This window comes from Coleofasciculus sp. E2-BRE-01 (genome assembly GCF_040221695.1).
In the GTDB taxonomy this organism is placed as follows: domain Bacteria; phylum Cyanobacteriota; class Cyanobacteriia; order Cyanobacteriales; family Coleofasciculaceae; genus Coleofasciculus.
Genome location: NZ_JAVKEA010000217.1, coordinates 57,672 through 173,014, shown reverse-complemented (window position 1 = coordinate 173,014; position 115,343 = coordinate 57,672). Strand labels below are relative to the sequence as shown.

Below are 115,343 nucleotides of genomic sequence, written 5' to 3'. Positions count from 1 at the left end.
GGGTGTGATGATCCAATCCCATAATCCAGCTCAGTAGCTTGTATAGCGCTACGCGCTAGGCTTTCTTGCAATAGGCAACACCTCGACTTACCTCGACTTCGCTCGGTAACACGCTCGGTGTGGAATATGCAATAGTGAAGATAAAAGCTTACCTTACAAGGGATTGAGAGATTTGATTAGTTGACGTAAAACTGTTCTATATCAGAAGCAGCTTGGTGAAATGAGTAGTCTTTCTTGGAATTCAAGTATTTTTTTAAGGAATACGGTGTAATGTGAAAAAATATTAAATTAAATGACAAAACACAAAAGAATAGCCGTTTAAGTCGCTCTGAAACCTTAAGATACCTAGTAGCGTTAGTTAAAAAGTAAAAGCTTCTACAATCCAAAATATCAAAGGGGCTTTTCTTCTTTAAATAAAATGTAGACGTTCTTTGCGCCCTGTCTTTGCGCCCTCTGGCACAAGGCAAATCAGATAAACTCATGTGAGTTTAAATGATTTGTGAAAATAAAGGTGCGGAAACGGTTGATATTTTACAACGAAGTTGAATTTAATTGTATATAAATATATTCATATTTAGAACCCAATAAAATCCATAAAAATAATCAATGAGATGACAACCTAACGATAATGATTGATTGATTGATTGAATTGACCAAAGCTATTTATAGTTATCGGAATTAAAAGAGCAAGTAATTTTCTATTAACTTTAAATGATACAGAAAACTCAACCATTACACTTATCCCAATCTCAGCTCAACCCTAGTCCAACGATGATGGCTCTATTTGCCATATTTACAGCCATCGTCGCTTTATCCCTGGCGGCTATATTCATCCGATTGAGTGAACGGGAACTTGGTCCATTTGCCACCATCTTTAATCGCTTCTGGATTGCCTTTATCGTCTTATGGCTATTGAACCAGTCAAGGGCGCGATCGCAACCCGATGAACAATCGTCTGTACCTCAGTCAGAGTATACCGTTCGCGATTGGCTCATGTTAATTGCGGCTGGAGTAATGTTCTGGGGGTGTTTGGCACTTTGGGCATGGTCTCTCACCCAAACAGGCGTTGCCAATTCCACCATTTTACATAACCTGACTCCCTTATTCACAACCCTGGGAGTATGGTTGATATTCGGTCAACACTTTGACAGTCGGTTTTTGATGGGGTTGATGATGGCAATGGTGGGGGCAACTGCCCTGGGACTTGATGATTTACAAGTCGCGACGGATAACTTTGCCGGAGATATTGCCGCGTTGTTATCCGCCCTGTTTTCCGCCGCCAACTTGATGCTGATTGAAAAACTGCGTGCTAAGTGGGATGCCACAAACATTATTATGTGGTGCTGCTTAGTGGGAACAGTAGTAACGTTACCCGTTGTCCTGCTAACTGAAGACAGACTATTCCCGATTTCGGGTTCAGGCTGGTTATCGGTTATCAGTTTAGCGATTGTCTGTCAAGTCGTCGGTCAAGGACTACAGGCATATAGTCTCAAACGCTTGTCTTCTGGATTAGTGGGTGTGTTCCTGCTCCTTGATCCCGTACTGGCGGCTTTGGTGGCGTGGGTTCTGTTTGCCGAACACTTAAGTCTGTTTAACGGATTCGCGTTTGCTGTGGTTTTAGTAGGCATCTATGTGGCTAAATCGAGTCACTACGCCTCTCAATTTATGGAAAAGGACTCTCAACCAGCGCTCTGTGTCGCAGGTAAAACATCTTGAAACAGTGATCAAGGGTAGATAGGTGACTTTATATAGCCGCCAGTTAGGTGGTGTTAGCCTGTGGACTGGTTGACCCTTCGACTTCGCTCAGGGTCAACACCGAGCGAAGCCGAGGTGTTAAGTGCCGTCACTGCCAGGATGAAGCTCCGAAGTAAGTTCCAATCATGTCCATGCTTTGGATAAGTTTGGGTAAATCTTATATAACGGTAAAATGAGGATGAACAATAGTTACAAGGATTAAAGTTCTATGACGCCCTCATTAGCCAACTTTTTCTGGAGTCTCGTTTTGGGTGGGGTAATTGTGGTGATTCCCGCCACTGTTGCTCTGATCTTTATCAGCCAGAAGGATAAAATCCAACGCTCCTAAGCTTGAGCGGTCGTTTTTGAACCCTTTGTCCAGGAACAGGGTAGCCCAGTCAGTCGCTGCCCTGTTTTCCTTATCTAGCTTCCAGAACCTGAACTTGAGTAGAATAGACTAGGCGTGAAGCTTTATTCTGCCAACTGGGTCAACAAATTTTGGCATAGCCAGTTAAGGTAGAGATTTATGGGCAAAACTCGCTACCATAGGACTGACTTAGGAGAGCAGCAATGGTCAATTTTGGGCTGAACTCAGCCAGTATTCTGGGTATTTTCTTGGCAGTTGCCGGAGCAGGACTTTATTTCTTGCGATCGGTACGTCCGGAGTTAGCACGAGATCACGACATATTTTTCGCCGCTGTCGGACTCTTGTGCGGCTTTATTTTGGTATTTCAGGGATGGCGACTTGACCCGATTCTCCAGTTTGGTCAGTTTCTGTTGACGGGTTCTGTCATTTTCTTTGCGGTTGAAACCCTTCGTCTACGAGGGATCACCACCGAACAAGCCAAGCGCAATACAAAAGTTGTCGATGACGAACGCCCGGTGAGCAACGTTTATCGCCAGGTGGCTGAGTTGGACGAACTTGAACCGATGGAAGATGAAGATCCCTACATTGGTCGTCGTCTCCGGGGAACAGCCGATTCGCGCTATAACCGCAGCGACAGGTACGAAGCCGAGGTTCGCCGTCCGAGAAGTCGCAGCGTCTCCGATGACTTCCCCCCAGAAGAACGCTCCCGTAAACGCCGTCCACGTCCTGCAACTCGTTCGTCAAGACCGCCTGCGGACAGATGGGAGGCTGAGGTAGATAATGACTGGGATGATAGACCAACTCCTCCTAGTCGTCGTCCTCGCCCTTCGCGTCCACCAAGTCGCACCCCCAACCCTGATATAGATATAGAACCCCCACCCAGAAAAAGACGTCGTCCTCCCCACGACTCAACGGTATCTGTAGCAGATCAAGAGGTAGAACCGCCTGCCAGTGATTATGTGGATTATAGACCCATTGATCCGTTGGGGGATGAGGATGAAGATGACTACGTGCCTAGAGGTTCAGAATACTAAATTCAATTAGGTACAAGCTGTTCGGCATTTAAAGGTTAATGTCAATAATGACCTTGGCGACTGCTATAAAAGCTCAGTTTTAACAGCGAAAAGCATAGTCCGCGAAGGCGGACTTTGTTTGTGTAGCTGCGACTTCCTCCTCGCCATTGCTTACCACGCCAGTAGAGTTGGGTTTTGTTCCTCAACCCAACCTACTAATCATCATAATTCTTAGCCTAATTGCCAGCCAAAGCCGCATTTAACAAAATAGCCAAAACAGAACGAATCGCTCGCAGTTCTTCCGGTGGTTCCCGTAAAAACTCGAAACTACTGGCACTAATTAAAGCATTGTACGCTTCAACCACAGCCGCAAACTGCTCAGGCTCAACGGTGCAACCTGCTGTCAATCGGGTTAGGCTAGTCGCTAGATTCTGAGCAAGAGTTGGATTCGCCCCAGCATTTACGAGGGCGTTTTGAATTTGATTCACTCCTGCACCAACGTTACCCGTTCGAGTCAAAACAAGGTCTAAGTTTTCCTGAACTGGTGATGGAATGGGAGACGTGTCATTACCAACACCAGGCAAATTCTGCTGGGCAAGTCGTTCATTTACTGTACAAGCGGCGTCTTCCACATCCGCTTGTATCTCAGATGTTCTATATCCGATAACGAGTTCACCACCTTCACTTGGAGCAAAACCGCCCGTGATGTCACTGGTGGTAATAATATTGCCCGTAACATCGGACAGGATGGGTTTGGCTTGGCTCGATGTTGTCATCGATAAAATTCCTGCGACTCCCACAGCTAAACCTAGTCCGAACTGAAACGCAAAATGCCTCATTTTTCTATTCCTTAATATAACTGACTTGAGTAATGGGCATAGCGATGCTATACCCCTACGCCGAGAATTGAAGGTGTCTCAATCTCTACTTTTTAGAACGATAGCCCATAACCAATCCCCAAAATGAACCGAGGCTCCTCGCCCGCATTACCCGTCACATCAGCCACAGCCGGGGTAATCACCAGAGGAACACCCTGAATCGGCACAATTGAAGCGCCTAAATACAAATCTTGACCCGTCCAATCGGCGATTAAAGTAACGGGTTCTACAACTTGTAAACCAACGCTACCAAAGACATTTGTTGTACCGTCTTTATCCTCAATATCATCTTCGGAGCGGAAACGCCCTCCACCGAGACCAACAGAAGCAGTCAGCCGACCAAAGGGATCATTGGGATTTTCCCGCAAACGGAAAACTTTACTGACAACTCCATAAACACTTTGGTCGCCATCAGTATTCCCCCAAACAATGGCATTCTCTACACCAACTGCCACAGCTAGATCATCACCAATTAAGCGGTGAAGTTTGAAACTAACTCCGCCATCTTCAAAGGTATCGCCAAATAAGTCATAAATTGAAACGGCGGTTTCTAGAGCAACGATTCTCCTCGCATCACCGACGCCAAAACCGACCACAACAGCACCATCGTCTTCATCGAAAAACCGCACGTCCTCTTGATAGGTAGCACCGAAGAATATATTCCCCGTTTGAGCGCCAAAGGCAGTAGGAGTATTAATACTGGAACCCCCGCGCACAATCCGACGCAATTGTTCCTCCACAGGCGGTGCTGGCAAGAGATACTGCCGTCGCAAAGCAGCAACTTGTTCCGGTGTCGGTGTTGGGGGTTCTTGGGCAATGGGTTCATAGCCCACAATGTAACGACTTGCCACAGTGGTGGGCGGGATTTGGGGTAATTGATTTTGGCTGACTAATGCTTGGTAGATAAAAGCAGCTACATCAGCACGAGTGGCAGTCTGATTCGGATTCAAGAACGCCACATTCGGATAGTTCACCACGATCTGGTTCACCGTGGCTGCCGCGATGCTAGTCTGCGCCCAGTCCGGAATTTGAGCGGCATCCTGAAAGGCTTGATTTAATAGGGCTGTGCTTTGAGCGGGAGCCGATAAATCCAACCCACTGACTAATGCCACTAGCACTTGCACACGCGGGATATTTTGATCCGGAAGGAAAATATTATTGGGATATCCTTCGATAAATCCCATGCGATACGCTTCTTGAATGGCATCCAATGCCCAGAAGTTAGCTGGGATATCCGCAAACTGAGTAGCTGGACGTTCCAGGGGTTGGTCAAACGCCTGACGAATCATCGCCGCAAACTGAGCGCGGGTAACGGGGGCGTTAGGTCGAAATGTTCCATCCGGAAATCCCTGGATGATTCCCCGTGAGGCTAGGGCTTCGATAAAGGCTTGCGCCCAATTGCCTTGAATATCTGGAAAGGTTGTAGCTTGAACGATTTGTCTGCCACGACTAGGCGTCGATGTCGGTGCTGTTTGTGCGGGTTGAGTTGTATTTGGGGCAGAGTTTTGGGGGCGCAGGGCATCAGCCCCCAGCATGTTATTTAGGAGTGATTCTCCTAACGAGCCTTTTTGATTGGCGGGTGGGTTGGTTTGCGCTTGGGCAATACTCTCAAGACTGGCGATGTTAGCTGCCACACTAAGTAACGTGCCACCTAACACTGAACCAATGACCCGATATCCCCAATGGTGCATAGTTTTGCCGATTGGCTGAAAACAACCCTTAAACCTATATCTCCTCATCACTTTTGCTATGCTCCCGAAGCTGAGTTGTTACCTCAAAGGTACATGAGTTTTGCTGATTAATGCCTTAATTTAGCTAAAAAATTGGCGTGGATACTTCTGTTATGACCCAACCGGGTTTAAGGGAAGTCTCTATGCCTCTACACCTCTACACAATAGTTGCTAAAATGTCAAGTCTTGTTGAACCTGCTTACCAATTTCGCTTTTATCGCCTGTGAACCTTCAGGCTGATTAAATGGTAATTTAACAATAGTAGCTGGCTTGGGCTAAAATGACACACAGGTGTCAAGGTTATTCCCAGCCAATTGAATGGATATCGGAGTACCAAGGCAGGGAGAGGACATTCTTTGCTGTTGTCTGTTCCCTTGATCAACTGATGTCTTACCGTATTCCTGTGATGCTATACAGTTGTTAATTTTTGCAAACGGGTTGCCCCTATAGGTATCATGCGTACCCGTTGTCTAATTGGATACGGTTTTGGCTTTGATAGAGGTAGGCAGCTCAATCTGAAATTCTGTATCCTTACCGGGTTCTGAAAAACATTGAAGTGAGCCTTTATGCTGTCCGACAATAATTTGGTAACTAATGGCTAGTCCTAAGCCAGTACCCATCCCAATAGGTTTAGTGGTGAAAAACGGATCAAAGATACGGGCTTTAACCTCTGGGGGGATGTAAGAGCCACTATTGGCAATGCGAATCCTAACACGCTTATTCTCGAATTGTTCCGTCCGGAGACTAATCCGAGCGGGAATTGTACCTGGCTTGTCTCTAATGGCGTCAATGGCGTTGTTCAGAATATTCAGAAACACTTGATTTAACTGACAAGCATAACATTCGACTAAGGGTAAGTTGCCGTAGTCTTTGACCACCTCAATATTCAATTCGGGTTGATTCGATTTTAAGCGGTAGTGCAACATTAATAATGTGTTGTCAAGTTCCTGATTAATATCAATCGATTGCAAACCCGAACGGTTTTGCCGGGAAAACTCTTGTAGGGATAGAACCATTTTCTGGATACGTTGGGTTCCTCGGCGCATTGATGATAAAACTTTCGGCAAGTCGTCAATGAGAAAGTTCAGATCGACGGTTTCAATTTTGTCAATAACATCGGGGGGAGGGTTGGGGGTGATTCCTTGGTAGAGATTGAGGAGTTCAATTAAGTCTTGGGTGTAGCGCTCAGCGTAACTGAGGTTACTGTAAATAAAGGTGACGGGGTTGTTGAGTTCATGGGCTAATCCGGCGACAAGCTGCCATAAGCTTGCCATTTTTTCCGTTTGCACCAATTGTGCCTGAGTTTGTTGCAACTGTCGCAGGGCTTGACTTAACTGTTGAGTTAATTGGCGCGATCGCAGCCCCGCCCTAACCCGTGCTAATAACTCTTCCATATCAATGGGTTTGGAGATAAACTCATCAGCACCCGCATCTAAGCCTTGAACGCGATCGGTTATTTGATCGCGCATGGTGAGTAAAATGATAAACGTGGTTGCCAATTCCGGATCAGCTTTCACTTGCCGACAGACTTCTAGTCCATCTAGACGCGGCATAATCCAATCACATATAATCAAATCGGGATAGAGCAATTTAACCTGGCGTAGGGCTTCTTCTCCGTTGTTGGCGATCGCGACGTCGTGATTTTGACTCGTGAGTAGATTTTTCAGCACAAGCTGAACCGTCAAATCATCATCAACCACTAAAATTTTCGCCATAGCCGATTAACCGCAATGCTATATTAGGGGAATTTGTGGGAAAGATATGATTTTACCCCTAACCTCTGGCTTTCGAGTGCAATAAGCAGATCGGCAGCATTGGACAAATTCTCGGCTTTTGCCTGACGCTCCAATTCAGTCGCGATCGCTTGGAGAGATGAAACACCCACATTAGCCGCCGCCCCTTTCAGTTGATGGGCGCATCCGGCGACTGTAGAATAATCATTGACAGCTTCAGCTTGTTTAATCGCCTCTAGGTTAAGGCGAATGACCTTTAGCAAGGCGGCGAGCAGCTCACCTTTTAACTCCACTTCACCTAGGCTTACTTCCTCTAAGCGATCAAGGTCGATCTCGATATCGTTGGTAGAATTGATCGGTGAAAAATTCGATTCAGACAAAAAGCTTCAATTCCGATTTTTATTGGGCAGTAGTTAATTATAACCTTACCATGAACTGATCGCGCTGGTGGTTCAGTGGAAATGCAGGGAAGCCGAAGGATTCTAGGTGCAGGGGACGGAGTAGTTCATCTGCAAACTGAGTAAGGGCGGGTTTTGCACAAATGTCACCATCAATAGCCCACAGAAAGTCCCCAAACCCGCCCCTATAAGTATCACGAATCACCTGTTCCCCTTAGATTTCCGACGCCTTAATTAAATCGGTCGGGGATTGGGTGAGGAAGTAAGTTTAACTGACAACACCTGTAAGGGTTGAATCTGCCTCTTGGGTTTGGGCAGTTTCGTCCTCTGGCGGTAATCCTAAAACCTCTCGGTAGGTGCGGATATACTGTTTAGCTGATTTATCCCAACTGAAATTCTGATGCATCCCCCGCTGCTGTAGTGTTGTCCATTGATCTTTAAAGCGGAAGCCTTCCCAAGCTCGCACCATACAGGTATAAAAGTCTAACGGTTCATAGCGGTCAAAACAGTAACCTGTCCCAGTTTGGCTAACCGGTTCATGGTGAAAAACCGTATCCACCAGACCCCCGGTGCGCCGGACAATGGGGACACAACCATAGCGCATAGAGAGCATTTGAGTAATGCCACAAGGTTCAAAGCGGGATGGCATTAGGAATGCATCACAACCCGCATAAATACGTCGGGACAGAGCATCACTATAAAGGAGTTGGACAGACATACGACCCCGATAGCGAGATGCCAATTGCCACATTTGGGTTTCGTAGTAGCGTTCACCAGATGCCAGCAATATAAATTGGGCATCGGTATAAGCTAAGAAGCGATCAATGACTTGTAATAATAGGTCAATCCCCTTTTGCTCCACCAGGCGCGTGACCATGCCCATGAAAAAGGCATTGGAGTTGACTTCTAAGCCCACCTCTTCTTGCAGGGTCACTTTGTTTTTGCGACGTAATTCCAGCGTATCGGCAGTAAAATGTTGCTCGATATATTTGTCGGTTTCTGGGTCATAGCTATCCGTATCAATGCCATTAAGAATTCCGACAGTTTTACCACTAATGAAAGACATTAAGCCTTCTAGCGTTTCGCCGTATTCAGCCGTGCAAATTTGTTCAGCATAAGTTGGTGACACGACAGTCACTCGGTCCGCAAATTGTACCGCTGCTGCCATTGTATTATGACCTTGCATATACCAGGGACACCAGGTTATCTGCTGTAAGCGCCAGCGCCAGGGACCTTGATACGCCAAGTTGTGAATCGTAAAGACGGTAGAGATATCGGGTGACTGGCTCATCCACACCGGAATCATGCCTGTATGCCAATCGTGGCAATGAATAATTTGCGGTTTCCAGTGGTTCCAGGCAAACTCAGCCGCGCCATTAGCAAAGAGAGTAAATCGCCAGTCTTCATCCGCTCCGGCGTAAATATGGCGTCCTGAGAAGGCGAGATGACCAAACAGATAGAGGGGGACATCGGTTCCGGGTAATACCGTCTCATAGACAGCGAATGACTCAAACATGGCAGATCCCCACCAGACAGGTTCTTTGGGAATCTCCATCTTGTCGGGTAAAAAGCCGTAATAGGGCATAAAAATCCGCACATCATGTCCCAAGCGCTTCAGGAACTTAGGCAATGCGCCCACAACATCCCCCATACCGCCGACTTTTGCCAGGGGCGCTACCTCTGCGGCAACAAACAGAATATCCATAATGATGGTTGTGTACGATGAAGTCTCAAGTAGTAATACTATCCTTCAGAGGGGCGTTTACAATGACGAATCCTTGAATTCGGGGCATTTTTGCGTCAATGTGGGGCGATAGGATGATGAGTGCGATCGCCCGTGTCAGGTGTAAGATGGGAACCGATGGCGGACGCGATCGCATTCCTAACCTTCCATCACCTGATTAAACCGATCTCTCCCCGCATGATAATCTTTACTTTCATACCCCATAACATGTCGGACAATCCACTTTTGTGATCTGCCATCCTGCATCAGTAAACGAATCGCCTTCCTTAACACCTGCTCCTGATCAATAAACCGTTCAACAAACCAGTTTTCGGTTTCCGCAAATCCCCGCTTATCATTTTCAGCACTGCGATTCAGATAAACGGCAGCTACTAATGCCTTAAATGATTTGCCTAAAACTTTCTCATTTCCCAAATTTAGTGCCGTCAACTCTTCAGTCGTGATTTGATTGATAAAGTTGGATTGATTCTCTTTAGAGATCAATTCCTTAAATAAGTCATTTAAATTGCCCACTTTAACATTGGGGAGATAGCCATACAAATAATCCGCAACTATCCCCTTCAATACCGCATCTCCCAGAAACCTTAACTGTTTATTTGGTGACGAACGCTCTTTTATATTTTTTAAATGACGCTCCAGCAACGGCGCAATCAACTGCTTAACTAACCAATTCCGCGCCTGAGAAAACCCCCGATCCTGATGAATCGCCCCAACTAACGCTATCAATGCTTCTTCAAAGGGATTGTGATTTTGTAAACGCAAGCGATGCCGTTCTTGCGTCAGTCCTAGAAACGGATACCCTTCGCCCAACCCTAATTGACACCAAAGTTTGGTTAACCGTTGTCCTTCGACTAACTTGTCCCGTAAGCCTTTAAAATTACTCACCTCTAAATAGGGACAGTTATGATATAAATAGTCAGCAATTACCAGATTAACAATAGCGTCTCCAAGAAATTTTAATCGCTCGTTATTCTGTTCCGATTCTCCAATTTGTTCAGCGTAAGAGCGATGCATTAAAGCCAGTCTAAGTGTATCACTATGCTTAAATTGAATACCAATTTGGCTTTCTAAAGATTCAGAATTCCATTCCATCATTTTTACAGGATTAAGACGTTTTAACAGTAGGTAATTGCACCGTCAGGACTGAACAGGGAGCATGGTGAAGAACGTAATTACTAGCACTCCCCAAAAGTAACTCCGAAAGCCCTGACAAACCCCGATGACCAATAATAATCAGATCAGCTTGCCAATTCTTCGCCACCTTACAGATGGTTTCCCCCGGACTTCCTGGCATCTGGGTAAACTCAGCCATGACACCAGCCGCCGTCGCGTCACCTGTGCGCGATCGCAAAATCTCCAGACATTCGCTTTCAAATTCGTCCCACTGCTTGCGGTAGGCAATATTCACATCATCTAATCGCCACGGATAGTAGTCTGCCTCGGAAAATCCTGGCATACCCGGGCTCGTGTCTTCCTCCGGAGACAGAACGTGCAACAGTAATAGATGACCCTTGAGCGCTTTGGCTAACTCTAGGGCTTGATCAAAAACATGATCACCCATACCAGAGGTATCTATGGCAACAAGCATCTTTTCAAACATAATCACTTTCTCCAAAACCCTGGTAAATAATAGGGTTGTTACCCCTCTGACAATGATATAATGAATTTCAACTCTGGATAGTGCCGCTCGATTTCGGTAAAGCACTAGCTTATAGATGATAGATGCTAATTCTAATCTAGCGATTGTGTCGGAATCTGGCTCGAAAATATACAGAATAATTAATTTTTGTGAAAATCTAGATGCCAGAAACATCTCAGTTTTCACAGAAGCTTTTGCAGCCAATACAAATCCGACACTCAACCTGGAAACCAAGGGCTGAGAGAGGGAAAAATTTCATGAGTTTAAATGCCCGCTTTGCAGTAATCAGCGACTTACACATCGCCCTACCCCAAACTATTTGGGATATTCCCAACCGCTTCCATTTAGTGGAAATCAGTATCCCTGCCCTAGAGTTAGTATTCAACCATTTAGAACATCTTGATCTAGATTTTCTCCTGCTTCCAGGAGACTTAACCCAGCACGGCGAACCGACTAACCATGACTGGCTACAACGGCGATTGTCCCAGCTACCCTACCCAATTTACGTTGTACCTGGTAATCATGATGTCCCCACGCTATTACCCGATGAACGTTCGATTGGACTGAAAGACTTTCCCCACTATTATCATCAATTTGGCTATGACAATCCTGATCAACTCTACTACACCCGTGAAATTTTTCCCGGTGTGCAGCTTATTGGGCTAAATTCCAACCAATTTGACCAGACGGGTAAACAACGGGGTTGTCTGGATGCACCGCAATTAGCATGGCTTGAGGATGTACTTGTCCAGACTAAGGATAAGTTGATTTTGGTTATGGTACATCACAATGTCATCGAACATCTACCGAGTCAATCAAAGCATCCCTTGGGACGCCGCTATATGCTGGATAATGCCCCCACCCTATTAAATCTGCTCAAAGCGGCTGGGGTGAATTTAATCTTTACGGGTCATCTTCATGTCCAGGATATCGCCTATCACCAGGGAATCTATGATATTACCACTGGATCATTAGTCAGCTATCCCCATCCCTACCGAGTCTTAGAACTGCGAACCGATAATTTAGGGAATCGCTGGTTACAGATAGAATCCCATCACATCACCTCTGTACCTGGTTGGGAAAATCTGCCGGAAATTTCGCGAAAATGGATGGGCGATCGCTCTCATCCGTTTATGGTAAAGTTACTGACAGCTCCACCGTTATGTTTACCCCAAGACGACGCCGATAAACTTGCCCCCAGTTTACGTAACTTTTGGGCAGATATTGCTGAGGGTGACACCTATTTTGATTTTCCCGATTTTCCTCCGCCTGTTCGCCGCTATTTCCAAACGTTCAGCGCGATGGATAGTAATGGTAAACCTGCTTTTATCGATAATCATACGACATTACTGCTAGAGTAATCCTCTTGTTGCCCTGGCGACTGAAGTCGCGGAACCACACAAACAAAGTCCGCCTCGCCTGTCTTTTTCTATGCCTAGTAGATTTAGGTTGACCGAAATTTGTCAACCTTTCCCGCTAGACCTAAATTTTATGGGGATGTGATATGGCAAGTGAAGAAAAACCAATCACATTTACCTATTTAAGGAAACGTGCGGGTTTAACCCAGCGCGAGATCTCCATTGCCATGGATGTAACTGTTACGACTGTTTCCCAGTGGGAGACGGGCGCACGAAGACCGCGTTTGTTTCCAGAGCAAATTCAGAAATTATTACAGGTACTCGACTGCACCCTTGAGGAATTCGTCGAAGCGTTTAGCCAAAATGAGCAGTGAAAGCCGGATTTACCCAAAAATCCCACTCCTTTAAAATGATGGTTGACTAATACTTGTCCAAAAAGACTGATCAACCTAAAGTTAATAAGGATGCAAAATGGCAAACGAAGAAGAATCAATAACGTTTGCGTACTTGAGGAAGCGTGCTGGCTTAACCCAACGGAAAATATCAATTTTGATGGATGTCACTGTTGGTACCGTTTCCCTATGGGAGACAGGAGGACAAAGACCACGGCTATATCCAGAGCAAACCCAGAAATTATTGCAGATACTCAATTGCACTCTTGAGGAACTCGTTGAAGCCTTTAGCCCAAATGAACAATGAAAGCAGGATTGACGCAGCAATCCCACTCCTTTAAAATGATGGTTGGCTAATACTTGCCTTTCCCAAACAGATTTGGTGTGTAATGGCGCTTCTCCTGGCTTCTGAGTCATCAAGTTGAGCTAGCGCTAAAAGATTACAAGTAGTCTACTAATTGAAAAAATTTAAAAGAGGAATTAAAGTCATGAAACAATTTTGGTTAGAAGATTGGCTAGAAGGTTTACCTTATACTGTGACGGCAATAATTATTTCATTATTGGCAATTTTAAATTCAAATTTAGGATGGTTTGTAAATATAGTCGTTACAGTTTGGAGTATAGGTTTTTTAATATCTAACATTGATAAGTATAAAAAGACACACATTCCTGATTACGCAGATTGCTCCGAAATGAGCTTTGGTTACTTACTGAGTGCTGTTCTTGCTTGGTTTGTGATTTTAAGTCTTTAGTTGGACGAAAAGTATAGCTATTTACAGCATTTCTCAGTCTAGTGAGGTGCAGTAACAAGACGAAATTAGCCTCTGTGAGCGCAAAAGTCTTATTCTCAATGTACCTCACCAGCATGGAAAAGGCTGTATATCAACCCTCGTAACTATCCCCAATCAATCCTTGGGAGCGATCGCCACCCAAAACCCCAGCTCATTTAATAGTTCGACAGTGGATAAATTTGCGGGTAAATCTTAAAATTCCCCAAATACTGTTTTTGGTGGGTTACGGCAGATATTGAATTAAACAGTTATGTTGCCGATTGAGTTTCCGCCTAACCCACGATGGCGGCGTGGCACACCTTAATTGGTGAATTAGCATTGTAGGGGCGCAAGGCTTGCGCCCCGTTTAAACGTCAAATCTATTCCACAATTTTAGTTGTGTCACGCCACTACTAACTACAAATGACGAATGACATAAGACAAATGACGATCTCCACAGTTAGCTTTTATTGTGTCCACCTACTTACGGTTGCCGACAAATGCCAAATACTGACGTGTAGCCGTGTAAAAATGTACTCCCGCCAACGGGTCCAATCTCGCCATTACAGAAGAAACCGCCAACTGAAATATTATTGATATAGCGACACAAGAGTTGGGAATCAAAATCGGGTTTGCCATACAATCCTTGACCCCGCCCTAAACAGGAAAACATTAATGCTCCTGCTGTTTCTGGGGTGGGATTGACTTGGTTTTGATAATTCTGTAAGAGTAATTCTAAATCTTCCTCAGAGGTGCGAGCGTCTCGTAGATGGAACTGAATCCGTTGACCAGGGCGCACCCGATCGCCAATCGCGATCGCACCCAGTCTGGGATCAACGCCCAACAGATTGCGAATCAGGAAATCCCCTTGACCCAGACTTTGCTTAAATTCATCACGGGCAATGCCAATAAATAGGGAATGTTGCGCCAATTCGCGATCGCTCTCACTCAGGTTTTGAATTACGTCACGCAGCACAGCTAGCGGTGGCTGGGATTCCACCTCACTGAAGCTCATCCCGTTACTATCCGCTAGTTCCAGTACAATATTTCGTTCGCCTTTGGTAATTTGATAGGGTTGACCAATGGGACGACAGCCTTGGGAAACAATTGGGTCTAGTACCACATTCCCACTTAACGCCACGCCGATTGTACCTTCTCGATGTAGCGTACCTCCAGAGTATAGTTCCGAATCACGATAAAATAACCCACTCTGAACTCCCATGGCACTGGCACTGGCTAATCCTCCCACCTTAACCGAACCCGGATAGGCAAAATCTAGCCCTTGTAACAAATCATTGATTTTCGAGGAAAAGGGATCGGCTAATAAGATGAAATGAGGTTGCTCTTGGGGAGAAACACCGATTAAGTCCACCCAAGTACTGGGTGAACTATCCAAGTCCGGCAAATCACTCCCAGGAATATGAAACGCCCGCACTGAAACCTCTGGCATACTTGCCAAACTGATTGATAGAGCGGGTTCTGCTTCGATTTCTTGAGGTTGACCTTGGGCATTCATGCCAATCACGCCACCTCCCCCACAACCAATGATCACTGGTACAGATAACCGTTCTTGTAGCAGGGGCATTAATCGGGAATACTCGCTGGCATAAGCTGAAGAGATGAACACCAGACCCAAATCCGCAGGCATCGACAACGATTGTTCCAGACGCTCTACCACTTCCGCGATCGCTGTTTCCAAGGACGGACGAGTTGATAAGGCATTTACCCACTTCATCAAATTTGCCATGACTTTTACTGAGGTTTTCCCTGGGTAGGGTTTTTTCGGGTTGGCTACAGGTGCAAAGCCTTATGATAACTCCAATTCGGCTAACTCCCAAGGGACTGGGGTCAGAACGCAGGGAAGCCAAGGTGGAGGGGAGGAGAAGAAATGAGATTTTACGATATTTCTAGGCTTGGGGGATAAATACTGCTAAACAGCCCCTACTTCCGGTAGTCAAGTAGATCGTGTAGAATTGTAAACAGCGTATCGGCTTCTGCGAAACGCTAAACTATAGAATCTTAATGATCTCTAAGTACCGACTTGGATATATTTCAGGGCGGTCAACACCAAATAAATAGGCGTTCTGTACAATACATTAGTGCAGTAATCAGGAAAAAAGGAAAGCCATGAGTGATATTCAAGAACAAATTGATCGGGAGCGTCAGCAAGCTAGAACTGTTTGTGACGCTCAAGGCGCAGAGTCCCCAGACTGTGCGGTAGCTTGGGATTCGGTAGAAGAGTTACAAGCTGAGGCATCACATCAGAAGCAAAAAGGCACAAAGAAAACCTCCTTCGAGAAGTATTGCGAAGAAAATCCTGATGCAGATGAGTGCCGCGTCTACGACGAATAAGGACTCTTCATCTGCTATCCGTGCCGATTTTGTATGGATGAATTCAGTGAATCAGTTTGGTGGCTGGAACTCCTTCGGGTGATTCCGGCTGCTTTTTTTGTTCCTGAGAACCCGTTGTCCAGGACACTAGAACACCCGTCCAGTAATTGAAATCGATAATATTCCCGAAGCGGAAATGGCAACATTACCGTACAATTTGGGAGGTGAACCGATCGCGGTGTCACTATACTGTTAAATCAAAGGAACTCGTCGGCTATTAGCTATGCCCGATCAACTTCTGCAAGCATTAGTCTGGACAGACTATCGGTTAGCCGTTTTATTTACGGTGTTGATTCCCCTGATCCTAATTATATGGGCTTTTGTCAAAAAAGCTGATGCCATGGTGCGCCTATTAATTATCTACTGGCGCGTGTCCAGTTTACTGGCAATTACGGTTTATATCATGATTGCCTCGTGGCCCATTGGTTTTATATCGGGTTGGCTTGCCCGAGTTTTGATTCCCATCTCCCTCTGGTTCTGGGTAGATGTGAATGAGGATATTGAGGATCAACCGACGAATCTGCTGAAACTTACGCTGACGGCTTGGCGCTGGGCAATAACGATTTACTGTGGGATTGGTGTCTTGTGGAGTCTTCCGTCTCTGGGATGCGCGTTTACTCCAGACGCTTTGGAAACGCTTGCCTGTAGAGTTTGGCTAGAACCTCCCTTTCTCTTTAAACAATATTTCCATCCTGAGTCTTCTCCTCAATTTTTGGGTTTTATTGGCATTGTTGGATTATTGATTTATGTTCTGTACTTGAGCTATTTTGTTTTAATTCGCTTAGGGAAACAGGGACGAATCGCCATGGAACAGTAGTTGGAAACTGGGTAATATGAGGGAGATGGGGAATATGAGGGAGAGATTTCCCAATCAACAAATGACGTAGCTTGCTTCTCAAGGAAAGCGAGTATGACGAATGACGAATAACTAGCCAACTATGAACAAAGGAACTTCTATTGGACAGCGTTTAGAACAATACACGATTAAGTATCCTCAAGAAGTCTTACTCGTTACCGCTCAAATTGCTGGCGAAGAGGATCAGATTGCTATTTACAAGGGGTTTTCTAGTTCGTTGATGCGTCCAACGGCTTTCGATCCGGATGTGCCTGTAATACCACCCGAAGCAGAAATTGTCAAAATTGATCGCGTCGCGAGTCCCTATAATCCAGATGCACCTCGTTACATTCAGCAGGGGTTAACTTGGGAGGCGATTCAGCCGTTGTTGGTAGATGCTGGTGTTTAAGATTAAGCCTCACCAACTGCCTTCAAGGATCAACGCGAAAGTCAGCTAAAACATACAGTTCATTGAATCAGAACAACGAGTCTTTTATCAACTCAGTTCTAGGGAAATCAATACATAATGCTATTCGCGTACAGTGATAAGTAGTTCACATGCTGATCAAACGGAGTTAACCAAGTTATGAGTTACGATTTTAATCTGTTTGTTATTGGTGGCGGTTCAGGCGGAATTGCCACAGCACGACGAGCAGCACAATATGGGGCAAAGGTAGGAGTAGCCGAATTCAGCCGCTTGGGAGGAACCTGTGTGAATCGCGGCTGTATTCCCAAAAAACTGATGGTTTATGCCTCTCATTTTCCGGAGGTGTTTGAAGAGGCGCAAGGGTATGGCTGGAGTCCTGTACAAAGCACTCTCGACTGGCATAAAATGATCGAGGCGGTGCAAAAGGAACTCGAACGCCTCAATGGAGTTTACCTGCGGATGTTGGATAATTCCGAAGTGCAACTGTTTCGGGGTTATGCCAAGTTTGTTGACCCTCATACGTTAGAGATTTTTGAGTCTCCCAATAGCAGTACGGCGTCACATAGAGTGAGTGCGGATAAAATTTTGATTGCCGTGGGTGGACACCCGGTTACGCCAAATATTCCGGGTATAGAACATGCGATTATCTCCGATGATATGTTCTTACTCAAGGAGCAACCTAAGCGAGTGGTGATTCTCGGCGGTGGTTACATCGGTGTGGAATTTGCTTGTATTATGCATGGCTTGGGTTCTGAGGTAACTCAGATTATTCGCAAGGAGAAGATTTTGCGGGGGTTTGATGACGATATTCGCACTCAAATCCAGGAGGGAATGCAGCAACACGGTGTCCGGATTTTGGAGGGTAGCGTACCGACAGCGATTGAGAAGACAGGAGATGGATTAAAGGTTACGGTTTGCGGCAAGTATGAGGAAACGGTAATTGGAGATATCTTTCTCGCCGCCACAGGGCGCAAGCCGAATCTCCAGAATCTAGGTTTGGATAAGGCTGGAGTCGATCTCTGTCAAGATGCGATCGCGGTAGATGAGTACAGCCGTACTTCTCAACCTCATATCTATGCGGTTGGAGATTGTACAGATCGGATTAATTTGACGCCCGTTGCGATTAACGAAGGGCGTGCCTTTGCCGATACAGAATTTGGCGGCAAATCTCGGGTTATGAGTTATGAAAATGTCCCCTCGGCGGTATTTAGTACCCCAGAAGCAGCAACAGTAGGCTTAACCGAAGCCCAAGCCAGGGAAAAGCATGGCGATGCGGTGAAAGTCTATCGCGCCCGTTTCCGCCCCTTGTATCACACTCTCACGGGTCGAGAGGAACGGGTTATGGTCAAGTTAGTGATTGACGAAACTACCGATAAAGTGCTAGGAGCGCACATGGTTGGAGCATCAGCAGCTGAGATTATTCAGGGCGTTGCGATCGCTGTGAAAATGGGAGCGAAAAAAGCCGATTTTGATGCTACCGTTGGTATTCATCCCTCGACCTCTGAGGAGTTTGTTACCTTGCGGTGATGTGAACCATGAACCATGAACCATAAATAATGAACGATGGGCGTCTAATTACTACCATTTTCCTTATGCTACTCTCACCTGTGGCTACAGTTAACGTCAACGCTGTAGCCACAGCAGCAACCCATCTCCTGAAAGATGCAGATACAGTACGCCAATTGCTAGAAACCAATAGCTGTATGGGGTGTGATTTACGAGAGGTAAATCTAGAAGACGCTAAACTCAAAGGAGCCAACCTGCGAGGTGCTAATCTCCGGTTGGCTCAATTAAGTAGGGTTGAACTCAGCCGTGCTGATTTGGTCAATGTTATTCTTAGGAATGCCGACTTGATGGAGGCTTCTCTGGTGGATACCAACCTTAGTAATGCGGACTTAAGAGATACAAACCTGATCGATAGTTTTCTCACCCGCGCCAATTTGAGCAACGCTCTATTAGAGAATGCCAATCTCACCAATGCTTATCTCAAAGGTGCAAACTTAGAGGGCGCAAATTTACAGGGGGCTAACCTAGACGGGGCTGACTGGCGAGATGCTATTTTATGCCAAACGACGCTAGCAGATGGTACGGTATCAAATCGAGATTGTTAATTGGTCATTTGTCATTCGTCATTTGTCATTCGTCATTTGCCCTTAAAATTTTTGCACTCCGTTGGGGGCGGGTTTAGTGACATCCGGGTGAATACCAAACGTTAATGGTAAAACCCGCCCCTACAACAGACGTTCGTTCCACCAGACAGACGCGCCATGGCGCGTCTCTACAGCCCTGTTCCCTAAAACAATTCTGGACGTACCTCAACAGATGGATTATTATCCGTCACCACGCAATTTGGAGCCGCTACTGTGCCATCAGGAAGCGTGGTTCGGCATAACTGCGCTCCCTGCAAATTGACACCTGTTGCTCCCCGCAAATCAGTTTCGATGAGTTTTGCGCCTGTCAAGTTCGCGCCGCTTAAATCAGCTTCACTGAGATTTGCCCCATTGAAATTGACATTAGTTAAGTCTGCTAATGTCAAATTGGCTCGAAAAAGATTTGTATTGCTTAAATCAGCACCTGTCATTCTCGCCGAGCTAAAATTTCCCAAGCTCAGAGTTGATCCACTCAAATTTGCCCCGTATAAAATGACATAAGAGGCAAATGTACCATCTAAGCTAGCACCAACGATTTGAGCGCCACTCAAATTGGTATCGTACAACCGAGCGCCGCGAAAATTAGCATTGGCTAAAATGGCACGAGTCAAGTTAGCATAATCTAGCTTGGCATTGCTCAGATTTGCTCCTGTGAGATTGGCGGGAATTTCTGTGACAATTGCCCGATTCACCGATGTTTTAGGACTAAAGTTGGCAGCGCTGAGATCAACGCCTCCTAAATTGGCTCCTCTGAGATCAGCCGATCGCAAATCACAACCGACTAAACTTGGTCGATTTTGCCGAGGCAAAACATACGCTTGTTCGAGACGCCTGTCGTATTCAGTTCTTTCACTCAAATTGACACCAGGAGCTTGTCTGGCTCGCTGACATTGTTGTTGAAAGTCTTGCTCAAAGTCCTCTCGAAACTGGGCGTTAGCTGGTAGTGTCGAAACACCCAAACCCAGGGCTAGGTAAAATCCTAGAATTTTGATTATTGACCGAAACAGGGGATGTTTATTCACGACTCTTCAGTCACTACTGACGTTTAATTATAGTGAATCATAATGCGACTCAGACCGCATCTCATTTGAGATTTTAGATCTTAGCAGCTTAACTGAGCCTCTTTTGTTAAGTCAATAGTGTGATAACAAAAACTTATTGACTGAGTTTTACTATCAAATGATAGATGATATTGAGTCTTTGTTCTTTTAGAGTGGAAGTGACAACCACCACAATGTATAAAAATTAACTGAAAGATGACAGCACAGCGGAAAAATAGTTCATTGACAGACCATATCAGTGACGCGATCGCAACAACCACTCAAGTCGCCACGTTTGCCACTCAGTTGGCGACTAAAGCCACGCAATCGGCGGCTGATACCATTACCAGCACAAGCAAAGCTGTAGGAGAAGCTGTTCGCCCTGCGGCTGTGCGATTCGTAGAACCAGGAACGGAAACGGTGGGCAAAATCTTGACACCTATTGCAGAACACCCGCTGACTAAGTATGCTGCCAAAGTCCCAGGGATTAGCTTGCTCGCTGCTGCATTGGGTCAAGTGGATTTGGAGCAAGCTCAAAAAGACGTAGACAAGCTGCGACAGGAGTACCCGTTTGACACATCCGAACAGCTAGCTCACCGGATTATGGTGGATACAGCAATCAAAGGAGGTAGGTTGGGATTAATCACCAACTTTATTCCCCCTTTAGCGCTGGCTTTGTTTGGGATTGAGCTAGCGGCGGTTACAGCACTCCAAGCACAGATGGTTTATCGCATTGCAGCGGCTTATGGATTTTCGCTAAAAGAGCCAACGCGACGCGGTGAAGTTCTAGCAATTTTCGGCTTATCTGTAGGGGGTTCCGGAGTTCTTAAAGGGGGTTTGAGTTTTGTCGAAATTCTTCCCGTTATTGGTGCAGCCGTGGGAGCTTCTAGTAATGCAGCTCTCATTTATTCCCTCGGATTCGTTGCCAGTCAGTTTTATCAAGAAAAAAGAAACACCTTGACTCGATATCCTGAATAGCAATATTCCCCCAGCGCTGCCCCTACAATTGACGTATTACTTTTTTTATCGCTAACTGGGATTACTAGACCGATGCTTTAGTGATCGCTATCACTAAAAAGTCCGTTTTTACCACACAGTAGCGGAAATTTAGATCACAACAATTGCCCCTAGAAATTTCTACCCTAGAAGTGAAGCCCACATTTCGATTTAAGTACGTGCTGTCAATCAGAATGTGGGCGGCTGTCAGGGTTTCAGGGGTGCATCTGCCCTTTCATATTCATTTAGGGTCTTTTTTCAGGCAGGGTGCATCTGCTTTCTCTAGTTTCGATCAATCATCAGCAAAATGGGTAGAGTTACGATGAAATCTAACCCGCTGAATATAAAAGTTTAGTAAAGTTTTATATTTTCCGACCTGCTCGCCAATATCCGTAAGCCGTCGAAGCGAAGGGTCAAAAGCATGCCCTCGGACTTTGTGACACAGGGGGTTAAAACGAATGTCACTGACTTAAGCTAGGTTCGTAGTAGGCACGAAGCGTGCCAGAAGCGCTTTAGCGCTTACTACAAACTCTAATATGCAAACAAGCCTCAAACCCTTACTGTTCCCTGTTCCCAGTTAAGAGTTCCCTAATCTCCACCGCTAACTTTAATTGTGTCCACCTACTTAGTATATTAAACTAGACGATCTCACTGAGGCAATTAGTGTTTTGAGAACCCTTTACTTTTTAGTCCCTGGAACTTATGGCAAGTTTGCTTGCGGCGGTCTTTGGGCGGAGTTGAAAACCCTGAGTCTGGCAAAGCAGGTTTGTCCTGCGGAGGTAGTCACCTATCGTCAACGGGAAAAGAATACGCTGTTCCTGGATGATTTGCTCAAAAAACAGGATTTAAATAATGTTATTTTTGTGGTCAGTTGGGGATTTGATAGTCCCAAACTTGTGGCAAAGTTAAAGTTACATCCGGTTATTTACCATGCCCATAGTGCTGGGTATCGATTTCAACTTCCGGCGCGTATCCCTATTATTACCGTTAGTCGCAATACTATGGGATATTGGGGACAGCGATCGCCTAATTCTTTAATTTACTATTTACCTAATCATATTTCGGAAGAATTTCAGAACTTCAATCGAGAACGGGATATTGATGTGTTAGTTCAGGCGCGGAAATCGTCTGAGTATTTACTTCAGGACTTGATACCAGAGTTACAGAAGCATTGTCGCGTTAAAGTTGTTGATTCCTACGTCGAGGATTTAGTGGGACTCTTCAATCGGGCTAAAGTTTATTTGTATGATTCGGCTGAGTATTGGGCGCAACAGGGGGTAAGTGAAGGCTTTGGGCTGCAACCCATGGAAGCCCTGGCTTGTGGCTGTCAGGTTTTTTCGAGTGTGAACGGGGGATTATCGGATTATTTAGATCCGGGGTTTAATTGCTATAAAATTGCGGTATATTCTCAAGAGTATGATATTAAACGCATTCTCAAAGTTATAGAAAATCCGTCACTCAAGCCTTTAGATGAACATTTTTTGGCGGAATATCGGTATGAAAATATTATCTATCGCCTGAAAATAATTTTAGCGGATGTCAACGATTTTTTTGATTTAAGCCAAAATCAACCGGGTAGTATTCCCCGTTTAACAAAGATACGGTTAGCTAAATTAAGGCTCCAGAGTTTTTTGGATAAGCTGCGACAAAAATATATCTTTAAGAAATAAATTTTTCTCAACAGATGGCAGCCAATAAGTAGGGTGGTGAAAATAAACCGGACGAGGTTAGGTTCTGTAAATGTTCCTCAAACCTTGACAAATGACAAATAACAAATGACAAATGACAAATGACAAATGACTAATAATCATCCTCCTCATCCAACATAATCGTATCTTCATGAAACACGCCAGTCTCTTGTTCCGCGCCCGCTTCTAACTGTTCCTCTTCAGTTTCCGACTCGGAGAATTGCCAATCGTCGATCTGTTCTGTCTCCCCAGCATACTGCTCTGTATTCGACGGGTGTTGTCCCATCTCGTCCAATTGCTGCGTATCGCCACTATACTGATCCGTTTCCGACACCGGGGCTTCAGTTACCCACTCATCCACTTGGGCTGTCTCCCCAGCATACTGATCCGTTTCCGACACTGTAGCTTGGGCATTTAATCGCTCACGGTCAAACTGTTCAGTTTCCCCATCATAGCGATCGCTCCCTTGGGAGTAAATGGTTGGTAACATGAGTTCCCCTTCGGCACTCTCAATGAAAATCATCGGATCATCTTCAAACAAATGCTCCTCTTCGATGGTTTTCACGAAGGGAGAGACAACCAAAGATTGGTAATAGGACTGAAACTCGTCCCAGGAAAAGAACGCTCCACTTTTAACCGCAAACTGTTTATTCGGTTCATCTAACTGGGCATCTACTAAACAAGCATTGGTTAAATTCGCTGACGTTAAATTAGCACCCCGCAGATCCGCCCCCAATAAATTCGCCCCTTCTAACTGCGCCCCTTTGAGATCCGCATCCGCTAAATTTGCCCCGACTAAACTTGCCCAGGCTAAATTTGCCTGTTGTAAATTAGCTGCTGCTAAATTAATCCCACTTAACTCAGCCGTCGATAAATCGGCATGGACAAGATTCGCCTCTGCCAGCATTACCCGATTTAAACAAGCTTGGGGTAAATGAATCTGAGCCAAACTTCGTCTCGCCCGTTGCCAAAATGTGGTAGGAGATAGGGCAACGGTACGACCCATAAAACTTAACAATTGATCGGCATCAAAGTCCTGGGGAATCTCTGGATTGCCACAGGGCCAGAAGGGGAGATTGGCTTCTTTGGCGGCTGAACAGAGGACTAAAAAGACATTTAATCCCACGGTGGCATCAATTTGTAACGTATTCAAGGGATTGTTCAAATCCCGCAACTGTTCGTGAACCCGATGAGCCACCCCTTCATCAAACCACCGTCCGCGACAGTAGGCGCGATAGAAGCGATAGAGTCGTTGAAATAATACCGGGAAGGAAAAGGCGTCCGCATTACGCTGTTGCTCTCGTCGTAGTCTCTCAATCACCAATTCCTCAATTTGAGGAGACAATAAACCATACCCCAACAACTGATAAAGATGTTCAGCCACATGGGAAGAGGAGTCAATCCCAAACGAGACTTCTCCATACTGGTTGGGCAGCTTTTGCGTCAATGCCTTCAGTTGCAGGGCAATTTCTTCGGCAGCTAAATAGTCGCCTAAACTAGGGTGAGAAAACTCAATGGAGAGGGGGGCTGATGCCGCTTTCTGAGACGCAGAGGATTGGCGCCGTGAGGACTTCACCCAGTCTCCGGCTTTATCTCTGGGCTGGGTGCGGAAAAAGAACGTGGGTAGGGGTTGGGTAAAAGAGTCCGTCGTTTCTTGATTCTGGAACCGATTCTGGATTACTGTTTGTGTCACTTGATTCTGACCCGTCTGCAAAATCGTCAGGGCTGTCCCCTGCATTTGACGGCGTAACTGTTGCGGGGAACGTCCTTCCAAGAGATTGGCGATCGCTTCTAGGGAACGCCCTGCATGGGAAAAGCCTTCGCGAATTAACTCCAAGGGCGGTCCACTCCCACTCGTCGGTTCCCCCAGCAACCAGCGACAAATCCGGTCATAGATTTCAAATTTCACCTCAGCCGGACTCATTTTAAAGATGCGATCGTCAATTAAGGCATCTCGATGTAAAATTCCCACCAAATACAGCATTAATGGACGAGTCAGCAGCGCCACTAAATCAGGATTCGGAGATTGCGGCTGAAATACGCCACCATGCTTTAAGAAATTAAAATACGACTGGGCAATTGATTTGGATTGCAGTTTTGCCCACTGGAGAAACCACTTGCGGAATTCCTCCTTCGCCATCGGTTCAATGGCAATGCGCTGGAGTCGGCTTTGCAGTGGCGGTAGACTACTATGGCGATACCTACGCGCCAACACACCATCCAAGGTCACCGGGCGACTGGTGAGGATAATTTTGTGGCGAGGCGAATTTGACCCATTTTTCTGGGTATGGAACCGCATCACCTGATCCATAAACGTCCACAAGTGACGCTCCGTCTGGGGAGAACGGGGCAATTCATTTAAACCATCTAAAATCAGCAAACAAGGGGGGGAACTGCGAGAGAACCACCCGTCGGTATCCGTGAACCGTCCCACCGGGAAGGCTGTTTCCAAGGTTTGCTCCAAGGTTTGACCCAAGGTGACATCCCGCAGGCGAATAATCACAGGCATCCACTGGGGATACAGCTCTTGCGCTACCCGTGCCGCTAACATCTGACAGAAACTGGTTTTCCCACAGCCACCATCGGCTTCAATCACCGCAATACTATGTTTATCATTCAATTGAGCCATCACCCATGCCATTAAATCTGTCGGTGGCGAGGAAGCAGCGGCGAGATAGGCAGGGTCTAGCTCCTGTTTGCGGCGTCGTTCCCGGTTTTCTTGTCCCAGCGTGGTAGGGAGGCGTCTGCCGTTCAGGGACACGTAGATTTCCTTGAGGGAAAAGGGTTCGGCAAATAAGGGTTCGCTTAATGACCGGGAAAGTTCTGCCCGATAATATTCTCGATCCAAATCCAGGGTCAATTGGGGCGTGGAAAACTCTTCCTCCTCATCCTCTTCTGGAGGGGTGTTGAGGGTGTTACTTAAATGACCTAACCGAACAAACTTTTGCAGTTGCGCCAAGGGTAGCGCATTTTCGGCAATCACCTTGAGCAAATGACCCGCGAGTCCATTACTTAACCGTTGGGTTAATAACTTCGCTTCCGTTTCCTCCGCCCCATTCGCCACAAACCAGGCGATCGCTAAATTATTCATCTGCTGCACCAGAAAGGAATTTGCCACAGATGACAGGGCTTGTTCAGCTTGGGAATCACTGAGACGTCCAGGGCGCAGGGTTTTCAGTAGAGCAATTAATTGGGGATCAACCAGAGGTTCATCAATATTCGGTGACGCCGGGACTTGGGCGCGGTTCACCCAGGGTCTTCGCAGTTGGGCTTCTTGCTCTAAAATTCCTTGTAATGCGTTCAGATACGCCACCTGAAAACTTAGCCAGGTGCCTTCACTCCGGCGTAAGGGCTTCTTGCGACTCAAAATCCGCAGCAACCCCACCGTTAACTGAGACAAAATCGGCGCGACTTGCCAAGCGACAGTTAACGGTAACTCCAACACTTCGGTCAAGACACTAATCGCAAAGGGATTCAGACTCTTAACCTCCATGTCTTGGGCAATGCGAAACGCAATGCCCGCCAACTGGGCGTTATCCTGTCCCAGTTGGGCAAGTTCAATGTGGCGTTCTGCTAGCCAATGGCGAATGCTCAGCCTCATGCCACCCTAACTACTCCAAAACGATTCCTCATCTTATTGTGGACTCTATTGAACGGATTGCGAATCACCCAAATTTACGGTTGATTGGGAATACAATGATGGACAATAAACGGTGAACAATGAATTACCAGTTGTTTTCTATCTGTGTCCAAACGAGACTTGCCCCGATTTCATCTCCATACTTCCCTGCCTACTCGCAAACCTCGGGGACATAAGTTAGTCATCCGACTCGCAAGAGGCTCTAAGGCATCGAGTTTAGCAGAAACGGGACACTTAGATGCCAAAGTTGTCCGAGACAGGCGCTCAAACCCAGCCTACAAACGCCGCCAAGGTGTGTTTTTGCGGTGGTCATTGCTGTGGTTGATGATCGTGTCCGTTGTCGGCAGTATGGTCATTGGTGGTACATTATTACTCACCAAACTGCCACCTCCGGCAAATTGCCAACGCATTTCTCCTTTATCCCCGGATAGCGAACGATTATACTGCGCTCAACTGGCTGCCCAATCCGGAGAATTTGAGCAACTTTTAGAGGCGATCGCGATCGTGCAATATTGGTCGCCCAACCATTCCCTGTATCCCCAGGCGCAGCAACTGCTGCAGGAATGGTCTCAAATGGTACTGCAATTTGCCCGGGAAACCCTGAATCAGGGAAACTATACCGATGCCCTGAAAATGGCGATGCAAATCCCTGTAAGTAGTCCCCTATATCCCGAAGCTCAAGCCCAAATCGCTACCTGGAAACAGGAACGAATCCAGGCTCAGGCAATTGTCAGTCAGGTTCAAGATGCCCTGAAAGTACAAAACTGGCAGCAGGCGGCTAAACTAATCAGCCAACTGTCCCGCCTGAATGACCAATACTGGAGTGTATCCCGCTATGATACCCTGACCCAGCAGTTGGCGGCAGAAAAACAGGCGTGGACACAACTGCAAGAGGCACGAGATTTAGCCAAATCGAATCAACTGACAAAGATCGAACAAGCGATCGCGTTAGCAGCCAAGGTTGATCCTAATAGCTATATTAAAGCCCAAGCCCAGAGTGATCTGTCGAATTGGAGTCGCACGTTACTCCAAATTGCTGCCACTCGCTTCCAAAATCAAGAGTATCAGGGGGTGATTCAGGTTGCCCAAGGAATTCCGATTAATACCTCCCTGTATCAAGAAGCTCAAGATTGGTTACGCTTAGGGCAAGCCGGAAAACTGGTGCAACAAAACACTATCCTCGCCTTCATTGATGCCTTAACCGCTGTTCGCCAACTGGATGGCAAAAGTCCGGTGCAAACGTCAGCCGCCGCCCAAGCCATTCAGTGGGAGGCTCAACTCCAAGATCGTCTCCAGTTACGTCTTGCCCAAATGACTGCCAGCTTTGAGCAGCGCCCCCTGCTACAGATGGCGATTGAACAAGCTACGCTAATCACACCCGATCGCCCCCAGCGTATCCAAGCACAGACCAACATAGCCCAGTGGCGCAAACAGATTCAACATATCGACGATCGCAATATCCTCAGAACTGCCCAACAGCTAGCCGCCGGGGGAACCATTGATCAATTAAACGCCGCCGTCGCCCAAGCCAGTAAAATTGAGCCAGGTCAACCTTTACACCCCGAAACCCAAACTGCGATCGCCCAATGGAATCGCCAAATCCAAACCCTAGAAGATCAACCCATCCTCGACTTAGCCCGCGCCTTCGCCCAACGTCGAGATTTAATCGCCGCCATTTCCACCGCCAATCAGATTCGTCCAGGTCGAATGCTGTATGCTGAAGCTCAAAGCGCGATCGCCCAATGGGTTGCCCAAATCCAAACCGCCCAAGATCGTCCCATCCTCGAAGCCGCCGCCGCCCTAGCCGCCCAAGGACGATTTGACGCCGCGATCGCCACCGCCGCCCAGATTCCGCCAGAACGGGCGCTTTACCAACAAGCCCAAGCCGCGATCGCTCTTTGGAAATCCCAACAGAATGGAGGGTAGGAGGGTGGGGAGCTGGGGGAGCTGGGGAAGATGGGGGAGCTGGGGGAGATGGGGAAGATGGGGGAGATGGGGAAGATAGGGAAGATGGGGGAGATGGGGAAGATGGGGAAGATGGGGAAGATGGGGAAGGTAAATGATCCATGACTAGAAAAGGGTTTTATGTGTAGGGGCGGGTTTCACTACTAAGCGGCTCGGCATTTAAACCTTAATATTAGTAATAGCGAAATCCCTGTAGTGCGAGCATCTTGCTCGCTACCCATTCCCAATTTAAATGCATGACAGCTTATCATTTTTTTGTTCACCATAATGTCACTAAACCCGCCCTGTCTAAATGACCAATGACCAATGTCCAATGTCCAATGTCCAATGTCCAATGACAAATAACGAATAACAAATAACGAATAACAAATAACGAATGACAAATGACGAATGACAAATGACAAATGACAAATGACGAATAACGAATGACAAATGACCAATCAATCCACTCAAATCCTACTCATTGACGATGACCCAATTTTCCGATTAGGTTTAGTCACTGCCTTAGAAGCCTTTGCTGATTTAGATATCGTGGCGGAGGTGGATACAGCAACGGCAGCCCTGGAACGCCTAACCACCTTACTCTCCCAAGAACAGGTTAATTTAATTATCTTAGATTTGGCACTAGGGCGATCGCTCGGCAGTCCCCTAACCGGACTATCCTTGTGCCAACAACTTAAGACAGATTATCCCAACCTACCCATCTTATTGCTAACCGCTCCATCTGAACCTAGCCAACTCACCGTCGCCAAAGGTTTGGGAGTGGAAGGCTACTGTGCTAAAGGCTGTGCCATCACCTTAATTGTGGAAGCCATTCGACAAGTCAAAGCGGGTGAATCCTACTGGCAAATGTTACCCACCCCCGCCAATTCATTACCTCCCCCACGCTGGCATACCCAATTACGCCAGTCAGGATTACAACAGATTGAAGCGGCTTTAAAACAGGTAACAGCACAACTTCAACAGGGGAATTTATCCCGCCTAGATTGGCTATTTTGGACGGGACGTCGCCGAGAATTATTGACAGCCCGTTGGCTGGTGAATCAGCTATTACCGACAGATTCTGGACTTGTTCCCTCTAATAATAGTAATAGCCCTGTTGAACCTCAGCCACGTTTAAATCCTTCATCGTCTCGTCCTCCTGTTCCCCAAAATCGTCTGCGCCCATCCCCCACCAGTGCCTTATCTAAAACCTCCTCTGAGGCGTTGCAGTTTCAACCGTCTACACCTCAGGCGGTGACGTTGACCAAACTGGATTCTAGTTTGGCAAATCTGACGAATACTCCCTTGGAAATCGATATTCTGCAAGTGGAGAGACGCCGGAAATTACTGCGTACCGTCCTCTACAAGTTTGAGGAGATGCTGGATGCTTTGCGCTTTTCCCAGGTAACAATGGAGCAATTGACCCAGAAGCGATCGCGCTTATTACATGATTTATGGCAAGTTTCTGTAACTGACTTTTTTGGTCAATACTCAACCTTAGTTATCGGCAATCAAACCATCGAAATGGTTGAGATTTTGCGGCAAGATCGGGATGTAGTGCAAACGGCTATTTTGGATAAAATTCCTTTGGCGATTGAATTATTAGGGAATCGCCTCTTTGAAGCCCCCTTGATGATTGATAATGTATCCTATCCTGCCCATACGCCAGAAGCAATGGCGCGAGCAGAATTATTGTTGCAGAATCTAATTATTCAAGTTGCTAATGGGGTAATCCAACCCCTGTTGAACGAATTTTCTGATATTGAAATTGTTAAGCATAATTTTTATGATAAACGGTTAATGTCATCACGAGAAATTACCCGATTTAGAAATAATTTATCTTGGAAATATCGGCGGAACCAATATATCGATGAACCCCAAGCCATTTTTGAAAGTCGCTATGATTTATTTGTTTTGAGCGAAATTGGCATCAAAAAAGTCGCCATTTATTCCCCTAGACGCCAAGAATTAGAACAACTACAGGGTACTCAGCTAGCCGTCACCATCGCCTATGAACTTCGGGATGCGATCGCGCCACGTTTACGGGGAACAGTCGGCTGGGTTGGTAAAGGCGTAGTTTATGTTTTAACGCAAGTCTTAGGACGAGGAATTGGTTTAGTTCTACGGGGCGTTATTCAAGGCGTGGGTAGTGCATGGCAAGATACATGGTTTGGCAAAAATGGAGAACGAGGGAAGTGAAACTAAGTTCAATGAAACGTTTTCGGTTGCGATCGCAGGGGAGCAAAAGTCTGTGATCGACTAAGTAGGTTGGTAGAAATAAAATCAACTATATTAATTTATTTAAATAGCGTAAGCTGTTCGGCATTTAAACCTTAATATCAATAATAGGGAAATCCTTGTAGTGCGAGCATCTTGCTCGCTACTAATACCCAATTTAAATGCATGACAGCGTAGGGGCGGGTTTAACCGATAACGTTTTGGTACAAACTGATAACATGACTAAACCCGCCCTTTGCTTAACCTGGATGTAGGACAAGTTCTAATCAGAAATCGCGATTGTTTTCTTGCCTAAAGAATCTAACCAACCAGGATAGAAACCGGGAATCTTGACTACCATTTTGTTCAGACCAGATTGTACCATCAGGCATAATGGCTCCACTCCAATCGGCTTCCTTCAGATTAGCGGCACTCACCTCTGCACCACTCAAATTTGCTCCCTGTAAATCTGCCCGTTCCAAATTCGCCCAATTTAAATCAGAGTTGCTCAAGTTTGCACATCTCAACTTAACTTGACTGAGGTTAGCCCAATTCAGAATTACTCCACTCAAATTTGCCCCACTGAAATTCGCTCCCGTCAAATCTGCCCAACTGAGAACTTCGTCACTTAAATTGACGCATTGAAAATCCCGTTGTCCTGCTGCATATCGCTGTAGCAGTTCCTCTGCTGTCATTTTTATCGATTTATATGGGCTAAATCGATGGCTTTGGATATGATGGACACAAGGCTCTATGGGTTCTTTGCCCATACAGAAATAAGCAAGCTGCATACTGTTATATCCCCGATAAATTAACGTTGCAATTTTCGGTCATTTCGGGGAAAAAGTAATTGAACTAAATCTTAATAAAGGGTGAACGTGATCGCAGTTAAGGCTATACTGAAATCGGCGTTAAGCGTGACTGGAAAATCGAATACACCTGACGCAAGGCAACGCTCAGAAGTGATAAACGTCACAAGGGGAAGTAGGGGAGGGGAGGTGCGGAGGTGCAGATGGGGAAGATGGGGAAGATGGGGAAGCTGGGGAAGATGGGGAAGCTGGGGAAGATGGGGAAGCTGGGGAAGATGGGGAAGATGAGGGAGAAGATTCCCAATCAACAATGAACCATGAACAATCAACAAATGACGAATGACAAATGACGATCCTCCCCGTTAACTTTAATTTTCTCCACCTATTTAACATAAACAACCTACGCTCAACCATTAGGAGAGCATAGGCTTCTAACTTTATTCTTAAGGTAGTAAAATGCGCCTGGATTCAGACTCCCCTGAAATGGCTAAACTTGCCCCGACAAAGGCATGATGGTTTGGACTTGCTTTGATAGTGGAGGCTGATTAATTGGGAACTCCTTAGGCTAAAGTTTCTGGGCAGTATCCTAGTCCCATGGTAAACTGTTGGCGAAACGCTTCAATATCAGTCTTGTCAGGGTTACCATGAGATACCACAGCGACTTGATAGCGACGCATGACATCGATGGGAGATTGTCCGGTATCGAGGCTCCAAAACGCCATTTGCAAGCGCATGTCGGGTTGGAACGGAATTCCCAGTTCGCGCATGAAGGCTTGGAAATCTCCATGTTGCTGAGGCGTGAGGGGATGGTTCATTTTAACTTTAATGACCCAGCCATCAATTTGATGAATCACTGTTGTATATTGAACGGGAAGCTGGATCATGGAGTGGAGGTACTCAACCACTCGCAGTGTCAAACTCGCATTGGCTAAAAAATAAAGGTAATCCATAGGGCAGCTAGGGGTGGAGTCCAAGGAAGTGCTATACCTTCATTCTGACAACGGGGATCAGGAATTGGTAGGGGAAAAGCCCCCGCTCTCTACTGGGGGATCATACCCAATTCCGTTATTTTAGTTCTTGGTCTTATGTCTTTGGGGATTCGTACCCGATGGCACAAGGCAAGTCGCGGTATAGAGTAGAGCTACAACCCTGACCCGTTCATGACCTACCCAATTTGTCAAAAATTGCTCATAAGCTGTACTTGATCGAACCATCCATGACGAATGACCTATTGCTTTCCAGCTATAACTATGATCTGCCAGAGGGTCGGATTGCTCAAACACCCATTTCCCCTAGAGATAGTTCTCGTTTGCTCGTGGTTGAGTCTCCAACTCAGCACCAAAACTGCATTTTCCGAGATTTACCTCAGTTGTTGCGTTCCGGCGACCTGTTGGTTTTGAATAATACCCGGGTAATCCCAGCTCGACTTTATGGTCGCAAGGTAACGGGTACGCCTGTGGAAGTGTTATTGCTGGAGGAACGGGAACAGAACTGTTGGTTGGCATTGGTGAAACCGGGACGACGGTTAAAAGTGGGTTCAACAATAGTCTTTGAACCTGATCAACCTATTGTTCCGGCAAGTCATGGGAAGACTCCCCTATCTTCAGACGATACAGAAACACCAAGACAGGACAATATAAAGAATGGATCTCCTCTGAAGGCAACAATTATTGCCAGAGATGATGCAACCAGTGGGCGTCTATTGCAGTTTGACCTACCCAAGGGGCAGTCCCTAGTCACCCTTTTACCTAACTATGGTCAAGTGCCTTTTCCGCCTTACATCACCCACTCTCAAGCCACACCCGATCAGTATCAAACCGTATACGCCCAAATCCCTGGTGCAGTAGCCGCCCCGACAGCCGGATTACATTTCACCCCTGAACTTTTGGAACAATGTCACATAAGCGGAATTGAGCAGGCGTCGATTACCTTGCATGTTGGTGTTGGTACATTTCGCCCCGTGGAGGTAGAAGATGTGACGAGTCATCAAATGCATGGCGAGTGGTTGGAGATACCCCCTGCAACGGTGGCACAAATTCAGCAAACAAAAGCCGCTGGGGGGCGGGTGATTGCCGTTGGCACAACGGTGGTTAGGGCGTTGGAAGGGGCAGCGGCGAGTGGGGAATTGCAACCCTATTGCGGCAAAACCGAATTATTTATTTATCCGGGCTATCAGTGGCAGGTGGTTGATGGGTTGATTACCAACTTTCACTTGCCCCGTTCCACGTTGTTGATGCTCGTAAGTGCATTGATTGGCAGAGAACGACTGTTGAAGTTGTATGCTGAAGCGATCGCGTATAATTATCGATTTTATTCCTTTGGTGATGCCATGCTGATTTTGCCAGAAGCAGTTAACCCTTAAAGGGCGAACCAATCGGGGAGTGAAATTGGCACTATTAAGATAGGACGCTATAAACCTTTCCCCCGCCCACATTCCTTATTCTATTTCCCCATCGTCTTCTACCATGTCTAAACACTACCACTTCCGCTTTGGACTTGCCGCCGCCGCGATCGCACTCAGTTTCCTGTCGGTTAGTCCCGCCTTGTCCAATAGTCTACCCAAGCGCCAGCACAGTAAGCAGTTAGTTGAGGGACTATACACGAATGACCTAGAAGCGGCGACATTTTTTCAACAAGGTGTCATGCGCTACAATCGCGGCGATTTCAAAACCGCCGAGTTAGCCTTTCGCAAAGCCCTACAGGAAGATCCGTTTATCCCGATGGCACGATATTTACTGGGGAATGCCCTGTTTCAGCAAGGTCAGATTGACTCGGCGGCTGAACAATACCAGATGGCGATTGGTCTCGATCCGAATATGCCAGAGGCGCATTACAATCTGGGCTTGATGTTATACCAGCAAGGCAATATCGAGGAAGCTATTAGTGCCTATCAACAGGCGATCGCGATTGATCCCAATTTAGCTGCCGCTCGTTATAATCTAGGCTTGGCATTAGAAGCCCAAGGTAACGTTGAGGGAGCGCTGAGTGAATACACACAAGCGGTTCGCCTCAATCCCAACTCGGCGGTTGCCAAGTATAATCTGGCATTGCTCTTAGCCAAACAAAACCAAGTCGATTCTGCGATCGCGGCACTACGGCAAGCCCTTCGCAACGATTCACAATTCGTACAAGCCCATTATCAACTCGGATTGCTACTGGCTCAACAAAACCAGCTTACCGAAGCCAAAAATTCTTTTCTCAGAGCAACCCAAATCAATTCCCGATTTGCACCCGCTCACTATCGACTGGGGCTAATTTTTCTGCAACAAGGGGATGTGGAAGAAGCTATTCGCAGATTTGATTGGGTAACGCGGCTCGATCCAGACAATGTGGATGCTTATCGCCAATTGGGAGCCGCACTGATTAAAAATGGGGAATACGAGGACGCGATCGCGGCACTGGAACGCGCCATATCACTCGATCCCTACGATTCGCTGGCGCACTACAATTTAGCCGTAGCGCTGCATCGCAATCAGCAGTATGAGGACGCGATTTCCGAATATCAACAAGCCATTCTGCTCAATCCCAAACTATCACTCGCGTTTTACAATCTGGGGATTGCCCTCCAGCAAGTTGGACGGGGACAAGAGGCGGTTTCTTTCCTATTAGAAGCCAGGAATTTGTTTATTGAAGAAGGAAATTTGGAGAAAATTGATGCGGTTGATCAGTATCTGACCCAACTGAATATCTCATCGAACCCATTGCCCAATTCCTTCCAGCCAATGCCTGCAATCACTGAAGAACCTTAGAAGGTAGGAAGGAGGCAGAAGGTTACACTTGTCCTCCAAGCAAAGGCGGTTTAATGCGGATGTAGGGGCGCACAGACGTGCGCCCGGTTTAAGTAGTGGACTGACTGTTCTCTGTTCCCTAATCTCAACCGTTAACTTTAATCAAAGTCCACCTATTTAATCGCCAAATATATTCCACAATTTTAGCTGTATTACGTCAGACAAATGGTGCGTTACGCTTCGCTAACACACCCTACATTTAAATTACAATTCAGTTGACTTGGGGATCGATCGCCTCTATCTTTATCTTGACATAATGCTTCTGCTGTGCTTGGAATAGAGCAATCAGGCTAATGGTCGCTTGGGTGACTTTCCCTCAATTTTGCTTACAATTGCATAGGTGAAAGGAAAGAGTCCTACGCTAGATAGTGTTGCTTGCGCTAGGTTGTACTGTTATATCAAAATTGCCAGTATCCTTGGAGTTCTATTCATGTCCGTAGAATCCGCTATCAGCGAAGCTGCCATTGAGCAGAATCTGGAACAATTTCTCTTAGTGCTGTCGGTGTCTCTCAGCGTCGCCACGGTTTCCCGGATTTTTCCGTTGTTCCGCAAAATCCCCTATACCTTGCTTCTGGTTATTGTCGGCTTGGGTTTAGCCTTTGTCGATGTGCGCCTGGTGAACCTATCTCCAGAATTGATTCTAGAGATTTTCCTCCCTCCCCTCCTGTTTGAAGCCGCCTGGAATATCCGTTGGCGGGATTTACGGCGGGATTTAATCCCGGTGATTCTGTTTGCGGTGGTGGGGGTGGTGATTTCGGTGCTGGGAATTGCCTTTACCATTACCCAATTTACCGAATTACCCCTGGCGATCGCACTATTAGTCGGCGCGAGTCTGGCGGCAACTGACCCCGTATCCGTTATCGCCCTATTTCGAGAATTGGGGGCGGATAAACGCCTGAAAACCCTGATGGAAGGGGAAAGCTTATTTAATGATGGTGTCGCCGTCGTCGCCTTTCTCTTATTAGTCGGTATCCCCCTCGGTACGCAGGAATTTTCCCTATCCACCACCGTCGCCCAATTCTTTACCTTTGCCGGAGTTGGTATCGGTGTCGGTTGCTTAATCGGGTTTGGTATTTCCTTTCTCACCCAACGCTTCGATTTACCCCTCGTCGAACAATCTCTGACGTTAGTCTCTGCCTATGGCACTTACCTGATTACTGAGGAACTTGGCGGTTCTGGGGTAATTGGTGTGGTTACTGTGGGGTTAGTTCTGGGAAACTTTGGTTCCCGAATTGGCATGAACCCCCGCACCCGCTTAATTGTCTCCGAATTCTGGGATTTTCTGGCATTTTTTGTCAACTCAATTGTCTTTCTCCTCATCGGGGACCAAATTGATTTCCCCCGCTTGGGACAAAACCTCGGCTTAATTGGGGTTGCCATTGGCGCCGTTCTCTTCACCCGTGCTATCTCAATTTACGGCTTAGCCACGATTAGCAATGCACTTGTCAAGTCTGATATAGGATGGCGACAGCAAACGGTGTTGTGGTGGGGTGGATTACGGGGTTCGGTTTCCATCGCCCTAGCCTTAAGTGTTCCGGTGAGTTTGGAGGGACGACAAGATATTATTGTTACGGTTTTTGGCGTGGTACTGTTTACACTTTTAGTTGAGGGATTAACTACCCAATTCCTCCTGGAAAAACTGAATTTAATTGGTGATCAACCCGTGCGTCAGAAATATTCTGAGGCAATCGCCCGTCGTGTGGCACTCAATCGAGTCAAAGACTATTTAGAGTCAGCAACGACTAACAACGAAATGAATTCAGAATTTTGTCAGTATCAGATAAAACTGGTTGATGGTCAACTCGAAAGTATTCACACCGAGCTTGACCAATTACTCCATCACCATCCTCAGTTACAAAACTTAGATATGGAACAACTGCAAGAACGAATGGTTGATATCGAGGCGGATACCTACGCTGAATTTATCCGCGCTGGACGTTTAACTGAGAACCTTTCCCCCTTACTCCAGGAAGCCTTAATTGAAGCCGATGAAAAGCTGATTGAGAATGACTGATACCAAATAATAGTGTAGAGACGCGCCATGGCGCGTCTGAGTTTTGAGGGGGGGATCGAGTATTCCCAGAAACCGGGTTTCTCGTAAGGAAACAACAAATATCGACATTTCACCAAAGAAACCCGGTTTCTTGACCGAAGTTCTACATACTGAAATTATGAAACGTAGACTTTTTATTATAACGCTCTTATTCGTAATTTGTTGCGTCCTTCCTGCTCAAGCGGAAAATTTGCCAGCACTTGATCAAAGTAGCGTTGAAACTCAACAACCAATCCAGTCACCATTAAAGTCGTACTTTCTAAACGTTTTAGCAGGGGGATCACGACAATCAATTCAGCTTGATTCACCCGCAACGCAACTGATTATTTATGTTCAGCGAGGAGAAAAGCCGATTCGCTGTGGTGATTGTATGAAAACCTATAATTGTACTCCAGGAAAGCCGCTAAAAATTAACGTTGATCCCGCTACACCCATTAAAAAAATTTGGGCAGAGAATCCTTATGAGAAACAGGTGCGCCTACGTCTCGATGTTCTTGAAGAAGTCAGCTAAGATTCTTCTGCCCTCTGCCTCCTAGCTTCTGCTATACTTAACCAATCCGGTTTGAGGCAAGTTTATCAGCCCAACGAGTGGTTTCCGGTAATCGATATTTCGGAGTGCAGCGCATGACATAATCGATCGCAGTAGGTAAGCTGATCCGATGACCCGGAGAGACATACAGAGGCTTCACCCCAGTCCGCGATCGCACAACTGCGCCAATTACCTCTCCCCGATGTCGTAAGGGTTGCCAATTTCCTTTCTCTGGGGGTAGTTCCTCATACTGACCAATTAATCGCGACTTCGCTACCCCAATCGTAGGTACTGTAATCAATAATCCTAAATGACAAGCCAAACCAAATCGCCGGGGATGGGCAATTCCTTGACCATCACACAAGATTAAATCAGGAGTTATTTTAATCTGAGATAGGGCATCCAGTACCACAGGAACTTCCCGAAACGAGAGAAACCCTGGAATATAGGGAAACGTTGTCGGGCGACGTGCGATCGCCTGTTCGATGAGTTGCAATTCCGGAAAACTCAAAACCGCAACGGCGGCGCGGGAAATCGCATAATTGTCTTCAAAACCAACATCCACACCCGCCACATACTTTACCTCACCCAATTGATCCGAGGTAATAATTTCACGACTGAGTTGGTTTTGAATCGCCGTAGCTTCCTCAACCGTCAGAGTCCACGAGTGGCGCTGATAAATTTCCATGTTGATAATTACTAAGTCGTCGGACAAAAGAAAACATCACGCCCACTAAGTTTTGTCAACAAGCCGCCAACCCTTACAAATGACAAATGACAAATGACAAATGACAAATGACAATCCTATTTAGTCCTGAAACACCATAATTGTCCCCGAATAACACGCCACCCAAACCTGATTCGTTTCTGGATCATACGTAATTCCAATCGGATTAGCATTGGTATTCACCGTTTGCTGAATTGACATATCACGGGTACGCACTTTACTCATGGTATTTGAGTGATAATTCACCACATACAAAAATTCGCCATCATCGGATATATCCATGCTGCGGGGGGCATTCCCAGTGACAACTTTGCGTAAAACCTTACCTGTAAATAAATCAATTTTAGCCACCGTTCCTTCCCCATTTAACGTGGCGTAGAGATACTGACCACCTGGATCAATACTTAAATGACGCGGTGAATTTCCAATATTTTTGATCCAGTCGAGTGAGAAATCATTTAAATCGACAACCGCAATATCATAAGACCCCATCACCGCCACATACGCTTTTTGGGATGCCGCATCAACCGCAATCCCACGGGGATAGCGACCCAATTTAATCCGCCGCACTTCCTGATTTTGCTGAATATCGACAACGCTTAAATCCCAACTACACCAATTACTGACTAGGGCAAACCGATTATCCGGGCTAGTGGCGACAAATTTAGGCACAGACCCGACTTCAATCACTTGGTCAATCGCTAAACTATCGGTACTGATGCGATACAAAAAACTATTGTCTGTTTTTTGCGAGGGGCTACATTTGTCACTCCCTGGATTATTAAATCCTGAACCATACATTTGGTAATTAGACACCCAGGCATATTTTCCATTATCGGAAAAAGCGGCTTCTACAGGAGATCCTTTATAGGTTCCGTTCCCCTTGGAATGCCCATATTTCTGCAAATTCACCGCATCGGCAATCGTTTTGACCAAATTATACTGGCGGTCATACACCGTAATCGTATGACTGTACATCATATTCTGGGCAAAAAATAAACCCCGACCTGAATGCACAATAGATTTAGGGGAAATTTTGCCAGAAATGGTTTGTTTTAGCGTCATCTGGCTGGACTGACGTTGCTCATCGTTCTTTTTTTTTTCGCTGTCTTCGTCAATAAAGCTGTCCTGATTAAAGGGACTATTGTCGGAATTTTCTGTCGGTGTAGCGAACGAATCTTGATTCAAAGGAATCGGGTCGTAATTTTCCTCCGGTTTGATGAATGAGTCCTGAGTAAAGGTACTCTCGTCAGCGTTTTCCTCTGATGTAGATTGATTTAACTCCGAAGTCGAAGACTCAATTGGGGATTCTGTTGTCGTAGCAGAGGGCAATTCTAATGTCGCTTTGGTGTTAGCACCCACCATCCCATCTACGGTTAATCCCTTGGCTTTTTGATATTGAATTACGGCATTTTCGGTGAGGTTGCCATAGTATCCCGTGATTGGTCCGTCATAATACCCCTGTGCTTGTAAGGTTCTCTGTAGCGCCGTGACATCTGAATTGCGACTCCCTCGCTTGAGAACTAAACCAGGATTCGCGAATCCCATTCTATCCTCTGTCGCTTCCGTTGAGGGGGCAGTTTGTGAGGCGGATGACACTGGAGTCGATTCTAATGCCGCACGGGTTTTAGGTCCAGCAATCCCATCTACGGTTAATCCCTGGGCTTGTTGCAGTTGAATCACGGCGTCTTGAGTCGTTGAACCATAGTACCCGGTAATCGGTCCATTAAAATAGCCAGCCACTTGTAAATTTCGCTGGAGAGAGGTGACTTGAGAATTGCGATCGCCCCGTTGGAGAATAAAATTGGGTCGGGCAGATATTAAAGGTTTCTCCGGTTCTGGTATAGGTGACTCAAACTCTAGAGGTGTATCAAGACTCGCATCCGTTGCTGCGGTGGCGTCAGACTCTAATGTGGCGGTAGTATTCGCCCCAACGATACCATCCGGGCTAAGTCCGTTTGCTTGTTGAAATTGGATAACAGCAGCTTCGGTTAATGGTCCATAGTACCCGGTAATCGGTCCATTAAAGTACCCCTCAGCTTGCAGCGTTTTCTGAAGAGTCGTCACCTCAGCCCCACTATTTCCTTTCCGCAACGCTAAAACGGGACTAGCTAGGCTAACAATGAACAGCGCCATGCTTAAGAAGATAAAGGGAATCCAAGCCGCACTCAGGGGCTTTTTCCGGTCGAGTTCGGGGATGAATAAGCTGGAACTGGCGGGGGACTTGGGTTCGGAGGTTGCCAATGCTTCATCAGTGACCGCCACATGAAGGGAGGCAGGGTTTTCCATTGTTCTCTATTTTCTTAGCACATTCTCCGTTATGCTATACCATGCGCCGTAGCTCGGCAAAGAAAAGTTTAAAAATCTCTACCCCAGCTTACCCGCTTTATCGCAACCGACAGATTAAGTAGGTTGGTAGAAATCAGCCCAATAGTATTAAGTTTTGTAACTATACCTCAAACTCTTACTGTTCCCTGTGTCCTCATGGTCAACTTGAGTTGAGTCCAATGACTTACTAGGCGCGATCGCATTGATCATTTAGAATGTATAAAGGTGATTACGCTACCTTTCCCCTAGAGGTTACTGCTGCATCATACCAACCGCCTGCAAACATCTCTAAACCAAACAGGCAAGGCGGTCAAGGGAAATTTTAGTGGGTCTGTTACTTCTACCCTCCAGTCCTGAGTCCAAAACCTAGTCTGGATAATCGTTTCAGTCATCGATGCGGCTGAAAATTTTTCATAGAGATAAAGTAACGAATTTGATTGCATTAACCGTATTAGTGTGATTCAAGTTACATTTAGGGAGTGCAATCAATTACCCAGACCAACAGAAATTATCACGTTACGGTCAATCTACCTATCACAATGCACTACCTTAAAATCGTGGATACTAAAAATTAGTTTCTTTCCATGAGGGGACTTTTCTTATGCAAATGCAAATGCCAAATACCCTAGAGCAACTCCCTGAAGGCGGAATGGGCATTAAAATTATTTCCCAGATAGCCGATGAGATCAGATACATTCGTACCCGAGACCATAAAAATTGTTTGTTCATCAGCAAAGCCTATGACCAAGAACCTGTTAAAAGACTACCGAAATGCCACCAAAAGAATTTATTTGCTCGGTTAATTTGTTTCTGCCAACGTCTGATTTTGAGGTTGGTCAATTCCTATCGCAGAAACCGGGCGAAGTCTCGTTATCGAAACCTGAGGCTTACCGTCAATAGCGACCTAAATTCTGTAGAGCAAATTTTAGAATGGTATGGACAGCTTCAGCATTTACCCATTCCCCAACAGGTTTGGCAGTTAGGTCAAATCGCCCTGGTTGAGGCGTTTACAAATGTTGTTCGTCACGCCCACAAAGGCTTATCCCAATCGACTCCCGTTGACTTGGAAATCACGGTATACAATCATCGTTTAGACATGAAAATTTGGGACTATGGACAGCCTTTTGATTTAGAATCCAAGTTGAAAGAAGTTTAGCCACAAAATGATTGCTCATTTAGAGTTCCCTAGTCTCTGGGTTTTAAAACATTGTTTCTTTAGGAATCATCAAGAGTCAACAGACGACTGATAAACCGAGTTAGGCTAAAGAATTGCCGATGTAATCCCGCCGGGTGAGTTTAACCTATAAGCCTCATCTGGCAACTGGACTTCCCCCATCTCCATCACTGCTGTCCCCATCTCCAGTTTCTGAGGAGATAAGTAGAATCATCTTGTACTTCCTCATCAATGATAGTATCGTTGTGTTAGGGTGACTCCTAGAGAAAAATGCAGCGATTGAAAAAATTACTCCTTCTATTCAAAAATTCTTGTGGGGACAGTGCATTTCTGGGTGCGATTGAACAGGTTGAGGGCATTGTCTCCAAGATTTTGTCTGTAGTGATGATTGCTGTCATCTTGGTGGCAATGTTCGATCTGATTATCGTTCTCTCTCAACAATTGCTGGTTGAACCTTTCGGTTTCTTTAATGAAAGCTTGTTTGAAATTTTTGGGCTATTTTTAAATGTTCTGATTGCCCTGGAAATTCTGGAAAATATTACGGCTTATCTGCGGAAGCATGTTGTTCAAGTTGAACTGGTTATCGTCACCTCCCTAATTGCCGTTGCCCGTAAAATTATCATTCTCAACCTTGACAAAACCGGAGGACTTGAAATTATTGGTTTAGCCCTGGCGATTCTCTCTCTCTCCATCAGTTACTGGATTATCCGCCGCACTACAGCAAAAAAACCTCATTGAAGAATTTGTCTTATGTCATATCATGTCAGCTTAAACAGTGACCATCTCCTTACATAATTGTGATTTAAACTATGACTCATTTCTTCCAATTTGAGCAAGATTTCGTCGATTCCTTACGCTGCATCCCTATGCAGGTACGAATGAAATTAGACACCTGTGGCGTTAAACTTAAATTAGCCCACTGGCATCAATTTACCCAGCAAGAACGCCAAACGTTAGTGGAAATGCCCACAACCACAGCCCAAGAAAGCCAAGCGTATCGGCAGTACTTACAAGACTTGGTGACGAACTATACAGATCAATCTGCCTCGGAACTGCCTATCGATCCTAATCCAGCCTGGATGGATGCGACGATAATTCCTGAGGATGTTCAAACGAAAGCCCAAGAAGTTGGCGTTTCCCTCATGCCTGAACAGTGGGAAGCCCTAACTCCCACCCAGCGCTTTGCCCTAATTAAACTGACGCGCCCTAGTCATGAAAACCGAAACTTTTTGCCTGCACTCAAAGAATTTAAGATTATGTAATTGTCATTCGTCATTCGTTATACCAAATCCGGGGAACGCTACCCCCGTTATAACCCAGTCCGCGTAGGCGGACTTAGTTTGTGTAGCAGCGATTTCAATCGCCTCCTCTTGCTTGTCATATCATGTCCGGTCAAACACCCCTGAATAAAACACTTGAAACCTTGGTTTTTACCGCATTGCAATTATGGGCAATCGTCAGGACATGATATCATTCGTCATTCGTCATTTGTTCATGGATAATTCCCTTAGTTCATTGCCATGCGATTTAAGGAATTAGAAATTGACGATTGAGATGATCGAACATTTGAATCTACCTGCTTTTGATAGACCTTTGAACAACAGTACTGCTCTAGATTAGGTTCAATAGGGATTTCAATCACAAACTCTGTTCCCTGACCTGGTGACGAAAAGCACTTGAGATGTCCACCATGCTTTTCCACCACGATCTGATAACTAATAGATAAGCCTAATCCCGTACCCTTGCCAACAGGTTTGGTCGTAAAGAAGGGGTCAAATAGTCGCTGCTTAACAGAATCGGGAATACCCACGCCATTATCGGCAATCCGAATAGCAATCCAGTTTTCGTTGATCACCTGCGTACCAACCTCAATCATGGGGTTGTTGGATGAAGTCCTCTCGCCCAATGCGCCTTTCTCTACCCCTTCTTCTAAGGCATCCAGTGCGTTACACAGAATATTCATGAACACTTGGTTCAATTGTCCTGCATAGCACTCGATCAAGGGTAAGTCACCATAGTTTTTGACAACGCTAATTGCGCTTTGCCTTGCTTTGCCTTTGATGCGACTTTGCAGAATCAACAGGGTATTATTAATGCCTTCATGAATATCCACCGAGGTTTTCTCGGCACGATCCAAATGGGAGAAGTTCCGCAGCGATCGCACGATTTGATAGATCCGATCTGCCCCCACTTTCATCGAATGCAGTAATTTGGGCAAATCTGTGGTAATGAAATTGAGATCGATGAGTTCGATATGCTCTTGAACGTTAGCTGAGGGTTGGGGACTGGATTCCTGATAAAGTTCAAGTAACTCTAATATATCCTGAAAGTATTGCTCGGCGTAATTCAGGTTCCCATAGATAAAGTTAACCGGGTTGTTAATTTCGTGAGCCACCCCAGCCACTAATTGCCCTAAACTCGACATTTTTTCGGAGTGGACGAGTTGAGCTTGAGTATGTTTGAGCTTTTGCAGGGCGTCTTGCAATTGCTGAGTCTGTTGTTCCAACTGGGCTTGCGATCGCCGCAGTTGATGTTCGACTTGCTTACGTTCCTTAATTTCCCGTCTGAGTCGCTGATTAACTTGTACCAGTTCAGCCGTGCGTTCGGTAACCCGTCGTTCTAAGTCATCATGAGCATTTTGTAGGGCTTCTTGTGCCAGTTTGCGTTCAGTGATATCGCGGACTACCTTGGTAAACCCGCGCAATCGCTCTTTCTTGTCGTACAGCGCTGTAATCACTGCATTTGCCCAAAACTTTGATCCATCCTGGCGAACTCGGTAACTTTCGTCCTCAAATCGACCATTTTCTGCTGCAATTTTTAGGGCTTGCTCCAGTTTACCTGCCTGAACATCTTCGGGTAAGTAAAATCGAGACACAGATTCGCCGAGAATCTCGTCTTCTCGATACCCATTAATCCGTTCAGCCCCTTGATTCCAACTGATGACCCGTCCCTCTGGGTCTAGCATATAAATGGCATAGTCTTTAACATTTTCCACCAGACAGCGAAAGCGTTCTTCACTATCTCGTAGGGCTTCCTTAGATTGCTTGCATTCAGTTTGATCGCGCACTACGGCGTAAATCAATTGATTTTCGGGGTGGATGGAAGCATTCCACAACAGTGATTTGTATGATCCATCGGCACAACGACAGCGATTTCTAAACCGGATTGATGCTGTCGGATTATGGGTAAGGGTTTCTAGCTTTGCGATCGTTAATCGTTGATCGTGTGGATGAATCAAATCCAGCCAAGGTTGCGCTAAAAGTTCCTGATTAGTAAAGCCTAGTATTTCCTCCCATCGGGGATTAAGTTGCTGGAAATGATCATCTTTCCCCAACACGCACAGCATATCCAACGAGAGCGTGAAAAAAGGATCGGAAGCCTGACTCCCGGTGCTTGGGGTTGGCGGTAAGAAATTTAGCATTTTATAGCTGGGGCTTTATTATTGGAACTCCTCATCTCTGTTTCTATTTTTTCTGGAGATCAGGAGTTGTAGATGCGGATTCCCCGGTTATTCGTTCGTCTCCTTAAGGTTAAGTTTAAGGGAGGTTAGACCTAGCGATTCGCTTTAACGATTGGAATTTCTATTCGATATGATTAGTTTTTTCTATAAATCAACCAGAGCCGTGGGTTAAGGACACACATCGGTCATTGGCGTCAACTTAACGGTTAACTGGGTGGTTGTTTAGGCGATCGCGTTTAGGTAGATACCTGTATTGAGCTTTGTTACACCTATGGCTTGGCACACCAGGATAATTGTAGCATAGCTGACATCTTTCTTCACAACTGGGATAAGTAGGTCGGCGGAAAGCTGGGGAAGCAATGTTCTAGACGTGATACCAGAAGCATCTGGAAGCTGAGGAAGCTCAGTTTGACAGCCTGTCTTTTGACAAGGGTTTGCCGCTTTGCCAGAATCAAGAGCCAAATATTATCAGCTTCAGTGTCTCATGTCCAAAATATCTTCTCACCACCACAAGCCTCAAGTTTTTGCCATCGGAATTGCTCCACTGGGAATCGTATCTATTGGTGTAGTCCCCATGGGAGTAATTTCAATTGGCTTTGTTCCCATGGGAGTGTTCTCCCTAGGTTCTGTAGCCATGGGAGTCTTCTCGGCTGGGCTAGTTTCTATGGGAACAATAGCTGTTGGTTTTCAAACGATGGGCTTAGTGAGTATTGGTTCAATGGGTATGGGGAATATTCGTATTCCTATCGGCGCTGAAGAATCCCTCTCTCATCCCGACAACCATTCTCTTCCCACGCCAAACCAACCCGATCATGATTCTCACTAAGTTGTCATTTGTCATTTGTCATTTGTCATTTGCTCTAAAAAACTGAAAATCATCGGTGAAACGGTATTAAAAATAGCGGCAAACATGAGAATAAACACCAAATAAATAAGTATAGATGAGTCGGGTTAGGTAAATGGATGTCAGCTAAAAGCGCTTCTATCCGTTCCTCAAGACGATTTTTAGGTGCAGTACAGCTAAAAGCCGCACAGACACTTTCAGAATGCATCAGCGGTGTGCTTACAACCGTCAATAGAGATTCCGCTAACAGTAAAAAATCAACCCGTTGTGCTGCCCATTGATCGGCTCTGATTTCTCGTAACAGTAATAGTTCTTGCCATAGCGCTTCTGTATTAGTTAATCCATAAGAAAATCGTCGCATCCAGCCTAACCAAAAGAACCAAAATGTATCCCGATAATGAAAATGTCCGTCTTCATGGGTGAGAACCGCTTGCAAATGATCAGCATCCAGCGTCTCTAATAAGCCTTGACTCACCACCAGTTCCGGTTGCCAAAATCCGACTTGAGCGCTAAAAACTAAGGGTGTGTCGAGAAGGCGGATTGCTCTACCATGAAGGGTTTGCTGAGGATAGGTGCGAACCTGTTGCCGAGAACGCCATCCGGCAAACGCTAGTTTCAACCCTGAAACTCCCACAAATCCTAAGAAAGTGCCAGCTAACCCATAACTGAACCACCCCTCCCATCGCCAAACCATTTGCCCTTGGGGTCCCATGCAGACGATAGAGATTGCTGTCATCATCAGTAGCAGTGGTGGAAATAAGAACTTGGTTAAGGCATTTTGCCAGCGCTGCTGATAACTACCCTCGTTTCCTGACCAACTGGTTCGGGTTAACCAAGCCACGGCTAAAGCGCTCAGAATTAGGATTAGATGAATCATTTTTTTTCCTCCCTCGCTTCGCGGATGGCTTGTAAGCGTTGGGCGATCGCGTCGAGTTGTTCTAGACTAGCTTGGTCGAGACTATCGGCAAAGGCGGCGATGATATCAGGATTTCCTACCGCCAGGAATCGCTTCAATTGATCATGGGCTTGCAGCATCCGCGCCTGTTCCTGCGAGAGCAAGGGTTGCCAACGAAATGCCCGATCTTGGCGATCGCACGTTAGCCAGCCTTTTTGGGTGAGGCGACGCAATACTGTGGTTACGGAAGCATAGGCTAACTCTCGGTCTGGATCAGCTAAGATTCGTTCGTGGACATCTTTGGTGGTAGCCGAACCAAGTTGCCAAATAATCTCTAAGATTTCTGCCTCTAATGGACCAAGGGAGAGTTGTTTGGGGCGGTAACTGGGCATGGGAACCATAGAGATGCAATTAAAATCAGGGAATTGGATACCCAGTTTACCCGAATTTGACTTTAAACGCTGATTTGATATTGGCTGGGATACACTTATCGCGGCTCAAACAGCTAATCGGCTAAATTGGGATGCCCCCAATTTATTCCCACAGCCGACGCCGAGGAGATCCATTGAGACGTTGATGAGTATCAGCTAGCAAACCAGGAATATCCAGTTGTTCCGGACAACGGGGTAAGCAGTCACCACAGCTTGTACACCGATTCCCTTTCACCCCAGCAAACCAGTGACCCGCATTTTCAAACATGCCATAGCGGTATGTCCCGTAATCTGTCATATCATAAGCTACAGCCAAATTCCGCAGCCTTAATACCTCTGGAATATTAATCATTTCCGGACAGGGTAAACATTGGTAACATTGGCTACAGCGATCCGTTCCTAAAGCGGTCTCAGCTTGGGTTTCTAACCGAGAAAATACCTCAATTTCTTGGGGAGTCAGGGAGTTATCTCGATCCGCAACGGTTAACGGTGCGTCCAATTCCTGTGGATTAGCGGGTCCTACACTCAGGGTGGTAATTCGGCGATCGCTCAATAAAAAACGATAGTTCAACTCCAGTGGTGAGAAGGGATAGCAGAGTTCAACCAGTTTCGCTGGGGGAGTGTACAATCGTCCACCCTTATCCGCCGGAGATATGATAAACACCCCCATATCCTTCTGATGCGCTAATTCTACGGCTGGAGCATGACGCTGAAAGACGTAGTAATAATGTAGGTTGATAAATTCAAATAAATTGGTCTGGATTGCCGCTAATATGACCTCTAGGGGAGCATGAGTGGAAAAGCCAAGGTGTCTAATCCGACCCTCTGCTAAGGCGTCTTGTATCGCCTGCATACACCCTCTAGGGGACTCCACCCAGGTCAGATGTTCCCAGGTGTTGATCCCATGAATGGCTAAGCAATCCAGATAGTCAAGCTGTAGACGCTCTAAGGATTCATCAATCCACTGATCCATGACCTGAGGATCAGGCGTTGGCGGTAGCTTGGTGGTAATCGTGAGTTGGTCTCGGGGTACGGGTAATTTTTTGAGGATATTCCCCAAATACGGCTCACTCTTACCATAACTACGGGCGGTTTCTAGGTGATTAATCCCATTCGCGATCGCGTGCTGTATGGTTTCATCAGCATCGGACTCACCTGCCAAGCAGCGCATGGTTCCCAGGGAAAACACGGATAGCCACAGATTGGTTTTCCCAAACCGTCGATAATGCATTTCTCATCTTTGTATCATTTAAGCTTCACCGCCCGTTTTAAATCCTTTATGCTGGGAAAAGTCTTCCGGTCGGATGCTCGATACAAACTCTCGGAAAGCCTGTCGTTCCTCTTCATCCGCATCTCGATCAACGGGTATTGATGCATCAGCGATAACTTCTTCCATCACCCAGATTGGACTATCTGTGCGAAGCGCGATCGAGATCGCATCACTGGGTCTAGCATCAATTTCTTTTTTGGCTTCACCCTGACGAACGCAGAGGATCGCATAGAAGGTATTATCTTGGAGGGAGTGGATAATAATCCGCTCCAACTTCATCTCCCATGTTTCCATGAGACCCACAAATAGATCATGTGTCAGAGGGCGGGGAGCTTTTTGGCGTTCCAAAGCGCTGATAATTGCTTTTGCCTGATCTTGTCCAATGTAAATCGGCAGAGCGCGTCGCTCTAGTGAGTCTTTCAGCAGCACGATTGGGCTACGGGTGACAGCATCTAATGCAATTCCAGCAACTTTCATTTCAATCATTAGCTTAGCCTCTAGAATACAGTCGGCGTCGAGGGCATCAAAGCGAAGCAGTCAAGCCACATTGGATGGATTAAAACTAGAACAAGTATACTAGCTTTATCTTACTTCACCGATTAACCCCAAAATCAGTCCTCTATCATTGAATTGGGCAGAGATCAAAAAGATTATCTTCTCCAAGTATGCCCCAGTCTCAGGACGTTTGTTTCGGGACTTTATGAAAAAAACACATAACCGTTTATCCTTGTCCCCAATAGCTCTCTAGTGGTTAACCTCCCTCGCTTTGGTGAACTGTCACCTCCTTGCTTTGTCTCCTAACCTTAAGATAGACTCGTTTTGATAAGTGATGAAGTCGGTGTTTCAAGGGTTGATATTGCCAACTCTGGCTTGATGTATACGCGGTATTTGGATAGTCCCCATCGCTAAACACGAATGAGTTCAGAAGAGTTCCTCAGTTTGACTTCCCCTTCACTACCCCTACAATCATTTTATCACGGAGCCTCTATAATCAGTGTTCCCAGACCAGTTACTTTGATAACAGCGTGTTCACAGGATTAATTCAAGCACTAGGAACCTTGCAACCGCTAGGCGGCGATCGCTTTCAGTTGTCTTGTCTTCCTGACAAGGCAGCCGTGATTCTACACAATCTTGCCATTGGTGATAGTGTAGCCGTCGATGGAATATGCTTGACTGTTGAAGAAGTTTTGTCCCAAGGTTTTGTGGCAACAGCTTCAGATGAAACCTTGAGCCGTACTACTCTGGGGCAACGACATCAGGCAGCCACTTATGTGAATTTGGAAACATCGATACGAGTAGGCAGTAAACTAGGGGGACATTTTGTCACGGGTCACATTGATGGGATTGGTTCTCTTCAGGATTCTGTAAAAACCTCAAATTCCTGGATCTTATGTTTTACTGCACCAGCATCCTTACAAACGTCATGGCAGCGTCACATTGCTCGGTTTCTGGTGCCAAAGGGAAGTATTGCCGTCAATGGCGTCAGTTTAACCATTGCTGAGTGTGATCCGCAGGGGAGTTGGTTTAAGGTAGCAGTTATTCCCCACAGTTATGCTCAAACCAATTTGAGTTATTTGCAGCCAGGAAGCTGGGTGAACTTAGAAAGCGATATTTTAGGCAAGTATGTTGAGAGATTGTTAGGGTATCAAGTTCCCAGCGCGAATTCTTTACCCACGAATGATATTTCTCCTGAATTCCTCGCTGAGCATGGGTATTTGTGAATTAGAATATTTTTACTGTTCCTTATTCCCTGTGACACACCGAGCGTGTTACCGAGCGGAGTCGAGGTAAGCGTTCGACTGAACTTCGACAGGCTCAGGGGTCCGCGCTCACGCCGAAGTCCGAGGTGTTCCCTGTTCCCTAACCCAAAAATCCCCCGTCGTGTTAACGGGGGATTAGCTCAAATGGGTATTACGCGGTTAACAATTAAGCAGTTACGGTCTGCTTCGTAACAGCCGCTAACTCGCCCTTAGCATACTTAGCCGCAAACTCATCCAATGTCATTTGCTTAATCTTGCTCGCATTACCCGCCGTACCGAATTGCTGATAACGATCCGAGCAAACCTGCTTCATGTACTTAATAGAAGGCTTCATGAAATGGCGCGGGTCAAAGTTTTTGGGATCTTTGGCAGCCGCTTCACGGATTGCTGCGGTGATCGCCAAACGATTGTCGGTATCAATGTTCACCTTACGAACACCGCTCTTAATGCCCTTTTGAATCTCTTCTACAGGCACACCGTAAGTTTCTGGAATTGCACCACCATATTGGTTGATCATATCCAGCCACTCTTGGGGTACAGAGGAGGAACCGTGCATCACCAAATGGGTATTAGGTAGACGGTTATGAATTTCCTCAATCCGGCTGATGGCAAGGATTTCACCCGTGGGCTTACGAGTAAACTTGTAAGCACCGTGGCTCGTGCCAATGGCTACGGCTAAAGCATCAACTTGGGTGCGCTCAACAAACTCAACGGCTTGATCCGGGTCAGTCAACAATTGTTCGCGGGACAGCTTACCTTCTGCACCGTGACCATCTTCCTTGTCACCCATGCCCGTTTCCAAAGAACCGAGACAACCCAGTTCCCCTTCAACGCTGACACCGACAGAGTGAGCAACTTTTACCACTTCAGCCGTGACATTTACGTTGTACTCAAAGCTAGCTGGAGTTTTGGCATCTTCTTCCAGCGAACCGTCCATCATCACACTGGTGAAACCATTGCGGATAGCCGAGTAGCAAGTAGCTGGACCATTCCCATGGTCTTGGTGCATAGAAATGGGGATATGGGGGTAAGTTTCCACTGCTGCCGTGATCAAGTGGCGCAGGAAGTTCTCACCTGCATATTTGCGAGCGCCGCGAGAGGCTTGTAGAATCACGGGGCTATCAGCTTCATCAGCAGCCTGCATAATTGCCAGAATCTGCTCCATGTTGTTAACGTTATAGGCTGGAATGCCATAGCCATTCTCTGCCGCATGATCTAAAAGCAGCCGCATGGGTACGAGCGCCATAAAAAAGTCCTCCTAACTTTAGGTGTTTTGTCAGCTAGTCGTTTCTAGAAACTTAATTCTTAGAATAATCTTAAGATATTTTTCAGTTTATAGGAAATTATCTCGTCAAGATTCTAAAATTAGTCTTCTTTATCAACTCCATAGTGCCTGACTATAAAGAAAAATAAATAAATATGACAAAATGGGTCGCCTGGGATTCGAACCCAAGACCAATCGGTTAAAAGCCGAGTGCTCTACCGCTGAGCTAGCGACCCAAAGTCATGCGCGTTTTCAAGCGCCGTTTCCTACAATAGCAGAAATCACCAAAAATGTAGAGGGTTTTTCAAAAAAAAGTGACGTTGAGTTGTACGGAAGTCTCCAAACTCTCTCCAGGAGCCAACTTGGTGAGATCCTCTCCCGTATTTAATGCGTTACGGGGAGCGCTCCAGGGTTCCAAACAGTAATAGTCTTTGCCTTTAACCGTCCAGAAGACGAGAGTTGAGTAGAGTTCATCATAGCTCAGGGTTAGTTTCAACCGTCGTTGCTGATCCGTCACCGTTGCCGATTGATCGGTGATTGGACGAAAGGCGACATCAATTTCATCCTCACTCCAATCAAAGCCGCCCGTGAAGGGGGAAACTTGTCCGGTTAGCTGATCCTGATACTCCGCCGCCGGAATCTCGAACTGGAGTTGGGTTTTATCTGAAGTTAAGAAATACGGATGCAGTCCTGTGGAAAAGGGCATCACCTCTGACGACTGATTGGTATAGTGCTGGAAAATCGTCAAGGTATTGCCCTGAAGTTGGTACGTGAAGGTGAGTTGCCAGTCGAAGGGATATACAGCGCGAGTTTGGTCGTTACTATTGAGGACTAGGGTTAGGCTAACCAAATCATTCGTCACTCGTTCTGTGACCTGCCAGGGTAAATCGCGGGCGAAACCATGCTGTTTGAGTTGATAGGGTTTGCCCTGATGGGTGTAGGTATTGTCCGGTAAGTTGCCGCAGATGGGAAATAGAATCGGGATACCCCCCCGCACACTCAAGGTCGGGTCTCGAAACCGTTCGGCATCGAAGTAGAGGATGTCCTGACCTTGAACACTCCAGTGAGAAATCAGACCGCCGCGTTCGGGAACGACTTCCAACCGAGACTGAGAGTCTTGGGCAGTGAGGATATAGGTTGAGTATTGCTCCTGTTTGAGCGCGATCGCAAACATCTGTCTGTTGATTTCCTTAATAATTGAGCGGCTGGAGTTAGCGGCACGACTAACTTTAACAAACTCTTCTCAAAAAAACGGTGCTAATTTTACAAATTCTTAACAAAAAGCCTTTAGGATAGTACATAAGCAATTCTTGTAATTTGAGGGTTCAGGGGTGCCTACAGGCAGTAAGTTGGTTATAGAGTGACACACATCACTCTAAATTGCGTTGAGAATCACACCAAGCAACTGACACTTATCAAGGTCTTTAACAGGAAGATCGTCGATAGTGTTAGGAGTACCCCCTATGATTACAAATGCTTGGCTACCATGATTCTTCGCACTCTTGTCCAATCGGCTCTTAAAACCGGCTGCCTCAGCGTTGCTTCTGAGGGGCTAATTCGCCAAATTCTGGAAATAAAAGGGTATCAAACATCAGACCTTGAGGCTTTGACTGTGCTTTATGAGGCGGTGAAGTCGGGTCAAATAGAGCGGGAGGCTCATAATACTCGTTTTCTGTCATTTCCGGATCTGCACAGGCAAAGTGCTTTAACAGGCGTGTAAATCCCCCAGCTTCAACTGGGATCAGCATAGAGTGATCAGTAACCAAGGATCTACAGCAGGTTTTGCCTCACGTTTCAGGGAAAAATTTGAAATCGGCTGGGCTGGAAGCCAATCAAGGGAGTCGTCGGTTAGCAAAAATCTGGATTTAAGTACCGCGAAATGGAATAGCGTTAGCTGACTTGTCCGGCGATTCATCTCACGGCGTAGTTTTTTCATTGAGTCAGTTAACGGAGTGAGGCTCAATTCCTCTATAAGTCACCAGTTTAATTCCTTTCAAGTGTGATTTGTCAAGCAACAAAAGGTTGGCAAGTCGGCGGTGAAAGTAAACCCTTAACTTGATTGTGCGAGAAGTCTCCCGCCATAATCTACGATTTGGCGGCGAGATGAATCGCGCCTTGTGACCAAACTTGTTTTTATAAAGTTAGGCTTAAGAGACTTTACTATCAATTATCTTGATATGTTAGAGTAAAAGGAATAGGCTAGAACTCTAGCCGCAAACCGCAAAAACCAAGCGGCAAAAACAATATTCTGCCTTGGAAGGGCGGCTGCGCGGGTTCTCCCTGAGAGGAGATAAAGGTTGGATTCCAACCAGAGACGCTGAGTAAGACCAATATGCTTTCGGGTATAGCGGCTTCGGTGAATGAGACGCGAAGCCTACACCATAGCGTTAGCTTGGTGTAGGTAGTTCACACACCTACGTAGTACCTATCAGCCAGGATGTATAACCTGGATTAAAGTGCGCTAGTCTCAATGGCGAAATACACGGTTTTCTTTCCTTTGTGTGGCTTTTTACCAATGCCAATCCCTCAAATATCAGTTATTTGCTCACAGGTGAAATTGCTCTCCATCTTTACCTTGAGCCGAATTATAGCCAATGTTGTCCCAATTCCGTTTAAAATCTTAAGGTTTTTTCGGTCTAGTGAAAAACATCCTGAATTGATGATTAAAATTCCGGTGAAATGCCAGCTAAACTTTTAAGCATTGACCGAGAAGTAGAACAATAGTAGGGATATCGTCGTTAACGAGGGAAAACTGAGTCACCTTATCCGAAGTTAAGCTTGGATAAAAACTGTCCCTGAATTATCCTAAAGACCGGGGCGACTTGCTCCCAGACGTATTGGAAAAGTTATCTGCTTAGGAGAAGCCAAATATGCTACACCGCAAGATTTATCAACTGTGTTGCGATGGTCGTGAGGTCTGTATTTTCTTGCGGGATCAGCAACGTTGGATTGAACGCGCTCATATTGTTGATATTGAAGGGGATTTAGTCACCATTCGCTACGAAACTGACGAAGAAGACGAAATTTGCTCCTGGGAGGAAATGGTTCGCTTAGAAAGCATCGGTTCAGTTACTCAAAAACTGGCTTCTGTGACACGAGGAAATTTTGACCCGCTCGTGTCTGACGATTGTCCAGAAGCGGAACAAATTCACCCGCGCTTCCCTGAATCGAATCAAGAGTAAAAAATTAGGCGTCATTGGTCATTGGTCATTGGTCATTCATTGGTCCTTTGTTTACCCCCCGCTCCTCTGCTCCTCTAGAAGGGCGTATTTAATCTAGGGGCGGGTTTTACTACTATCATTCAGGGTTGCACCCAGATATGAATAAACCCGTCCCGACAAAGTTGTCACCATAAGTTATAGCGCTAGGCAATAGACAATAGGCAATAGTGAAGAAAAAAGCTTACTAATCAAGGGATTGAGCGATTTGGATTTTTCTTAATTTGTCCTAACCCTAATGCGTAGTGCTATATCTGTAAAACCCGTCCCTACAGGAGGATATTTTCTAACTAGGGTTTGCTGCAAAACTCCAAAACCCTTATCTATCAGGGCTTTGAGTAGCATGGATATTGGATCATCTTCAAGGACATAAGGTAAAACCCTTTCATACCCTTGCACCGCTATCAGGGAAAATGTATCATTGCTCCCCCAGCTCCCCCAGCTTCCCCTGCTCCCTACCCCATCACAAGACTTATTCAGCAAACCCTAACTAAGTTTCTGGGGGAGGTGCGATCGGCTCAAACACTGGACAATATCCTTCCGGTGTCACTTTAAAGGAGTAGAGGGGAGAGGCAGAATTCCAGCAGCGCTGACCCCGTTGATGACGGCAGTTGGCACAACACTCAATATTAGCAGGCATTTTCACCGAACTGCTCTGATTAAGCAGTTCCCGTTGAGACAAACCCCGTAATACCAATTCCTCTCCTTGCCAACGAGCTTCTACTAAACCTGTATCCGCAAAATCTTGCCAGCGCGGGTCAGCCGCAATTGCCTCTGGTAACGTGATAGTAACCACCGTACCTAACTCGGTTAGCTCTCCTTCGTAATTAGTTTCTGGTGGTGGTGCTGGCTGTATAAATGTCTCTCCAATTGGCAATTCGATCAGAGTTCCTGATGATGGGGTATGGAGATGGTAGCGATTTTGTAACTCTTCCAATCCAGTTAAGTCAGCCAGATACGTGGGAGAGCCATGAACAAAAATAATATGTTGAGGACGAAGATTATGGATTAACTGAGTGGTTCCTAAACAATCACTATGCTCGGTTAACAGATAAGTTTCTATATCCGTACTACCCAAGTCATGGGTTGGAGGCGGATATCTCAGGCGTTCGGGTTGCAGCACTGTCCAAGATGTGGGGTTAGCATGACAGTAAACCCTCAAGTCAGCCGTTTCGTCAGTCAGAACAATGCTGGTGTTTTGAGCGATCGCACTTCTTTGCTGCTCATCTAAGCGACGCACACGCGGTTTCACCCGTTCATCCCAAAACAAGGGTTGATGGCGAGCAAAGTTTTGTACCGATGGTGGGAGATGAGGTAGGAGTTCTAAGTAGGCATCGCATCCCTTGGCAACCGTACCATCCACCCAAATATCCAGATCGCGTCCAGTAAACTGGTGATGACTCCGTAGCAGCATCAAGATTTCCTGACCCAAACCCAAGGTGGGTACTGGTAGCAAAATAGAGCGATTCTCCGCCAGTGCTTGATCAATCCGTTCGACGAGTTGATTCTCTTGTTGCCGTCGATGGGGATGTCGCGCCGTCCCATAACTTCCTTCAATAATCAAGACATCTAGGTTTGTACCTCGTAAGGCTTCAATTGACAACCCTTCAACCAACCGCGAATTTGAGATAAAGAAGTCACCCGTATACAGGAGTCGATACGTGCGATTTGGACTTGTATAGGTTAATAAAAATGCAGCAGCTCCCGGTAGATGTCCTGCGGGAAACAATTGCACGCTTAATCCTTCTCGGAATTCAATTGGCGATCGCCAAGGAAGCGCTTGACAGAATCCGGGAATCTCTTTTGGAGGTAAATGCGTCCAGTTCAGGGGTAATAGTTGAGTTGTGACTTCACTGGCGTAAATTGGTAATTGCGGAAATGCTTGGTGTAGTGCTAGCAACCCTTTGGCATGATCGCTATGGGCGTGGCTACATAAAACCACATCCGCCGGCAAATTAGCTTGAGCTTTTAGCGGCGAAATGTCTTCTAACCCACAATCGATTAGGATGCGGTGGGGTCCCATTTGCACCAGCAAACAAACTCCCTCTGCACCATGACCAACACCATAGGCAAAACAGGCTAATTGATCATCCTCTGCTGAGGATGTCACTGGGCGTTGATTGCTCATGAACTTTGAGAAGATGGTTCTGCGCTTTGCCAGTTGCTTGACAACCAACTCACTTGAAGAACCCTATACATCGACAATGCTTATAAACCTGATTCCTTGGTATTTTCAGCCTTGCTTTTGTGGTTAACTTCCTGTAATAACCTGATTCTATCAACGACTGTATTGACGGTATACCAGTAATATCATGTCCGGTCAAACACCCTAAATAAAAACGCCTGAAACCCTTGTTATTACGGCATTGCAATTATGGGCAATCGTCAGGACATGATATAACATGCTATTGCTCAATTAACAGGTAGCCAATATCTAGGCTAGCTTATCCCAGCTTAGTGGGCTGAACCGTTGCCGTGATAGTTGTCTGAATCATAGAACCCGTTCTTCGTGCCAAAAATGAGAGCGGATACGGTAAAAAGAATGGTTAAGACCACTAAAATCAGTTTGATATCCATATACCCGAAGGAGCAGTGTGTGATAATTGACCTATATTTTACTTTTATCGGAAAAAACAGAATCTGAAACTATACCGAATGCTTTTGACCAAACCGTATTTTGGTCTATTCAGTACAGTTAGCTATTCTACCACGAAATTTCAGGTCATCGGGAAACCTAGTCCCTCTGTAGTTGGCATCACTCAACCTCCCCCCAAGAATCCAGAAAATCACGCGGGGTCAAAATTTGAATGGTTCTGAAAGGGTGCAACACCAACAAATCCTCATCCCCCGTCACAATAAAATCCGCCTTACCATTCACCGCCAACTCAAGAAACTGATTATCCTTCGGATCTCGACAGGCTTCCACCCGTTCCCTAATTTTCACCAACTCCGATTCCATCAAAAACTTCGCCAGAAAAATTTGCCGTTCCTCTGGGATGATATAGCGCTCTAACTTCTTTTTCCCTAAAACTCTTCTCACCTCAGCTAACGTAGACTCCGACATCAACATCACCCCCTTAAGGAAAATCTGCTCAACCGCCTGAAACGGGGTCGAGTTCTTCAACAGTAACGAACTGATCAATACATTCGTATCAGCCACGCACCTGACCTTACTCATCCTGCAAAATCTCATCCAGAATTTCCGGCGTTAACCCTCGTTCTTGGGCATGACTGCCAATCTCCCGCATTACCTCCACCACATTCTTCTTCGCCCAGCCTTCCTTAAAAAATAGGCTCACCAACACCTGAAGTTCCTGGCGCTCTTCCTCGCTGGCTTGCTCAAACGCCTGCTGAATCTCTGAATCGACTGGAATCGTTATCGCTTGTGTCATTGTTATCGCTGCCGTTAATACGCAATAGCTTTAACCATTTTTACCCGGATTTCAAGAGAGTTTTGAGGCGATGAAAAGCTACAGTTCTTATGGGGTAGGCTTCCTGGTTTATTAAAACTGATAGTTTAGCACACGCTTGTCCGGAAGACCCGGAATTTTCCAAAAAGCTCACACAAGATAGCACTTCACGGATCTAGATCAAAACCCTTGTAAATAAGGTTTGTCCCCATAACTGAGAAAAACCGTCCGTCTATAGCAGTTAAAGTAGAAATTATGTAACCCTTTGGCTACAGGAATTTCGAGCGTTGAAGCTGGTGACAAGATTTGAACTTGCGACCGGCTGATTACAAATCAGCTGCTCTACCACTGAGCTACACCAGCAACTTTGTTTAGCATAACAAATTATATTAGCAGTAGGGAAGGGTTGACACTTCCCAGCCTTTATTACCTCCTGCAAGAGGAGGCGATTGAAATCGCTGCTACACTCGCCTTGCGTCCGCAAGGTAAGGACTGGGTTATAAGGGGGGTAGCGTTCCCCAGATTTGGTATCACAACCGGATTGTCAAACGTTTAATAGTACGGGTTTTGGCAATAACCGGGCTAGAATCTGCTTGAGTACCATCACCGTCCAATCCACATCGGCTTCTGTGGTTTGTCGCCCCAACGTCAGGCGAATGCCCCTCAATGCCTCTGATTCAGAGTAGCCCATTGCCGATAAAATCGGACTGGGATTTAGTTTGCCACTATCACAGGCAGAACCCGCACTAATGCCAATCCCTGCCAGATTAAGCTGACGCACCATCGTTTTGCCTGTTACTCCCTCCAATTGAGATGCTGGGATATTGGTTAGGCAAAAACTAACATGATGAGGTAAGCGGTGTTGCAGCGAACCTGTGGGTTTTAAGTAAGGAATGTTGCTAAGTTGATTAAACAAGCGATCGCGTAACTGAATTAACCGAGGTGTTTCCGTTGCTAGTTCGGCTGTTGCTAATTCGGCGGCGACACCAAATCCTGCGATCGCGGGAACAGCCTGTGTCCCTGAACGCTGTTGCATTTCCTGTCCCCCACCCCATAATAGAGGTACCAATTCAACGCCGGGACGGACATACAGCGCCCCCACTCCTTGAGGTCCATAAATCTTGTGACTTGAGATTGACAGCAAATCCACAGGCAACTGTCGCACATCAATGGGCAATCGTCCAGCTACTTGTACCGCATCGGTATGGAACAGTACCCCATGATCCTGGGCAATTTGCCCCAGTGCTTCAATGGGTTGTAACGTTCCCACTTCACTTTGACCATAGATGACGGATACTAATACTGTATTCGGTTGCAGGACGTCTTCCAAGTCACGGGGATTGACTCGCCCCTCACTATCCACCGACAATCGAGTCACTTGCCAGCCCCAGGTTTCCAACCAACGCACAGGTTGAGCGATCGCGGAATGTTCCACGCTAGAAATTACAATATGCTGGGGTGTCTTGTAGTTTTGAGCAATCCCCATAATGGCTAAATTATCTGCCTCTGTACCACCTGAGGTAAAAATCAACCCATCGGCTGGCGCATTAATTAAGCCAGCCACTTGCATTCTCGACTGTTCCACGACAGTGGCAGACCGTTGTCCCCACTCATGTAAGCTAGAGGGATTACCCCACTGCTGAGTCAATACCCCTTGCATCGCCGCGATCGCTTCTGGGCGGGGGGGTGTCGTGGCGCTGTAATCGAGATAGATTTGCATAATTATAGTGTCATTTGTCTTTCGTCATTTGTCATTTGTCAGGGAACAGGGAACAGGGAATAGGGAACAGGGAACAGGGAATAGGGAACAGGTAAGGTAGAGTTTTGAGTTAACTTCCTCATCTCCCTCATCTCCCTCATCTCCCTCATTTCCCTCATCTCCCCCAGATCCCTCTACTCGCCGGGTTTATCCACATTGTAGTCCTCGTGGGACAAGACAGCGTAGGGAACTAACAAACTCCCGTAGTCATGACAAATCATCCGGTAGTTACGGGTAACCGGGATACTGACAATCCAGCGATTGTGGCGTAGTCGCTTACCGCCAAACTCTCGGTAGTTCTTTTGTTCTTCCAATCCGGCAATAATCGCACGGGCTTTGACCACGACATGGGTGGGCAAATCCTTTAAATCAATGGGATCGTTGTCAAACGTAGACTCCCATTCTTGCTTTTGTTGCTTTTTAGCTTCCCGTGCCTTGTTTTCTTGCTCACATCGGTGGCAGGTTTGACCATACCCCTTATGACCGCACGGAAATGTCTTTTTTCGTCTCGACATAGAACGGTGGTATGGGTTCAAACCCTAGACGTGACCATGTTGTCTTCTTGATAGTGATTTCCCCCATTCAGGTTGCGGAAAACGTTATTTAAGTTGTCCATTGTATTTTTATGTTAGTTCAATAGGGACAAATCCTTGAGCCTTATTTCCAACTGAATCAGAAAAACACCGATCAGCAGTTCTAGTCAAATGCCTCAGAGTCACCTGTACGTTATACTTTCTTAGCTTCTCCGGCTTGTCTCAATCGATCAATTTCCATTGACAGCCTACTAGGTTTGTGTCCCCATAGATGATAAAAAATAATCAAAGCAATAAATGAATCTAATCGAGATTCAATGACACAATCATACTGGCATCAAGGTATCATCTGGTTTATTGTACTAACTCTGTCCGCTTGTCAACCTCCTCCAGTTCAAGTTCACCGTCCGCCTCCTTTACCGCAAGATCCCTTTGTTCAGGTCTACTTTAACCATTCCCCCTCGACAACCTACAAGGAACCCTATCGGTTAGTGACTCGACCGGGCGATAATTTAGAGCAGATTATTACCCAAGCGATCGCGACGGCTCAATCCACGGTCGATGTTGCTGTCCAAGAGTTACGCTTGCCGCAAATTGCTCAAGCCTTGGTCAAACGACATCAAGCAGGGGTTAGGGTCAGAGTTATCGTAGAAAATACCTATAACCGCCCTTGGAGTGAAGTCTCAGCTCAAGATATCGCTAATCTTCCGCCTCGGGAACGCGATCGCGCCCAAGAGAATTTACGGTTAATTGACCGTAATAACGATGGCAAGCTGACCCCCACTGAAATTAATCAGCGAGATGCTCTAGTTATTTTACGAAATGCTGGCGTTCCTATCCTAGACGATACAGCCGATGGCTCTCAAGGTAGCGGCTTAATGCACCACAAGTTTGTTGTTGTGGATGGATACACGATTATCGTTACCTCCGCTAACTTTACCACCAGTGACATTCATGGCGATTTTCAAGCACCGGATAGTCGGGGTAATGCCAACAATCTCCTCAAAATTGAGAGTGTGGAATTAGCCAATTCCTTTACAGAAGAATTTAACCAGATGTGGGGAGATGGACCTGGTGGCGCACCCGATAGTCGGTTTGGTCTCAAAAAGTCACAACGCCCTCCCCAACAGGTGACACTCGGAGATACCACTCTGGTGGTAAGGTTTTCGCCTACATCACCGACTCAACCCTGGAGTCAAAGCAGTAATGGTTTCATTGATCAAATCCTGCAAAGCGCTACCCAAACCATTGACTTGGCGTTATTTGTCTTTTCCGAACAGCGATTGGCAGATCAGTTACAAACTGCCCATGAACAGGGCGTCCAAGTTCAGGCGTTAATCGACCCCAGTTTTGCCTATCGCTACTACAGCGAAGGACTGGATTTATTAGGTGTGGCGCTGAGTAATCAATGTCGCTATGAAGCCCGTAATCGCCCTTGGCAAAATCCGATCGCCACAGTCGGTGTTCCCAAACTCCCATCCGGCGATCTGTTACATCATAAGTTTGGGGTGGTAGATGGAAAAATGGTAATTACAGGGTCTCATAATTGGTCAGCATCAGCCAATACTCAAAACGACGAGACATTGTTGGTGATTGATAGTCCTCTAGTTGCCGCTCATTTTGAACGTGAATTTGAACGCCTCTACACGAATGCCATACTGGGGGTTCCGGTGGCGGTGCAGCGCAGTATTCAGAACCAGCAGCAATCCTGTCCCCAGATTACTCAGGCAAATGATCCAAACGCCCCAAGTTTTAGGGGGATAGTTAACCTCAACACCGCCACCCAGGAAGAACTGGAAACGTTACCTGGAATCGGACCCAAACTGGCTGAGCGAATTATTACCGCGCGATCGCAAAAGCCATTCACGTCACTAGCTGACCTTGACCAGGTTTCAGGTGTCGGACCTCATCTACTTCAACAGTTAGATGGGCGAGTGACGTGGTAATCCTAACAAATGTTCTAATTGCTGGAGCAGAGAATGGACAAAGGGGGAAGAGGATCTTCAATAACGCTGAACGACTCGCGCCATTTCCCGCTCATCCTGACGCCGCTTAATAGTCTCACGCTTGTCGTGCAATTTTTTACCCTTACACAGACCCAGACTCACTTTCACTAAACCTCGCTTTAAATACATTTTCAACGGCACCAGCGTTAACCCCTGTTGTTCTACCTTGCCAACGAGTTTGCTGATTTCCTGCTTGTGCAGCAACAGTTTACGGGTGCGAACTGGATCGTGATTGAAGTAGAGGCTGCTACTTTGGTACGGCGAGACATGTACGTTCAACAGCCAAGCCTCACCATTACGAACCAGGGCGTACCCATCTCGCAAATTGACCCGACCCTCGCGAATGGACTTAACTTCTGTCCCTTTTAATTCTATGCCCGCTTCGTAAGTCTCTAAAATCTCATAGCGGAAGCGTGCTTGCCGATTATCGGCAACAACCTTGAACCCTTTACTTTGATCACTCATACTAATCACCTTAGCGTCTGATACTGGAAATTGTGGTGTTAGACAATCGCCCCAGAAAACCCTCCAAAGGTAAAGTTTTGTTAAAAAGTTGACAATTTCTGGAAAAACCGTAACAATAGATACAGAACAAATGAATCGTTCATCTCTCTAGACATCAGTCAGTTAGCAATTAGCCGTGAAGGATGATTAGGGAGACGGAAGTAGGGACAACTCCCGAAGGAACGCGCCTCATCTCACTACAGTTACATTACGAGGCGAATACCATGAAACTTACTTATCGCGGTAGCAAATACGAATACAATGCCCCTACGGTAGAAACTGTCGAATCAAAGGCTGGTGGTAAGTACCGGGGTTGGGACTGGCGATTCCGCAATTTGAAAAATCCGCCAGTGTTACAACCACGAGTCAACCTGCAATATCGCGGCGTTCGTTATCAAACACCGGGGACTGTTGCTAATAATGGTGTTGCGTCAGAAAAAGCACCCACTTTAGTGTCCAGTCAAGATAAAGCTCGTTCTCGGATGAGCAAGCAGCAACGAGTCCTCAAAAACCGTCAGCTTTCGATGTTGTACCGTTCAGCGACAGAAGTTGGATTGGCAACTCGTTAAGGGCTGATGGCATTCCAACTGAATTAAAACTAGAGTAGAGATGTTGCATGCAACGTCTCTACTTTTTGCAGTTGGCTTTATAGCGCTACGCGCTAGGCTTTCTTGCAATAGGCAACACCTCGGCTTACCTAGGCTTCGCTCGGTAACACGCTCGGTGTGTCATGGGCAATAGTGAAGAAAAACACTGACTCATCAAGGGATTGAGCGATTTAAATTTTTCTTCTTTTGTCCTAACGTGTGTGCGTAGTGCTATAAAGCTTAATCTCTAAGGGTTAATGCCAGAAACAAGCCGATAACAAACCCTAAGTCTAACGTGCAGACTAGACTCGCCTAAAATAGCGCCAGATGTACGGAAGACCCCTACAAGCTAAGGATTCAAATAACGAGACGCCATTTGCATCGCATCAGCAATATCCACATCGCCGTCACCATCTGTATCGAGGAATGAGTTCAACACTGGATTCGAGCCTTCAGGATTTTGGTTATTTGTTCCCGTTTTGAGTAAATTCAGCACTAAGGGAACCAACATGGGTAACAGGGATTGAATGGTAGCAGCATTGAGTCCTGTCCGTTGTTCGGCTTCCTCGACTAACTGTTGGATTTGTGGTGTATTAAAGAGTAAATTGACCGCTTGATTGTTAGCACCTGTACCACTGAATTGGTTAATAAAGGATTGTGTCTCCTGTTCTCCTTCCGCTTCTCGCTTTTGTTGCAACGCGGGACGGGCATATTTGCCAACGATAGATAAAACGGATTGAATCGTGGAGGGGTCAGCATTGGCACTTTGGCTGAGGTTTTGCACGGTACTGAGAATGCCAGCTAATTGACCGGAACTAGCTTCCTGAGAGGGGTTATTAATCGCACCGAGAATTTGGTTGAATAAACTCATCGTTTTTTGGGCTGTAAAGAGTGTCTCTAATGATAAGCATTATCCATTAAGTATAGTTCGTTGCTCTTGGCTCACCACACGGTAACGTGGGATCTATTACTCGTGCTGCCAGCTCTCATTGACACTCTCCGCCCGTCGCTAAACTAGAGTTATCACTCTTTTGCCTTCTACCCTCTGCCTTGGAGCCTTCTGAAACCATTATGCCCCTACCCCGCCTACTGACGCTAATTATCGGTCTCAGTATTATTCTGGGGCTAATCCTGTGGCTGATTGACTCGATTAATCGACTCTATTGGTCGTTAAATTCGCCTCTACTGGCAAATTTGCTGGTTTTATTGCTAATTGTTCTGCTGATCCTGTTAATTGCCACGTTTGTTTATTACGTTTGGACATTCAGCCGCCCCAAATCCTCTCGCCGACGCCGCCCGACGCCAAAGGTGCCGCAGGAGAAATCAGAAGCGGCTTCTGAAACGCTAAAAGCGGTGCGACAGCAGGTGCAGAACATTCAAGATGAGGTAGCCCAGCAAGCCCTGTTGAGTCGATCGCGTGCAATTGAGGCGACGTTAGCCCGTGGGGAACTGTTGGTTGTCATCTTTGGTACGGGTTCATCGGGAAAAACCTCCCTGATTAATGCTCTCATTGGGCAGATGGTGGGTCAAGTAGGCGCACCGATGGGAACCACAGATCAGGGACAAACGTATACGTTAACGTTGAAGGGAATAGAACGGCAGATTTTGATTACCGATACACCAGGGATTTTAGAGGCGGGGGTGGTGGGTACTCAACGAGAACAACTGGCGCGACAACTTGCCACGGAAGCCGATTTATTATTGTTTGTGGTGGATAATGACTTGCGACAGTCGGAATATGAACCGTTACGTCGTCTCGCGGATATTGGTAAGCGATCGCTGTTGGTGCTGAATAAAACCGATCTCTATACCGATACGGATAAAGAAACGATTCTAGCCCGGTTACGCCAGCAGGTACGCGGCTTTATTGCTGCATCGGATGTGGTAGCCATTGCCGCCAATCCCCAATCTATACGATTAGACAATGGGGAAGACTTCCAACCTGACCCTGATATCATACCCTTAATCCGCCGTCTGGCGGCGGTACTACGGGCTGAAGGGCAAGATTTAATTGCGGATAATATCTTACTCCAGTCTCAGCGTTTAGGCGAAGACGCCCGTCGTCTGATTGATCAGCAACGGCGGCGACAGGCGGAGAAAGTGGTGGAACGGTTTCAGTGGATTGGTGCTGGGGTGATTGCGGTTACGCCGTTACCTGTCGTCGATTTATTAGCAACGGCGGCGGTTAACGCCCAGATGGTGGTGGAAATTGGTCGAATTTATGGCTGTGATTTGAATATGGAACGGGGGAGAGAATTAGCGCTGTCTCTGGGAAAAACCTTAGCCAGTTTGGGAATTGTTCAAGGGGCGATGCAACTTCTATCAAGGGCGCTACAATTTCACATCGCTACCTATTTAGTTGGCAAAGCGATTCAAGGGGTAACGGCGGCGTATTTAATCCGAATTGCTGGGAAGAGTTTTATTGAATACTTCCGTCATGACCAAGACTGGGGCGATGGGGGAATGACAGAAGTGGTGGAGCAGCAATTTCAGCTAAACCGTAAGGATGAATTTATGAAAGTATTTATTCAGGACGCGATCGCACGAGTGGTTATGCCCCTGAGAGATGCTTCCGAGGTGAAAGATTTAAGAGATTCTCAACAGGACGACTGGGAACATTAAGGTCATTTGTCATTTGTCATTTGTCGCAGAACAGGAAACGGGGAACATAAAATTCATTATTTACAATTCACCATTTATCACTTGAACGCCCTGCGGTAACTGGCTTACAGGGGCGGGAATCATTTCTCCGCGAAAGTCCAAAAGCTGAACCAAGAGAAGGTATGCCAGTGCCAGAAGTATGGAAATGGCTCCAGTAATAATTGCCACAATTTTTGAACGATTCATTGATAAATGGTGACTGGTGAGTAGAAATTGCTGATTAGGAAAAACGGGGAACAAAAAACAGGAAATAGAGAATAGGAAACATTGTGAGTGATACCCTATTACGGCTAATCTAAAAGCATAAGCCGCCGCTATTCTCGTTCAATTGTTCCACTAAATGTTTTATTCTACAGCATAAGAGTTGGTCAAGTCGAAACCTTGCTGAATGCAAATTTCTATTCCACCAACGCCCGTTGTCTTATGGTTGCCCCATCCACTCGGAGGTTATGATGGCTCAGGACTACTCCGGTCAAAATCTGCAAGGTCGCTCGTTTCGAGGCAGAACTGACTTGGCAGGTGCTAATTTTAGCCACGCTGACATACGAGGCGCAGATTTTAGCAATGCTATCCTAACGGGGGCAAATTTTAGCTATTGCCAAGCGGGATTGCAGCAACACTGGGCAATGATTTTATTGCTGGTTGCTTTATTTCTATCCACGCTATCGGGTTTTGTTTCCGCCTTGGCGGGTGTGATCACCGGAGCGGCGCTGATTAGTCAGAACCTGATCGAAATCTTAGCGGGTGCGTTTATTTTAATCGCTTTGGGCGTTTTTGTCAGCCTGACGATCCGCCAAGGGCTGATTATGGCGTTAGGGGTTTGGGTTGTGGCAATTGTGGTGGCGGCAATGGTGGCAGTTCTAACAGGAGCTACAGCGGTGGCGGTAACTTTAGTAGCTGCTAGTGCTGGAGCCGTCGCGGCAGCTATTGCCATGGCAGTTGTGGCAGCCGGATCAGCAGCTGGTGCTGTAGCTGCTGCTAGTGCTGTAGCCGTCGTCGCCGCGGGAGCTGGTGTTGTCGCCGCTGCCGGTTCTGTGGTTGTCGTTACGGCTGGGGCATCCGTGGCAGCAGCAACCAGCGCCGCAACAGTGGCGGTGATTGTGGCGGTGGGTGTGGCTGGACTTTCTGCTTATGTAAGCTGGCGAGCCTTAATCGGGGATAAAAACTACGGCTTCATTCGTCGGGTTGCGGTTGCCTTTGCTGCGATTGGGGGAACAAATTTTCAGGGTGCCGATTTAACGGACGCGGATTTCACCCAAGCCCTGCTCAAAAGCACCAATTTTAGACAAGCCAAGGTGACGCGCACTTGCTGGTTTCAAGCCAAAAAACTTGAACTGTCCCGTGTGGGAACAACCTATTTGGATCACCCCAAAATTCGGCAATTAGTGGTTACGGGTGAAGGACAAGAGGAAAACTTTGACAATCTTCGCTTACCGGAAACGAATCTGCGGGGGGCTAATTTAGTCGCGGCGAGTTTCATCAATAGCGATCTCAGCCACGCCAATTTGCAGTCGGCTAACCTAAAGGGGGCGACGCTAAAAAACACCAATTTAGATAGTACCGATCTAATTGGGGCTTGTCTGGTGGGCGCTTATATTGAAGAATGGAAGATCACAAGGAAAACCAAATTTGATCGGGTGCAGCGTCAGTATATCGTTCGACGATTGGGTCTGAAAAAACGACCGAAACGCTAACCCCTATCCAGAAACGGTTCGGGAAACTTTCCCACCTTAACCAGAGATAAACGTACAATCAAACTGGGCAATGCCATCGTGTTCTGCCGATCTTTACCAAAAGCGGCGGGAAGCCCACCTTCTTTTAGAGGGAGGGAAAACCACTTACCGCCGAGTTCAGAATCATCGTTAATTGTGGATTAGCCATGAACCCTGAATCGGAAATCCCCCTAGTTTGGCGGGGGATGAGTTTAACCGGATCTAAGATAGATGTGCGTCACCAGGAGGTTCTATGAATAAAAGACGCGAGATTTTCGCCCCCCACAGCCGTTCAAGGCGTAGACAACGAAGACGACAAATCGCTCTAGTCGCTGGAGTCGGACTTGCAGGTCTAATTTGGGGAGGAACGCTAATAGGTGGTAAGTATACCAGGGGGCTGGGTCAATTGACCATCCGGCTGCCATTTGTGCAGCATAATTCCTTTAACCCAGAAAAACAGAGCGACACGGCGGTTTTGCGACTCGCGTCTTTACCAGCGAACCAGCGAAAAGCCAAACTTGAGGCGATCGCCCAAGGAAAAAATTCCATTGATAAGTCTCGTGCGCGTTATCTTTTGGCAGCGGATTTAATTGCACAAGACAAGGGCAAGGAGGCGCTGCCTTGGTTAGAGGGATTGGAGTTGGACTATCCTGTCCTGGGTGGCTATATCGCGGTTAAACGCGCCCAAGCTTACGAACAGATTGGTGAGAAAACCAAAGCCCTAACGGAATGGCAAAACCTGCTGCAACGTTACGCGGATCAGCCCGTTGCGGCTTATGCGCTTCATGCTCTTTTCTCCCAGGAGTCTCAGTATCAGGAAGACGAGATCAAATCATTGTCCGCCAATCCGAGTTGGCAAGAGAAAATCCAGCAGGTTTATGAACCGCCTGTTGACGATCCCAAATACTGGGAGAAAGCCGTCGCTAACTATCCATCTCATCCGTTGATTCTGGAGTTAGCAAGACAGCGCCTCAAAGAGAATCCTGATCAGCCTGAGTTGATGCTGCTGTTGGCTCGATATGCCTTTGATACTCCAGAGGTTACTCCAGATGTGACACCGATCTTAGACCAATTGGTGGGAAACTACGGTAGGGTAGTTGACTCCGATAATCAACCTCTAATTAAACCAGAGGATTGGCAAATGATCGCGGTGGGCTACTGGCGAGATCGGAAATATGGTCAAGCCAGCGCCGCTTATGCCAAAGCTCCCGAAACATCCAATAATGCCTATTTAGTAGCAAGAGCCCTGAAATTTGCCCAGCAGTACGCGGACGCTAAACGGGCATACAAACAGATGGTGAGTGATTTTCCCGACGCCGAGGAAACACCCGCTGCCCTGATTGAACTGGCGCAACTACAACCGGATATTGAGGCAGTTCCCTATCTAGACGAAGTTGTTGAACGCTTCCCGGAACGCGCCGGGGAAGCCCTTTTGGTCAAAGCGGAAACCCTGGAACGCTTGGGTAGCTATCAAGCCGCCGAGGAAGCTCGAAAACAGTTGATTGATGAGTACGGCGAATCTGAAGCTGCCGCCACCTACCGTTGGCAAGTGGCGCGATCGCACGCTGAATCCGGCAATGTCGAGGCAGCATGGGAATGGGCAAAACCGATTACCACCGAAAATCCCCATCGTTTCATCGCACGTCAGGCTGGATTTTGGGTAGGCAAATGGGCAAGGGAATTGGGACGCCGACAGGATGCCCAAGCCGCATTCGAGCAGGTGATTACCCACCACCCCCAGTCTTACTATGCGTGGCGCTCTGCTGTGCAGCTAGGTTGGGATGTGGGCGACTTTAAAACCGTCCGTAAACTTGATCCGAAACTGGTTCTGCCGAAAACCCGACCCCTGTTACCGATGGGTTCAGCCGCCCTCAAAGAACTTTATTTACTGGGTCAAGACGAAGATGCTTGGATACTTTGGAAAGCCGAATTCCAAAATCGCCTCGAACCCACCGTCGCTGAACAGTTTACCGATGGCTTGGTGCAGTTGGCAATCGGAGATTACTTGAGCGGCATTTCTACCATTGCCAGCTTAGAAGATCGGGAGACCCCCAAAGAACAAGCGCAGTACCAAGACTTACGGGAAAAATTCACCTACTGGCAAGCGCTCTATCCCTTTCCTTTCTCAGACAAGATCGCCACCTATTCCCAAAAGCGTGAACTCAATCCTCTATTGGTGACTGCCCTGATTCGCCAAGAATCTCGCTTTGAACCCAATATTCGTTCCGGCGCTGGCGCTGTGGGTTTAATGCAAATGATGCCCAGTACCGGGGAATGGGCAGCAGAAAATATTGACGTGGAGGATTATTCCCTGGAAAATCCCGACGATAACATCAAACTGGGAACCTGGTTTCTGCGAGAAGTTCACCAGTCTTATAACGACAACTCCTTACTCGCGATCGCCAGTTACAACGCGGGTCAAGGGAATTTGTCAAAATGGCTGCAACAAGACAGTGCTGGTGATCCGGATGAGTTTGTTGAATCCATTCCCTTTGATGAAACTAGAGATTATGTGAAGCAGGTGTTTGGTAACTATTGGAATTATTTACGGCTGTATGATCCCAAAGTTGCCCAGCAAGTTGCTCAACATTCTCAGAGTCAGTCAACGGCAATGCGTCGATAAGGGCGCGGGGGAGAGCTGGGAGAGCAGGGGGAGCAGGGGGAGCAGGGGGAGCAGGGGGAGCAGGGGAAGAAAACATTCAATTCATGCTTACGCTGTGTACCAGAAACAGCAATATACTGATACAGTTATAACGATAGAACTGTCAATTATGTAATTCAATTAACAGCGAATGGATTCGACTGCTGATTTGCCAGGGGCATTGACGACCCTTGACCAGAGTCCAGTTGTCGCGACTTCTGAGCTAAGGAAAGTCTATCGCACTGGCTTTTGGCTGAATCAAAAAATTGAATCACTGACAAATTGCTCTCTTTCCGTTGAACCGGGAGAGACATTTGGCTTGCTTGGTCCGAATGGAGCAGGTAAAACGACGCTATTGAAAATTTTACTGGGGATTGTCCGTCCTACCTCTGGACGGGCTTGGCTGATGGGAAAACCCATTGGCGATCGCGGAGTAAAGCAGCGAATCGGCTATTTACCAGAAAATCCCTATTTCTATGACTATCTGACAGGTTGGGAATTCTTGCAACTGACCGCTGGGTTGTTTCAAATCCCTAAAAGTCGTCAACGCCAACGCATTCCCCAATTGCTGGAATTAGTTGGATTATCGAAGTCGGCGGCAAAAAAAAAGCAGTTACGACAGTATTCTAAGGGAATGCTACAGCGCATCGGTATGGCACAAGCCCTGATCAATGACCCCGATGTCGTGTTTCTGGATGAGCCGATGTCGGGACTCGATCCCATGGGACGCTATCAGATCCGGGAAATTATTCTCTCACTTAAGGAGCAAGGGAAAACCATTTTCTTCAATAGCCATGTTTTATCGGATGTGGAGAAGATATGCGATCGCATTGCGATTCTGGCACAGGGAGAGTTAATTTGTGTTGGCACACTGGATGAACTGTTGGGTGTAGCGACTCATTACCAAGTTCGTGGGAAAGGCGGTAACATCGACATTCTCCAACGCTGGGTTAAGGAACTGGCATTCGAGGAAAATAGCTGGTACGGTGAACTCAAAGGTGAACCCCAAGAATTTATTGCCAGTCTGCGCCTGATGGGAGCGCAATTAATCGAGATTACCCTAGCACGTTCCTCTCTGGAGGAATTTTTCATGCAACAGTTACGGCAGAGGGGGATTGAATCGAGTCATTAGCAGGGGGAGTTGGGGAAGCTGTGTAGAGACGTGCCATGGCACGTCTGGGAGCAGGGGGAGCTGGGGAAGCTGGGGGAGCCAAGGACGAATGACAAATGACAAATGACGAATGGCAACTAGACACTGATCCCAGATTTGTTTTACACTGAAAGGCTACTTGCTCAATTTCAAAAATCTACCAGAGGTCTGGTGAACTTACTGTCAGAATATACAAAACTCTTAGAAAAACCGTTAATCATTTAGTGAGGGTATCTGGTGCGTTACCAAAGTATCTCTAAAAAAGAAGTCAAACAAAAAACCGTTACCCGTCGCACGGGTGCTTACGCCCTGATGGATAGTCTGAAGCGTCATGGGGTTGACCATATTTTTGGCTATCCCGGTGGTGCAATCCTGCCGATCTACGATGAACTGTATCAGTGGGAAGAACGCGGAGAAATGGAGCATTTCTTGGTTCGCCATGAACAGGGTGCGGCTCATGCGGCGGATGGATATGCCCGGGCAACAGGAAAAGTGGGTGTCTGTTTTGCGACATCGGGTCCTGGGGCGACAAACTTAGTTACAGGGATTGCTACCGCCCACATGGATTCGATTCCTTTGGTGGTGATTACCGGACAGGTGACACGGGCGGCGATTGGTTCGGATGCGTTCCAAGAAACGGATATTTTTGGCATTACCCTGCCGATTGTCAAGCATTCTTATGTGGTGCGTGACCCTCGTGATATGGCATGGATTGTGGCTGAAGCGTTCCATATTGCTAGTACCGGTCGTCCGGGTCCAGTGTTAATTGATATTCCCAAGGATGTGGGGCTAGAAGAATTTGACTACACCCCTGTCGATCCGGGTATGGTTAAGCTGACGGGGTATCGTCCTACGGTTAAGGGGAATCCCCGACAAATTAATCAGGCATTGCATCTGATCCGAGAGTCTAAGCAACCGTTACTTTATGTCGGCGGCGGTGCGATTACAGCGAATGCCCATGATCAAGTCAAGCAATTGGCAGAAACGTTTCAAATTCCGGTCACGACAACGCTGATGGGGAAAGGGGCGTTTGATGAATCTCATCCTTTGTCGGTGGGGATGTTGGGAATGCATGGCACGGCTTATGCGAATTTTGCCGTGAGTGAATGTGATTTACTGATTGCCGTCGGTGCGCGGTTCGATGATCGCGTCACTGGCAAGCTGGATCAGTTTGCTTGCCATGCTAAGGTGATTCATATCGATATTGACCCGGCGGAAGTGGGCAAAAACCGCGCCCCCGAAGTGCCAATTGTCGGCGATGTGCAGCAGGTTTTGGCTAAGTTATTACGGCGCTACGAGGAACAGGAAATTTCGACTGACCCCAACCAGACTCAGGTATGGCTGCAGCGGATTCAGCGTTGGCGCCAAGAGTATCCCTTAGAAGCACCCCAGTATCCCGATACAATTTCGCCGCAAGAGGTGATTGTAGAGTTGGATCGGCAAGCCCCAAATGCTTACTACACTACAGATGTGGGTCAGCATCAGATGTGGGCAGCACAATTTCTGAAGACAGGACCGCGCCGTTGGATTTCTAGTGCTGGTTTGGGCACGATGGGTTACGGGGTTCCTGCGGCTATGGGCGCTAAGGTTGCTCTCCCGGATCAGCAAGTGATTTGTGTGGCGGGCGATGCTTCGGTGCAAATGAATATTCAGGAGCTAGGAACGATAGCACAGTATGGCATTAATGTCAAGACTGTGATTATTAACAACGGCTGGCAAGGAATGGTGCGCCAGTGGCAAGAGGCGTTTTTTGGACAGCGGTATTCCTCCTCGAATATGGAAATAGGAATGCCGGATTTTGTGATTCTGTCTCAAGCTTATGGGGTCAAGGGTATGGTGGTGAAGCATCGCGACGAACTCAAGGACGCGATCGCCGAAATGTTAGCGTATGATGGTCCGGTGTTGTTGGATGTCCGCGTCACCAAGAATGAGAATTGTTATCCGATGGTTGCACCGGGTAAGAGTAATGCCCAAATGATCGGATTGCCAGAACGCCGTCAGCAAGAACAGGTGGCTGAGGTGGTTGATTGCAGTAACTGTGGAACTCAGAATCCAACCACGAATCAGTTCTGTCCGGTTTGTGGAACGAAACTGTAATCAGTTATTGGGAAATAATTGGATACGTTAAAAAGTCTCCTGCGATGGTGGGAGGCTTTTTTGAGGTTGTTGTCTCTATTTTGGGGATACGGCTACAATCCAAAATTTACATTTACTATCAAATAGTAGAATGTTAATCATCAAGTAATCTTATAGATATAGGAATGCCTCCCAAGGTGACTTGGAAGGCGGTGTCGTTCATTATCGAAAGGAATCTCAACTCCTCTATCAGCATAATCCCTATCTGTGACAGGCTTGTCACAACGCTATGACAAGCTTGCGATCGCACGATGATGCTGAATGTCTATAACTAGCTTGTAGTCAGGGCTTCAACACCCTATACTTTCCTGACGAGTAAGCGTCAATCGTTCACATTCAATACTCCTCAAATTCAATAGAATCCAGCAGACTAATACTGATTGGAGAGACATTCTGAGTCATTTCCGGCGAATTTTGGAATGCATCATTCTCGATGTGCGGATAGTCGCATTGGAGAGAAGGTAGATGAGTTTGGGTTGGTGTACTGTCTTGCCTATCCTCTGGTAGCCCTAATATAGAATGATGGTGAGTAATCCAGCTATCGTTAACCTGTTGGATATGGCGCAGTTCATGTTGATTGGCGGTAAACAACCAATGTCCATCCGAATGAAAGGCAAACACACTGGCGAGATGACAGTGACACGATTCGTAATACTTAGGACAACTTTCAGAGACAGAACATTGACTCTCGAAAAAGGGACAGTGTATGGTGGAACAAACATTAATTGTGGCTTTTTGACTGATAGAGCGTTTCATAGATTCACCCCCACATGTTTTGATGAAGCAAAACTCTCCAGCTCTTGAGATGTGATGCTGTATACTTCAATGATATTTTCTGCCCTAGGCAATTGAACACCGCAAATCGCCAGAAATTGCCCTGGGCTTTCCGAAAAAAGGTTGGGGAGTATGGGGGTTCTAGGCGATAGGCGTGCAGAGAAGCTATGAAACAAGTCTGCCTATATCTTGCTCACTGCCTATACCCAATTTAAATGCGTGACAGCTTACCGAATAATAATATCCACCTCCGAGACTCCCGATCGCTCGGCTTGCTGACAACGCTGCTGGTAAAATTGAACCACGCGATCGCGATCGTCCCATTGCCACAGTTGAGTGAAAATCAGCTGCGCTTTAGTATACTCTTTCTCCACATACAGATGCACCCCCCGTTCAAACTCTGTCCGAGTTTGTCGCTTCAATTCAATCAGTGGTGGCGGGTTACCATCAAACACCTCAAAGATCGCGATCGGTTGGAGTTTTCCTTTCACCGTCACTCGACCTAAGAAACGATAACTATAATAGTGAGCATTTGTCAACCCATTTAATGTTTCTTCGCTAATTAAAATCTCCACCCCAAAAACCTTAGTTAATCCCTCCAAACGCGAGGCTAAATTCACCGCATCCGAAATCACTGTTGTATCCATTCGCTGAGACTCTCCCACCGTTCCCAACATTAAACTCCCTGTATGCAAACCAATCCCAATTGCAATCGGTTCATACCCACAGGCTTGACGGTGAGCATTATAAAAACCGACTTGCTTTTGCATCTCAATTGCCGCTTGTACTGCATCATCAGCCATCTGGGGAAATAATGCCATTACCGCATCGCCAATATATTTATCAATAAATCCACGATAATTGCGAATTACGGGACTCACACGACCTAAATATGAATTCAGAAAATCAAAATTTGCTTTCGGTGACAATTGTTCCGACAAACTGGTAAATGAACGAATATCGGCAAATAAAATAGACATTTCTTTTTGCACCTGATCCCCTAATTGCACATCCACAATACTTTCTCGTTCCAAAAATTGCAGAAACTCATAAGGGACAAACCGTCCGTAAGCGGCATTGATTTTGGCTAAGCGGAGATGGGTTTTAATGCGGGCTAATAGTTCATTCTTTAACACAGGCTTGGTTAAATAATCATTCGCGCCAACGGCAAACCCCTCCACTAAATCTGAAATCTGATTTTTCGCCGTTAACAAGACAATGGGAAGTTCATTGGGAAGAAATTGTTCCCGCAGTTTTTTACACAGTTCATACCCTGTCATCTGCGGCATCATTATATCTAGCAAAATTAGATCCGGTTTAAACCCTAAGCGAATCAATTCTAAGGCTTCCAAGGCACTAGACGCTTGAGTAATCGCATAATTTTGCAACGACAGATGATTGACAATTACCTGAAGATTCGTGGGCTCATCATCCACAATTAAAATGTGGAAGGTTCCCTCTGGTGTGACAGCCGCCTCTTGAGCGATGAGAATGCGATCCGGGCTAACAGTTCGCGGTGTATAATCTTGCACCTTGGAGACTTCGATGGAGGATTGATAATCAACCTTACCCTGAGATAAAGGCAGCGTAAATGTAAAGCGTGACCCCACTCCTGGCGTAGACTCAACCTCAATGATCCCGCCGTGCAGTTCAACCAGTTGTTTGGTAATTGCTAAACCTAATCCCGTTCCTCCATAGTGGCGAGCAATAGAACCATCAGCTTGTTCAAATGATTTAAAAATGCGATTAATTTTGTCCGGTGGAATGCCAATTCCGGTGTCAATTACATTGATTTCCAGCATATCCTTGACGGGCGTCGCTGAAACTTCAATGGTTCCCTGTTCCGTAAACTTAATTGCATTGCTGACTAAATTATATAAAATCTGCTGGACACGATTTTCATCGGCATCAACCGGGGAAGTCTCTGGATTAATGCTATTGATTAACTCGATCGGTTTCTTACCCACCAGCGGTTGAGAAATGGTTAAAACCACATGGGTAACTTCTCGAATTCCGATGGGTTTAATATTCAGGTGTAGGTTATGGTGTTTGAGTTGCGAGAAATCCAGTAAATCATTAACAAGCTGGTGCAATCGTCTGCCACTGGAAACAATGAGCGACAAGTTAAACCGAGTCGCATCCGATAGGTTTCCTGTTACTCCATCAATCAATGATTCCGCAATGCCAATAATTCCATTCAAGGGAGTTTTTAGTTCATGAGACGTGTTCGCTAAAAATTCATCCTTAAGCTGATCGAGTCGTTGTAAGGCAGTATTTTTCGCTTCTAATTCTATGGCATAGTTTTGCAGCAGGTTACGCGCTTGGATGAATTGACGCTCTAACATAACGCCTAAGGTAAGAATAAAAACTAATGTTCCCCAAGGATAAAGTTTTTGATACCAATTTACCCACTCTAGGCGATAAATTAAAATATCATTCATGGCAGATAGAGTAAGCAGACCAAATCCTAAGGTAAAGAGTTTAGCTTCAACGTTACCCGTCCGAGAAATTTGCACCGCCTTGGTTAAAATTATTATCGCACTGGCTAAAAACAAGAATTGAGCCAAAGTGACGGTTTGACTCCAAGAAAAGGTGTGAGTGGTGACTAAAATTAAGGCGGCTACCGCATAAGCCAGATGAATTTTCCAGAGATGGCGAATAATAGACTGGCATCTCATCTTAAACATTTCTTGAAAGAAAAGGCAACCACTCACGGGAATCAGATAGAATGATGTATATTCCCAGAACCGTAATGCTTCTAGGTGATTGATAAAGACAGGGATAAAAAAAGACCGCGATAGGGTATAGATCCCGATCGTCGTTGTTAAAACACCAAAGTGAAAGTATGATTTTTTTTCGGGGCGGCTTAAAGATAATCCCAGAATAATTAATCCTAAGGCAAAAAATAGAATACCGAGTAATGTATGGCTTTGTTGTTGAAAGAAACGTTTGATCACAGTATTATGATTACCCAAGACAACGCGATCAAACAATCCGATATAAATTGAAGCATTTTCTCCGACATACACCCGAAACAAGAGAGTTTGATGCTGAAATCCTGGCTCAAGTTGAACGAGTGGCAATTGATAGTCTGTTAGTGTGGCTTGATTGGCAGCATTGAGTGACCATTGATTATAGAGATGTTGCTCTCCTAAATATACATCTAATATATAAGGTACAGCGCCAAAATAGAGAGTCGGGGAGTGCCATTCTCCAGCAGGTAAGGGAACACGCAACCACAGAATCTGGACATTTTTATGGCTTGGTTTGCGGATTTTCCCGGGAAACTGAAATGACTGCCATTGTTCAGACAATATCTGATTCTGCGTCCCTTCTGAAACCCTGAGTTGTTGTTGAGAAAAATCACCCCAATGATATTGCCATCCCTGAGTGATTTCTACCAGTGACGATGAAACTGGCGCGACTGGAGATTGAGCTGAACCAGATACCGTGTAGACGACTAGGCAACTGAATAGTGTTAAAATAAATGCGCCTAGATAAGAAAGTCGAAGTTTTTGAGGTAGCCGATGTGAGCGCAATTGCTTCCATCGTTGCTTTATCCATGCACCCCTAGTCATAGTAGAGTCCCTGTTGTGATTGCTGCTATCCTATTTCTATTGTGAGGCAAGCGGACAGACTTGGCAGCATCTATACATCTGTGAATCTACTCTTGCGGAGTGGGTTGGCTCACCCGACAAGACAATGGTCTTTATGCCACAATGGACAGATAAGTAGGTGGGAAAAATTACAGTTAACCCTGGGGATTGTCTTATGTCTTATGTAGGGGTTTGAAGTATATTTACAAAACTTAATATAGTTGGATTGATTTCCACTAACCTCTTTACTCCAGGTTCTGGTCAACTAACCAATTTTTAGGAATTGACAAAATGTCTCATTGATGCTTTTTAAATAAACGTTACAAAACTCCTCAACTTTTATGATTTTTTACCTATTTTAATTTTTATATTCGAGGAGTTATACTGAACTATTAATAAGGACGGGTTTTGTTTTTCCGTTATTGGTGGGGAGGGCGGGTTTTGTTTTTCCGTTATCGGTGAGATAGGGCGGGTTTTGTTTTTCCGTTATCGGTGAATAGCTGAATTTAGTCCCTAAACCCGCCCCTACAATTGTGGCTAAACCCGCCCCTACAATATAACTATAACTCTTTATTGACAAATAACAAATTACGAATAACAAATAACAAATGACAAATTACCAAGTTGGCGGTAGTCTCAGACATGATGATCCTACCTATGTGGTGCGACAAGCAGACGCCCAACTTTATCAGGCGGTGAAAGCAGGTGAATTTTGTCATGTACTTAGCCCTCGACAAATGGGCAAATCCTCTCTCCTTGTCAGAACTAAGTATCGCCTAGAAGCCGAAGGATTCCGCTGTGGTGTTCTGGATATGACCACAATTGGGGGTGAATATACGACGCCTGTACAGTGGTATAAGGGCGTTGTTACGCAGTTATGGTTGGCGTTCAATCTGCGAGAAAAGATTCATTTAAAATCGTGGTGGAAAGAGCGAGAGGATATCTCCTTTTTACAACGATGCAGTCAGTTTATTGAAGAGGCTTTGCTCGGTCAATTCTCCAGTGAACGATTAGTCATCTTTATGGATGAAATTGATCGAATCCTGAGTATTAATTTCCCCATTGATGATTTTTGGGCTTTAATTCGATTTTGCTATAATCAACGCGCTATTAATCCTGACTATAATCGGATTGTCTTTGCCTTCTTTGGTGTCGCTGCACCCTCAGACTTAATTCGCGATCGCAGCCGGACTTCTTTTAATATTGGTCAAGCCATAGAACTGCAAGGGTTTAAACTCGCAGAAGTACAACCCCTGATTCAAGGCTTAGAGGAAAAAATTAATAGTCCAGAGATAATTGTTAAGGCAATCTTGGCGTGGACATCGGGTCAGCCATTTCTCACCCAGAAGTTGTGTAATTTAGTCTGGAAAGCGGCAGAAAATGCAGAACCGGAGAGGCTAGTTATCCCGCCAGATCAGGAATACAAGTGGGTAGAAAACTTAGTGCGATCGCGCATCATTAATAACTGGGCGTCTCAGGATGATCCGGAACATTTGAGAACGATTCAGAATCGCATTCAAGGAAATGGTCAACGGACAGGTAGAATGCTGGGTATTTATCAGCAGGTGTTACAAGGTGTGGAGATTGAGGTAGATGATTCGCGAGAAGTAACTGAACTTTTGCTGTCGGGTGTGTTGGTTAAAAATCAGGGAATATTACAGGTAAAAAATAGAATTTATCAAGAAGTATTTAATCAAGTCTGGGTAACGAAAAAATTAGTTTCCCTGCGTCCTTATGCTGAGGCTTTCAACGCCTGGATTGCCTCCCGAAAACAGGATCAATCCTACCTACTGCAAGGAGAGGCGTTAAGAGAGGCATTAACCTGGTCTCAAGGGAAGAGCTTAAGTGATTTAGATTATCAGTTTTTAGCCGCGAGTCAAGAATTAAATCGACGCGACATTCAGAACGCCCTCAAAGCAATTGAAAAAGCCAATTCCATTCTGTCATCTGCCACGAAACAAGTCAAGACCGAACCCATCCGATATCGACTGTGGCGTGGCTGGATTGGGGCGATAAGCCTGAGTACAACTACTCTGGTAATTCTGTTACGTTTAAGCGGATTGTTGCAAGGTTTGGAATGGGATTTTTTGGATCAGTTTTTTCAAGTTCGCCCCTTAGAACCCCCTGATCCACGGATTGTAATTGTCACCATTGATGAAAACGATATCACTCAAGTTGGACAGTGGCCCCTCCCCGATGCGGTGTTAGCAGAGGCAATTACTCGATTAAAGGTAGATAATCCGCGTGTGATTGGTTTAGATGTGTATCGAGATTTACCTGTAGAACCCGGACATCAAACATTAGTGAATCTATTTCAGTCTACTCCGAATCTAATTGGTGCCGAGAAAGTTGTGGGCAATTCAGTGAATCCTCCTCCAAGTTTAAATCAGTTGGGGCAAGTTGGTTTTGTGGATATGGTATTGGATGCAGATGGCAAAGTCCGTCGAGGGTTAATATCTGTTCAATTGGCGGATCAACTTCATCTCAGTTTCAGTTTAAAGCTGGCATTGCAGTATCTAGAAGCCCAAGGAATTAAATTCCAAGCTAAAGATCAGCATCGTTGGCAATTGGGTAAAGCCATTCTTTCACCGTTAGAGCAAAATGACGGTGGCTATGTACGGGTGAATACGGGCGGCTATCAGATACTATTAAACTATCGTGGCGGATTAGAAAATTTTTATACCCTCTCGCTTACCGATTTACTAGAAAATCGAATTCCCGCCGAATTAAAGGATGAGAATGGATTTACCGGACGGATTATTTTAATTGGCGCGATCGCAACCAGCCTGAAAGACTTTTTCTATACACCCTACAGTGGAAATTTGTATCGCACACCTCAAGAGATGGCAGGTGTGACAATTCATGCGAATTTAACCAGCCAGATTTTGAGTGCCGCTTTAGATAATCGTCCCCTAATTCGGACATGGAGTGAATTTCAAGAGGGATTTTGGGTTTTGCTATGGTCTTTAATTGGTACAGTATTAAGTTGGCGGTTGCAGTCTCCTCAGAGGGTGGCGTTGGGAATTGCGATCGCGGGTTTAGTATTAGTCTCCGTCGCCTATAACGCTTTCTTACAGGGGTGGTGGATACCTGTGATTCCGCCAATCCTAGGATTAATTCTATCCGCGATCGCACTTTCTTGGGTTACTAGCAAGCAAATCGAGAAACTCCAACTCCGTCGCATTCTAGAGTTACTCGCCCAAGACTACCCAACATCTCCGGCGGCGGTACGGATTGCCCTAGAATATCTGAAAAAGTCCGAACGCGAAAGCAATCACGCCTTGATTGAAGAATGTCTCCCTAACAGGGAATAGGGTAATAGGGGTGTAGGGGCGGGTTTTACAGCTAACATTTTACTACAAACCAATAACTTAACTAAACCCGCCCCATCTCAACAACTTAATTTACAGTAATTTGTTGAGATTCAACGCGCTCAATTATGCCAGTTACAGTCGGGTCATTCGGATCAAGTGACTGTTGACAAACTAAACTAATAGACCATTGATATGGCGTGTTTGTTTTTAGATCAGGTGCATCCTCTGGTAAAGGGAAGCTAAACTCACTCCCTGTGGCTGTTGTTGGTAATGTGATGATGGTTTGGTAATCATACTCTTCTTCGTTCTCAGCATTCTTTAAACTAAAAAATACCTTTTGTGCTACCGTTTCCGGGATGTACAGTGAGAATGTAGGACGTTGCGCGATCGTTTTATTTTCAACTGGCACTAGAACCGAAAATCCGGGTTCATCTTCCGTGGCATTATCATTTGTACAATGACCGCCATCACGAGTTCCTGCTCCTGTTGTATCATCGGGACTGCCATCTCCAGGTGGCACAGGTGCTTGAGTATTACTCGGGTTTTTCACAGCTTGAGTTTGGGCAACTAGACGAGGAACAATCGCCAATTCTAAAGATAGTGTGATGGACACTAGAAGTAAGGGGAAATGCCAACTCAGCCAGTTTATACTGAAAAATTGAAAGGGTTTCATGAGTCTAAAATTGATAGAGGAGTCTAAAATTGATACAGTCACTCTAGGAATAGAGCCGTTTCAGTGAAGTTCTATCCGCCTGAAGATTTAACTGTTTTTTTCAGCAAGACATTCCGAAATTGCTGTCACCGGATTTGTGAAGTTGTCTAAAACTCGTATTATAACATTTAGCCAAAATAGCATCCCCCAAAAGGCAGAAGACAGAGGGACTGGCGGAGCTGGGGGAGATGGGGGAGATGGGGAAGAGGATTACCAATCAACAATGAACCATCAACGAATGACAAATGACAAATGACAAATGACAAATGATGATCCCCACCATTAACTTTAATTGTCCCCACCTACTTAAGTAACTTACAACCAATTGCCAACCAAAATAAAAGGTGCCCAGTAGTAGGGATGTTTGTATTTATTTTGCCGGAGTAGAAATAACTGAGCTTGTCGTAAGGCTTCAGCCCGATTAATATCAGGTTTAGTTAAATTATTATACAGTTGGATCATCGCCTGAGCCGTTGATTGATCTTTGACTGACCATAACGTACCAATGGTACTGCGGGTTCCCGATCGCACGGCTAATCCCGCTAATCCTAACGCCGCTCGTTGATCGCCATTTGCGGTTTGACACGCACTGAGAACCAGGAGTTCAATCGGGGGAAAATTGTCTTGGTTTCTACCTTTAAGGAGTTGAGATAGAGTATTGGCATTAAACCGTTTATCCCAGGTAAGAATAAACGTGTCTTCCGGATTAGAACTAAATTGACCATGGGTAGCTAGGTGAACCACACTCACCGGAAGTGTGTTAATTTTGTTCTCTAAGGCGGTGCTAGTAAAGGCTTCATTTAACAGAACATTGGATGGAATATTTGTACTCACTTGTTCAATTTCATTTTTCACAGCCGGTAACGCCGAAAATCCTAGACGGGGTTCACTTAATCCGCCAGTCAGAGAGCGCAGTTGCAGTTGAGTTAGCGATCGCGGTTCGAGTAATTGTAATCCTGGTGTTAAAGCAATGCTATACTTCTCGATTAAATACTGTTGACCATCATGAAGTGCCGCCATTGGTACATTCCGCAACACACCATCGAGAACAAAGACTAAAGTTTTAATATCCTGTTGAGCTAACTGAGTTTCTATTGGTCGAATCAACCAGTCATAAATGGTTTGAGATATCGTCAGCCGTTTGCGGTTGGAATAGGCGATGTTCATCGACTGTCGCAGTTGATTCACCGTCTGTTCAATCTCAGCTTGAGGTAACTCGGTGTTGTAGGTTTCTAAGGGTTGTCCAGGTAAGGAAAGAATCACCGCGATCCGGTCAGGTAAAATAATCGGATAAATTACCGCCGTTTGGGTATCGCTGTCCTCAATCACGGAATCAATTTGCTCGGCTTTAGCATTTAAGCAGGAGGCACGAAAGTAGTTCTCCAATTCGGCTAACTGTAGGGATTCAATCACATTACGCGCCTGCTTGAGATTATCGGGTGAGGGACGTTCTAACAAGAGACGGACTAAATTCCGGTAGATGGGTTCAATTTGTTCTTGAAACGAAAACTGCACATCGGGGTTCATTGCGACTAAATCTTCCCGAATCGATTGTAGCAGATTAAAGGCGTCTTGATTCGCCGTAATCGCGGCGTTCAGGTCTCCAGTTTGCTGATAAAGTTGGGTCAGTTGCCATTGCCATTGATAGGAAATATCTCTGGCGTTAATGGTTTTGGAAAAGAATAGGGCTTGTTGGATTAAACGTTGAGCTTCTAACCCTTGTTGGTTGGTTTTATAGAGTTTTCCCAGAGTTCCTAGAGCCAAGGATTCAGCGCGGATGTCATTTAATGCTTTAGCTTGAGCAATGGTTTGGGCGAGGAGTTGAGCGATGTCTTCTGATGTGATAGATTCTGGAGAATATCCCGCTGGATTGTCTAGGAGTTCGATTAAACTTTCTGCCCAATTCACCTGAGCATAGATAGCATATCGACTGGGAGATAATTGGGAGAGATTGTGCTGAATTGGGGTAAATAAATCTTGGGCTTGATTAAACTGCTGTTGACTAATCAGTAACTTAAATTGGTTGAGTTGGGCTTCGAGTTGGTTTAAGGGATTGGTTGCCGTTTTTGCCGCTTTATGGTAATAAGTAATAGCCGCATCCCTATCACCTAACACTCGTGCTGTATTTCCCAGATTCAAGAAAGCGGCGCTGATATCAGCAGGGGAATTGAGGATTTGCGCGATCGCTAAACTTTGCTTGAGGACGTTTTGAGCCTCGTCTAATTCCCCAATCGCTTGCCAAACCATCCCTAGGCTGCGTAATCCGGTAGCTTTAATCAGCGAATCCGGCTGTAGGGTGAGGGCTTTCTGTACCCGTTCTAAGACTTGCTGCGATCGCCGAAACATCCCCAAGCTTTGTAAGGCTTGCGCCTGATTGATTTGACACCCCAATACACCGATAGCATCATCAGCCTGGGAGTAAGCTGTCTCGGCGGCTTTCCAGGTTTGTAACGCGGCTTCCGATTGTCCGGTTGCCAATTGCAGACTGCCTTTGGTATTTAATACTTGTGCCAAGAGTGCAGGATCGGTGGGAGTGGTTAGGAGGTTCAGACTTTCCTCAATCGCCGTCTTTGCCTGTTCCCATTGTCCCAGATGTTGATAGGCAAGGGACAGATAATTTAAACTGATTGCCTGGTTAGTGCGATCGCCTGCTTGTTGGTAAACCTGTTCCGCCGCTTGCCAAGCCAGTACTGCATCAGCAAAGCGTCCCCGATCATAGTCAGTTTTACCTTGACTGAATCGGCTTACTGGATCAAGAGATTGAGCCAAATAAGAATTCTGTGGTTGGTTTAGCTGGGGGAGAGTCGAGGCATTTCCCAGGGCGACAGAAGATGCGATTATCCCCACAACGGTTAACCAGGCTAATCCTAAAAATAGTAGTCGTTTCCTCGCACGTCTTCCCAACCATCCCATAGATCCCATCCTGAATTTAAGCGTCTCAATCAGAGCAAGTTTCGTTACCCTTAAACCTTTATTCTACTAGGCGAGAAGACCTCGCCCATACTTCGTATGCTCTCATTAAGTTTTCCCTTTTTCTTGAGTAAAGGATATTTACTATGAGCAATTTTTCGCACCTTTTTCCCTATTCCTTTTTTGTCTTTTAGTTTCGCTGCCTGCCTTTTTTAAAACTTTCTTTGCTTGAAAAGCCTATTAAGTTGAGTTCTCCACCGTTCACATTAATTGTCCCCACCTACTTACCCAATTTTAAGGCGTGACCGCTTATTTCCAGCATAAAACAAGCTAAGATTTTCATACGGGCGTTCTTTCAACTCACGCCGTCGAACCCTCAACCGTCTTCCCCTCCGACTTATGCCTCAACCCCAATGGCACGTTCAACCCTCTCCAGATGTTCCCCAATGGTTCCTCGATGCGGTTAAATCCTACGCCCCCGCATCAGAAGGATATTACGCCGCCCAATTATTATGGCAACGCGGAATTCGGGAGTTAAATCAATTAGCTGGATTTATTAATCCCGATTTATATCAACCCGCGAGTCCCTTTGAATTTGGTCAGGAAATGAAACGGGCAGTACAGCGATTGCAACAAGCACGGGATAACCGGGAAAAGGTGACAATTTGGGGAGACTTTGACGCGGATGGGATTACCGCAACCAGCGTTTTATGGGACGGATTGGGGCAGTTTTTGCCGCAGAATCAACACCTCACCTATTACATTCCCAATCGTCTCACGGAATCTCACGGCTTGAATTGTCCGGGAATTGATCAACTGGCAGAATCAGGAACTCAACTGATTGTCACCTGCGATACAGGCAGCACAAATCTCAGCGAAATTGACTATGCGTCTCAGTTAGGAATAGACATTATTATTACCGATCATCATACCTTGCCAGAGGAGCGACCGAACGTCGTTTCGATTATTAACCCCCGCTATTTTGCCGAAACCCATCCCCTGTTTCATCTCTCTGGTGTAGCGGTAGCGTATAAATTAGTTGAGGCACTGTATCAAATATTACCCGATATTCCCCAACAACCGTTAGAGGACTTATTAGATTTAGTAGCAATTGGTTTAATTGCTGATTTAGTCCAACTGAGTGGTGATTGTCGCTATTTAGCCCAACGGGGAATTCAAACGCTACAGCAACAATTGAAAACCTGCACCCGTCCCGGTGTAGCTAAACTTTTAGAACTCTGTCAGCGCAGTGGCGATCGCCCCACGGATATTTCATTTGGCTTAGGTCCAAGAATTAATGCAGTCAGTCGGATTCAGGGGGATGCGTCTTTTTGTGTGGAATTATTAACCCGTCGCGATGAAGCCTATACTCAAACCTTAGCGTTAGAAACCGAATTAGCCAATAGTCGCCGCAAGTCCTTACAGAAAGATATTACGGAACAAGTTAAACGGAAACTGGCACAACTTGACCTTTCCACAACCTGTGTTATTGTCCTAGATGATCCCCAATGGTCAGCGGGAGTTTTAGGCTTAGTCGCGGGTCAAATTGCCCAGGAATATGGACGCCCGACAGTTTTATTAAGTACAGGTGAAGAGTGGGGTGGCGAAGGTGCAGAGGAGACAAAGGAGAAAGGAGAGTTAACTCAACATTCTGTTAGGGCGGGTTTTGAACAAAGGTTATCACCAATAGCGCAACGAAATTCCCTAAACCCGCCCCTACACCCTCAAAACCAGGTTCCCTACGAGGGTGGCGAAGGTTCAACACTCAACACTTCGCCAATTGCCAGAGGTTCTGCCCGTTCAGTGAATGGAATTGATTTGTATGAATTAGTCCAATCCCAAGACCATCTCTTACACCGATTTGGCGGACATCCCTTTGCCGCCGGGTTAAGTTTACCTGTAGAAAATATCCCCTTATTTAGCGAAGGTATTAATCAAAAGTTACGCCAACAACTTGCCGCCCAAGACGCCTTTTTAGCCCCAGTTGTTACCGCTGATATTGTCGTAACAGTTGCGGCTTTAGGCAAACCGTTATTCCAGGAACTTAAATTATTAGAACCTTGTGGTATGGGAAATCCAGTTCCAAAATTTCTAATTGAAAACTGTTGGTTTGAATCAGTTTGGAATCGTAATACCCAGGACTTAAAGGGAAAAAAGGTACAATATATTAAAACCGAATTAGAAATCTGGGATGATTCCACAAGTATGGGATTTCCAGGTATCTGGTGGGGACATTATCGCGATGAAGTTCCCAAAGGTCGATGTAATGCGATTGTAGAACTGGACTATAATAACTTTAAAAAACGTCCCGAAGTGCGCTTAGTCGCCGTTCAATCGGGGGATAGGATTTCCTCGTTTAATCTTCCCAGTCAACTGGATTTGATTTTAGATTGGCGCGATGGAATGCAGGAGGATAGCGAGAACCTGCTGTCGATGTCCAATCCTTTGACGCCACCCGCCTTAGTGGGCGAACCAAGGGAAACGCCCACACCTGAACCCATTGATCCATTAACCGTTCGCGAATGTCCCACCAGTTGGGATGAATTGCAACTCTGGTTTAGACGGGCGATGCAAAGCGAACGAAAATTAGCGATCGCGTATCCGCCACCACCTCAACTCTCCTCCCGCCAGGTTTGGGAAACATTAGTCGGACTCGCTAAATTCCTCAGTCGCACCGGGAAATCCGCTACCCTAGGGCAATTGCAAGACAAGTTAGAATTAAGCGATCGCACCTTACATCGGGGACTCACCGCCCTTTCTGGGTTAGGATTTCAGGTAACTCCCCAAGGCGGGTCAATCCAAATCAGTGGGTCGATTGGGGAGTGGGATGGAGACGCGATCGATCCAACCACAAAAGAAAGCATTCAACTCTTTTTATCGGCTGTCGAAGAAGAACAATTTTTGCGTCACTATTTTTATCAGGTTCCCTTGTCCACCATTCATGGAATGTTAGTTTTTCCTGAGCAAGGTGATGCCCCAAATAATATCATGTTGGGTTAAATACTTACCCTAAATCCTGACAAAAGCAGCAACAAAGAACTGTTTGAATAGTGTGTTTCTGCAACAGGGAAACAGTATAAATAGGGTCTGCTGAATAAGTTTTGTGGTGGGGAGAGGCAATAGGCAATAGGCAATAGGCAATAGGCAATGGGCAATGGGCAATGGGCAATGGTTTCAAGTCTCTGTTGAGGTAAAATTTGGTGCTTAGGTCGGCGAAAATCCTAAGATGCAAGAGTGTCTATGTATCAAAACCTTGCACTTGTTAGGTGACAAAATGGATTGAAACCCAAATCTGGTCTACTTTCCTAACGAGTGCAGCAAGCCCTAGATACGCCTTTGAAATCATGTCCTGACGATTGCCCCTAATTTTAATGCGGTAATAACAAAAGTTTCATGCGTTGTTATTAGGGGTGTTTGACCGGACATAATATGAACCCGTTTTAACGGGTTTTAGCTTTGAGCTGGAACTTGAGTTCCCGGCTTAATGCCTTTCAAATTTGACGAAAACGCAGCATCTGCAAAAGTTCCTCAGTATCCATTTCCAACCCTTCAGCAATATACTCTAATTCCGTATCAGTTGGTCTTGCCCCATCTTTAATTTCCTGGAGTCGCGCATCTGAGATAGGTGGATTCTCTTTATACTCTTCAGTCCATTCCAATCCTGCCACTAAATCACTCAGTAGTGGCTTACCCAAAGCATCAACACGACGTTGAATTCGCTCAGTTGTCGCCTTTTGCAGCGTTCGCAGTTCATCCATCCTTAAATGATCCAGACTATCCAGGATTTTTTGCAGCGTTAGTTGTGTTTTATTAGAGTCAGTCATGGGATTTATAATCACCCCTTAACAAATAAAGGGTACAGGAGTGCAGGTTTGTCGGCTTTACCCTTATGCCAAAATCTTACCATTTTTTAAGGGATGTGTTGACAAAGAACAAATGACAACATTACAGCATCTTCAAATACTCAATCAACGCCAACTTATCCTCAGCCGCCAACTCAGTGCCATAAACATGACCTTGATTACTATTTGCCGTCACCCTTGTATCATATTTAAATCCCTCTTTCTCCGCCGCTACGCCTTCAGCAACAAAGCCTACTTTTTCCGGATTATACACATCATATCCTCGGTAAAACACCATCGTCCGCTGCTCCGGTATCTCCAACAAATCCGTTAAATAGGGGACAGAACCATTATGCAAATAGGGCGCTCTTAACCACAACCCATCCAACGCTACCGCCACATATCCATTAGTTTTGCGAAGCTGATCAAAATCCCAATCATACCCCTCGGCAAACTCATTATACGCATCAGCCGCTTCTTGCGTCCACATATCTAAACGATAGCGGTCTGTGCCAATCTCATCAATAGGAATAACGGTTCCGGTTCGTTCGCCACCATAAGCATGACAAGTGGCGCAGTTACTCTCAAAAATTTGACTCCCTTTTGCCGCTAAACCTTGGTCAATGGTGTACGGATATTTCGGCGACGGTAATTGACGAATATAATCCTCCACTCGCTTTAATCCCTCAATATTAATTGACTCCTTCGTCGCCCCATCACCAATCGCTCCCGTATTCACAGTTTCTGTGAGTGATGTTTCTAACCCATCCCAATGTAAGGCAAACCCTTCATGTTGATTTTGATTCCAAATTGACATCATATCGGAATTGCCAATTGTATCATCGACAGGTAACCCCAAAACTCTAAACTTCACCGGATTAAAGGGGGCAATGCGTCCGGGTCCTTGATCAGGTCGTTCTTCCATCCAGGTAAAGGTTTCTTTAAGTTCTAATAATTCTTTCCGGGTGCGGGGAATGATAATAAACCGATAGAGTAATTTGTCAAACAAAGACAGGTCATAATTATAGCTAATTTCATCTAAAATATAGTCTGCATTAAATCGAGGATCAGTAGCACAGTCACCGAGAAAGCGAATATACCCTTGCAGATTAAATTTATTTGAGGGTCCACCGGGAACAATCGTTGGTTTATCGTTGGGGGTTTGGCGATAGGTGGCACTATGACACAGTGCACAGGTTATCCCTTGGCGAGGAAAGCCGATAATTTTTTTAGAAAAGCCAACGGGTAATTCTTGTCCTTCTTCCCAAGTAATTCCTAGAGAGGTATAGCCACCAGGCTTGGGGAGTTTATCGGGAAAAATTCGAGGTAATACTAACCAAATCCAATAGGGAACACCTTCGGCATTTTCGCTGCCAATTGAGCCGTATTTAAAATGATCCTCTACTGATTCGTAATAGGTATCTACTTCGCGAAAAAGATTATACCACGCCAGATATCCGACACTACCAATTAGCAATATTAAAATAATTGCGATCGCGGTAATGGTTCGTCCAATTTTTGATGGTGTACTTTCCATAAAATGGTTCCTTTATTTGTTGACTTGAATTAATTCGTATTCTGTTTAATCAAAAACCTGTATGGGGAAGCATCCCAGTAGGACAAATTGAGAGAATAGAAGGCGACCCTGTCTATAGCAAAAGGCAGAAGGCGCTCAGGCAGAGAGCAGACAATTTATTATGGATGCAGGTTTGTTTCAGCCTTAAATATTCCCACCTTTATGGCGACAGCTATAATTGAGTGAACTCCAATTGTTAAGGAATGCCAGCGGGTCGCCCCTACCCATGTAACTTATGCAAAAATGACCGATTTAGGAAAACTCTTGAACGGTTTCCGACATTTCAGGTTGTTGAGTCTTCATCGCTAAGAATAACAAAGTTCCTTGGACAATCATGAAGAATGCATCAACTAAAGCAATTGTAAGAAATCCTAACGCTTGCCCAAAGAACAAAACAGCACTCAGAAAAAAGGTAGCCCCTGCGCCGCGTGTGACGACCACTGACATCCAAGCGGTTGCTTTGTAGCGATAAGGATCAATTGCTCCCGGAATATACAAAATACTTAGTTCCAGTAGTAAGAGTCCAGCCGCCCGTACCCAGATAATTGGCACGGGTATTTGCATCTTTAATAGCGAAAGCAAAACGTCTGGAAAAAAGCAAAGGGGAATCACAAAAAACATATTCACCACAATACCTAACCAGACCATGCGACTAAACCATTTTGCATAAGCATTCATGATTTTTGCTCCTGATTCTAAAAAACTTAAAGTGTTTTCAGATACTCAACCAATGCGGTTTTATCCTCCGACGAAAGTTCGACGCCATACAGATGACCCCTGTTACTATTGCCAGGTACGGTCGTGTCAAACTTAAAATACGGCGTCCCCTTCTCTTGGGCAACCGTTGAGACAAAACCAACATTCTCTTGATCAAACACATCATACCCGCGATAGAATACTTGAGGACGGTTGTCTGGAGCCTCTAACAAGTCTCGTAGCGTCGGTACAGACCCATTGTGCAAATAAGGCGATCGCAACCAGATTCCATCTAATGGCATATTGGCATAACCATTAGTCTTACGGAAGTTCTTGAACCGTTCCGGCGTCCCTAGAAACAGGGTATTTTGATTAGACAGTAACTCGTAGGTATAAGAATCTAACCGATGCGGGTCAGTACCGATTTTCCCAATCGGCGTCACTTTACCAACCTTCGCCCCGCCAAAGGCGTGACAACTGGCACAATTATTTTGATAAATGGGCTGACCCTTAGCTGCTAATTCCTGATTAATCGGGTACGGATAAGCCGGAGGAGGAAGTTCCCACAACCAATCTTCAATCCGTTTAATTCGTTCCAAATCTGCTGTAACTGGTGTCACCCCTGCACCCAACGCCGCACTTAAATTACGTTCATGAACCGATTTATTATCCCCATCCCAATGCAGTTGCAATCCTTCACGGGGTTTTTGATTCCAGATAGAGGGTAAATCCGCCGTGCCAATTTTTTCATCTTCTTCCAACTCATCCATGGGGAAGCTAAATTGAATTGATTTATAAGGATTAAATGTATCCACCCGTCCTGGACCCCAATCCGGTTGTTCATTTAAAAAAGCCAGTTGACTTGCTTGAGTAATCAACGCATCGCGAGTTTGGGGAATAACCAGATAACGATAAATCAGCTTCTGAATCGGATTAAAAGTTCCCCCTTGGGCGTCAATTTCGGCTAGGATTCGATTAGGAGTGAATCGTTCATCCAACGCCGTTTTGCCTAGAAACTGAATATACCCTTGTAGATTAACCGTATTTGAGGGCATCGTGGGGATAATTTGAGGTTCACTTTCAGGCGTATCCCGCAGTGAACCCACATGACAAATCGCACAATTTAAGCCAACGCGGTTAATCAAAACGCGACGCTGAGAAAACCCAATCGGGCGGTCTTTTCCGGGTTCGTAAAGAAAGCCTAACGATTGATAGCCTTCACCGGGTAATTTGTCAGGAAATACGGCGGGTAAAACTTTCCAAATCCAGTAAGGTACTCCATTTTCTGGTTCACTGCCAATTGAACCATATTTAAAGTGATTGTTAATATCAGCATAATCGACAGGATTATTTAAGAATCGGGGAGAAACTAAACCAATAATTGTAGCGAGTATAACTCCCGCAATCACAATCAATAGTTTCTTAAAAGTATTGCTTTTTGACTTTAATGGCGTTGATTCTTTCATAATTAATAATTAGTAATTGGTAATTGGTGATTTAAGCTATTCTGCCTTTAAAGCTTAATGTCAGCTAAAGAGGGCTTCAGCCCTCACTACGAAGCCAATCTATTGAACCATTTTAGTTGGGTCACGCCAGTAGAGGCAGTTGTTTTTTCTTATTATTTTTTGTTGTCACTCTAATGTTAATAAATCCGCCCACGTCTCTCCCCTATTCCCGTCATCAAAATGCTGCAGTGTCAAACACAGTCATAATTTCGGCAATCATTTCCTCGGAATTATTATAGCGACTTAACTCATAACAACCCAGGGGATTTTCTAAGGCATTAAGCAAACATTTGTTGCAGTAAGTACAAGGGCGTTCAGGCAAGTCTTTTCCTGCCTTAAACTGATGCACTAGGTCATTATTCGCCACCAAGGGGCGGGCAATACTCACCGCATCACAGAAGTTCTCCTGAATAGCCCGACGAATATAGGACGCCTGTTGAAAGCCTCCAGTACATATCACTGGAATATTCACCTGCTTTTTAATCTCAGCCGCGTGATTAAGGCTAACCCCCTGATACTTTTGTAGAAGTTCCTGCATCTGTTCAGAACTCACGAACTTCTGGAACGACTCATTTAAAGCCTGGGCTTTTACCTCTACTCCCTGAATCGGTTGGTCTTGGGTCTGTTTCTGAACCCGATTCCATAAGAATAAGAAAATTGGATAGAACAGGGGAAACCGAAATAATAAATAGTTGCGAAAGGTATGAATTCCACTGGATAACATCAAATCATACCAGCGCATCGCCTCGATGCGGGGAAATTCACCCGGAGGGTTCAAGGGATGAGGAAATATACTCCCCGTAGAAACATGAATGGCATCTACTCCAGCCGCTTCCATCCACTGACAGACTTGAATCGAATCCTCTAGCGTATTCCCTGGCTTTTCCCACGGAATCACGGCATTATTATACTCCACCGCACTAATCTTAGCTTGGAGGTGAAAATCATCACCCACTTCCTGACGAATGGCTTTAATAATCTCCAACAAAAAGCGAGCGCGATTTTCTAATAATCCCCCATATTCATCGTTGCGGTCATTAATCCCAGAACTGAGAAATTGGGTAATTAAATAACCATTAGCACTATGCAGTTCCACGCCATCCAGTCCCGCCTCTCGCGCCCGTCTCGCCCCCGCCGCAAACGCCTGAACTGTTTCTTGAATCTCAGCCTTGGTCATGGCTTGGCATTCAAAACCATGAAACGATTCTGTGATACTGGTTGAACTGAGGGCTTTTAAATTAAGGTTTTCTACGCCACTCACATCCTGCTGACGCCCAGAATGGCTCAGTTGCATGATAAATTTACAGTCGTATTCATGCACCACCTCACCAAGTTTACGCCAGAATGGAATGCGGTCATCTCGGTCAATTGTGGCATAGTTTGGCAGGATTCGTCCGCGAATTTGTACTGGCGTAAACGATGAAATAATTGCGCCGACGCCTCCCTGGGCAAACTTCTGTTCCCAATTAATTCGGACTTGGTTTCCGGAACCGTCATAGTTATCGAATCTGCCGGAAATATTCGAGCGAAAGATGCGATTACTGACGGTGAGGTTTCGGAATGTTAGCGGTTGAAAAATGATATCGTTGTCATTTGTCATGTCATTCGTCATTCGTCATTTGTTATTTGTCATTTGTCATTTGTAAAGGTTTGAGGCTTGTTAACATAACTTCATAAGGTTGAGTTTATTTCCACCAACCTACTTATGTTGGCATTTCCGGACTTGATTCGTAGCTATGTCTTTTTGTCAGATGGCGACAAAAGTCCAGAATATTCTAATTTTTTGATTATGGCAACTCCTGAAAAAAATGGCGAGGTATTTTAAGTTTTGTTAAAAGCATCCAGATTTTGTGGCGAATGGGCTGAGGGGTGTTAGCACCATAAGACAAGTAGGTAGGGACAAGGAATTCTTACTTGGCAAGGTTTTCAGCTCCATTAGTTTTCCCGAATCATTAAAACTAGCAATCCATTACTGCCTCGGTTGCCCCAACATTCTAGGAGTGAACAAAAATTGAGATAAATTGGGGATAGTTGAGATTAATTCAGGAAATTTGCTGAAAGGGCTTGTCGGAAATAAGATAGAGATTTACTATGAATAGTATTGATTTTAGTTCCGATTGCGGTTTGACAGAATTGTTAAATATTGTATCCAAATAAAAGGAATTAACACCATGGCTAAATCATCTAAATCAGGTCGAGGTCAGCAAAAACCTTGGCATCAATTCCCCGTTCCCCTGGCATTAGTCAAGTTATTCAAGTTCCGGAACCGACTGCGGGAAGAAAATCTACATGATACCGCAAAATTACCGACCCAAGGTGAGGGGACGCAACCAACACCTAGTCCAGAGGGTGACCATCTCAAGATTCGCACAGCAGACGGGAGTTTTAATGACCTGGAACAGCCAGAAATGGGTCGGGCGGGTTCCCGTTTTGGACGCAATGTTCCCCTCCAATATACTCACCCTGACCAAAAGAATTTACTCGAACCCAATCCGCGTACAATTAGCCGCAAACTACTGACGCGGGATGAATTTGTACCCGCTAGCACATTAAACCTACATGCCGCCTCTTGGATTCAATTTCAAACCCATGACTGGTTCGCCCATGGAGGTACATTAGACAAGAAAATTGAGATTCCTCTCGAAGCAGACGATCCGTGGCCCCAAGACTATCGACCGCTAGAAGTAGGCGCAACGTTACCCGACTCAACTCGCCCCGACGAAGATACCAAAAATCCACCTACCTTTATTAACCGAGTTACTCACTGGTGGGATGCGTCGCAAATTTATGGCAGTGACAAGGAAACCATTAATAAGCTGCGGACTCATGTCGATGGCAAGCTAATTATCGGCGAGAATGAATTATTACCCATCAACCCCGAAAATGGTGTCGATCTCGTTGGTTTTGATGAGAACTGGTGGGTGGGTTTGAGTATGTTACATACTCTATTCGTCAAAGAACACAATACGATTTGCGATCATCTCAAAAACGAATATCCCGACTGGACAGACGATGATCTGTTCAACCACGCCCGACTAATTAACGCCGCCTTACTCGCCAAAATCCACACCGTTGAATGGACGCCTGCCATCCTGGGACATCCCGCCTTAGAAATCGCCATGAATGCCAACTGGTGGGGATTATTGGGTCAACATGTTAAACGATTATTTGGGCGCATCGGAGAGGGGGAACTCCTCAGTGGTATTGTCGGATCAGCTACAGATCATCATACTGCCCCCTACTATCTCACCGAAGAATTTGTCTCCGTCTATCGGATGCATCCCTTAATGCCAGATGAGTTTGAATTTTACTCTCTGGAAAACGGAGAATTGCGATTTACCGAAAATCTATTTGAAGTATCAGGAAATCGCAGTCGGAATCTAGTCGATAAAGTAGGTATGCCCGATTTATTCTACTCCTTTGGCATTACTCATCCTGGGGCGATTACCTTACATAACTACCCACGTTTCCTACAGCAATTAGTCCGGGATAACGGCGAAGTCTTCGATTTAGCGGCTGTCGATATATTACGCGATCGCGAACGCGGCGTTCCCCGTTATAATAAATTTCGTGAACTCATTGGTCGTGAACGAGTCAAAACCTTTGAGGACATCACCGAGAACCCGCAATGGGCAAAGGAACTCCGGGACGTTTACAACAACGACATCAACAGCGTTGACTTAATGGTGGGTATGTTTGCTGAAAACCCACCCGCCGGGTTTGGCTTCAGTGATACAGCTTTCCGTATCTTTATCCTAATGGCATCCCGACGACTCAAGAGCGATCGCTTCTTCACCAAAGACTACACCGCCGAAGTCTACACTCAATGGGGTTTAGATTGGATTGACAACAACAGTATGTTAAGTGTCTTACGCCGCCATTACCCCACCGTCAGCCCCGCTTTATTTGGTGTACAAAATGCCTTTGCCCCCTGGCGTAAAGTCGGTGTTTCGGGGTATTAATTGTTGAGATTGGGGAATAGGGAACAGGGGATAGGCAATGGGCAACAGGTAATAGTAACTAGCGAAGCGTTGCGGCGGAGGTGTGAGGGGTTACAACGCCCCTTATAGATCCCCCTCTTCCCTTTTTAGATCTCCCTCTTCCCTTGTTGATCCCCCTTTCGTCCCCCTTCAAAAGAGGGAAACCAGAGGATGCTTCGCTTTTTGTTCCATGGGGAGTATGGGTGGTTAGCTCCCAAGCAAAGGCTAATGGATTTAACCCATAAATTTGAGAGATGAAGGATGAAGTGTTAAGCAAAAATCACAATAAATCGACATACTTTCTCACCCAGTCACGCCCATGAAAAATCTACAAAAATTTTGGCATAATGCCCACAATCTAGAACCCCTACCTAGCGACTATGAATCCTGGACTGCTGCCAAAAAGCAGGACTTGATGTGGCAGCAAAGAATTTTAGCATCCCGCTACGATACCCTACCGCCACTGAAAAAAATTGACGTTATCGGTTTATTCTTTACCTTTTTAAGCATCAAAATGGATCGCTTATCTGATGAAGCGCCCCGCAAATGGAACAAAGCCATTCACGCCCACGCCAGTGTTGCTAAGGTTAAGTTGATCCCAACCCCGAATAGTCCGTTTACTGGTTTATTTAAAGGTGCTGACTACGGTCTGCTACGATTATCACTCACCGGTGATCCCAGCGATCGCGGATTTGCTCCAGGGTTAGCCCTCAAGCTTTTGGTGGACGGTCAACCCTCGGAAAATGTCTCAGCGTTGGTTTCCCTTAGCGGTCAAGGCAATAACTATAATTTCTTTGCCAAGGAATTGTCTAATATCGTTCCCGCAGAAAATGATTTAGGTCCTAAATTCATCAATTTAATCTTCCGCCGCGTCAGCAAATTTCCCCGCAAACTCTATTTGCAAGGCTTTGCCCAAATCGACCAAACGGGTCATCCAGAACCTGATCCCTTTTATCCCTATCGCCTTTTTCTCGCTCCCAATCCCACTATTCAATTTCCTGAACAGCCGCCCCATGATTTCAGAGATGATCTAGCCACGATTCCGGCTGGAACCCGTTTATTTTCCCTATATGCCGTTGTTCCCCAAAACGTAGGAGACGAAAACGCTGACCAGAAAGCTGACATCATAGACGAGCCAAGTTATCGCCAAAACGCCCAACTTATCGGATATCTGGAAACCACCTCGGAATTTGTGACATCCTACTACGGTGATAGCCAGCTATTTTTTAGACATCAGCGCTTCGCTAATCAATAATCCAGCTTCAACCACCCTTGATACTCACAATCAAAGCCTGACTTTTGCCAAGCATCTAAATCAACCTCAGTCAGTGGCGTAACCTCGGAACAGTGGGGCTGAATTCCCTGACTCAACAGCGCCCAAACCAGACTGCGCGTCACATCTAGTCCCGTCTTCCACCAGGATTCCTGATTCCCCGGAATTCCCTGTTCCTGCACCGTATCCACATCAACCCAAATCCCATTTGCTCCCAACAGAATTTGCGCCATCCACCCCGCTCGTGGTAAATGGGTGGGAGAGGTAATTAACTGAACATGACGTACCCCCCACTGCCGTAAAATCGGAATCCCGAAGTAGAAATTACCAAACGTGGAATCCGCACATTTTTCTAACCAAACTTGACCCATGGGCGCGTTATACTTTTGGAATATGAGCAAAATACAGGGTTCATCAGAGCCTTGAGAAATCAAAATCGGAGTTTGGGGATAGTTTTTCACTAACTGAGCCACATAAACCTCCCGGCGAATACTTCCCCCCAAAACAAAGAATGTATCTACAGGTGCAGCGGCTCCTGCCGACAATCTGAAGATATTTGCAAGTAACCCTATACTAAGAATAACGACTAGGCTCAATAGCCCTAAGCCTAACCAGCGTAGTCGTTGCTTAGACAGTAGCCAACGCGCAACCCGTAGCCAATGGCGTGTTATCAATCGTCTCACTGAGGCTTACCACTTGATTCACTCTGACTGTCCGAGGCGAAGCCATTGTCTTCATCACCAGGACAATAGGTCAACTGGCACAAATTTTCTGGAAATTAGCCAGATAAGTTGAGTATAGTAGTAATAGACGGATTCGATGCCGCCAGAACCATGCTATCCCTACTCAAGGTGAGTAACTTGAACTAAGTCCTTGGACACCTCTACCCATTGTTACCCAAAACTGCGGAGAGACTTGTCTTGATGAAGGTTACCACCGCAAGTATGTATACTTTATTGGTAGACCTATCTAGCCAAAAACCACAGTTAAGTAGGTCAAAGATAGGTAGGTCAAAGAGATAGCCGCCAGTTAGGTGGTGTTAGCCTGTGGACTGGTCGAGTGCCGTCACCACCAGGATGAAACAGGAAGTAAGTTCCAAAGATGTCCGCCTGTAGGTAACTTTGGGTAAGTCTTATGTAACGGAATGCTAATGATTGCAGCTAACGACTGGGTACGCTTTGACTGTCCGCTTTAAACCAACCCATAGTCTGTTCGACGTATTTCCCATGAATCAATATTCTAAAACCTTCCCTTGGCTGAAAAGCATCCTCGTAACGGGTGCGATCGCAACAACAGCCACATTATCATGGTTAGCCCCAATTGGCAGTAATCGCTCCGTCTTTGCGGCGCTTGAGGATAGTCCCAAGACGGTTGTTGATGAAGTTTGGCAACTTGTTAATCAGGAATACGTTGATCCCTCGTTCAATCAAGTGGATTGGCAAGCGACCCGTCAACAGCTACTCAATCGCAATTATACGTCTTCCGAACAAGCCTACAAAGCCATTCGCGACGCCCTAGAACCCATCGGTGATCCCTACACTCGCTTTTTAGAACCCGAACAATTCAAAGCCTTAACGGATCAAACAGCAGGTGAACTGTCTGGCGTCGGGATTCGCATGGGTGTGGATGAGAAAACCCAGAAGCTGGTTATTATTGAGCCGATTGAAAATTCACCAGCATTCAAAGCCGAACTTAAATCTGGAGACAAAATTATCGCCATTGATGGCAAATCCACTCAAGGAATGAGTGCGGAAGAAGCCTCGGCGTTAATTCGCGGAGAAGTTGGCTCATCCGTCACTCTGAAAATATCTCGTCAAGGGCAAAATCAGTTTGATGTCACCCTAACCCGCGCTCAGATTGAGCTACCGTCTGTACACTATACCCTCAAGCAGGAAGGTCAAATGCGGGTGGGTTATATCAGCATTGATGAATTTAGTTCCCACGCACCTGAACAAATGCAACGGGCAATTCGCAATCTGAATAGCCAAGATGTGAATGGTTATGTTTTAGATTTGCGTGGTAATCCTGGTGGATTATTGTACGCCAGTATTGAAATTGCCCGGATGTGGCTCGATGAGGGTGAGATTGTCCACACCATTGATCGCAAAGGTGGAGAACAAAAGTTTTCTGCCAACCAAAGCGCACTAACTCAGCTTCCCCTGGTTGTTTTAGTTGATGGCTATTCAGCTAGCGCCAGTGAAATTCTAGCGGGTGCGCTGAAGGATAATAAACGGGCGAGGGTTGTCGGTTCGACGACGTTTGGTAAAGCTGTTGTGCAGTCTGTCCATTCTTTATCTGATGGTTCAGGTTTAGCGGTTACGATTTCCCGCTACTATCCTCCCAGTGGGATTGATATTAATCACAAAGGAATTAGCCCTGATGTGAAAATTGATTTAACTCGCGCTCAACAGCGGCGTTTGGTTACACAACCGATGTTACGTGCCACAATCGAAGATCCCCAATACAAGCAAGCGCTTACGGTTCTCGAAAATACGGTGCTGGCAGAACGGGGTTTGAATCAACCGACTGAACCCATTAGTGTTCGGTAAACGTATATCTCCTGTTGATGACACAGGGCGGGTTTTGTTGAGAGGTTATCGGTAGATAACCAAATTAAACGGCTAAACCCGCCCCTACAAGTCAATCATAATCAAATGGGTCTAATCTCTTTGGTTAGACCCATTTGATCGTTCTATTAAGACTTTTCAAGCCGTTAATTTTTCAGGTTTTAAGCTGAGCTTACTAATGTTTACAAATTCCACAGGTTCACCGCTTATTGACCCGCATAAATGTGTCTTTCTGGACTTGAGTTGGGTTTCGGTTTTCACCGAATCTAACCCCTTAAGGCTACGCTAGGTTGGTTACTTCTGTGGCAGAGCCAAAGATTGGGGATGATCGTCATCACCTCTGACTCTTCGTTGGTTTTTCTCCAGTTATTGTCTCTGGAGGACGATCTCCATATTCAAAGTAACATGGTTCTCCCTGGCTGCCAAACCGTATTTACCAAAGTTTAGGAGTTGTTACAAATAGCAATTTTCTTGGGGAGAAAAGCGAAAACGTACTGGCTGAATATTAGCCAACAAAGAACGAACTAGCGTTGCGGTTCCATATCCCCGTACTTAATTAAAAGCGCGATCGCAATACTCACGGCAAAAATTAACACCATACTCAGCGCTGAACCAAATCCCCAGTTTTGGGTTGCGCCCAGAAACTGGTTGTAAATGAGACGGGATACCGTCATGCTGGAAGCCCCCCCTAACAACTCCGGATCAACGAAATCCCCCAAAGCGGTAATAAACACCAGAATCGAACCCGCCGCAATACCGGAAAAGGTTTGGGGTATAGTTACCTTCCAGAACGTTTGCACCGGATTAGCACCCAAATCCGCCGCCGCTTCCAATAAACGCCGATCTAATTTCTCTAAGGACGCATAGAGAATCAATACCATGTACGGTAAATAACTATACGCCATACCAATTAATACCGCCGAACTGGTATTTAAGAGTTCCAACGCGGGTAAACCAATCGAGGTTAAAATGCTATTGAGTACCCCGGTGGGTCGCAAAATCGTAATCCAGGCATAAGAGCGCAACAGGGAGGAGGTAAAATTGGGTAGGATAAACCCTAACAGGAGTAAATTCTGCCAGCGCTTCGGTGCCATCTGAGCAATCCAGTAGGCTACCGGGAACCCCAACACCAGACAAATCGCCATCGTACCTACTGCAAAAAACACGGATCGCCCCATCACCTGCAGATTGATTGGTTCAAAGACGCGCAGATAGTTATCCAGTCCCGACGGGTTAACAATATCCCCTGGTTTAATATCAGGAACCAAGCTCAACTCAAAGATGATCAGAGTGGGTAAAACCAACAATAAAAACAGCCACAGTCCAGCCGGTCCTAATAACGCCAAGGGTTCTAACCACTGGCGTCGAGAACGGGTGGGTTCTTCGATAAATGAGGATTCAGCCTTATGATCTGTGGCTGCGGGATTGGGTAAGGAGGTGGGGGAAACTTTTTTGTCGGTAGACACGGTATAAGTATTAATTATGAATTATTGACATAGCCAGCATTTAAGAGCTGGTCAATTTCGTCCAATAGCGGTCATAGACGGCTTCAACTTCTCCTAACGGTTCCAAATTTTCGCACCGTTCCAGGGCTTCTTCTGGAGGAAATAGACTGGTATCATTTTTCAGGTCAGGCGGTAAAAGATTATAAGCAGCTTTATTGGGCGTCGCAAAACTTAGGCGTTCCACGATACGTGCGGCGACATCCGGCTGCAACATAAAATTAATCCAAGCATAAGCGCCCTCCACATTGGGAGCGGTTTGGGGAATGGCTAGGGTATCAATCCAGAGAGAAGAACCACTTTCTGGAAGCACATAGCGTAAATCTTCATTTTCTGGCATGATTTCCGTGGCATCGGACGAATAACACATGGCAATCTTTAAATCTCCGCTGAGAATCTGGGGACGCCAAGCATCAGACGTAAAAGACGCGATCGCAGGTTTTAAGTCCATCAAAGCTTGATATGCCGCTTGAATATGTTCCACGTTGGTGGAATTGTAAGAATACCCCAACTTTTTCAACGCCGCACCCATAACTTCTCGCACATCATTGACCAACGTCATCCGTTTTGCCAACTGCTGCTGATACACCCACAGATAATCCCAATCCTCTGGCGGGGGTTGAACTTGCTGGGTATTGTAAACCAAGCCGGTAGTTCCCCAACTGACGGGAACGGAGTGGCTATTTCCCGGATCATAGTCGGCTTGCTGAAAACGGGGAAACAACCGATATAGACCCTCGATGCGGGGTTGGTCGAGTTCTAGCAACATCCCCATCGTGATCATCTTTTGCACCATGTACTCCGAAGGATAAATGATGCTATAAGCGCCCCCACCACCCGCTTGCAATCGAGCCAGCATCGCTTCATTAGAATCATAGACATCCGCGATCGCTCTGATCCCGGTTTCTTCCTCAAAACGGTCTAACAAATCTTGGTCAGTATAGCCAGCCCAAGTGTAAATGTATAACAGATTGGCATCATCTTGACTCCCCGCCGCCGGACGTACATTCGCCAGTCTCCAGCCACACCCTGACAGCGCTAGCCAGGGTAAGGTTGAAGCCGCCGCTTGTAAAAACTGACGGCGGTTTGGTCGTTTTCGGGATCTTGGCTGATTAGTCATTGGTCATTGGTCATTGGTCATTGGTCATTGGTCATTGGTCATTGGTCATTGGTCATTGGTCATTGGTCATTGGTCATTGGTCATTGGTCATTGGTCATTGGTCATTGGTCATTGGTCATTGGTCGTTGGTCATTGCTTTAACGCTATTAGCAACCAGTCATTAATAGTCATTGGTCAACCACCAAGGACAACTAAGAATTCTCTGTTTCCTGTTCCCTGTGACACACCGAGCGTGTTACCGAGCGTGTTACTGAGCGAAGCCGAAGTAAGTCGAGGTAAGTCGAGGTGTTCCCTGTTCCCTAACGTAAGGACAAATGACGAATGACAAAGGACGAACAACAACTTTAGCAATAGCGGACAGATTGTTCTAGGGGTAAAGGTTCCCCAGTTTCGGCATCGGTGTTGTGACAGGCAAACATGACCTTGGGGGGAAGTTTCTCAAATTCCAGATCATTTCCCGTCCCTTGTAGGACATAGCCGCGTAATTCTTTAATGGGTAACTGGGTAAATTCGTCAATATCCGGCGTAAACGAACGCAGGATCAACGAACCATGAGGTTGACATCCCCCCAAAAGTTTAGCGACAAAGAATTCCTTGATATCCAAATCTGTTCCATACGTTACCTTATGTCCCTGACGATTAAGGTCAATGGCAAACGACTCTCCATCACTATTGAGGAACGTCGCGATCGCACTCGAGTTACAGTGCGACTCCAATTCAGCTAAAAACAACCTGACTCCTGATTGTGCCATGGTGATTACTCCTCTAACGCGATACAATCGGTCGTTGCCCAACGGGCATACACTGAGGTATGGGGTTCGGGTAGCTTGTTCATAGCATTATTCGGCAGCATAACCGTCAGGCGATCGCCGGTTAGGAGTTCCACGACCAAGTGAACGTGAGTTCCCAGATACATAACATGTTTGAGACGACCTTCAAAGCAATTCACGGTTGAGTTGGGTGGTGAAAGACTCAAGCGAATTTTCTCCGGACGCACGCTAACCACCATTTCCTTAGAGTTACTCGCCCATTCTTTGGCGTCAGAGGATTGCACAACCAGCTCCAAACCGCTGGACGTGATAATTTGTAGCGTAGAGGAATCGGCAGCGTGCAGGCGACCCTTAAACAGATTCGTATCACCGATAAAATCAGCAACAAAGGGGGTACGGGGACGTTCGTAGATTTCAGTGGGGTTGCCCACTTGTTCAATCTTCCCCGCCTCCATCACGGCAATCCGATCAGACAGGCTCAAGGCTTCTTCTTGGTCGTGGGTCACCATAATAAAGGTTAACCCCAAATCCTGATGCAAGTTGGAGAGTTCCACCTGCATTTCTTTGCGAAGCTTAAAATCTAACGCCCCCAAGGGTTCATCCAACAATAGAACAGTAGGACGATTCACCAAGGCTCGTGCTAATGCTACCCGTTGTTGTTGTCCTCCAGACAGTTGAGCGGGAAATCGATTGCTATAAGTTTCCATTTGCACCTGTTTGAGGGCTTGTTTGACTCGCTCCTCAACGTCTGTCCCCTTGAGCTTTTTCAGTCGCAACCCGAAGGCGACATTTTCCGCAACCGTCAGGTGATTGAATAAAGCATAACTTTGAAATACCGTATTGACAGGTCGGCGGTGAGGAGGTATGTGATTCATGGGTTGCCCTTGAATCAAAACCTCACCTGCAGACGGAGACTCAAATCCTGCCACTAAGCGCAGGGTAGTCGTTTTACCGCAACCCGATGGACCGAGAATGCTAAAAAATTCTCCCCGTCGGATCTTCAAGTCAATTCCCCGAACCGCGGTCTCGCCATTGAAAACCTTGAAAACCTTGCGGAGTTCAACATCAAGCTCAGCCGTAGCATCCGGAGCGCGTTGGTCTTTAACGGAAGGTTGAAACATAATAATTCATTCACTAGCGCAAAGTCGCCCTGATTTAACCAATGAAACCCGATCCAATGTGAATTCGTTAATCCTTTTTTTTATACTTGGGTCTATTTTATCTGTCTACTAACCTGGCGGGGTGGCTTCAAAGAATTGACCCGCTAAAAATGCATTCGAGGAAAGGATGCGCTATTATTTCACCTTGATGCGACTGGGTTAACGACCTAGTTTGGCACAGATAAGCCACTTCTGTGAAAAAAGCGTCACAATCAACACTAGACTGAGTACAAACTACTAAAGAGAGTTGAGAAGCCGTTTACTATGACCGTGATTCAGCCCTATTCCGGAGGTCGCCAAACGACACCCCGTACCGTTGGACGCAATTACCAATCGGTCATTGTCATGCTGATTGTCAGTTTGTTCCTAGTCGGGGCAATGGGTTCTCGTTTGGCGTACTTACAGTTGGTTCAGGGAGAACGTAACCGACAACTGGCTGAAAATAACCGGATTCGGCTGGTGCCGAAGCAACCAGTGCGGGGCAATATTTTCGATCGCCAGGGCAAAGTGCTTGCCAGCTCTCGCTTGTCTCATTCAGTGTTCTTATGGCCCGTGGCGCTGAAAAAAGATGAATGGCCCCAAACGCGCCAACGTCTATCCCAACTGTTAGATCTTCCCGAAGATGAGATTCAAAAACGAGTCGAACGGGCTGGCTTTGATTCACCCTCGCTGATCCGAATTGAACGGGGGCTTTCACCTGCCCAAATCACCGCTTTACAGGAGTATAGCCATCAACTGGATGGCATCGAGGTGGATATCGAAGCGGTAAGGGACTATCCCAATGGGGATGTAGGTGCTCACGTTTTGGGATATACCGGGGAACTGAATGATCAAGAACTAGGACAACGTCGCGCTGAAGGATATCGCATGGGCGATGTTGCTGGGAAGATGGGGGTTGAAGAAGCCTTTGAACCAACCCTGCGAGGAGAATGGGGCGGTCAGCAAGTGGAGGTTGATGGTGCAGGTCGAGTTCTGAGGATTCTGGGTGAGAAAGAGGCAAAATCAGGTAAAGACCTGCAAATTACCCTTGATTTAAAGACCCAGAAGGCAGCCGAAGCCGCATTGGGCAATCAAAAGGGTGCTATTGTCGCCCTTGATCCCAGAAATGGAGCGGTTTTAGCCATGGTTAGCCGCCCTACATTCGATCCCAACATTTTCTCAAGCCGGATTACTCCAGATATGTGGAAGCAATTGCAGGGGAAAGGAAATCCCTTTGTCAATCGGGCGATGCGCGGATTTCCCCCGGCGAGTACGTTTAAGGTGGTGACCCAAACAGCGGGTATGGAGTCAGGGAAATTTGGACCAGGTACCGTGTTGCCCACCTTTGCCGCCCTGAATGTTGGGGGTACATCCTTTGGCGAATGGAACCGTGCCGGTTTTGGCCCCTTGGGATACCAGCAAGCTATGGCGTGGAGTAGTAATACGTTTCATGGTCAAATTGGCAAAGGGGTAGGTGGACCGACTCTGATTAAATGGGCAAGAAACTATGGATTTGGTCAACCCACGGGAATTGAGTTGTCTGAAGAAGCTGCCGGTTTGATTGCGGATGATACCTGGAAGCGGGAGCGCTTCAACTGGGAATGGACAGTGGGAGATACCGTGAATATGTCCATTGGTCAGGGATTTACTCAGGCAACACCCCTGCAAGTGGCAGTCATGTTTGCTGTTCCGGCTAATGGTGGCTATCGAGTTAAACCGCATTTACATAAAGACAATGAGGCGTTAAGCAATTGGCGGGTGTCAATGGAAATGAAGCCTTCAACGATAGAGACACTACGTAAGGGATTACGAGCGGTGGTTGATGGTGGTACGGGACAAGTGTTAAATGTGCCTCATCTACCGCCGGTAGCTGGAAAGAGTGGCACAGCCGAAGCGCCACCTGGAAAGCCTCACGCCTGGTTTGGTGCCTTTGCGCCATTCGATAAACCCGAGATTGTCGTGGTCGCTTTTGCTGAACATTCCGGTGGTGGTGGCGGTTCCGTAGCTGCACCGATGGTTAAGCAGGTGTTGGAAGCTTACTTTGATGCCAAGTCCCCGGACGAGGCAAAGGAAAAGTAGGTCGGGTGTGGGGTGTCGGGTGTCGGGTGTGGGGTGTCGGGTGTCGGGTGTGGGGGATATGGGGGAGTTATCAGTTATCAGGAGCAGGGGGAGCAGGGGGAGGTTAACTCAAAATTCTACCTTACCTGTTCCCTGTTCCCTGTTCCCTGTTCCCTGACGAATGATAAAGGTGTACTAAGACAAATATCGTATTCAGATTACGTTAATTGGCTGATGCTAGCTCCGGGAAAGTTATTGTATCCTTAAAGTAGAATTCCGCTACTCCTGTATGATGTCGATGTCAAAAACATTGAGTGTGCATCCTAAATATATCCAAGCTGTCGAACAAGCTTGGAGATATAAGAGTAACGGACAAGAGCAAGAGCTAGCTGAGCAGCTAGGTCGATCGCTACCTATTGTAATTAATAATCTTTTTCTCAAAGGTCAGCCAGTTAATCGGCTGAACTTTCTGCAAATTTGCCAGCTATTAGGACTGGATTGGCGAGAAGTGGCTGGCTTAGAGGGACAAGACTCATCGCTCGCCTCTGTATCTTCTGTAGCCTTCAATTCGGGTGAGAATCAAATTAACTCCTATTTTTCTGTCGAAAAAGATACAGTCGATAAAGCGTTACAGGATTTGGTACGCACTCTTTGTGAAATGTTAGGTCGTATCACTCGTAAAGCTGGAGACTTGCTGAGTGCCGATCGCGCTAGTATCTTTTTAATCGATCAGCACAAGAAGGAAGTGGGTTCTTTAATCGCTGAGGATGGAAAAGGGGGGTCTTTAATCATTGATATCCCGATGAACAAGGGAATTGTCGGTTTAGCTGCCCACTCGTCCAACATGATCAATATTCCCTTTGATGTCTACGATGATCCCCGTTCAGAGCAAGCCAAGAAAACGGATCAAAAAACAGGCTACCGGACTTATACAATCTTGGCGTGGCCCCTGTTGAATCGCCAAAAAGAGGTTGTTGCTGTTGCCCAATTTATCAACAAGCTCAAGCCTCATTCAAACCTTCACGAAGACTTATCGCAGCGAATTGACAAAAAGGGGTTTACTTCAGAAGATGAATTCGTTTTTGCGAAATTTTCCCCATCAATTATGGGTATTTTAGGAAAATGTCAGCTCTGCCATCAACTGGCGCACAAACTTCAAGCGAAGCAACAAATTACTAGAGGTGGTGTTGTCTTGGGAGAAGATGAGTTGATTGCTGAACTCAGGCAGCGAGCGCAACAGCTACGGCAGGGCTTTGCCAAGCTAGTATAGCAAAAGTTCCCTGACCAATCAATTTAACTCGGTGGTGGAAAGAAGAGAACGGGATGCCAACTACGCCGCATCAACTCCCCAGCAAAGCTACGGATAGGCAATTCAATAATACTACCGATTGTTTCGGAGGAAACCGCGATCGCGCTGATGTCAAACACTGTCGCCGCATCTAAAACTTCCCGATAAGGATTACCGACTCGGACTTCTGTCTTAACTTGCAAACCCAGCGCTTCTAAGTCAGCTTTAATCTGCTTCAGCTTTTCTTGTGCTACTTGGACTTGTTGTTCCTTGGAAACAGGTTTACGTCCCACTTCTTCAATCACCCACATTAACAGGCACTCAGAGAGTGAGTGATCCGGGCGCTTTTGAGCATAAGCTTTCACCTTTTGCAACAGGTGCTCCGAAGCCTTACCGCCGTTATAAGGAATCAGAAAATAGCGGAATAAATGTTGACAGCGCAGCTCGAGTTCTTCACAGGTATAAGTCGAAACCAGTTGGGGACGCAGGATCAACAGGGGAGTGGTATAGTTCCTCGCTAATCCGGCTGTAGTGCTACCAAACAGCTTTTCTTGTAAAAAATTGCGGCTTTCCATCCCCGTCAGAATCACATCAGCTTCGTAACGCTTGGCTACTTTAGGAATATTGTCCACAGGACGCCCTGAGAGAACTTCGATGTGAACCTCTACACCCTTCGGTATAGTTTTCAATCCAGCTTGCAGGCGATCGCGAGCGCGGGTAATTCCTTCCTCATCTATCCGGGGAATTTCCCCTTCCTCCCACAATGGTACGCTATGCAGAAAGATAATCCTTTGGATACCATTAGCCGCTAAACTGGGTACAAACTCGACCAACCGATACAAACCATCGGCAAAATCGGTGCAAATTAAGCAACGCTGAAACATAAGATAGGAAAATGTTTGTTTTACCACAGATCCCAGCGTCAAAGCAGGTTTGGCGTTGGGCTGCTTACGGATTCAAGCTTACCGCTTAGGGGATGTCTATGATTAAGTTTTGCTTTTTCTCTAAGAAAATACCAGGACAATCGACGATTTTATTGTTGAACGACCCTTTATTCCTAGATGAGGACAAGAGTATTCTTGCTTAATTGTACTAAATCATTGTTGAGCTAATCATTTCAGCCAGTTCGCTACACTCTCTTTTCACTGATGTGGCGTTGTGTGTTTCAGAGAATGAAGTCTTCGAGCCAATCAATCCAACGCTTGATGACGCATTACTTACAACCGATTCTATTCCGACCGAAGCCTTACTAGAGTTGACGCCCCAGCATCCCCAGCCCCTTTCCACCGTAGGAACCGAGCAAGAGACGGAGGTCGCCCACTACATAGGGACCACTGCTCGTACTTTTAACTGGGTTCTAGACCCCATTCATGTTTGAGAAACTCCTTGTACATATTTTCACGCATGATCATTTGCTCGTAGAGCTTAACCAGAAAGTCTTGAGCTTGCTCACGGCTCATTTTCTGCACCTGGGTTTCAAACGAGCGGATATTAAATTGTTGTTCTAGGGAAAGTTGCATGGGTTGGGACATGGTTATCTCCTTGAATGCTAGAAAAAATGGACGTTCAGATGACACAAGCCTGCATTTGGCAAGGGCTATGTTCTGTGAACGGGTCAACCGTTCCCAAGCTATATTAAAAATTGTAACAATTATTTGACAAATTGCCTATACCTCCAAATGAAGACTTCTATTAAATCCAAAGGTGGAGAACCGTTACAGTTACAGAAAACGGACTCAAAGCTACCCACAAGTGGACAACTTTGCCGCTTACTTCCTTTACTTCCTGCTTCATCCTGACAGTGACGGCACTTGAACAGTCCACAGGCTCTCCCCCACCTAACTGGCGGCGTACTCCAAACTGAGGCGTTCGGAAAAGTTGCCGCTCTTGGATTGAGGCAGTTGTATCAGCTTGTTCCTAGAGCAAACTGCTCAAGCTGAACAGTTGCTTGAGTATATTTACCGAAAATCAGCAAACTGTGACATTAGTGCCTTACTAGAGTTAAACGGCTCTAATTCTTACAGATTGTATGTTTTAGCGTTTGTTATCCTAGATATTAAGTATCTCATTTAACATAAAACAACTGTAGACGTTCATAACTCATTGTGAGTTTGTACTCCTTGGTGTCTGTGTCTTTCTTCATAAAAGCTTTATATAAATAGGTAAATTTATAAAGAGTTGACGAAAATTACCCCTTTAAGGGAAAAAGCCTCTTATGGCATTCTAGAATGTAGTCATGAGAGAAAAATACATCGGCTCTAAGAGTATCAGTTAATTGACTCAAGCCTAACTTTCTCTAGTCAAGATAAAGTCCTCCCGACCGAAAAGGATATACTACTATGAAATTGCCAATTATTTCTAGCCTAAGTATCGCTGCCGCTACCGCTACTGCCCTACTAAACTTTGGATCTCCTGCACAAGCCTCTACTTTCCTAGGTATTGATGTCGTTGAAGATAGTCCAGTGACGGGTACAGCTTCAGAAATCCCTCACGCCACCCATGAATTTTCTGGGGATGGCCACACCTACGAATTCTCTGTCTTATTTCCAGATGGATTAGGATCGAGAGGTAAAGCGTTCTCCGACTTTGGCTTCTGGTCTGATGGTATGTTCACCCCACTGTTTACGGAAGGAGAAAAATCCTTTGATATCGAGGGTAGTGCCTTCATCAATGATTGGCAGGGGACTTGTAATATCACGATCAACACTCCCTGTGAAATTGAGTTTACCTTTGAAGAAGATACTACATACCAGTTCGGAGTTTGGGAGCGTGGCTTTAACGGTAATGGAGGTCAGTTCCGTGCCTTTGGAGTGGCTCAGGAAGACAGTTACACGTTCCCAAGCTTAACCGATCAAGCCGATCCTAACCCACCCATCACTGTATCTGAGGAAGGATACTACTTCCTCGGTATGGAAGATACTCGCTTCCCTCTTGGTAATGGCGATTATTTCTATGACTTCCAAGACTGGGTGGTTAAAGCGAAACTTGAGTCAGTACCTGAACCTGGTACAGTTGGAGCATTGCTCGGTGTAGGTATGCTAGGTTTTATCAGCCGTCGCCGTAAAGCAGTTAAACGGTAATTGTTGGCGATTTGAGTTCAAAATTGTAACCTAACCCGATACTGAAAGTAGTTGGATGGACGTGCCAACTGCTTTTTGTTTGATGGTTTCTCCACAACACCACATCCTGACAGGCAGACGTAACTCGCTAAAATAAGGCTATGTCTCAATCAACGCCTGTGTCTAATTCTTCTCCCTCTGCCGATTCAACAACGGCAGAAAAACCACTATTTATTCTGGTTGACGGTCATTCTCTCGCGTTTCGTTCTTATTACGCCTTCGCTAAAGGACGAGATGGGGGACTACGAACCAAAAGTGGAATACCCACCAGTGTGTGTTTTGGCTTTCTCAAGTCCTTATTAGAGGTGATCAGTTCCCAGCAACCTCAGGCGATGGCGGTGGCGTTTGACCTGGAATTGCCCACATTTCGTCACGAAGCGGATGATACCTATAAAGCCGATAGACCGGAGACACCGGAAGATTTTATCCCAGATTTGCAGAATCTCAAAGAATTGCTGACGGCGTTGAATTTACCCGTATTGGCAGTTCCGGGCTATGAGGCTGATGATGTTTTAGCAACCTTGGCACATCGGGCGACTGATGAAGGGTATCAGGTAAAAATTTTAACGGGCGATCGCGACCTATTTCAACTCATCGATCCGCAAAAGTCAATTACAGTTCTCTATCTCAGCCATAAGGCATTAAAAAGCGGCAGTTCCACTGGACTGGAAGAATATAGCACCCAAGGGGTAAAAAATAAACTGGGTATTACACCAGAACAGGTGGTGGATTACAAAGCCCTTTGTGGCGATAAATCCGATAATATTCCCGGAGTGAGGGGAATTGGCGAAAAAACGGCGGTTAAGTTACTGAATGATTTTGGTTCCCTAGAAGGCATTTATGCGTCCCTCGATCAGATTAAAGGTGCGGTAAAAACGAAACTGGAAACCGGAAAGCAAGACGCTGAACATTCTAAGTACTTAGCGCAATTGGCATTTGATGCACCTGTGGATGTGGAATTAAATGCGGGCAAGTTAGAGGGGTTTGATACCTCTGTACTTAAGCCTTTCTTCCAAAAACTGGAATTCGAGTTTTTCTTAAAGAAAATTGACGAAATTCATCAGCGTTTTGGTGGAAACGTGGTGGAAGATGCCGGGACAGAATCAGAACCCTCGGTTGAAGACAGTAGTCCTGATCTGTCTTTCTGGACAGCCGATGAAACAGAAGACTATCAGAAACAAGCGGCAGCCAGTTGTCCAATTCAACCTAGAATTATTAATACAAAAGATAAATTAGACCAACTAGTCGATATTCTGGAAAACTGCACGAACATAGAAACTCCAGTGGCTTGGGATACAGAAACCAGTGATTTGAAGCCACGGAACGCCGAACTGGTGGGTATTGGTTGCTGTTGGGGACTTGAAGCAACAGATACTGCTTATATCCCGATCGCCCATAACCAGGGTCAGAATTTAGACCAACAGACCGTTCTAGAAGCACTGCGTCCTATTTTAGAGCGCGATCGCTATCCCAAAGTGCTACAAAATGTCAAGTTTGACCGTCTGGTTTTACGGACTCAGGAGATTGAACTGGCAGGAGTAGTCATGGATACGATGCTAGCCAGTTATGTCCTCAATCCAGATAATAGTCATAATCTCAATAGCTTAACGGAGCGCTACTTCCCCCAAATTCAGCTAAAAAGCTACAAAGATTTAAAGATTCCCAAAGGAAAAACCATTGCTGCATTGAGTAGCAAAACAGTGGCAGAATACTGCGGGATGCAAGTCTATGCCACGTTTCAACTGGTTCCTAAACTCAGGGAAGAGCTGAAAGCAATTCCAGCGCTAGAGAAGCTGTTGCTTGAGGTTGAGCAACCGCTAGAACCTGTGTTAGCGCAGATGGAATATCAGGGAATTCGCATTGATACGGCTTATCTCAAAGAACTCTCAGAATCTCTAGAAAAGAAACTCGCAGACATTGAACAGAACGCTTACAAGCAAGCCGGAGAAGAATTTAATTTAGGATCTCCAAAACAGTTAAGTGAATTACTGTTTGAAAAACTGAATCTCGACCGCCGCAAGTCGCGCAAAATGAAAACAGGGTACTCAACGGATCATGCCACATTGGAAAAGCTACAAGGGGATCATCCACTTATTGATACCATTCTCGAACACCGCACCCTCTCTAAGTTAAAATCCACTTATGTTGATGCTTTGCCGAAACTGGTTCATAAAGATACCCAACGCATACATACTGATTTTAATCAAACGATAACCAGCACGGGGCGTTTATCCTCATCGAATCCTAATTTACAGAATATTCCGATTCGGACGGCGTTTAGTCGCCAAATTCGCAAAGCATTTTTACCTGAATCGGGTTGGTTATTAGTATCAGCCGACTATTCCCAAATTGAGTTGCGGATTTTGGCACATCTGAGTCAAGAACCCGTACTGGTGGAAACATACCGAAATAATCAGGATGTTCACGCAGTAACCGCTAAATTATTGTTTGAAAAAGAAACCGTAACGCCAGACGAACGGCGATTGGGGAAAACGATTAACTTTGGTGTGATCTACGGTATGGGACCCCAGCGATTTGCTAGGGAAGCGGGGGTATCGGCGGCGCAAGGAAAGGAGTTTATTGACCGATTGAAGCAGCGCTATGCCAGAGTTTTCGGGTATTTAGAACAGATGAAACGAAACGCGATCGCAAACGGTTATGTGGAGACTATTTTAGGTCGTCGTCGTTACTTTGAGTTCAATAGCAACAAACTGCGCGATGCTAAAGGTAAAAATCCTAAAGAGATTAATCTTGATAAATTTAAGGGAATCGGTCAATATGACGCAGGGTTACTCCGAGCCGCCGCGAATGCGCCCATACAAGGATCTAGTGCTGATATTATCAAAATTGCTATGGTAAAAATGCA

At 46.0% G+C, this 115,343-nt stretch carries 94 protein-coding genes, 2 tRNA genes, 2 pseudogenes and 1 riboswitch (2 of these 99 cut by a window edge); of the genes and pseudogenes, 46 read left to right on the top strand and 52 right to left on the bottom strand.

The features are described from left to right. The 4 genes from RIG66_RS30230 to RIG66_RS30215 all read left to right on the top strand — a co-directional run. Positions 1 to 37 carry the 3' end of a hypothetical protein gene (locus tag RIG66_RS30230; protein ID WP_446383267.1) on the top strand. It extends 1,778 nt beyond the left edge of the window, so the window shows 37 of its 1,815 coding nt (coding positions 1,779-1,815); its start codon lies off the left edge, out of view; the stop codon is at positions 35 to 37. Between the two features lie 674 nt (positions 38 to 711). Next, the gene (locus RIG66_RS30225; RefSeq protein ID WP_446383265.1) at positions 712 to 1,716 is read left to right on the top strand and encodes a DMT family transporter; all 1,005 of its coding nucleotides are present in this window, start codon (positions 712 to 714) and stop codon (positions 1,714 to 1,716) included. A gap of 247 nt (positions 1,717 to 1,963) precedes the next feature. After that, a complete protein-coding gene (psbX, locus tag RIG66_RS30220; protein WP_006100705.1) occupies positions 1,964 to 2,083 on the top strand; it encodes a photosystem II reaction center X protein in 120 nt (39 codons plus the stop codon). Positions 2,084 to 2,304: 221 nt separating this feature from the next. Beyond that, positions 2,305 to 3,135: a Ycf66 family protein gene (locus RIG66_RS30215; RefSeq protein WP_446383263.1), complete on the top strand. Its 831-nt coding sequence runs from the start codon at positions 2,305 to 2,307 to the stop codon at positions 3,133 to 3,135. 215 nt (positions 3,136 to 3,350) lie between these two features. On the opposite strand, the gene RIG66_RS30210 is transcribed toward RIG66_RS30215, so the two are convergent. From RIG66_RS30210 to RIG66_RS30175, 8 genes are all read right to left on the bottom strand, one after another. After that, entirely contained in the window at positions 3,351 to 3,890 is a 540-nt protein-coding gene (locus tag RIG66_RS30210; protein ID WP_446383261.1) for a hypothetical protein, read from the bottom strand. Positions 3,891 to 4,045: 155 nt separating this feature from the next. Beyond that, the gene (locus tag RIG66_RS30205) at positions 4,046 to 5,683 is read right to left on the bottom strand and encodes an S-layer homology domain-containing protein (protein ID WP_446383259.1); all 1,638 of its coding nucleotides are present in this window, start codon (positions 5,681 to 5,683) and stop codon (positions 4,046 to 4,048) included. Between the two features lie 509 nt (positions 5,684 to 6,192). Next, positions 6,193 to 7,437, bottom strand: coding sequence for a sensor histidine kinase (locus RIG66_RS30200; RefSeq protein WP_446383257.1), 1,245 nt, complete (start codon positions 7,435 to 7,437; stop codon positions 6,193 to 6,195). Between the two features lie 23 nt (positions 7,438 to 7,460). Then, positions 7,461 to 7,835: an Hpt domain-containing protein gene (locus RIG66_RS30195; protein WP_446383255.1), complete on the bottom strand. Its 375-nt coding sequence runs from the start codon at positions 7,833 to 7,835 to the stop codon at positions 7,461 to 7,463. Between the two features lie 286 nt (positions 7,836 to 8,121). Continuing rightward, positions 8,122 to 9,558 carry a glycogen synthase GlgA gene (gene glgA, locus RIG66_RS30190; protein ID WP_446383253.1) on the bottom strand — a complete coding sequence of 479 codons (1,437 nt, stop codon included), beginning with the start codon at positions 9,556 to 9,558 and terminating at the stop codon, positions 8,122 to 8,124. Between the two features lie 25 nt (positions 9,559 to 9,583). Then, the gene (locus RIG66_RS30185) at positions 9,584 to 9,733 is read right to left on the bottom strand and encodes a hypothetical protein (protein ID WP_446383251.1); all 150 of its coding nucleotides are present in this window, start codon (positions 9,731 to 9,733) and stop codon (positions 9,584 to 9,586) included. A gap of 2 nt (positions 9,734 to 9,735) precedes the next feature. Further along, entirely contained in the window at positions 9,736 to 10,692 is a 957-nt protein-coding gene (locus RIG66_RS30180; RefSeq protein ID WP_446383249.1) for a ribonuclease III domain-containing protein, read from the bottom strand. 10 nt (positions 10,693 to 10,702) lie between these two features. Next, positions 10,703 to 11,422: a universal stress protein gene (locus RIG66_RS30175; RefSeq protein ID WP_446383247.1), complete on the bottom strand. Its 720-nt coding sequence runs from the start codon at positions 11,420 to 11,422 to the stop codon at positions 10,703 to 10,705. A 71-nt stretch (positions 11,423 to 11,493) separates the two neighbouring features. On the opposite strand from RIG66_RS30175, the gene RIG66_RS30170 reads away from it, so the two are divergent. The 4 genes from RIG66_RS30170 (at position 11,494) to RIG66_RS30155 (ending at position 13,738) form a co-directional block, all read left to right on the top strand. After that, on the top strand, positions 11,494 to 12,597 hold the full coding sequence (locus RIG66_RS30170) for a metallophosphoesterase family protein (protein ID WP_446383245.1): 1,104 nt from the start codon (positions 11,494 to 11,496) through the stop codon (positions 12,595 to 12,597). Positions 12,598 to 12,740: 143 nt separating this feature from the next. After that, positions 12,741 to 12,968: a helix-turn-helix domain-containing protein gene (locus tag RIG66_RS30165; protein ID WP_446383243.1), complete on the top strand. Its 228-nt coding sequence runs from the start codon at positions 12,741 to 12,743 to the stop codon at positions 12,966 to 12,968. A gap of 97 nt (positions 12,969 to 13,065) precedes the next feature. Continuing rightward, positions 13,066 to 13,293 carry a helix-turn-helix transcriptional regulator gene (locus RIG66_RS30160; protein ID WP_446383241.1) on the top strand — a complete coding sequence of 76 codons (228 nt, stop codon included), beginning with the start codon at positions 13,066 to 13,068 and terminating at the stop codon, positions 13,291 to 13,293. Between the two features lie 181 nt (positions 13,294 to 13,474). Further along, complete coding sequence (locus tag RIG66_RS30155) at positions 13,475 to 13,738, top strand: hypothetical protein (RefSeq protein ID WP_446383239.1); 264 nt, start codon at positions 13,475 to 13,477, stop codon at positions 13,736 to 13,738. A 502-nt stretch (positions 13,739 to 14,240) separates the two neighbouring features. Here the strand turns inward: RIG66_RS30155 and RIG66_RS30150 are convergent. After that, entirely contained in the window at positions 14,241 to 15,503 is a 1,263-nt protein-coding gene (locus RIG66_RS30150; RefSeq protein ID WP_446383237.1) for an FIST signal transduction protein, read from the bottom strand. 380 nt (positions 15,504 to 15,883) lie between these two features. Here RIG66_RS30150 and RIG66_RS30145 point away from each other — a divergent pair, with 380 nt between their 5' ends. The 5 genes from RIG66_RS30145 (at position 15,884) to RIG66_RS30125 (ending at position 19,520) form a co-directional block, all read left to right on the top strand. Then, on the top strand, positions 15,884 to 16,108 hold the full coding sequence (locus tag RIG66_RS30145; protein ID WP_446383235.1) for a CP12 domain-containing protein: 225 nt from the start codon (positions 15,884 to 15,886) through the stop codon (positions 16,106 to 16,108). A 262-nt stretch (positions 16,109 to 16,370) separates the two neighbouring features. Then, positions 16,371 to 16,964, top strand: coding sequence for a DUF3177 family protein (locus RIG66_RS30140; protein WP_006100696.1), 594 nt, complete (start codon positions 16,371 to 16,373; stop codon positions 16,962 to 16,964). A gap of 121 nt (positions 16,965 to 17,085) precedes the next feature. Next, on the top strand, positions 17,086 to 17,391 hold the full coding sequence (locus tag RIG66_RS30135; RefSeq protein ID WP_446383233.1) for a DUF7734 family protein: 306 nt from the start codon (positions 17,086 to 17,088) through the stop codon (positions 17,389 to 17,391). Between the two features lie 177 nt (positions 17,392 to 17,568). Further along, positions 17,569 to 18,936 carry a glutathione-disulfide reductase gene (gene gor / locus RIG66_RS30130; RefSeq protein ID WP_446383231.1) on the top strand — a complete coding sequence of 456 codons (1,368 nt, stop codon included), beginning with the start codon at positions 17,569 to 17,571 and terminating at the stop codon, positions 18,934 to 18,936. Between the two features lie 65 nt (positions 18,937 to 19,001). After that, entirely contained in the window at positions 19,002 to 19,520 is a 519-nt protein-coding gene (locus RIG66_RS30125) for a pentapeptide repeat-containing protein (protein ID WP_446383229.1), read from the top strand. 182 nt (positions 19,521 to 19,702) lie between these two features. Here the strand turns inward: RIG66_RS30125 and RIG66_RS30120 are convergent, their stop codons facing one another. Next, positions 19,703 to 20,581 (bottom strand): pentapeptide repeat-containing protein, encoded by an 879-nt coding sequence (locus tag RIG66_RS30120; protein WP_446383227.1) that lies wholly within the window; start codon positions 20,579 to 20,581, stop codon positions 19,703 to 19,705. Positions 20,582 to 20,815: 234 nt separating this feature from the next. On the opposite strand from RIG66_RS30120, the gene RIG66_RS30115 reads away from it, so the two are divergent. Further along, positions 20,816 to 21,577 (top strand): hypothetical protein, encoded by a 762-nt coding sequence (locus RIG66_RS30115; RefSeq protein ID WP_446383225.1) that lies wholly within the window; start codon positions 20,816 to 20,818, stop codon positions 21,575 to 21,577. Between the two features lie 686 nt (positions 21,578 to 22,263). Then, entirely contained in the window at positions 22,264 to 23,265 is a 1,002-nt protein-coding gene (locus tag RIG66_RS30110) for a glycosyltransferase (protein ID WP_446383223.1), read from the top strand. A 130-nt stretch (positions 23,266 to 23,395) separates the two neighbouring features. Here the strand turns inward: RIG66_RS30110 and RIG66_RS30105 are convergent, their stop codons facing one another. After that, complete coding sequence (locus RIG66_RS30105) at positions 23,396 to 26,884, bottom strand: pentapeptide repeat-containing protein (protein ID WP_446383221.1); 3,489 nt, start codon at positions 26,882 to 26,884, stop codon at positions 23,396 to 23,398. A 159-nt stretch (positions 26,885 to 27,043) separates the two neighbouring features. Here RIG66_RS30105 and RIG66_RS30100 point away from each other — a divergent pair, with 159 nt between their 5' ends. The 3 genes from RIG66_RS30100 to RIG66_RS30090 all read left to right on the top strand — a co-directional run bounded on the left by RIG66_RS30100 (position 27,044) and on the right by RIG66_RS30090 (position 31,069). After that, on the top strand, positions 27,044 to 28,849 hold the full coding sequence (locus RIG66_RS30100) for a hypothetical protein (RefSeq protein WP_446383219.1): 1,806 nt from the start codon (positions 27,044 to 27,046) through the stop codon (positions 28,847 to 28,849). Further along, the gene (locus RIG66_RS30095) at positions 28,822 to 28,986 is read left to right on the top strand and encodes a hypothetical protein (protein ID WP_446383217.1); all 165 of its coding nucleotides are present in this window, start codon (positions 28,822 to 28,824) and stop codon (positions 28,984 to 28,986) included. The genes RIG66_RS30100 and RIG66_RS30095 overlap by 28 nt, the downstream gene beginning before the upstream one ends. Positions 28,987 to 29,320: 334 nt before the next feature. After that, positions 29,321 to 31,069 (top strand): DUF3685 domain-containing protein, encoded by a 1,749-nt coding sequence (locus tag RIG66_RS30090; RefSeq protein WP_446383215.1) that lies wholly within the window; start codon positions 29,321 to 29,323, stop codon positions 31,067 to 31,069. A 305-nt stretch (positions 31,070 to 31,374) separates the two neighbouring features. Here the strand turns inward: RIG66_RS30090 and RIG66_RS30085 are convergent, their stop codons facing one another. Both RIG66_RS30085 and RIG66_RS30080 read right to left on the bottom strand, forming a co-directional pair. Beyond that, positions 31,375 to 31,878, bottom strand: coding sequence for a pentapeptide repeat-containing protein (locus RIG66_RS30085; RefSeq protein ID WP_446383213.1), 504 nt, complete (start codon positions 31,876 to 31,878; stop codon positions 31,375 to 31,377). Positions 31,879 to 32,456: 578 nt separating this feature from the next. Beyond that, entirely contained in the window at positions 32,457 to 32,846 is a 390-nt protein-coding gene (locus RIG66_RS30080; protein ID WP_446349499.1) for a hypothetical protein, read from the bottom strand. A 266-nt stretch (positions 32,847 to 33,112) separates the two neighbouring features. Between RIG66_RS30080 and queA the strand changes: the two genes are divergently transcribed. The 3 genes from queA (at position 33,113) to RIG66_RS30065 (ending at position 37,698) form a co-directional block, all read left to right on the top strand. Further along, positions 33,113 to 34,258 carry a tRNA preQ1(34) S-adenosylmethionine ribosyltransferase-isomerase QueA gene (queA, locus tag RIG66_RS30075; RefSeq protein ID WP_446383211.1) on the top strand — a complete coding sequence of 382 codons (1,146 nt, stop codon included), beginning with the start codon at positions 33,113 to 33,115 and terminating at the stop codon, positions 34,256 to 34,258. Positions 34,259 to 34,361: 103 nt separating this feature from the next. Next, on the top strand, positions 34,362 to 35,645 hold the full coding sequence (locus RIG66_RS30070) for a tetratricopeptide repeat protein (RefSeq protein ID WP_446383209.1): 1,284 nt from the start codon (positions 34,362 to 34,364) through the stop codon (positions 35,643 to 35,645). A gap of 469 nt (positions 35,646 to 36,114) precedes the next feature. Continuing rightward, on the top strand, positions 36,115 to 37,698 hold the full coding sequence (locus RIG66_RS30065; RefSeq protein WP_446383207.1) for a Na+/H+ antiporter: 1,584 nt from the start codon (positions 36,115 to 36,117) through the stop codon (positions 37,696 to 37,698). A 176-nt stretch (positions 37,699 to 37,874) separates the two neighbouring features. Here the strand turns inward: RIG66_RS30065 and RIG66_RS30060 are convergent, their stop codons facing one another. Continuing rightward, positions 37,875 to 38,045 (bottom strand): hypothetical protein, encoded by a 171-nt coding sequence (locus RIG66_RS30060; protein ID WP_446383206.1) that lies wholly within the window; start codon positions 38,043 to 38,045, stop codon positions 37,875 to 37,877. A 62-nt stretch (positions 38,046 to 38,107) separates the two neighbouring features. On the opposite strand from RIG66_RS30060, the gene RIG66_RS30055 reads away from it, so the two are divergent. Then, positions 38,108 to 38,248 carry a hypothetical protein gene (locus RIG66_RS30055; RefSeq protein WP_446383204.1) on the top strand — a complete coding sequence of 47 codons (141 nt, stop codon included), beginning with the start codon at positions 38,108 to 38,110 and terminating at the stop codon, positions 38,246 to 38,248. Positions 38,249 to 38,285: 37 nt separating this feature from the next. Here RIG66_RS30055 and nfi read toward each other — a convergent pair whose 3' ends face one another. From nfi to RIG66_RS30040, 3 genes and pseudogenes are all read right to left on the bottom strand, one after another. Continuing rightward, positions 38,286 to 38,954 (bottom strand): deoxyribonuclease V, encoded by a 669-nt coding sequence (nfi, locus tag RIG66_RS30050; RefSeq protein WP_446383202.1) that lies wholly within the window; start codon positions 38,952 to 38,954, stop codon positions 38,286 to 38,288. A gap of 120 nt (positions 38,955 to 39,074) precedes the next feature. Beyond that, positions 39,075 to 40,526 (bottom strand): annotated as a pseudogene (locus tag RIG66_RS30045) (peptidoglycan-binding protein); the annotation flags it as partial. A gap of 90 nt (positions 40,527 to 40,616) precedes the next feature. After that, positions 40,617 to 41,129, bottom strand: a pseudogene (locus tag RIG66_RS30040) (peptidoglycan-binding domain-containing protein); the annotation flags it as partial. A 799-nt stretch (positions 41,130 to 41,928) separates the two neighbouring features. On the opposite strand from RIG66_RS30040, the gene RIG66_RS30035 reads away from it, so the two are divergent. The 3 genes from RIG66_RS30035 (at position 41,929) to RIG66_RS30025 (ending at position 43,757) form a co-directional block, all read left to right on the top strand. Continuing rightward, a complete protein-coding gene (locus RIG66_RS30035; protein WP_446383200.1) occupies positions 41,929 to 42,477 on the top strand; it encodes an ATP-binding protein in 549 nt (182 codons plus the stop codon). Positions 42,478 to 42,765: 288 nt separating this feature from the next. Next, positions 42,766 to 43,233 carry a phosphate-starvation-inducible PsiE family protein gene (locus RIG66_RS30030; protein WP_446383198.1) on the top strand — a complete coding sequence of 156 codons (468 nt, stop codon included), beginning with the start codon at positions 42,766 to 42,768 and terminating at the stop codon, positions 43,231 to 43,233. A gap of 71 nt (positions 43,234 to 43,304) precedes the next feature. Next, the gene (locus RIG66_RS30025) at positions 43,305 to 43,757 is read left to right on the top strand and encodes a nitrate reductase associated protein (RefSeq protein WP_446383196.1); all 453 of its coding nucleotides are present in this window, start codon (positions 43,305 to 43,307) and stop codon (positions 43,755 to 43,757) included. Between the two features lie 245 nt (positions 43,758 to 44,002). On the opposite strand, the gene RIG66_RS30020 is transcribed toward RIG66_RS30025, so the two are convergent. Then, positions 44,003 to 45,916 (bottom strand): PAS domain-containing sensor histidine kinase, encoded by a 1,914-nt coding sequence (locus tag RIG66_RS30020; RefSeq protein WP_446383194.1) that lies wholly within the window; start codon positions 45,914 to 45,916, stop codon positions 44,003 to 44,005. A 261-nt stretch (positions 45,917 to 46,177) separates the two neighbouring features. Further along, complete coding sequence (locus RIG66_RS30015; protein ID WP_446383192.1) at positions 46,178 to 46,417, bottom strand: hypothetical protein; 240 nt, start codon at positions 46,415 to 46,417, stop codon at positions 46,178 to 46,180. A 22-nt stretch (positions 46,418 to 46,439) separates the two neighbouring features. Between RIG66_RS30015 and RIG66_RS30010 the strand changes: the two genes are divergently transcribed. Next, on the top strand, positions 46,440 to 46,781 hold the full coding sequence (locus tag RIG66_RS30010; RefSeq protein ID WP_446383190.1) for a hypothetical protein: 342 nt from the start codon (positions 46,440 to 46,442) through the stop codon (positions 46,779 to 46,781). Between the two features lie 49 nt (positions 46,782 to 46,830). Here RIG66_RS30010 and RIG66_RS30005 read toward each other — a convergent pair whose 3' ends face one another. The 4 genes from RIG66_RS30005 to RIG66_RS29990 form a co-directional block, all read right to left on the bottom strand. Continuing rightward, a complete protein-coding gene (locus RIG66_RS30005) occupies positions 46,831 to 47,676 on the bottom strand; it encodes a M56 family metallopeptidase (RefSeq protein ID WP_446383188.1) in 846 nt (281 codons plus the stop codon). Beyond that, positions 47,673 to 48,095: a BlaI/MecI/CopY family transcriptional regulator gene (locus RIG66_RS30000; protein ID WP_446383186.1), complete on the bottom strand. Its 423-nt coding sequence runs from the start codon at positions 48,093 to 48,095 to the stop codon at positions 47,673 to 47,675. Before RIG66_RS30000 ends, RIG66_RS30005 begins: the two co-directional genes overlap by 4 nt. A 133-nt stretch (positions 48,096 to 48,228) precedes the next feature. Continuing rightward, entirely contained in the window at positions 48,229 to 49,356 is a 1,128-nt protein-coding gene (locus RIG66_RS29995; RefSeq protein ID WP_446383184.1) for an aldo/keto reductase, read from the bottom strand. An 18-nt stretch (positions 49,357 to 49,374) separates the two neighbouring features. Further along, on the bottom strand, positions 49,375 to 49,881 hold the full coding sequence (locus RIG66_RS29990; RefSeq protein WP_006103665.1) for a bifunctional nuclease family protein: 507 nt from the start codon (positions 49,879 to 49,881) through the stop codon (positions 49,375 to 49,377). Between the two features lie 539 nt (positions 49,882 to 50,420). On the opposite strand from RIG66_RS29990, the gene ribE reads away from it, so the two are divergent. After that, positions 50,421 to 51,116, top strand: a complete 696-nt coding sequence (ribE, locus tag RIG66_RS29985) for a riboflavin synthase (protein WP_446383181.1) — start codon at positions 50,421 to 50,423, stop codon at positions 51,114 to 51,116. Positions 51,117 to 51,321: 205 nt separating this feature from the next. Here ribE and fba read toward each other — a convergent pair whose 3' ends face one another. The 4 genes from fba to RIG66_RS29965 form a co-directional block, all read right to left on the bottom strand. Next, positions 51,322 to 52,401 carry a class II fructose-bisphosphate aldolase gene (fba, locus tag RIG66_RS29980; RefSeq protein ID WP_446383179.1) on the bottom strand — a complete coding sequence of 360 codons (1,080 nt, stop codon included), beginning with the start codon at positions 52,399 to 52,401 and terminating at the stop codon, positions 51,322 to 51,324. A gap of 182 nt (positions 52,402 to 52,583) precedes the next feature. Further along, positions 52,584 to 52,655, bottom strand: a tRNA-Lys gene (locus tag RIG66_RS29975). 68 nt (positions 52,656 to 52,723) lie between these two features. After that, the gene (locus RIG66_RS29970; RefSeq protein WP_446383177.1) at positions 52,724 to 53,593 is read right to left on the bottom strand and encodes an aldose epimerase family protein; all 870 of its coding nucleotides are present in this window, start codon (positions 53,591 to 53,593) and stop codon (positions 52,724 to 52,726) included. Between the two features lie 358 nt (positions 53,594 to 53,951). Continuing rightward, a complete protein-coding gene (locus RIG66_RS29965) occupies positions 53,952 to 54,167 on the bottom strand; it encodes a hypothetical protein (protein ID WP_006103621.1) in 216 nt (71 codons plus the stop codon). Positions 54,168 to 55,289: 1,122 nt separating this feature from the next. Between RIG66_RS29965 and RIG66_RS29960 the strand changes: the two genes are divergently transcribed. Next, the gene (locus tag RIG66_RS29960; protein ID WP_006103541.1) at positions 55,290 to 55,601 is read left to right on the top strand and encodes a DUF6679 family protein; all 312 of its coding nucleotides are present in this window, start codon (positions 55,290 to 55,292) and stop codon (positions 55,599 to 55,601) included. A 526-nt stretch (positions 55,602 to 56,127) separates the two neighbouring features. Here the strand turns inward: RIG66_RS29960 and RIG66_RS29955 are convergent. From RIG66_RS29955 to RIG66_RS29930, 6 genes are all read right to left on the bottom strand, one after another. Beyond that, positions 56,128 to 57,765: an MBL fold metallo-hydrolase gene (locus tag RIG66_RS29955; RefSeq protein WP_446383175.1), complete on the bottom strand. Its 1,638-nt coding sequence runs from the start codon at positions 57,763 to 57,765 to the stop codon at positions 56,128 to 56,130. Between the two features lie 627 nt (positions 57,766 to 58,392). Next, the gene (locus tag RIG66_RS29950) at positions 58,393 to 58,797 is read right to left on the bottom strand and encodes a putative toxin-antitoxin system toxin component, PIN family (RefSeq protein WP_446383173.1); all 405 of its coding nucleotides are present in this window, start codon (positions 58,795 to 58,797) and stop codon (positions 58,393 to 58,395) included. Between the two features lie 10 nt (positions 58,798 to 58,807). Continuing rightward, positions 58,808 to 59,029, bottom strand: a complete 222-nt coding sequence (locus RIG66_RS29945) for a hypothetical protein (RefSeq protein ID WP_446383171.1) — start codon at positions 59,027 to 59,029, stop codon at positions 58,808 to 58,810. A 309-nt stretch (positions 59,030 to 59,338) separates the two neighbouring features. Beyond that, positions 59,339 to 59,410: transfer RNA gene (locus tag RIG66_RS29940), tRNA-Thr, on the bottom strand. A 181-nt stretch (positions 59,411 to 59,591) separates the two neighbouring features. Continuing rightward, complete coding sequence (locus RIG66_RS29935) at positions 59,592 to 60,767, bottom strand: cysteine desulfurase family protein (protein WP_446383169.1); 1,176 nt, start codon at positions 60,765 to 60,767, stop codon at positions 59,592 to 59,594. A 173-nt stretch (positions 60,768 to 60,940) separates the two neighbouring features. Beyond that, the gene (locus RIG66_RS29930) at positions 60,941 to 61,321 is read right to left on the bottom strand and encodes a DUF7682 family zinc-binding protein (protein ID WP_006101069.1); all 381 of its coding nucleotides are present in this window, start codon (positions 61,319 to 61,321) and stop codon (positions 60,941 to 60,943) included. A 335-nt stretch (positions 61,322 to 61,656) separates the two neighbouring features. Between RIG66_RS29930 and RIG66_RS29925 the strand changes: the two genes are divergently transcribed. Then, positions 61,657 to 63,285: a phospholipase D-like domain-containing protein gene (locus RIG66_RS29925; RefSeq protein WP_446383166.1), complete on the top strand. Its 1,629-nt coding sequence runs from the start codon at positions 61,657 to 61,659 to the stop codon at positions 63,283 to 63,285. A 57-nt stretch (positions 63,286 to 63,342) separates the two neighbouring features. Here the strand turns inward: RIG66_RS29925 and smpB are convergent, their stop codons facing one another. Beyond that, entirely contained in the window at positions 63,343 to 63,810 is a 468-nt protein-coding gene (gene smpB, locus RIG66_RS29920; RefSeq protein ID WP_446383164.1) for an SsrA-binding protein SmpB, read from the bottom strand. Between the two features lie 134 nt (positions 63,811 to 63,944). Then, a riboswitch (Glutamine riboswitch) is annotated at positions 63,945 to 64,038 on the top strand. A gap of 35 nt (positions 64,039 to 64,073) precedes the next feature. Between smpB and RIG66_RS29915 the strand changes: the two genes are divergently transcribed. Next, positions 64,074 to 64,418, top strand: coding sequence for a DUF4278 domain-containing protein (locus RIG66_RS29915; RefSeq protein ID WP_446383162.1), 345 nt, complete (start codon positions 64,074 to 64,076; stop codon positions 64,416 to 64,418). A 367-nt stretch (positions 64,419 to 64,785) separates the two neighbouring features. Here the strand turns inward: RIG66_RS29915 and RIG66_RS29910 are convergent, their stop codons facing one another. After that, complete coding sequence (locus RIG66_RS29910; protein ID WP_006101236.1) at positions 64,786 to 65,307, bottom strand: DUF937 domain-containing protein; 522 nt, start codon at positions 65,305 to 65,307, stop codon at positions 64,786 to 64,788. A 200-nt stretch (positions 65,308 to 65,507) separates the two neighbouring features. On the opposite strand from RIG66_RS29910, the gene RIG66_RS29905 reads away from it, so the two are divergent. Further along, on the top strand, positions 65,508 to 67,058 hold the full coding sequence (locus RIG66_RS29905; protein ID WP_446383160.1) for a YcjF family protein: 1,551 nt from the start codon (positions 65,508 to 65,510) through the stop codon (positions 67,056 to 67,058). Positions 67,059 to 67,118: 60 nt separating this feature from the next. Here RIG66_RS29905 and RIG66_RS29900 read toward each other — a convergent pair whose 3' ends face one another. After that, complete coding sequence (locus tag RIG66_RS29900) at positions 67,119 to 67,283, bottom strand: hypothetical protein (RefSeq protein WP_446383158.1); 165 nt, start codon at positions 67,281 to 67,283, stop codon at positions 67,119 to 67,121. Between the two features lie 263 nt (positions 67,284 to 67,546). Between RIG66_RS29900 and RIG66_RS29895 the strand changes: the two genes are divergently transcribed. The 4 genes from RIG66_RS29895 (at position 67,547) to ilvB (ending at position 74,697) form a co-directional block, all read left to right on the top strand. After that, a complete protein-coding gene (locus RIG66_RS29895) occupies positions 67,547 to 68,791 on the top strand; it encodes a pentapeptide repeat-containing protein (protein WP_446383156.1) in 1,245 nt (414 codons plus the stop codon). Positions 68,792 to 69,062: 271 nt separating this feature from the next. After that, the gene (locus RIG66_RS29890) at positions 69,063 to 71,432 is read left to right on the top strand and encodes a transglycosylase SLT domain-containing protein (protein WP_446383154.1); all 2,370 of its coding nucleotides are present in this window, start codon (positions 69,063 to 69,065) and stop codon (positions 71,430 to 71,432) included. A gap of 169 nt (positions 71,433 to 71,601) precedes the next feature. Then, entirely contained in the window at positions 71,602 to 72,582 is a 981-nt protein-coding gene (locus RIG66_RS29885; RefSeq protein ID WP_446383152.1) for an ABC transporter ATP-binding protein, read from the top strand. A gap of 255 nt (positions 72,583 to 72,837) precedes the next feature. Then, positions 72,838 to 74,697: a biosynthetic-type acetolactate synthase large subunit gene (gene ilvB / locus RIG66_RS29880; RefSeq protein WP_446383150.1), complete on the top strand. Its 1,860-nt coding sequence runs from the start codon at positions 72,838 to 72,840 to the stop codon at positions 74,695 to 74,697. Between the two features lie 375 nt (positions 74,698 to 75,072). Here the strand turns inward: ilvB and RIG66_RS29875 are convergent, their stop codons facing one another. After that, positions 75,073 to 75,492, bottom strand: coding sequence for a hypothetical protein (locus RIG66_RS29875; protein WP_446383148.1), 420 nt, complete (start codon positions 75,490 to 75,492; stop codon positions 75,073 to 75,075). 245 nt (positions 75,493 to 75,737) lie between these two features. After that, entirely contained in the window at positions 75,738 to 79,088 is a 3,351-nt protein-coding gene (locus RIG66_RS29870; RefSeq protein ID WP_446383146.1) for an ATP-binding protein, read from the bottom strand. 626 nt (positions 79,089 to 79,714) lie between these two features. Between RIG66_RS29870 and RIG66_RS29865 the strand changes: the two genes are divergently transcribed. After that, positions 79,715 to 82,420 carry a CHASE2 domain-containing protein gene (locus tag RIG66_RS29865; protein ID WP_446383144.1) on the top strand — a complete coding sequence of 902 codons (2,706 nt, stop codon included), beginning with the start codon at positions 79,715 to 79,717 and terminating at the stop codon, positions 82,418 to 82,420. A gap of 85 nt (positions 82,421 to 82,505) precedes the next feature. Here the strand turns inward: RIG66_RS29865 and RIG66_RS29860 are convergent, their stop codons facing one another. Beyond that, the gene (locus RIG66_RS29860) at positions 82,506 to 83,033 is read right to left on the bottom strand and encodes a DUF928 domain-containing protein (protein WP_446383142.1); all 528 of its coding nucleotides are present in this window, start codon (positions 83,031 to 83,033) and stop codon (positions 82,506 to 82,508) included. Between the two features lie 202 nt (positions 83,034 to 83,235). Between RIG66_RS29860 and RIG66_RS29855 the strand changes: the two genes are divergently transcribed. Further along, positions 83,236 to 83,388 carry a hypothetical protein gene (locus RIG66_RS29855; RefSeq protein WP_446383140.1) on the top strand — a complete coding sequence of 51 codons (153 nt, stop codon included), beginning with the start codon at positions 83,236 to 83,238 and terminating at the stop codon, positions 83,386 to 83,388. Positions 83,389 to 83,447: 59 nt separating this feature from the next. Here RIG66_RS29855 and RIG66_RS29850 read toward each other — a convergent pair whose 3' ends face one another. Beyond that, complete coding sequence (locus RIG66_RS29850; protein WP_446383138.1) at positions 83,448 to 86,045, bottom strand: CHAT domain-containing protein; 2,598 nt, start codon at positions 86,043 to 86,045, stop codon at positions 83,448 to 83,450. Between the two features lie 396 nt (positions 86,046 to 86,441). Between RIG66_RS29850 and RIG66_RS29845 the strand changes: the two genes are divergently transcribed. Then, entirely contained in the window at positions 86,442 to 89,042 is a 2,601-nt protein-coding gene (locus tag RIG66_RS29845) for a single-stranded-DNA-specific exonuclease RecJ (RefSeq protein ID WP_446383136.1), read from the top strand. Between the two features lie 491 nt (positions 89,043 to 89,533). On the opposite strand, the gene RIG66_RS29840 is transcribed toward RIG66_RS29845, so the two are convergent. The 5 genes from RIG66_RS29840 to RIG66_RS29820 all read right to left on the bottom strand — a co-directional run bounded on the left by RIG66_RS29840 (position 89,534) and on the right by RIG66_RS29820 (position 95,261). Further along, positions 89,534 to 89,866 carry a hypothetical protein gene (locus RIG66_RS29840; protein WP_446383134.1) on the bottom strand — a complete coding sequence of 111 codons (333 nt, stop codon included), beginning with the start codon at positions 89,864 to 89,866 and terminating at the stop codon, positions 89,534 to 89,536. Positions 89,867 to 89,987: 121 nt separating this feature from the next. After that, positions 89,988 to 91,421: a c-type cytochrome gene (locus RIG66_RS29835; protein WP_446383132.1), complete on the bottom strand. Its 1,434-nt coding sequence runs from the start codon at positions 91,419 to 91,421 to the stop codon at positions 89,988 to 89,990. A gap of 291 nt (positions 91,422 to 91,712) precedes the next feature. Next, positions 91,713 to 92,138: a hypothetical protein gene (locus RIG66_RS29830; protein ID WP_446383130.1), complete on the bottom strand. Its 426-nt coding sequence runs from the start codon at positions 92,136 to 92,138 to the stop codon at positions 91,713 to 91,715. A 26-nt stretch (positions 92,139 to 92,164) separates the two neighbouring features. Then, positions 92,165 to 93,622 (bottom strand): c-type cytochrome, encoded by a 1,458-nt coding sequence (locus RIG66_RS29825; RefSeq protein ID WP_446383128.1) that lies wholly within the window; start codon positions 93,620 to 93,622, stop codon positions 92,165 to 92,167. Positions 93,623 to 93,836: 214 nt separating this feature from the next. Next, positions 93,837 to 95,261, bottom strand: coding sequence for an NADH:flavin oxidoreductase (locus RIG66_RS29820; protein ID WP_446383126.1), 1,425 nt, complete (start codon positions 95,259 to 95,261; stop codon positions 93,837 to 93,839). A gap of 571 nt (positions 95,262 to 95,832) precedes the next feature. Here RIG66_RS29820 and RIG66_RS29815 point away from each other — a divergent pair. Both RIG66_RS29815 and RIG66_RS29810 read left to right on the top strand, forming a co-directional pair. Continuing rightward, positions 95,833 to 97,623: a peroxidase family protein gene (locus RIG66_RS29815; protein WP_446383124.1), complete on the top strand. Its 1,791-nt coding sequence runs from the start codon at positions 95,833 to 95,835 to the stop codon at positions 97,621 to 97,623. Between the two features lie 337 nt (positions 97,624 to 97,960). Then, complete coding sequence (locus RIG66_RS29810; RefSeq protein WP_446383122.1) at positions 97,961 to 98,896, top strand: hypothetical protein; 936 nt, start codon at positions 97,961 to 97,963, stop codon at positions 98,894 to 98,896. On the opposite strand, the gene RIG66_RS29805 is transcribed toward RIG66_RS29810, so the two are convergent. Further along, positions 98,890 to 99,597, bottom strand: a complete 708-nt coding sequence (locus RIG66_RS29805; RefSeq protein WP_446383120.1) for a YdcF family protein — start codon at positions 99,595 to 99,597, stop codon at positions 98,890 to 98,892. The genes RIG66_RS29810 and RIG66_RS29805 overlap by 7 nt on opposite strands. A 543-nt stretch (positions 99,598 to 100,140) precedes the next feature. On the opposite strand from RIG66_RS29805, the gene ctpB reads away from it, so the two are divergent. After that, entirely contained in the window at positions 100,141 to 101,463 is a 1,323-nt protein-coding gene (gene ctpB, locus RIG66_RS29800; protein WP_446383118.1) for a carboxyl-terminal processing protease CtpB, read from the top strand. 542 nt (positions 101,464 to 102,005) lie between these two features. Here the strand turns inward: ctpB and RIG66_RS29795 are convergent. Further along, the gene (locus RIG66_RS29795) at positions 102,006 to 102,869 is read right to left on the bottom strand and encodes an ABC transporter permease (RefSeq protein ID WP_044207328.1); all 864 of its coding nucleotides are present in this window, start codon (positions 102,867 to 102,869) and stop codon (positions 102,006 to 102,008) included. Positions 102,870 to 102,987: 118 nt separating this feature from the next. Then, complete coding sequence (locus RIG66_RS29790) at positions 102,988 to 104,103, bottom strand: ABC transporter substrate-binding protein (protein WP_446383116.1); 1,116 nt, start codon at positions 104,101 to 104,103, stop codon at positions 102,988 to 102,990. Here RIG66_RS29790 and RIG66_RS29785 point away from each other — a divergent pair. Continuing rightward, a complete protein-coding gene (locus RIG66_RS29785) occupies positions 104,103 to 104,267 on the top strand; it encodes a hypothetical protein (protein ID WP_446383114.1) in 165 nt (54 codons plus the stop codon). The two genes, RIG66_RS29790 and RIG66_RS29785, sit on opposite strands and share 1 nt — an antisense overlap. Positions 104,268 to 104,447: 180 nt before the next feature. Here the strand turns inward: RIG66_RS29785 and RIG66_RS29780 are convergent, their stop codons facing one another. After that, complete coding sequence (locus tag RIG66_RS29780) at positions 104,448 to 104,855, bottom strand: hypothetical protein (protein ID WP_446349381.1); 408 nt, start codon at positions 104,853 to 104,855, stop codon at positions 104,448 to 104,450. 5 nt (positions 104,856 to 104,860) lie between these two features. Further along, a complete protein-coding gene (locus RIG66_RS29775) occupies positions 104,861 to 105,994 on the bottom strand; it encodes an ABC transporter ATP-binding protein (protein ID WP_446383113.1) in 1,134 nt (377 codons plus the stop codon). 303 nt (positions 105,995 to 106,297) lie between these two features. On the opposite strand from RIG66_RS29775, the gene mrdA reads away from it, so the two are divergent. Both mrdA and RIG66_RS29765 read left to right on the top strand, forming a co-directional pair. Next, on the top strand, positions 106,298 to 108,091 hold the full coding sequence (mrdA, locus tag RIG66_RS29770; RefSeq protein ID WP_446383111.1) for a penicillin-binding protein 2: 1,794 nt from the start codon (positions 106,298 to 106,300) through the stop codon (positions 108,089 to 108,091). A 277-nt stretch (positions 108,092 to 108,368) separates the two neighbouring features. Further along, on the top strand, positions 108,369 to 109,340 hold the full coding sequence (locus RIG66_RS29765; RefSeq protein ID WP_446383109.1) for a GAF domain-containing protein: 972 nt from the start codon (positions 108,369 to 108,371) through the stop codon (positions 109,338 to 109,340). Positions 109,341 to 109,363: 23 nt separating this feature from the next. On the opposite strand, the gene RIG66_RS29760 is transcribed toward RIG66_RS29765, so the two are convergent. Together RIG66_RS29760 and RIG66_RS29755 are read right to left on the bottom strand one after the other, a co-directional pair. Next, a complete protein-coding gene (locus RIG66_RS29760; protein ID WP_446383323.1) occupies positions 109,364 to 110,242 on the bottom strand; it encodes a universal stress protein in 879 nt (292 codons plus the stop codon). 462 nt (positions 110,243 to 110,704) lie between these two features. Beyond that, positions 110,705 to 110,890: an NblA/ycf18 family protein gene (locus RIG66_RS29755; RefSeq protein ID WP_006101159.1), complete on the bottom strand. Its 186-nt coding sequence runs from the start codon at positions 110,888 to 110,890 to the stop codon at positions 110,705 to 110,707. Between the two features lie 807 nt (positions 110,891 to 111,697). Here RIG66_RS29755 and RIG66_RS29750 point away from each other — a divergent pair. After that, positions 111,698 to 112,438, top strand: coding sequence for a PEP-CTERM sorting domain-containing protein (locus tag RIG66_RS29750; protein ID WP_446383108.1), 741 nt, complete (start codon positions 111,698 to 111,700; stop codon positions 112,436 to 112,438). A 140-nt stretch (positions 112,439 to 112,578) separates the two neighbouring features. After that, positions 112,579 to 115,343, top strand: partial view of a DNA polymerase I gene (polA, locus tag RIG66_RS29745; RefSeq protein ID WP_446383106.1) — the 5' portion only. The gene runs 190 nt beyond the window's last position; the window shows 2,765 of its 2,955 coding nt (coding positions 1-2,765); it begins with the start codon at positions 112,579 to 112,581; the stop codon falls past the right edge of the window.

Coding starts and splice junctions, on each gene's coding strand:
- RIG66_RS30165 (WP_446383243.1), top strand. CDS start 12,741: ATGGCAAGTGAAGAAAAACCAATCACATTTACCTATTTAAGGAAACGT.
- RIG66_RS30025 (WP_446383196.1), top strand. CDS start 43,305: ATGACTCATTTCTTCCAATTTGAGCAAGATTTCGTCGATTCCTTACGC.
- RIG66_RS30125 (WP_446383229.1), top strand. CDS start 19,002: ATGCTACTCTCACCTGTGGCTACAGTTAACGTCAACGCTGTAGCCACA.
- RIG66_RS29865 (WP_446383144.1), top strand. CDS start 79,715: ATGACAAATTACCAAGTTGGCGGTAGTCTCAGACATGATGATCCTACC.
- RIG66_RS30225 (WP_446383265.1), top strand. CDS start 712: ATGATACAGAAAACTCAACCATTACACTTATCCCAATCTCAGCTCAAC.
- RIG66_RS29875 (WP_446383148.1), bottom strand. CDS start 75,492: ATGAAACGCTCTATCAGTCAAAAAGCCACAATTAATGTTTGTTCCACC.
- RIG66_RS29760 (WP_446383323.1), bottom strand. CDS start 110,242: ATGTTTCAGCGTTGCTTAATTTGCACCGATTTTGCCGATGGTTTGTAT.
- RIG66_RS30145 (WP_446383235.1), top strand. CDS start 15,884: ATGAGTGATATTCAAGAACAAATTGATCGGGAGCGTCAGCAAGCTAGA.
- RIG66_RS29935 (WP_446383169.1), bottom strand. CDS start 60,767: ATGCAAATCTATCTCGATTACAGCGCCACGACACCCCCCCGCCCAGAA.
- RIG66_RS29945 (WP_446383171.1), bottom strand. CDS start 59,029: ATGACACAAGCGATAACGATTCCAGTCGATTCAGAGATTCAGCAGGCG.
- RIG66_RS29970 (WP_446383177.1), bottom strand. CDS start 53,593: ATGTTTGCGATCGCGCTCAAACAGGAGCAATACTCAACCTATATCCTC.
- RIG66_RS30115 (WP_446383225.1), top strand. CDS start 20,816: ATGACAGCACAGCGGAAAAATAGTTCATTGACAGACCATATCAGTGAC.
- RIG66_RS29755 (WP_006101159.1), bottom strand. CDS start 110,890: ATGTCCCAACCCATGCAACTTTCCCTAGAACAACAATTTAATATCCGC.
- RIG66_RS30180 (WP_446383249.1), bottom strand. CDS start 10,692: ATGATGGAATGGAATTCTGAATCTTTAGAAAGCCAAATTGGTATTCAA.
- RIG66_RS29955 (WP_446383175.1), bottom strand. CDS start 57,765: ATGAGCAATCAACGCCCAGTGACATCCTCAGCAGAGGATGATCAATTA.
- RIG66_RS29870 (WP_446383146.1), bottom strand. CDS start 79,088: ATGACTAGGGGTGCATGGATAAAGCAACGATGGAAGCAATTGCGCTCA.
- RIG66_RS29990 (WP_006103665.1), bottom strand. CDS start 49,881: ATGATTGAAATGAAAGTTGCTGGAATTGCATTAGATGCTGTCACCCGT.
- RIG66_RS29850 (WP_446383138.1), bottom strand. CDS start 86,045: ATGGGATGGTTGGGAAGACGTGCGAGGAAACGACTACTATTTTTAGGA.
- RIG66_RS30055 (WP_446383204.1), top strand. CDS start 38,108: ATGAAAACCTATAATTGTACTCCAGGAAAGCCGCTAAAAATTAACGTT.
- RIG66_RS30020 (WP_446383194.1), bottom strand. CDS start 45,916: ATGCTAAATTTCTTACCGCCAACCCCAAGCACCGGGAGTCAGGCTTCC.
- RIG66_RS30155 (WP_446383239.1), top strand. CDS start 13,475: ATGAAACAATTTTGGTTAGAAGATTGGCTAGAAGGTTTACCTTATACT.
- RIG66_RS29840 (WP_446383134.1), bottom strand. CDS start 89,866: ATGACTGACTCTAATAAAACACAACTAACGCTGCAAAAAATCCTGGAT.
- RIG66_RS29890 (WP_446383154.1), top strand. CDS start 69,063: ATGAATAAAAGACGCGAGATTTTCGCCCCCCACAGCCGTTCAAGGCGT.
- RIG66_RS30205 (WP_446383259.1), bottom strand. CDS start 5,683: ATGCACCATTGGGGATATCGGGTCATTGGTTCAGTGTTAGGTGGCACG.
- RIG66_RS30070 (WP_446383209.1), top strand. CDS start 34,362: ATGTCTAAACACTACCACTTCCGCTTTGGACTTGCCGCCGCCGCGATC.
- RIG66_RS29925 (WP_446383166.1), top strand. CDS start 61,657: ATGACACAATCATACTGGCATCAAGGTATCATCTGGTTTATTGTACTA.
- RIG66_RS30085 (WP_446383213.1), bottom strand. CDS start 31,878: ATGCAGCTTGCTTATTTCTGTATGGGCAAAGAACCCATAGAGCCTTGT.
- RIG66_RS29765 (WP_446383109.1), top strand. CDS start 108,369: ATGTCAAAAACATTGAGTGTGCATCCTAAATATATCCAAGCTGTCGAA.
- RIG66_RS29910 (WP_006101236.1), bottom strand. CDS start 65,307: ATGAGTTTATTCAACCAAATTCTCGGTGCGATTAATAACCCCTCTCAG.
- RIG66_RS30200 (WP_446383257.1), bottom strand. CDS start 7,437: ATGGCGAAAATTTTAGTGGTTGATGATGATTTGACGGTTCAGCTTGTG.
- RIG66_RS29960 (WP_006103541.1), top strand. CDS start 55,290: ATGCTACACCGCAAGATTTATCAACTGTGTTGCGATGGTCGTGAGGTC.
- RIG66_RS30080 (WP_446349499.1), bottom strand. CDS start 32,846: ATGGATTACCTTTATTTTTTAGCCAATGCGAGTTTGACACTGCGAGTG.
- RIG66_RS30135 (WP_446383233.1), top strand. CDS start 17,086: ATGAACAAAGGAACTTCTATTGGACAGCGTTTAGAACAATACACGATT.
- RIG66_RS30215 (WP_446383263.1), top strand. CDS start 2,305: ATGGTCAATTTTGGGCTGAACTCAGCCAGTATTCTGGGTATTTTCTTG.
- nfi (WP_446383202.1), bottom strand. CDS start 38,954: ATGGAAATTTATCAGCGCCACTCGTGGACTCTGACGGTTGAGGAAGCT.
- psbX (WP_006100705.1), top strand. CDS start 1,964: ATGACGCCCTCATTAGCCAACTTTTTCTGGAGTCTCGTTTTGGGTGGG.
- RIG66_RS30170 (WP_446383245.1), top strand. CDS start 11,494: ATGAGTTTAAATGCCCGCTTTGCAGTAATCAGCGACTTACACATCGCC.
- RIG66_RS30030 (WP_446383198.1), top strand. CDS start 42,766: ATGCAGCGATTGAAAAAATTACTCCTTCTATTCAAAAATTCTTGTGGG.
- queA (WP_446383211.1), top strand. CDS start 33,113: ATGACGAATGACCTATTGCTTTCCAGCTATAACTATGATCTGCCAGAG.
- RIG66_RS29900 (WP_446383158.1), bottom strand. CDS start 67,283: ATGAATCGTTCAAAAATTGTGGCAATTATTACTGGAGCCATTTCCATA.
- RIG66_RS29825 (WP_446383128.1), bottom strand. CDS start 93,622: ATGAAAGAATCAACGCCATTAAAGTCAAAAAGCAATACTTTTAAGAAA.
- RIG66_RS29790 (WP_446383116.1), bottom strand. CDS start 104,103: ATGACTAATCAGCCAAGATCCCGAAAACGACCAAACCGCCGTCAGTTT.
- smpB (WP_446383164.1), bottom strand. CDS start 63,810: ATGAGTGATCAAAGTAAAGGGTTCAAGGTTGTTGCCGATAATCGGCAA.
- RIG66_RS29930 (WP_006101069.1), bottom strand. CDS start 61,321: ATGTCGAGACGAAAAAAGACATTTCCGTGCGGTCATAAGGGGTATGGT.
- RIG66_RS29895 (WP_446383156.1), top strand. CDS start 67,547: ATGATGGCTCAGGACTACTCCGGTCAAAATCTGCAAGGTCGCTCGTTT.
- RIG66_RS29845 (WP_446383136.1), top strand. CDS start 86,442: ATGCCTCAACCCCAATGGCACGTTCAACCCTCTCCAGATGTTCCCCAA.
- gor (WP_446383231.1), top strand. CDS start 17,569: ATGAGTTACGATTTTAATCTGTTTGTTATTGGTGGCGGTTCAGGCGGA.
- RIG66_RS29780 (WP_446349381.1), bottom strand. CDS start 104,855: ATGGCACAATCAGGAGTCAGGTTGTTTTTAGCTGAATTGGAGTCGCAC.
- RIG66_RS29885 (WP_446383152.1), top strand. CDS start 71,602: ATGGATTCGACTGCTGATTTGCCAGGGGCATTGACGACCCTTGACCAG.
- glgA (WP_446383253.1), bottom strand. CDS start 9,558: ATGGATATTCTGTTTGTTGCCGCAGAGGTAGCGCCCCTGGCAAAAGTC.
- RIG66_RS30150 (WP_446383237.1), bottom strand. CDS start 15,503: ATGGCAAATTTGATGAAGTGGGTAAATGCCTTATCAACTCGTCCGTCC.
- RIG66_RS29815 (WP_446383124.1), top strand. CDS start 95,833: ATGGCTAAATCATCTAAATCAGGTCGAGGTCAGCAAAAACCTTGGCAT.
- RIG66_RS29905 (WP_446383160.1), top strand. CDS start 65,508: ATGCCCCTACCCCGCCTACTGACGCTAATTATCGGTCTCAGTATTATT.
- ctpB (WP_446383118.1), top strand. CDS start 100,141: ATGAATCAATATTCTAAAACCTTCCCTTGGCTGAAAAGCATCCTCGTA.
- RIG66_RS30105 (WP_446383221.1), bottom strand. CDS start 26,884: ATGAGGCTGAGCATTCGCCATTGGCTAGCAGAACGCCACATTGAACTT.
- RIG66_RS29830 (WP_446383130.1), bottom strand. CDS start 92,138: ATGAATGCTTATGCAAAATGGTTTAGTCGCATGGTCTGGTTAGGTATT.
- RIG66_RS30065 (WP_446383207.1), top strand. CDS start 36,115: ATGTCCGTAGAATCCGCTATCAGCGAAGCTGCCATTGAGCAGAATCTG.
- fba (WP_446383179.1), bottom strand. CDS start 52,401: ATGGCGCTCGTACCCATGCGGCTGCTTTTAGATCATGCGGCAGAGAAT.
- RIG66_RS30035 (WP_446383200.1), top strand. CDS start 41,929: ATGCAAATGCCAAATACCCTAGAGCAACTCCCTGAAGGCGGAATGGGC.
- RIG66_RS30010 (WP_446383190.1), top strand. CDS start 46,440: ATGTCCAAAATATCTTCTCACCACCACAAGCCTCAAGTTTTTGCCATC.
- RIG66_RS29915 (WP_446383162.1), top strand. CDS start 64,074: ATGAAACTTACTTATCGCGGTAGCAAATACGAATACAATGCCCCTACG.
- RIG66_RS30210 (WP_446383261.1), bottom strand. CDS start 3,890: ATGACAACATCGAGCCAAGCCAAACCCATCCTGTCCGATGTTACGGGC.
- RIG66_RS29810 (WP_446383122.1), top strand. CDS start 97,961: ATGAAAAATCTACAAAAATTTTGGCATAATGCCCACAATCTAGAACCC.
- RIG66_RS30005 (WP_446383188.1), bottom strand. CDS start 47,676: ATGATTCATCTAATCCTAATTCTGAGCGCTTTAGCCGTGGCTTGGTTA.
- RIG66_RS29775 (WP_446383113.1), bottom strand. CDS start 105,994: ATGTTTCAACCTTCCGTTAAAGACCAACGCGCTCCGGATGCTACGGCT.
- RIG66_RS29995 (WP_446383184.1), bottom strand. CDS start 49,356: ATGCATTATCGACGGTTTGGGAAAACCAATCTGTGGCTATCCGTGTTT.
- RIG66_RS29820 (WP_446383126.1), bottom strand. CDS start 95,261: ATGACAAATGACAACGATATCATTTTTCAACCGCTAACATTCCGAAAC.
- RIG66_RS30090 (WP_446383215.1), top strand. CDS start 29,321: ATGACCAATCAATCCACTCAAATCCTACTCATTGACGATGACCCAATT.
- RIG66_RS29835 (WP_446383132.1), bottom strand. CDS start 91,421: ATGGAAAGTACACCATCAAAAATTGGACGAACCATTACCGCGATCGCA.
- RIG66_RS29965 (WP_006103621.1), bottom strand. CDS start 54,167: ATGCTGATCCCAGTTGAAGCTGGGGGATTTACACGCCTGTTAAAGCAC.
- RIG66_RS30140 (WP_006100696.1), top strand. CDS start 16,371: ATGCCCGATCAACTTCTGCAAGCATTAGTCTGGACAGACTATCGGTTA.
- RIG66_RS30160 (WP_446383241.1), top strand. CDS start 13,066: ATGGCAAACGAAGAAGAATCAATAACGTTTGCGTACTTGAGGAAGCGT.
- RIG66_RS30000 (WP_446383186.1), bottom strand. CDS start 48,095: ATGGTTCCCATGCCCAGTTACCGCCCCAAACAACTCTCCCTTGGTCCA.
- RIG66_RS30185 (WP_446383251.1), bottom strand. CDS start 9,733: ATGCGATCGCGTCCGCCATCGGTTCCCATCTTACACCTGACACGGGCG.
- mrdA (WP_446383111.1), top strand. CDS start 106,298: ATGACCGTGATTCAGCCCTATTCCGGAGGTCGCCAAACGACACCCCGT.
- RIG66_RS29750 (WP_446383108.1), top strand. CDS start 111,698: ATGAAATTGCCAATTATTTCTAGCCTAAGTATCGCTGCCGCTACCGCT.